Raw genomic sequence first — 115,343 nt, 5'->3', positions numbered from 1 at the left:
ATTCCGATTTTTTGCGGGAGGCCTTTTCGGCTTCTTCCTTGGCTTTGCGCAGGGAACGTTCCAGCTTTTTACGCTCTGTAACATCCCTTACCGAGGCTATGGGAAAAGTCCGGTCGCCAGATTTAATCGAGGCCAGATTGATTTCAACGGGAATCAGAGTGCCGCTGCTGTGTCTGGCCATCAGGTCGGGGCGTTCTTCATCCATTAACTTTTGTCGGGTGCCGGCCAGATATTGCTGGCGATAACTGGCGTGGTTATGGCGAATGGCCTCGGGTACTAACTGGTCGATGCTTTGTTGGATGAGCGCTTGTTTATCGTAACCGAACAGCTCGCAGGCTTTTTGGTTAACGCGGATAATCTGCCCCGATTCATCAATCTGCAGCAAGGCGTCGGGTGACAGTTCGAATAATTCTTCGCTCTGCTTGAGCGCCATTCTGATGTTTTCATTTTCCTGGCGCTGCTGTTCGTGAGCCAGTAATTCCCGGCGAGACAGAGCCTGTGCCAGTTGATCGCTGAGTTCGCCGACATAGGAAATCTCTTCCGGTTGCCACTGACGAATAAACTGGCATTGTTCGGTGCTGATGATGCCGACAATTTGTCCCGACTGTTTGATGCTGGCATCCAGCAGCGATTTGATGTGGTGCTCGGGCAAATAATCCCCGGTGCATTCATTGGTTCTGGGGTCGGAGGCAACTTTGGCTACATCCAGTGCCCGTCCGCTCATGATCGCTGTAAAGTAATTGGGTATGGTGTCGATGTCGATTGGGTCTTCAACACTGTAGGAGTCGTTGCTGCGATCGTACAGGCAAATCTGTTGCAACTGATTTTCTTCCTTATTGATCAGCCAGACGCTGGCTCGATCAACCTTGAGAACCTGAGCTGCGTTATAAGTGACTTCCCGGGCAAAAGCTTCAAATTTACCCTCGATCAGCGTTGTGCTGCTGGATAAAGAGACAATGGAATCCTGGGTTCGACGAATGTACTTGTCGCGAAGATAGGTTGGCGTCTGGTCACTGATAAAGCCTACCAACTGAAGCATTTCTCCTTTCTCGAAAATGCCTTCTCCGTGTTCCCAGACGTTCTTCACTGCGCCGGAGCGATCAATGATTCGGTATTCGAGGTCGTAGCTGCCTTTTTGTGCCAGACCTTGCTGAACTTCTTCCCAAACGCGTTTTTGGTCGTCCGGGTGTATCAGGCTGGCATAGGTCAGATCGCGGTTGTGCTCGAGGGATTCCTTGGGGTAGCCGGTCAGGCTCAGGGCGCCGGAACTGACTTCGATCATGGTCCAGTCCGGGTCGTTAAGGCAGAGGTACGCCATGCCCGGCAGGTTGTTGATGAGTGTTGAGGTGGTCATGAATGGCCGCAATTGGTGTATTGCACATAAGTATAGAAAATTATTGCGGCGCTTGGGCTAGAAATAATGTGGGATAGAAATAACCGGTTAAATCTGGCTTTTGTCGCCTACTTGTTTGCGGCTGTGTGTGTTGCGGTACTCCTTGGGGGTGCTGCCGGTCCAGCGTTTAAAGGCTTTGCAAAAGTTGGATGCGTCACTGTAGCCCAGCTTCCCGGAAATGTTGCGAATGGGTTCTGAGGTGTTGATCAGATAATCCTGAGACAGCTCCATCATGACCTCGTCTTTGATGTCGCGATATTGGCAATTCATGGTGTGCAGGCGACGTGTCAGCGTGCGCTGTGACAGGCACATTTCTTCGGCGATGGCGTCGATGGTCTGCCCCGAGCGTATGTTGTGTCGCAGGTGGGTTTTAATCGCTGATATAAAGGTGGTTCGACTGATCTGGCTGGAGCGCAACAACCTTTTCTCCTCCCGGCTGAAAATCTCCGGGGTCAGTGGCTTTTCAAAGGTGCTGCGATAAGAACTAATGGAATTTTGCATCGGATTGACCGCTTCTGATTATTGTTGGTCAACAGGCTATTAAAAAGGCGCCGGTGCTACTTGATGAATCGTGTCACAAGGTTGACTTATTGAGTCAACCTGCACTAACGCCAAATCAAGGGCGTCGAAACAAGAGTGCCGAATCAACAGCGATGGCCTGCCAAAGGCTTGTGCTGAGCGGCACCCCTGAGTGAGGGGGCCGTTGATGGAGCGCACTGGCTATGAGGTGTAAATGTCTTCACCTCTCGCCCACCAGCCGTGAAAGCCGTAGGGAATTCTGTGCGGTAATTTGACTTTGGCAATGGGCCCCTGAGTGATGTCTTTGGCATCAAAGATCAGGCAGGAAGAAGTCCAGTCATTGGTGTCAGTAATAAAAGTGGTGAGGTAGCCATCGTCTTCCTCACTGGTCCGGTCAGCGCCTTGCTTGGGCACAAAAGGCGTTTCACTGCCAAACACGCCGGGGCCGTAATCGTACTCCTGACGCTGGCCGGTATCGTTGTCGTATTTGATCAGGCCGGTAAAGCGCAGGGTGTGGCCGCCCTCGGCCAACAGGGGGATCTTCTGGTGATAGGCGTAGCGACTCTTGACGCCATGAAAAATCTGATTGGATTTGTTGAATTCGGAATTGACGTCGCAAATAGGGCCTTCTTTTACTTCCCCGGTGCGCATATTAAAACGCCAGCGATAGTTGTTTGCTTCCAGGCGCATGTAGGCCAGCATGTGGGACAAGATGCCATCGTTGGGGTCCGCATCCGGCATGGGGTTGATTGAGCGGCAACCGTCCATGACCACCCAATCCCCTTCTTCCCAGGCGTTGGAAGTGTGCAGTACATAACAGGGTTCGCATTCGAACCACATGGGCTTGGTGCCATAGCGCGGCATCAAGCCAAAGCGAGTGGGCATGTCCCGATGAAATTTGATCACCCGCATATTGTGTTTGCGCAGTACATCCACATCGTGAAACAGCGGGTGATCGTGGAAAATGGTGTAGTGCTTGGTGAAGGTAATCTCATGGGGCAGTCGGGGTGCCGGCAAATCGATTGGCGCTTCGTGTTTGAGTTTGCCGTCTGCCCCCAGAACGCCATAGGTCATGTAGGGCGGGGTGTCGCCGTAATCAAAGAACAGCAGTTCTCCGGTTTCCCAGTCGGTGCGTGAGTGCGCCGACATTTTTCGGCTCAGTGTAGCAGGGTGATCCAGTGGCCCCAGATTTTCCATGGTGATGGGGTCCAGTGCATAGGGGATGCCCGATACGTACCAAAGGCTGATCAGTTTGCCGTTGTGCCAGATGATGTCGGTGTTGGAGGTGTCCTTGATGGGAAAATCCGGCAGGGTGAAATCAAAGGGGCCCATTACGCCCGGCCAAACGGCGCCGTTCTCCTGCTGTTCTCTGAGCAAACAGGCGGTTTGGATTTGGCTGTTGCGATAGCTGACCTGACCATCCCGGAAATACAGTCCGTGCACCAGACCATCGCCATCAAATGAGTGGTACAGGTTTTTAGGCTTGAATTGGGGATTGGGGCCGTTGCGCAGGTAAGCACCATCCATGTCTTTGGGGATTTGCCCTTCCACTTCAAGCTCGGTGGCATGGGTGCCTGTGTTCAGCGTGGGAGCGTAGGCGCCGTGCAGGTAGGGGTTGTCGATTTCATAGATCCAGTCGGGAGCATCTGTCAGAAGGGGCGTGTCTCCCAGACACTTGTCTGTGATGGCAAAGTCCTGCAATGGGTTCAGCTTGGCGCTCATATGGGGTCTCCCTGCGCTTGATTTTATTTAGAGTTTTTTAGTGCAAGTTGCCTCAGGCTATATTTGAGGGTCTCTCAATGCAAGTAAATTCGTATTCTTTACATTTGCAATGTTTTTCGAGCTTGAAGAGCTTTTTAATTTTGGTGTAATGTGGGGTTTGAATTTTGTTAGTCCTTTTGTGAAAGTTAGTATTTGAGGTTGATGTGAAAGGCGTTAAAAATCTTAAGTTACCTGTGATTCAGGCCCCCATGTTTTTGCTGTCGGGCCCGGAGATGGTGATTGCCAGTTGTCGTGCGGGCGTGGTTGGCTCGTTTCCAACGCCGAATGCGCGCACGAGCGAAGATCTGGAAAATTGGTTGCAGCAGATTACCGAAGCATTGGATGGCGATGATCAAGCGGCCCCCTGGGCGGTAAATCTGGTGATGCACCGAACCAATCCTCGCTGTTATGACGATCTGGCACTGGCGGTGAAATATCGGGCGCCTATTGTGATCACAGCGCTGGGCAGTCCCAAAGATGCGGTGGAGCAGGTGCACAGTTACGGTGGCAAGATCTACGCCGATGTCATCTCGGTGGAGTTTGCGCGCAAGGCCGCCGCCTCCGGCGTCGATGGTCTGGCTCTGGTATGTGCCGGCGCAGGAGGTCACACCGGGCAGTTATCGCCCTTTGCGTTTGTTGAAGAAGTGCGCACTTTTTTTGACGGCGACATTATTTTATCCGGCGCTATCACCACCGGGCGCGCGATTCGCGCCGCTGAAGTGATGGGCGCGGACTATGTGTATATGGGCACCCGCTTTATTCCAACCACCGAAAGTCTGGCTCAGGATGAATACAAGCAGATGGTGGTGCAGGCATCGGGCTCTGACATTATTACCAGCGATGCGATTACCGGTGTAAAAGCCAACTGGCTGCGGGGCAGTCTGGAGCGGGCAGGTTACGATCCTGATTGTATGCCCGATGCGGCCGAGATTGATTTTCTCAAGGCGGCCAGTGATACCAAACGCTGGCGCGATATCTGGGCGGCAGGGCAGGGGGTTGGCGCAATCGACAAACTGCAGCCCATTGCCGAGGTGGTAGCGCAATTGCAGAGCGAATATGAGCAGGCCAGACAATTATAAAGATCGTCAGTCCCATTTGATCAACTAACCATAAAAACCAGCGGAAGATAACAATAACAATGATCACTTCACCCCAAGATACGATCGAGCAATACCAGAAAAATGGCCTGTGGGAGGGCGTGCTGTTGCATCAGTGGTTGCAACGTTGCGCTGATGCATCGCCGCAACAGCTGGCCATAGCCGATCAGCCAACACGGACCACTCTGGCAGGTGAGCCGCCCTTGCGGCTGACGTTTCTGCAGTTACAGCGGGCCAGCACCAATCTGGCCGCACAATTATTGCAACAGGGTATTGGTCGAGAGGATCGGGTGATTGTGCAATTGCCCAATATTGCCGAGCTGGTGGTTTGCTATATGGCGGTCAGTGCCATTGGTGCCATCATTTCTCCGTTGCCGGTGCAGTACGGTGGCCATGAATTAAAGCATGTGGATCAGGCCCTGAGCGCCAAGGCCTATATTGCCATCGAGACGCTCAACGGTCAGGCGTTCGCAGAGCCGCAATCGCAGCATTTGAGTGATGGCTGCCGCTTGCTGTGCTTTGGCCAGAGCCTGTCGCTGGATACCCAAGAAAATCAGGCAGCCGCCTCAGTCTTGGCAGAGCATCAACAGCAGCAGTCGCTCAGTGCCAACGATATTTTTACCGTGTGCTGGACTTCCGGCACCACGGGTATGCCCAAAGGGGTGCCGCGCTCACACAATATGTGGGGCACCGTGGGTCGCAATTGCATTGAGGCCGGCGACTATCAGCAGGGGGATCGACTGTTGAATCCCTTCCCGCTGGTGAATATGGCGTCAGTGGGGTCTTTTCTCTATCCGTTTGTGATGCTGGGTTGTTCACTGGTGTTGCATCACCCGTTTGATCCGCCAGTATTTTTGCAACAGATTCAGGCCGAAGCGATCAACTTCACCATCGTGCCGCCGGCCATGCTCAATCAGCTGGCAAAGAATGAAGCCTTGTGGAATCCGTTTGATTTTTCCCAGTTGCGATCCATTGGCTCCGGCTCGGCGCCCTTGTCGCCCTGGATGATTGATATCTTTGATAATCGCTACCAGAAAAAGATCGTTAATTACTACGGTTCCAACGAGGGCATCAATTTATTTGCCAAGCCGGAAACGGCGCCGGATGCCGAAACCCGTGCCAGTATGTTTCCACGATTCGGTGCTGCCGGTATCGATTGGCCTACTGCCGCGGCCAGAACCATTGCCACCAAAGTCATCGATCCGGAAAGCGGTGCGGAAATTACCGAGCCGGGTAAGGCCGGAGAACTGGTGGTTAAGGGGCCGACCGTATTTGCCGGCTACTGGCAAACGGACAACCGCGATGTGTTTACCGAAGACGGTTTTTTTAAAACCGGTGATCTGGTGGAAATATGTGGCGAGGGAGATCGCTTTTATCGAATTGCCGGGCGCAGCAAAGACATCATTAATCGCGGCGGCATGAAGTTGTCGCCAGCCGAAATTGATGTGCTGCTCGAAGGGTTGCCGGGTGCAGTCGAGGCAGCAGTCTGTGCCTATCCCGATGAGGATATGGGCGAAAAAATCTGTGCCTGTGTGGTGGCAGAAAATACTGAACAGCCTCTGGGTCTGGATGACATCAAGTCTTATCTGTTGGAAAAAGGCATTGCCAAAATCAAGTTGCCAGAACGCCTGGAATTGTTCGAACGTCTGCCGCGCAACCCGCTGGGTAAAGTCCAGCGTTTTATGTTGCAGGACACGGTAGCCAGTCGCTAAAACTCACAGAATCAAAACAGGGCATAAAAACATTATGACAAACGCCGTTTATATTTTGGGTGGTTACCAAACCGATTTTGCGCGTAACTGGGCAAGGGAAAATCTGGGCATCTATGACATGTTCGCACAGACACTGGATGGCGCATTCCATGCAACGGGGCTGTCGCCGGATCAGGTGGATGTTGGGCACGTCGGTAATTTTGTCGGTGATCTGTTTACCGGTCAGGGTTTGCTGGGTGGCTTTTTTGCTCAGGCTCATCCGGAGATGAATGGCATGCCCACCACCCGGCACGAAGCAGCTTGCGCCTCGGGTTCGATGGCGCTACTGGCGGCTTATAAAGACATTGTTTGCGGTGATTATGATATCGCCTGTGTGCTGGGGCTCGAATACATGCGCAACGTCGATGGTAAAACCGGCGCCGAGTATCTGGGAGCGGCAACCTGGAAAGGCAAGGAGGCTCAGGCCTGTGATTATCCCTGGCCCTATATGTTTAACCAGATTCTCGATGAGTACGACAAGCGTCATGGTATCAATACCGATCATTTGAAAATGATCTCGAAAATCAATTACGACAATGGCCGCAAAAACCCCAATGCCCAGTCACGCCGATGGGATTTTACCCCGGAGTTTTACAGCGACGATGACAGCGCCAATCCAGCCATTGAAGGTCGCATCCGCAAATCCGATTGTGGCCAGATCACCGACGGTGGTGCCTGTGTGTTTTTAGCCAGCGAAACAGCCGCCAGAGACTATGCGAATAAAAACGGACTCAAACTGCAGGATATCCCGCGCATCAAAGGCTGGGGCCACCGCTCCGCTGCCATTGAGTTGCAAACCAAATTTGCCCTGAGTGAAGGCCAGCCATTGGTCTTTCCACACGTTAACCAGTTGATCAACGACGCATTGCAACGTGCCGACATGACGCAGTTAACGGAGCTGGATGGTCTCGAGGTGCACGATTGTTTTTCTGTGACTGAGTACATGGTGATAGATCACTCCGGGTTGACCGCGCCGGGGGAAAGCTGGAAGGCCATCGAAGAGGGGCGCATTGCCCTCGATGGCGATTTTCCGATTAACGCCAGTGGCGGTCTGATCGGTCTGGGCCATCCAGTGGGTGCCACCGGTATCCGCATGGTGCTCGATTGTTACAAACAGGTCACTGGCCAGGCTGGTGATTATCAAATCCGTGGTGCTGAAAATCTGGCGACCTTTAATCTCGGTGGCAGTACCACCACCTGTGCCAGCTTTATTGTGGGCGTCAATTGAGTGTGATTTTAGGGTAATGATTTTAGGAAAGTGTATTAATGAACCAAGCGTATATTTATGAAGCCATCCGGACCCCTCGTGGGCGTGCCAAAGACAGTGGCGGTCTCTATGATCTGACACCGCTGGATTTGATGAAAGTGCTTTACGACGCCATGGCCGAGCGCACCGGTCTGGATAAAAACAACGTCGATGATGTGATTCTGGGGTGTGTCACCCAAGCGGTAGAACAGGCGGCTAATATTGCCAAGACGTCACTGATGTACGCTGGCTGGCCCCAGCATATTCCGGGTATGACCATTAACCGATTTTGCTCTTCCGGGCTGGATGCCATCAATCTCGCGGCCCTCAAAATCAACGCCGGACAGGCCGGTATGGTACTCGCCGGAGGCGTGGAAATGATGTCCCGCGTGCCCATGCTGTCGGATAAGGCCTCGGTGTTTGCCGATGTGAAGCTGGCAACACAGTGCCGCATGTTGATGATGGGCAGTGGCGCGGATCTGATAGCCTCGCAATACGATGTCACTCGCGAAGAGGCTGATCAGATTGCGTTGCAGAGTCAGCAGCGTGCGGCCAAAGCCAGGCAAGAGGGTTGGTTTAAATCCATTGTGCCGGTGGAAAACACAATCAAAGGCATCACAGTGAGCGCCGATGAATGCATTCGCGAGCAGACCACGCTGGCATCTCTGGCGGACATGCCACCGGCGTTTGCCGATCTGGGTGCCAAGGGCGTTGATCAGTTGCAGTTGCATGCCAACAAACAACTGAGTGAAATTCGTCACGTGCACACCGCGGGTAACTCGCCGGCCATGGCCGATGGTGCTGCTCTGCTGCTGGTAGGGGATCAATCCGTAGGTGAGGCCTATGGCCTGAAACCGCGTGCAAAAATTATAGCCGCTACCAGTGTCTGCGACGACGCGCTCACGGTAATTTCCGGTTGCGCCAAAGCCACACAAAAATTGATGGATCAGCAGGGGATTACTTCCGCCGATGTGGATTTGTTTGAACTGCACGAAGCCTTTGCCGCTACTGTGATCAAATGCCAGCGTGATCTGGATATCGATAACGATAAGCTCAATGTTAATGGTGGTGTGATTGCGTTGGGTCATCCCATGGGGGCTACGGGAGCCATTATGATGGGTACCTTGCTCGACGAGTTGGAACGCCGCGATCAGAAAACCGGTATCGTGGCGGCCAGTGGTGCGGTGGGTACCGGTACAGCGCTTTTGATCGAGCGCTGCTGATTCAACCTGTAGATTCAATCCTGTAGATTAGGTACCGTTGATTTGGTGCTATTGGTTAAAGACGCCGGTTAATTCGGGGGTCGCATGAAAGAGATTGAATATGGAAAGAAATGACATTACTTTTTTCTATGGCTTACGGGTTCGCTATTCGGAAGTGGACAGTCAGGGCATCGTTTTTAATGCCCATTATCTCACCTACTTTGATACGGCACTCACCGAGTATATGCGGGCTCTGGGTTACGACTATCATGCCTTGGTCAAAGACCGTGGGCTTGATTTTCATCTGGTCAAATCCACGGTGGAGTATCTTGCTCCCATCGGCTTTGACGATGAAATTGAAATAGGGGTTTGCCCCGCCCGGATTGGATCATCGAGCCTGACCTGGACCCTCGCAATCTTTAGCAAAGGCCAGAGTGAATGTCTCAGTCTGGGCGAAATTATTTGGGTTTGTTCGAAGATTGGGGAGCATAAGTCTCACCCTCTGCCGGAAGATCTGTTGGCTCATATCTCGGATTATGAAAAAAGCTGAGGTGCTTGTTCTGGGATGTCACATCTCCCTTAGAAATTATCAATAACAGCTCAAGCTGATTCTGACTGTTGTCAGGGTCAGCTATGACATCTCGTAAAGCATAAAATTTCCGATTCAAACTTTCCTTAATCCAGTCAGTACGATTCAGCGTAGTACCCGGCGCAGCTATTCCACTATAACTTGGATAATTATTTATCAATCAGGGCAGTCGGGTTAATCTGATTGTGGCAACTATTGATTGTGACCGCTATTGATTGTGATAACTGTGAAGGAGTTAACAGGCATGGGTAAGGTGAAATACGATTTGGTGCTGTTCGGTGCCACCAGTTTTGTCGGCAAAATTATGTGCCGTTACCTGCTGGATTACGCTCAGCATCAGGAAGGCTTCAGCTGGGCCATGGCGGGCCGGTCTTCCGTCAAGTTAGACAAACTGAAAGTCGAATTGGGCAAGGCCGCTGATGGCATTGATGTGCTGCTGGCCGATGCGGCCAATGAAGACAATCTGCGAGCTGTTTGCGAACAAACACAAGTTGTTATCAGCACGGTTGGCCCCTATGCGCTTTATGGTGAGCCGTTGGTAAAAGTCTGTGCCGAAACCGGGACGGACTACTGCGACCTGACCGGCGAAGTGCAGTGGATTGATTTGATGCTGCAACGCTATGAGGCAACGGCCAAGCAAAGTGGGGCCCGCATTGTCCACTGTTGTGGCTTTGATTCCATTCCTTCGGATCTGGGTGCCTTTTTTACTCAGCAGCAGGCGCAGGCTGATTTTGGTGAGCCGTGCCAGCAAATCAAAATGCGGGTCAAGGGGGCCAGCGGTGGTGTCTCTGGCGGTACGGTGGCCAGTCTGATGAACGTCACCAAAGAGGCCGCGGCAGATAAAGCGCTGCGTAAGAAGTTGATGAACCCCTACCTGATCTGTCCCGAAGGGACGCCCAAGGTGCGTCAGCAACACATTGGCAAGGCTGAATACGATCAGGATTTTGCTGCCTGGATGGCACCTTTTGTGATGGCAGCCATTAACAGTCGCGTTGTGCTTCGCAGTGGTGCCCTGATCGACGGCTACGGCGAAGGCTTTCAGTACAGTGAAGGCATGATGATGGGTGAGGGTTTAAAAGGAAGACTGCGGGCTGGCGCCATGACGGCTGGTCTGGGTGGTTTTATGGTGGCCTCGGCCATCAAGCCGAGCCGTTGGGTGTTGGAGAAATTTGTGGTGCCCAAGCCCGGCGAAGGCCCATCCCCTGAGTCACAGGAAAAAGGGTTTTACGATTTGCGTTTTTACGGTGAGACCACCTCGGGCAACAACCTGATGGTTAAAGTCACTGGCGATAAAGATCCGGGCTATGGCTCCACAGCAAAAATGCTGGTGCAGGCGGGGCTGTGTATGGCCAAAGACATGGGGGGCAAAAGCGGCGGTTTCTGGACACCGGCTTCCCTGTTTGGCGAGGCATTGATTGACCGGCTGCAGCAGCACGCAGGGCTGACTTTCGAAAGGCTATAACCACACTGGTCAGGCAATATGGCCATATGTGCCGATTGCTGGCCGCATCGGCACTTGTTCTGATTTCGGCTTTGCCAGACCATAAGCGACCGAATCAGTCCTTATTACAATAATAATTTATGAGCTATAAATACGAAGTCATCATTATTGGCAGTGGCTTTGGCGGTCAATTGGCCGCCATCAATCTGCAGCGCCGTGGTATTTCCAATTTTTTGATACTTGAACGTCGCGACTTTATGGGTGGTACCTGGGCGCAAAATACCTACCCCGGCGCGGCAGTGGATGTACAGTCGCCACTCTATTCCCTCTCGTTTGAACCCTATGACTGGTCCCAACTTTTTGCCGAACAGCAGGAGTTGAGTGAGTACACCCATCACATTATCGATAAGTATCGGTTGCGTGAGTCCACCCGTCTGAATACCAATGTGGAAAAGATTGAGTGGTGCGACGAGGCCAAGCACTGGACGGTTGAAGCAAGCGACGGTGTACATTTTTATGCCCGTTTTGTGGTTAATGCCTCCGGACCTTTAAGTACGCCGGTGATTCCGGAGTTTCCCGGCAGGGAAAGTTTTCAAGGCGAAAGTTTTCACACCAACAACTGGAATCACGACTTTGATTATCGCGGCAAAAAAGTGGCCGTGATTGGCAGTGGCGCCAGTGCCGCACAGGTGATTCCGGCCATAGCCAATGACGTGCAAGAGTTGCATGTGTTCCAGAGAACGCCCCATTGGGTAATGCCCCGACCCGATTACCAATTCAAACCCTGGCAACGCAGACTGTTAAAAAACCGATGGCTGTATGCCACGCTGCGGGTATTGATTTACTGGGCGTTGGAATTTCGGGTGTTGGGATTCAAGTATTCCAAAAAGCTGCTCGATACCATTGGCACCAAACAAGCGCTGGCTCATATCCATCGACAAATCAAAGACCCGGCGTTACGCAAAAAAGTCACTCCGGAATTTACCATAGGGTGTAAGCGCGTCATTGTTTCCAACACGCTTTACCCGGCTTATTGTCGCGATAATGTCACGCTGCATGATCGCCACGATGGTATTAAAACCATCACCCCCGAAGGACTGGTAACCGACAGCGGTAAAACCATTGCGCTGGATTTGATTGTTTACTCCACCGGATACGATGCCACAGATGGCGTCATATCCTATCCGGTGATTGGCCGACACAATAAGTCGCTGGCAGATTTTTGGAGTGATTATCCCCGGGCGTATCTGGGTACTGCCATCCCGGATTTTCCCAATCTGTTTATTGTGACCGGCCCCAATACCGGCATTGGCCACACCTCGGCTCTGTTTCTGATTGAGTCGCAAATGCGCTACATCCTCAACAGCATTGAGCGGGTTCGCCGCGATCAATGGGCGGCGGTAGAGGTCAATGCGGATGCGGAACAGCGCTATACCGATTGGATTCATGAGGAAATGCAGCAAACCGTTTGGCACCACGGTGGCTGTAACAGCTGGTACAAAAGCAAGAGCGGTAAAGTGATTGCCATGTTCCCGGGTTTCAGTTTCACCTTCCGGCGCTGGGCCAGTCAATTTAAAGAAAACGATCACAGTTTTTATGGGAAAGCCGATGAAGAATTTTAATGACAAGGTGGTTGTGATCACCGGTGCTGCCTCCGGCATGGGCCGTGCCTACGCTCTGGCGTTTGCGACGCTGGGCAGTCGCCTGGCACTGTGTGATCTGGAGCTGGACGCGCTTGAGGAAACCATGGGACTGGTTCGCGATATTTCTGAGAAGCAGCATCTTCTTGAGGCGTTTGATATTTCCGAGCGCGATGCCGTCAACCGGTTTGCCGCAACCGTCGAGGCGGAGCTTGGCCCTGCCGATATCCTCATCAATAACGCCGGCATTGAAGGCAGTGGCAAGCCGGCCTGGATGACCAGTGCAGAGTGTTATCAGCGGGTAATGGCGGTCAACTATTTTGGCGTGGTCAATGGTTGCTGTGCGTTTCTGCCCTCCATGCGGCAGCGCAATCAGGGGGTGATCGTCAATGTGTCCAGTGTGTTTGGCTTGGCGGGCATGCCCAGTAATACCGATTACTGCAGCAGCAAATTTGCGGTGCGCGGATTTACCGAGGCGCTCATGGCCGAGCTGGTGGCAACCGGAATTCAGGTGCACTCGGTTCACCCCGGTGGCATCAATACCAACATTACCCGCCAGCAGCATACCCAGAAATTCTCGCAGCAATATTTGAAAACATCCCCCGACGATTTTGCTCAGCATGTGATCCAGTGCATCAAGAAAAACAAAGCTCGGGTTATCTATGGTTACGGCGCCAGAAAAATTGTCTGGGGCAGTCGGTTGTTATCGTTGCCGGGGTTCTGCCGTGCCGCCTGGCGAGAGTTGCAGCAAATGGTTGATATGGGTGATTACCGGCGCTGAAACGTGACGGGTTGATAGTTTAAAAATGGAATAGCGGATCAATAAAATGAAAAAAACTACGCTGGTTTTCGTGGTGTTAATGGTTGCTGTTGTTGTCGGGCAGCGTTTGCTGCCGCTGCCTTATGCTCAGGCGGCTTATGCCAATACCGTCCGGTTTGAAGCGAGCCTGTACGGGTTTGAATCCGGCAGTGCTCAAATTCCAGAAATGACCATTCACTATCTGCACAATTTTTCTTCCGGTAAATCCGCTGATGAGTACCGGCAAGACAGTCGCCCCGTATTATTGATGCTGCACGGTTACAGTGCCGATAAATTTGTCTGGCCACGCTTTGCCCGATATTTTTCCGATGATTACCGCATCATAATCCCGGACATGGCTGGCCACGGTGAAACCGGTTATCAGCCAGACTGGAATTACAGTGGCCCGGCGCAGGCCGATCGCATGAAGGCCCTGCTCGATCAGTTGGGCATAGAGCAGGTGCATGTGATTGGTAATTCCATGGGTGGCTTTATCGGGGCACACATGGCCAGTCGCCATCCTCAGGTTATTGCCTCGGCGTCTTTGCTGGCCCCGGGCGGTGTTACCTCGCCGCAACCCAGTGCCATGGAAATCATGCGCCAGCAGGGGCGCAACCCTTTTGTTTTATCAACCCGGGAAGAGTTCGATGAATTCTTTGCCATGACCATGTCCAAGCAGCCGTACCTGCCGGAGTTAATGTTGCGGGCGATGCACGCCAATTATGAATCCCGTAAAAATGATCTGGCGGATATCAATGCGGGCTTTCGTAAAAAGGACCCGCTGGAGGATCTGTTGTCTGACATTCAACCGCCGGTGATGTTGTTCTGGGGGGCAGAAGACCAGCTGCTGCATGTCAGCAGTGTTGAGGTGTGGCAGCAAGCTCTTCCGGATGTGAAGGTTAAGGTGTGGGATGATATCGGGCATATGCCTATGGTCGAGATACCACAGGAAAGTGCCGAAGCTGTGCAGCGGTTTTTGTTGCAGCTATAAGACGTTTGTAACCAGACATACCTTTTGTTTTGTCATTCTGAACAAAGTGAAGAATCTCAGAGATCCTTCGCTTCGCTCAGGATGATATGAATCAAACTATGACACAAAAGACACCAAGTTAGCTTCCTGTCTTCTCGATAAAACAGGGCAATCTGCCAATCACAGATTGCCCTGTTCTTTTTCCTCTGACTTAATCAGTCGTTCCAATTGTCAATTTGGCTGGCCTTCATCCAGCAGGCGTGAAAGCCCGGCGGTACCCGACGCGGCAGTGTGATGCGCGTTACCGGTCCCTTGCTGATGTCCAGCGCATCAAATACCTGCAGTTGCTGAACCTTGGTTTTGGCGTTCCAGCAGAAGGTCACCACGTAACCGTGGTCTTCACTTTGAGGATTGTCCGCCGGGGCAAATCAGGGTTCGCTGTACCAGCAGTCATCGTGGCCGTCGCTCCATTCGCCAACGCTGGCCCCAGTGTCGGTGTTCATTTTGCGGATGCCGGTCCAGCGCAGCATTTTAGGATCGTGATCCACCAGATAGGCCCACTGGGTGTAGCGGCCGGTGTCCAGACTGTTGTATGTGGGGAACTCGACGTTGTGGTCGGCGTTCAGGCATTCCTCGATGGCTTCACCGGTTTTCATGTTCATGCGATAGCGCCATAGACGGGCGTCCATTTGCAGGCTGCCAATCATTTTTGCGGTGCGCTCTTCATCGATGCTGCCATCGGATTTTTTGGCCGGCATATAGCGACAGGCAATCATGACCACTTCATCACCGTCTTCCCAGCAGTTAACCACGTGATAGAGAAAGCAGGAGGAAAAGTCGAACCAGCGAATCGTATCCGGGGCGCCAAAGCGGGGTATGACCCCAAAGCGAATGGGCAGCGAGGCATCAAACCGGATTTTATGGCGGCCGGCTTTTAGAGCCTCTTCGTCGTGGTAGACCGGCACGTCGTGCAGGATTGAGTAGTTTTCTGTGATACCCATATCGTGCATCAGTCGGTCGCCCGGCAATTCTATGGGCACGTGGTGGGTCAGTTTGCCTTCGGCACTGACCACGCCATAACTCATGTGGGGCTTTTCGGTGAAGTAGTCAAAAAACAACAGGTCGCCGGTGTGCTCGTCCACCTTGAAGTGTGCCGACATGCCCTTGCCCGGACCGCTGACGTATTCCGGTGCGGCTTTGAGGGTGTCCAGTGTCACCGGGTCGATCAGATAGGGAATGCCCGCCAGATACCAGCTCACCACCGCTTTTCCACCGTGGCCAACCACGTCGGTATTGGCGGCATCGTTCATGGGTTTGTCTTGGCTGCCTTTAACCGAGTTCATGACGCCCCAGTAGAGTTCTTCGCCCGCGGCATCGTTATTTTTCCAACCCTCGGTGCGGGTCCAGCGGTTGCGGTAGGTGAATGTGCCATTGCGGAACAGGCCGGAGTGCAACATGCCCTCGCCGTCAAAGTAGTGATGGGTGCCCTTGGGTTCAAACTGTTGGTTTGGGCCATTGCGCAGATAGACACCATTCAGGTCTCGAGGGATTTCGCCTTCCACGGGCAGGTCTTCCAGTACCAGTTCGTCGGTGATTGGGGCGAATGGGCCGGTCAGTAGTGGGCCGTGGTCGTGGCCAAAGGGGGCGTCGTCCGGGGCAAACTTGTGTTGCATGTCAGGGCTCCTGATCCAGTTGGTTATTGCTTTATGGTTTTGAGTTTATTTTTATTGGTCTAATAGTGCAAGCTACAATAAATCGAAAGGTCTGCTTTTAACAAGCTATTTATGTTGGCAAAATTTGACCTAAGTCATACTCGTCAGTTTTATTAAGAAAGTTAATGGAGGCATTGTTGAGAAATGGCGTGAAGTCGCTGGACGGCTACGGAAAGTCAGGTTTTCAATGAAGTTGTTTTGGGGTAGGTGGGATTGGCGTAGTATGAGTTGGCAAATAACCCCGTTGGAAGCAACTCTATGGATCCTGCAACCCAGGGCGCTATCGGTGCCGCCTTTGCTCAGACTCGCGGCTCGACAAAAACCCTTGCCAAGGCGGCGGTCATTGGCGCCATGGCCGGTATGGCGCCGGACCTTGATGTACTGATTCGGTCAACCACTGATCCGCTGTTTGCCCTGGAATTTCATCGCCACTTTACCCACTCCCTGCTCTTTATTCCGTTTGGGGCGCTGTTATGTGCTCTGGTGTTTTATGGCTTGCTGGCCAAGCGCTGGCAACTGGGTTTTACCCAGATTTACGTATGGAGTCTGATTGGCTACGCCACTCACGGTTTGCTGGATGGCTGTACCACCTACGGTACCCAGTTGTTGTGGCCGTTGACGAATCATCGTTTCGCCTGGGATCTGATTTCTGTGGTGGATCTCGCCTTCACTTTGCCGATTCTTGCCATGGTGTGGCTGTGTGCCTGGCAAAAGCAGCGGGGTTATCTGCTGGCCGGTATTGCCTGGGGGGCGTGTTACCTGACTATTGGCTTTATTCAGCACGAGCGCGCCGTGCAGATGGGGGCGGACATTGCCGCAGAGCGAGGCCATCAGGTGTTGCGGATCGGAGCGAAACCAAGCTTCTCCAATCTGGTCGTCTGGAAAATTGTTTATGAAACCCCGGACTACTTTTATGTGGATGCAGTTAAACCCGGCATCACGAATAACCGGGTTTGGCAGGGCGACAGGGTAAAAAAAGTGGAACTGGAGCGCGATCTGCCCTGGTTGGATCGAGGATCACAGCAGGCTCGGGATATTCAGCGGTTTGATTGGTTTTCCTCTGGCTATATTGCTATTGATCCCAATGATCCTTACAGGATTGTCGATGTCCGCTATTCTTTATTGCCCAATGAAATCAAACCGCTGTGGGGCATTTCACTGTCTCCGCAAGCCGATGCTAAGACGCACGCCAGTTACTACACCCAGCGGGATAATCCCCGGGAAAGCCTGCAACAATTAATCAACATGATTCTTGAATAAAACCAAAGAAGGGAAGGAACAATGAGCACAATCATAAAACGTTTTGGGTTGATGCTGATGGCAGCGTTGATGCCATTGGCCCATGCGGATAATCACGGCGTCTCGGTAAAACCGGTGACCGAGAATATTTTTATGCTGGTCGGCAAGGGTGGCAATATCGGTGTGATGACCGGCCCGGATGGCACCTTTGCCATCGATGATCAGTACGCACCCTCGACACCGGAAATTCTTAAAGCGATTCGCTCGGTGGATGGTGATGCGCCGACCTTTTTGATTAATACCCACTTTCACGGTGATCACACCGGTGGCAATGAAAACCTGGGTGAGCAAGGGGCATTGATTATGGCGCACGACAAGGTGCGCGAGCGTCTGGCCGAGGGCTATCAAATTCCGACGTTTAAAATGACCGTGGCCCCGGGCAGCAAAGTGTCATTACCCGTGGTGACCTTTGATCATGAGTTGGGTCTGCACATCAACGGCGACCATGTGCGCGCTTATCACGTGCCCAATGCTCACACCGATGGTGATTCTTTTATCAAATTTATGAACGCCAATGTGATCCACACCGGGGATATTTTCTTCAACGGTTTTTATCCTTTTATCGATGTTCGTCACGGTGGCACCCTGAAAGGTGCTATTGCCGGGGTTGATGTGATTCTGTCCCACGTTGATGCCGATACCAAAATCATTCCAGGTCATGGGCCCTTGGCGAACAGAGCCGATCTGGAACGCTACCGTGCCATGCTGACAACCGCTTATGAGCGTCTGGCGGCATTAAAGCAATCCGGAAAAACCCTGACTCAGGCCTTGGCGGCCAAACCTCTGGCGGATCTCGACGATAGCTGGGGTAAAGCCATGTTCAACAGCGATGTCTGGGTTGGTCTGATTTACGAGGGGCTGGATTGATACCATGGCGTTAAAGCCCACCATTTTCAAATTCAAAATTGCGCTGTCAGATCTGGATCGTCACGTCTACGACACACTGGATCTGACCGTGGCGCAGCATCCTTCAGAGAATACCGAGCGGATGATGGCGCGCGTGCTGGCTTACTGCCTCAACTGCACGGAGGGGTTGGCTTTTACCAAGGGGTTGAGTACCCCGGACGAGCCGGATGTCTGGTGTAAAAGCCTGGATGATCAATTGCTGTTGTGGCTGGATGTGGGAGAGCCCAGTGCCGATCGCATCAAGAAGGCGACGCGCCTGTCCGATCAGGTGAAGGTCTACAGTTTTAACGCCAAGACCGATGTCTGGTGGGGGCAGGAGTCCGGGGCGTTCTCGGGTTTGGCTACCGAGGTCTGGAAGTTTCCCTGGGAGACGATTCAGCAACTGGCGGAGATGGTCGAGCGAACCATGGATTTTTCGGTGACGGTTTCCGCTAGCTCGCTCTATGTGGCCACGGCCTCCGGTGATTGCGAGATCGCCTGTTTGCCCTTGCAGTTGTTGGATTGATCCCGGTTATTTCTGGCTTTTGCTGTAGCAGGTCAGGTCTTCGCGCCCCACATCGCTGGCCCAGCGGTCAGCCCATTCAGCCAGTGGTGCAATAGCTTGCAGCAATTGTTTGCCTTCAGCCGTCAACAGATAACCCCCGCCATCGGCTTTGGCCACAATTTTGGCTTCCCGCAATTCCCTGAGTCGTGTGGTCAGGACATTGGGGGAGCTGATGTCGCAGTCTTTCTGCAATTGTCGCGAGGTCATGGTGTCGCCATGCCTCAGCTCCCACAGAATCCTCAGGGCCCAGCGTCTGCCAAGCAGGTCGAGCGCCACCATAATCGGCTGGCCTGATTGTGAGTTGCGAACGGCGTTGCCTGGCTGGATTACTTTTTTGGTGCTTTTGCTGAGCGTCATCTTGACCTGCGTTTTGGTGTTTTGCTATCTTTTTAATAGCGCTATTCATTTGATAGCAATTATAGCCGTTAAATCAAGTTGAGACGAGACAGATGATTATTGATGCCTGGGCACAGCACCCGACGTTAAAACACATTCAGGATCCCATATTTGAATCCCTGCGGCGTTGGACCAAAACGCCCGCACCGACAGAAGAGGTGCCAGTGGAGTTAACCGTGGCCCTGATGGATCAAGCCAAAGTTGATAAAAGTTTGATCTCAGCCTGGGTTGCCCCGCGCAATGTGATGATCTCCAATGACGAGGTGGCCTCGTTTGTGGCGCAGGCGCCGGATCGTCTGGTAGGGGTTGGCTCTGTGGATATTTCCAAACCGATGCAGGCGGTAAAGGAGATCCGCCGCTGCGTGAATGAGTTGGGTTTTAAAGCCATTCGTGTGCTGCCATGGTTGTGGGAATTGCCCCCGACGGACCGCCGCTTTTATCCGGTGTTTACGGCTTGTGCGGATTTGGGGGTGCCGTTCTGTACCCAGATTGGTCACACGGGCCCGCTGATGCCCAGTGAGCCCGGCCGGCCTCTTTATCTCGATCAGGTGGCGTTGGATTTTCCTGAGTTAACCATTGTCGGAGGGCACATCGGTTACCCGTGGACGGAAGAGGCCATCGCGGTGGCAACCAAACATGAGAACGTTTACATCGATACTTCGGCCTATACCGCCAATCGTTACCCTGAAGAACTGGTGAAGTTTATGAAGGGACATGGACGCCACAAAGTTTTGTTTGGTACCAACTACCCGATGATTACACCGGCACAGTGTTTAAAAGATCTGGATCAATTGGGTTTGGATGAGGACGTTTTGGGGTTGTTTTTGGCGGGCAATGCGAAGCGGGTTTTTAATTTGTAAAACGTGTTTTTTTCTTTTTGAGGGTTAGGTTCTCTGAGTGCCGGCCGGCTACAGGGCGCGGCTTTCTGAGACTCGCCGTAAATACATCCCTGTAGGCTCGATTGCAGCATCCATGCTGCAAACGGTCTCAGAAAGTCGCACCCTGCATCCGTCCTCAATTTGTGCCAACTCTAATATTGCACAGAGTAAGGATGGGTTCACGGCGTGTCTCCAGCCCCTGTCCTCGGTGACCGTCCGGAAAGGATATCCATAACTTTTGCAGGGAACAGAATCACGCTTTATTAATATGCCCGCGATTTTTCCCGGTCGGTTTGTTGCCGCGAGCATTGTTCCCCGAACGCTGGCCATCCTGATGACCGCCGCCTTGAGGTTTTCTGCGAGGGCGTCTGCGGCGTTTGGCCGGCGCATCGCCATCTTTGGCTGGTTGTGATGCCTGCTGGTTTTGGGGCTTGGGTTTTTTCGGTTTTTTGGGTTTGCGCGGTTTCAAATCTTCCGGGCGGGACTCGGGCAGATCGTGCACCGGCACAAACTCCGGCAGGATACGACGCTCGATAATCTGCTGGGTAAAGCGCTCGATACTCTTTAATTCTTTTTCTTCCAGCACGCACACCAGTGAGACCGCCTGACCGGTGGCGCCGGCGCGGCCGGTGCGACCAATGCGATGGACGTAGTCTTCGGCAACGTTGGGCAGGTCGAAGTTAACCACCTGTGGCAGTTGATCGATGTCGAGACCTCGTGCGGCAATGTCGGTTGCGACTAGAACCTGAATATCATTGCTCTTGAATTCCGCCAGAGCCCGGGTGCGTGCGCCCTGGCTTTTGTTGCCGTGAATGGCCGCAGCGCTGATGCCAACGGAATCCAGCTTTTTAGTGAGGCGATTGGCGCCATGCTTGGTGCGGGTAAATACCAAAACCTGAGACCAGTTGTTTTGCTTGATCAGGTGGATCAGGGCGTTGGCCTTTTGGTTTTTATCCACCGGGCAGAGCCACTGCTCTACCGCTTTCACGGTGGTGTTCGGTGGTGTCACGGAAATCTCGGCTGGATTGTGCACCAGCCCTTTGGCCAGATTGCGGATGTCGTCTGAGAAGGTGGCCGAGAACAACAGATTTTGACGTTTGGCAGGAAGCAGAGCCAATATCTTTTTGATGTCACGGATAAAGCCCATGTCGAGCATGCGATCGGCTTCGTCCAGCACCAGTATTTCCAGATGTTTAAAACTGACGGCGTTCTGGCTGTGCAGATCCAGCAGGCGACCGGGGGTGGCCACCAGAATGTCCGAGCCCTTGCGCAGCTTCATCATCTGCGGGTTGATCTTGACGCCGCCAAACACCACGTTGGATTTCAGGGGCAGCTTGGCGCCGTACTTTTCTACGGAGTCGCCGACCTGAGCGGCCAGTTCTCGGGTAGGGGTTAATACCAGTGCTCGCACCTGAGTGCCGTGAGCCTTTTCTCCCTTGCTGAGTAATTCCAGCAACGGCAGGGTAAAGCCTGCGGTTTTGCCGGTACCGGTCTGGGCCGCGGCCATAACGTCACGCCCTTCCAGTACGGCGGGAATGGCTTGGGCCTGAATGGGCGATGGTTCGCTGTATTCAATGGCGTCGAGAATGGCGGGGGATAGCCCCAGATCGGAAAAACTCATGGTGTTGCCTCATAGCTCTGCCGGAAACAAGGAGGGTGGCAGAGGGCGTGCAGGGTACAGTGATTTGCCGGTTCGGGCTACTTAATAATACGGGGTTGGAGCCAGCGGGAGTTCTTGTGCTTGGCGTTTACGCGTTTAATATTGAGCATGCCCAACAGGAAACCAAGAAAGGCAGAAGCCATTGCGCCCAGTTCGGATGCAAACATGCGGTCACCAATCAGTGCGCCCAGCACCAGTGCCACAATGGGAATGATGTAGCCTACCAGCACACCAAAACTGATGGCTGTGTCGTCAACTTCGAGTGTGGCGGGGCCCTCCTGAATCGGACAGCCCTCGGCAATATTCTCAAGCGGTACCTGAATTCTTGCCATGCGGCTTTCTGTGGATTTGGCCACCATACCCTGACCGCAACCGGCGCGAAGCTTGCAGCTGCTGCAGGCTGTGGTCTGCTCCATGGAGAATTCCACGGTGCCGTCACTGACTTTGGTGATATTGCCGGATGTAGTTGCCATGATAAAAAATCCCGTCATTGCGAGGAGTGAAACGACTAAGCAATCTCTGGGTTACGGCACGTAATTGAAGAGATTGCCGCGTGCCTTCGTAGGCCCTACTTTTGGCGCTAACGCTCCTCGCAATGACGATTAAGTAATCGTTCCTGTAGTCCGCACCCGCTTACTGCCCTTAATCACCGGCTCGACCCGCTTGGCCTTCTCGGCCTCTTCGATTTTTTGATCGATGATGTTCTTCAGGGCAATCAGAAAGCCCACCACAATAAAGGCGCCGGGTGGCAGGATGGCCACCAGAAAACCTTTGTAATCGGCAAACAGGGTGATTTTCCAGCTTTCTGCGGCGGGGCCAAACAGCAGCTGCATATTGTCAAACAGGGTGCCGCTGCCGAGAATTTCACGTACCGCACCCACGGCCACCAGCACCAGCGCAAAACCGGTGCCCATCATCAAACCATCGAAAGCCGAGGGCAGAATCGGGTTCTTGCTGGCAAAGGCATCGGCGCGACCAAGGATGGCGCAGTTGGTAACGATCAGTGGAATAAAGATACCCAGAATCAGGTACAACTCGAAAGTGAAAGCCTTCATCAACAGCTCGGTGCAGGTGGTGAAGGTGGCGATGATCATCACGAACACGGGCAGGCGGACAGCTTCGCTGACGTGATTGCGAATCAGGGAGACGGCGATATTGGAGCCGGTCAGTACCAGCATGGTCGCCAGACCTAGGCCCAGAGCGTTGACGACACTGCCACTTACCGCCAGCAGCGGGCAAAGGCCGAGCAGTTGAACCAGTGCGGGGTTGTTGTCCCAGAGGCCGTTTTTGGCGATTTCCGGGTAGTTGTGAGAAGTGTTCTGACTCATGATTCAGAAGCCTCTTGAGTGTCGACAGCGGCCAGTGGCAGGCTGTCCTGATAGACCTTAAGGGCGCGCTTGATCTGGTTGACCACAGCGCGGGGGGTGATGGTGGCACCGGCAAAGGCGTCGAATTCACCACCGTCTTTCTTTACGGCCCAGTTGGCCGACTGTAGGGACTTGCCATTAAAGCCGAGAATCCAGTCGCTCTTGGCCAGATCGATCTTGTCGCCCAGTCCCGGTGTCTCGGCGTGGCTCAAAATACGCACGCCGGCAATGGTGCCATCGCGGTTGATGCCCACAATCATTTTGATGTCACCGCTGTAACCATCCGGCGCGGTGGCAGGATAAATTACAGCCACAGATTCTTCGTCCTGTTGGGCAATGTGCAGATTGCCCCCTTGTTTCAGGCCCAGTGGCTGCCAGTATTTTTCATCGATGGTCTGGGTGGTTTCCAGCAGGTCGTTGTTGTGGCGATCCAATGGGATTACCTGCAACAGGGCTTTCTGGGCATTGGCGCGCTCGGCGGCGGCAATGCGCTCAGCGGTGGCGCTGTAGGTGCCAGAGAGCAGGGCGGCGGTAATCAAGGCAAATACACCCAACAATACGCTGTTTTTGGCGATGGAATTGCCCACGGTTGGCTCAGCCGTTGGCTTGACCTGATTGTCTGTCTCTTGATCGCTCATGGTGGATTCCGGAGGCTCTTATTCGGGTTTCTCGGTGACTTTGCGGGCTTTGGTGTGACCATAGCTGCGCGGCACGGTGTAGTAGTCGATAAACGGTGCAACGATATTCATCAGCAACACCGCGAAGGCGACGGCGTCGGGGTAGTTGCCCCAGACCCGGATCAGGTACACCAGTGCGCCAATGCCGGCACCGTAGATCAGCCGGCCTTTGGTGCTGACCGCCGACGACACAGGGTCGGTAGCGATAAAAAAAGCCCCCAGCATGGTGGCGCCGGAGAACAGGTGCAGCAGCGGTGAGCCACCGCTGGTAGAGCTGCCGCTGTCGTAGAACATGGCTGACAGCAGGGCGATGGTCAGCAGCATGCTGACCGGTGTGTGCCAGGTAAAAATCCGTTGTTGCAGCAGATACAGACCGCCCAGTAGAAAAGCCAGATTGACCCATTCCCAGCCAGCGCCGGCAAAACTGCCAGCGGAGAAGATGCTGTGTTCCTGATAAATCTGCTCGACCATCAGGCCATTGTTCTGCTTAAAGGCGTCCAGTGGGGTCGCTCCGGAATAACCATCGATACTGGCGCCGGCAAAAACGACTTGCAGTGCATCGCCAATCCCCATCAGGGACTGGCCATCGGCTAATAATGGCGCAGGTGCAGTCCAGCGGGTCATTTCCACCGGGAAGGAAATCAGCAGCACCACATAGCCCACCATCGCCGGGTTGAATGGGTTAAATCCCATGCCGCCATAGAGTTGTTTGGCGAGAATAATGGCGACCGCGGTGCCCACCACCACTAGCCACCAGGGGCAGTAGGGTGGCAAGGCCATGCCCAGCAGTATGCCTGTGACCAGAGCGCTATAATCCTTCAGGTAAAAGGCAGCCGGGCGGCCGCGCAATTTCAGGATGGCGGCTTCGCTCAGCACTGCGGTCAAGCAGGCTAGCAGGACATTGATGATGCTGCCCGGACCAAAGAACCAGGTCAGTGCCAGTAGGCCCGGAATGCAGGCCAGAATGACCTTGAGCATCACCGTGCTGGTCTTGTTGGCCCCGTGAGCGTGTGGGGATGTAAGCTGTTTAAACGCCATCGTCAGACCTGTTCCAGATTGGCTTGTGTTTCTTCAAGTTTGGTTTGCAGTTTCTCGGCGGCGGTGCGGAAGGCGTCCACGTTGCTGTCTCCTTCTGCTTCGGCCTTGGCCAGTCGTTGTTGGGCTTTTTCCAGCCGGCCTTGCAGGGATTCAACCTGTGCTTTGAGTTTGTCGGCCTCGCTCATATTGGCCATGGCAGCGGCCTTGGCTTTGGCTTTTTCAATGGCGGCGCCTGCGGCGGTTTGCTCGGGAGAGTGGACGGCATCCTGTGCTTTGGGCTCCGGTGCAGATTCGGCTGCTTGTTGAGCGGGCAGTTTGGCTTTTGCCTCTTCGAGCTTGGCCTGCATCTTTTCAGCGGCGGCGCGGAAGGCTTCGACATTATCGTCGCCTTCGGCCTCGGCTTTTTGCAGGCGTTGCTGGGCTTTCTCCAGGCGGCCTTGCAAAGCCTCTACCTGAGCGCGCAGTTTGTCGTCGTCGCTCATATTGGCCATGGCGGCGGCCTTGGCCTTGGCTTTTTCAATGGCGGCCGAAGCGGCATCTTGTACTTGTGGCTCAGGAGCTGTCGGCTGAGCTGGAGCCTGTGTTTGAAGTTCTGCCAGCTCTTTTTCAGCGGTGGCGATCTTTTCTTTCAGCTTGTCGGCGCCAGCTTGCAGAGCGTCAGTGGTGGCGTCACCACTGGCTTTGGCGGCCGCCAGTTTTTCTTCGGCTTTGGCCAGGCGCTTGTGCAGTGACTCGATGCTGGCTTTGATCTTTTCATCCGGGGCCATGGCCATCTTGGCTTGGGCATTGGCAATGGCGCGGGCAACGGGATCGTCGGCATCAGCCGCTGGGGCCGCAGCAGGGGTCTGATCCGGTTTAAAGTCCGCCAGTTTTTTCTCGGCGTCGGCCAGCTTCTGCTCGGCCTGCTTAACCTGTGCGGCGAGTTTGGCGGCCATGGTTTCGTCGGCTTCGCGCAGTTTCTCGCGCAGCTTTTCCACCCGGCTCTGGGCGCTGATGACACCGCGTTCCAGGCGAGCCTTCTGCTCTTCCGGCGACAATTGTTTGCTCTGGGTGCGGGCCAGTGCGGCGGCGATTAAATCATCGGCTTTGTTTGTGCTGTTCTCGCCGGCAGCCTTGGCTTCGGCCTGCTTCTTCTTGGCCGCTTCGGCGGCCTGCTTGCGGGCCAGACGCTTGGCTTCCTTCTCGGCCTCGGCCTTGGCAATTCGCTCCTGACGGAACTCAAAGCGCTGACGGGAGCGGTCGGATTTTTCTTTCTCAACCGCCATCTGCCGGATGGTACCTTTGGCGGCGCGGTAGTACTGCACCAGCGGGATGCTGCTGGGGCAGACAAAGGAGCAGGCGCCGCACTCGATGCAGTCCATCAGATTGTGGGCTTGCAATCGATCGTAGTCCTCGGCCTGTGCGTACCAGTACATCTGCTGCGGCAGCAATCCGGCGGGGCAGGCTTCGGCGCACATGCCACAGCGAATACAGGCCTGGGCGAAATCCGGATTGGGTAATTCTTTTTTGGTGGGGGCCAGCAAACAGTTGCTGGTCTTGACCACAGGCACCTGATCGTTGGCCAGGGTGTAACCCATCATCGGGCCGCCCATAATCACGCGGCTGGCTTTTTTCTCGTTAAAGCCGTGCTCGGCCAGAATGTGGCTTATGGGGGTGCCCAGCCTGACTTTGATGTTGCGCTGGGTTTGCAAAGACTCACCAACTACGGTGGTGATGCGCTCAATCAGAGGCTTGCCAAAGCGCACCGCTTCATAGGCGGCCACTGTGGTGCCGACGTTTTGCACCACAATGCCGATGCTGGCAGGGATGTCACCGCTGGGTACTTCCTGGCCGGTAATAATCTGAATCAGTTGTTTTTCACCACCGGAAGGGTACTTGGTGGGGAATACGGCCACTTCAATATTGGTGCCTTGCGCGGCTTGGCGAACGGCGCTAATGGCCTCGGGCTTGTTGTCTTCAATGCCGATCACCAGGCGTTCCGGGTTACCAACGATATGCGCCAGCAACTGAGTGCCCTTGATGACATCGTCGGCACGAGTCTGCATCAGCATGTCATCGGCGGTGATGTAGGGCTCACACTCGGTGCCGTTGATGATCAAGGTGTCGATGCGATTGACCGACTTGGGGTTGAGTTTGACGGCGGTGGGGAAGCCTGCGCCGCCCATGCCGGCAATGCCCGCGTCGCGGATTTTGGCGACCAGTTCATCATGGCTCAGCGACAGGTAATCCTCGGTACCGCTGAAGTCGATAAATTGATCCTGGCCGTCCGGGGTAATGACAATGCACTCGCCACTCATGCCCGAGGGGTGGGGCAGAGTGCGCTCGGTAATGGAGCTTACAGTACCAGAAGTGGACGCGTGAATCGGTGCGCTGAACGGGCCAACCGCTTCGGCAATCTTCTGGCCTGCCAGTACGTGATCGCCCTCGGCAACAATCGGCTCGGCCGGTGCACCAATATGCTGACTCAAGGGGTGAATCATCTCTGCCGGCAGGGAAATTTCACCCAGTGGCAACTGCATGGATTGATGCTTGTTCTCCGGCGGGTGCACGCCCCCTGGAATATCCCAGACTTTGACTTCTTTAACCGGGATCAGATTGTGTTGATGGGTGTTCATGCCGCACCCTCCATCGACGTCTGACGGTCGCTGGCGATCAGATCGGCGATCTGGATCTGGCTGGGCTGAGGGGTGTTCCACTTCCAGCTGGTCACGGTGGTCTCTACCGGGATCATATCAATACAATCCACCGGGCAGGGCTCTACACATAAATCGCAACCGGTGCATTCATCGGCGATTACGGTGTGCATTTGCTTGGCGGCGCCGAGAATGGCGTCCATGGGGCAGGCCTGAATGCACTTGGTGCAGCCAATGCACTCGTCTTCGCGAATCACCGCAACGGTTTTAACGTCGCTCTCTTCGCCGTGTTCTTCATCCAGGGTCGGCGCTTCCACGTCCAGCAGGTCGGCAATGGCGTTGATGGTGGACTGGCCGCCCGGAGGGCATTTATTGATGGCATCGCCTTCGCTGATGGCCTGTGCATAGGGGCTGCAGCCGGGGTAGCCACACTGACCGCACTGGGTCTGGGGTAGCAGGTTGTCGATCTGTTCGACAATGGGGTCGCCCTCGACCTTGAATTGAACGGCGGCAAATCCCAGCAGGGCACCGAAAGCCAGTGCCAGAACCACCAGCGCAAACAGGGCGCTGAGAATGGGGTGTTGTAACAGAAAATCGATCATGACCGCCCCTTACACCAGACCACTGAAGCCCATAAAGGCCAGCGACATCAGGCCGGCGGTGATCATGCCGATCGCCGCGCCTTTAAAGGGAACCGGTACATCAGCGACTGCGAGACGCTCGCGCATGGCGGAAAACAGCACCAGCACCAGCGAGAAACCCAGAGCCGCACCAAAACCGTAGAGGCTGGATTGCAGAAAGGTGTGGGCCTTGGCGGTGTTTTGCAGGGCCACGCCCAGTACCGCGCAATTGGTGGTGATCAGTGGCAGAAATACGCCCAGCACGCGATACAGCAGCGGGCTGGTTTTCTCGATAAACATCTTGGTGAATTGCACCACCACGGCAATTACCAGAATAAAGGCAATGGTCTTCAGGTACTCCAGACCTAATGGCGCCAGTATGTAAGTGTTTACAAGATAGCCGCTGATGGCGGCCAGAGTCAGGACAAAGGTGGTGGCGCCGCCCATGCCGATGGCGGTTTCCAGTTTGTTGGACACGCCCATAAACGGGCAGAGTCCAAGAAACTGAACCAGTACGATGTTGTTGACCAGTATGGTGCTGATCAGAATAACGAAAAATTCGGTCATGGGATGTGTCTGATAGTCTTCTGGGTGGCTGCTTATTAGTTTAACTTGTGGTTTCTGTGGGTTTTAACGGTTTTTCCGGTTAGGGTCAGGCGCTTTTCAAATAATGTCATCTCTATTTGTCATCCTGACGACTGAAAGGAGGAAGGATCTCTATGGTTTGGCTCGTAATACAAGAGATCCTCCGTCGCGGGCTCCTCAGGATGACATAAGGGCATTGCCCTTATGTCACATCACCCGCTGACCCGGCTTGGCACCTGAGTGTGGTTCCAGCAGATAAATCTCTTTTTTACCCGGGCCGGCGGCCAGCACCATGCCCTCGGAGACACCAAACTTCATCTTGCGCGGCGCCAGGTTGGCCACCATCACAGTCAGCTTGCCTTCCAGATCTTCCGGCTGGTAAGCGCTCTTGATACCGGAAAAGACGTTGCGGGTTTCGCCGCCCAGATCCAGTGTCAGGCGTAGCAGTTTATTGGCGCCTTCCACGTGCTCGGCCTTGGCGATCAGGGCGATGCGCAGATCCACCTTGGCAAAATCGTCAAACTGGATTTCATCGGCCAGTGGTTCTTTTGCTAATTCACTGTCGTCAGCAGGTTGTTGCTCAACGGTTTGTGCCGCCAGGGCTTCTTTGCTGGCTTCCACCATGGCGTCCACCTTGTCTTTTTCGATGCGCTGCAGCAGCGGCTTGAATTTGTTGATGGCCTCACCGCCGCGGAAGCTGATATTGGTTTCCCAGCTCAGGGTTTCGTTGAGAAACGCCTCGGCTTGCTCGGTGAGCGCCGGCAGCACCGGTTTCAGGTAGGTCAGCAGGGCGCGGAACATATTGATGCCCAGCGTGCAGATATCCAGCACCTGTTGCTCGGTGCCTTCCTGCTTGGCCAGTGACCAGGGAGCCTGGGCGGCGATGTATTCGTTGGCGGCATCGGCCAGCGCCATGATTTCGCGCATGGCTTTGCCGAAGTCGCGGGCTTCGTAGTGAGCGGCGATGGTTTCGCCGGCGTCCACAAACTGCTGCCACAGAGCTTCGTCGGCAATGTTCTCCGACAAGTTGCCGCCGGACTTTTGAATAAACTTGGCGGTGCGGCTGGCGATGTTCACTACCTTGCCCACCAGATCGCTGTTGACGCGCTGGATAAAGTCATCGAGGTTCAAATCCAGATCGTCCACGGAGCTGCTCAGCTTGGCGGCAAAGTAGTAGCGCAGGTATTCCGGGTTGAGGTGATCCAGATAGCTGCGGGCATTGATAAAGGTACCGCGGGACTTGGACATCTTCTGGCCATTCACCGTCAGGAAACCGTGGACGCACACTTTGGAGGGCGTGCGGAAATCGGCGGAGCTGAGCATGGCTGGCCAGAACAGGGCGTGGAAGTTGACGATGTCCTTGCCAATAAAGTGGTACAGCTCGGTGCTGGAATCGGCCTTCCAGTATTCGTCGAATACCGCTTCGGCGTCGATACCGTCCTGCTTGCTCAGGTAATTCTTGAAGCTGGCCATGTAACCGATGGGGGCGTCCAGCCAAACATAGAAGTATTTGTTTTTCTCGCCCGGGATCTCAAACCCAAAATAGGGGGCGTCGCGGGAGATGTCCCATTCCTGCAAGCCGCTGTCGAGCCACTCGGCCAGTTTGTTGGCCACTTCGTCCTGCAAGTGGCCGGCGCGAGTCCAGTCTTTGAGGAAGGCTTCGAATTCTGGCAGCTTGAAGAAGAAGTGCTCGGATTCTTTCTCAATCGGGGTGGCGCCGGAGATGGCCGACTTGGGATTGATCAGCTCGGTGGGCGAGTAGGTGGCGCCACAGACTTCGCAGTTGTCACCGTACTGGTCTTCGGCTTTACACTTGGGACAGGTGCCCTTGATGTAGCGGTCGGCCAGAAACAGTTCTTTCTCCGGATCAAACGCTTGGGTGATGTTGCGGCTGACAATGTGGCCATTGTCTTTCAAGCGGTTGTAGATCAGGCCGGACAGCTCGCGGTTTTCTTCCGAATGGGTCGAGTGAAAGTTATCAAAGGCCACATGGAAATCGGCAAAGTCCTGCTCGTGTTCGGCTTTGACGTTGGCGATCTGCTGCTCCGGGGTCAGGCCCAGTTGTTCGGCCTTGAGCATGATGGCGGTGCCATGGGCATCATCGGCGCAGACGTAGGTACAGTCGTGGCCGCGCTGTTTCTGGAAGCGTACCCAGATATCGGTTTGGATGTACTCCACCAGATGGCCCAGATGAATGGAGCCGTTGGCGTAGGGCAGGGCACTGGTAACCAGAATTTTTCGTTGCGTATTCGCTTGAGCCGTCATGCTACTATAGATCTCTTACAGAAAGGCCAGTCCTTCGGTTTTTGCAGAAGGTTTGGGTCGTTTAAAAAGCGCGCAACTATAGCATTTTTGCCTGTTGGGTGCAGTAGTGTTTGTTTCTATATGGAGTGTCTGTCGCCGTGTCTGAGAATTCTTACCCATCCGCTGAAAGCCCTTTGCAAAATATTCGTCATGTGATTGCCGTAGCCTCGGGCAAAGGCGGTGTGGGTAAATCCACCACCACCGTCAACATGGCACTGGCATTAGCGGCACAGGGGGCCCGCGTGGGTGTGCTGGATGCCGATATCTACGGCCCGAGCATCCCCATGATGCTGGGGGTAGAGTCGCTGCGCCCGGACGTGGTGGACAACAAGGCGATGAAGCCGATTGCGGCGCAGGGCATCGTGGCTCTGTCCATGGGCAATCTGGTCACGGATAAAACCCCCATGGTGTGGCGTGGCCCCATGGCCAGTGGTGCACTGATGCAATTGCTGACCCAGACCCTGTGGCCAGAGCTGGATTACCTGCTGATCGACATGCCTCCCGGCACCGGTGATATTCAGTTGACCCTGTCACAGAAGGTGCCCCTGACCGGCGCGGTAATTGTGTCGACCCCGCAGGATATTGCCTTGCTCGATGCCAAAAAAGGCATCGAAATGTTTACCAAGGTCAAGGTTCCGGTACTGGGAGTGGTGGAAAATATGGCGGTTCATGTGTGCAGCCAGTGTGGCCATGAAGAGCATATTTTTGGTGCCGAGGGTGGCAATCGGATCGCGCGTGAATATCAGACCACGTTGTTGGGCGCCTTGCCGCTGGATCTGTCGATTCGTGAGGGCGGAGACGCCGGTAAACCGGTGGTTGCTGCCAAGCCCGATTCTTCGGTGGCCAAAGCCTATCTGGCCATCGCCGCACAATTGCGTGATCAGGTAGAGAATAAAACGGAAAATAAACCACAGCCGACTATTATTATTGCAGACGACTAGCTGCTGATCCCTTTGCAGCGAGCCGGATATGGGAACGCTGTAAAGGATCTATATGAAGCAATACGTTCGACTTTTACCGTCACTGGTATTGATGGGGGCATGTGCCACGGGGTTTGCTCAAACGCAATCTGAAGCTCAAGCCGTGTGGCAACAAATCAAGGGATTGCTGGCACAGGGGCAGGTGCAGCAGGCTTATGAGCTGGGGCAGAAAAATCTGGATGTCTGGGAAGGGACGCCGGATTTTGATTACTACTACGGCATGGCCGCCATCGACGCTGGCTACGTGGCCGAGGGCAGTTTTGCTCTGGAGCGGGTGCTGTATCAGGCTCCGAACTTTCAGGCGGCGAAACTGGAGCTGGCGCGCGCGTATTACCTGATGAAGCAGTACCCGCTGGCCAAGCGACATTTTAAGGCTGTATTGGATGTCAGTCCGCCGGCCAGCGTGATCGAACGCATCAATACTTTTATGGCGTTGATTGAACAGGCGGAGAACGAGCACAAACCCAAGGTACTGGCCTATTTTGAAGTGATCGGCGGTCATGACAGTAACGCCAACTACGCCCCGGCCAGTGAAACCTTTAACAGTCCGACGCTGGGGCAGGGGGAGTTAACCGACGATGGCACTGCTCAGAGTGCCTGGTTTAACGATACTCTGGCAGGCATTGGTTACTACAAGCCCATCAACAAACAGACCACCCTGTATTCCCGTGTTGATCTGGCAGAACACAACGTCAACCAGAGTCATCCCTTCGATTCCTTTACCTACACCATTCAGGGCGGTGTGATTCATAAGCTCAGTGACGACGATAACCTGTCGGCACAGCTGATTCACCAGCAATATCACGTGGACGGCGGACGTTATCGTGAGCTCAATGGTCTGGCTGGCAGCTGGATGCATGTTCTCAATCCTGTGAGCAGTTTGCAGTTGGGAGCCAGCTATCTGAATTTTATCTACAACGACCTTAACAATAAGGACGCCGAAGAATACAACCTCAGCTTGGGTTACAACCGCCAAGTACCTTGGTTCGGTACCAGCCTGATTCAGGCTCGTTTGTCGTTCGGGCAGGACGATCCCAACGAAGATAATGAAATTACCCGATCGACCACCGAGAAGGACTTTTGGGGTATGAGTCTCACTCACAAGACCGCGCTTAACGCCAAGGTGATACTGACCTCGACGCTGGCGTTTCTGAACAGTGAATACGCCGAGGACGACTTGCTGTTTTTGACTGCCCGCGAAGATGATTCACTGAGTTTTGAAATGAAAGCCGACTGGCGCTGGGATGAGCACTGGCAGTTGAGTCTGGCTGCCGGATGGCGTGAGCAGGATTCCAATATTGAAATCTACGACTACGACAGAACCTATGGTCAGCTGGGGGTGCGCTATGAGTATTACTGATCGGTTGGTTGCGCTTCTGGTTGCGTTGCTCTTGTGTCTACCTCTCGGTGCCAGTGCCTCCGAGAGTATTGGCAAGGTCATCGTCAGTGTCGGTAAAGTCGAAGCCATTGCCGGCAGTGGCCAGGTGCGTCCGCTCAAGCGGCGTTCACAATTGTTTGCGACCGATGCAGTCGCTACCCATGAAGGAGCCAAGGCGCAGCTGCGCTTCAGCGATGGTTCGATGGTGGCGCTGTCGGCCAACAGCTTGTTCAAAATCGAGGAGTACCAGTTTGGTGGTAACAGGGAGCGAGCGGTTTACAATCTGTTAAAAGGCGGGATGCAAACCATTACCGGCGCCATCGGTCAGGTGGATAAACAGGATTACGTGTTGAAAACACCGGTGGCCACCATTGGTATTCGCGGCACGTTTTATCAGGTGTATATGACGCCTTCCGGTGGCATGGTGGGCTACGTCAAAGAGGGCGGCATCGTTATTGAAAATGCTTCGGGTGAATCCGTGTCGGTAAAACCCGGCCAGTATTTTTCGATGGACTCGGCCAATCAAGCGGCGACGGTCACCGAGACGCCGCCTCAGGCTTTCGAAGACGCTGAAAAAGCGGATCAGGAGTCCTCAACGGATAACCAGTCCTCAACGGCTGAAAACAACGACGCCGATTCAACGTCCAGTGAATCCCAGCAAGTGGCCTTGGATGATGGCTCCGTCACCATTACCACAACCGAAGATACCTCCGAATCGGCTGCGGGCGTGGATACCAATCCCGGCAGTTACGATCCCAATGCCGGGGGCAGTACTGCCGCGGCCGAAGGTCAGGATGCCGGTGGTTTGCCGGGAGGTGATGGCTCTCTGAAAATCAACTATCCAATACCGGGTTCTGCGGATAAAGCGCTGGATGGAGAGATGCTGGGACTGGCTTTTGTTGAAAAGCGCAGCAGCGGTGTCACCGAAGGCAGTTCGGATGTCTTCCGCACCGGGCCGGATCGCATTGTAATGCTCGACAATATTGGTGGCGTGGGCAATGTCCCGGTTTATGTCGAAGTGAAAGACGTTGATCCGGATGACAATTGCAATGTGTGTCAGTTTTTCTATGGCTCCGCCACCCTAATGGATACCGGCGGCGATGCCGCCATTGGCGTCAATTGGGGACGCTGGGAAGGCAATTTTAAAATTGCTGAAAACGGCGTTGAGCTGGACGTCGATAACGGCCAGAACTTCCACTATATCTACAGCGACAAACTGACCAGCTACATCGATATGAACCAGCTGGATACCACCGCAACCTTTAACTACGTCGGTGGTCCCAAGCCCACCGATCAGTTTGGTAATGTTACTGGTAGTGCCCCGACGGTGTCGGTGCAAATCGATTTTGCCGGCATGAAATTTATCGATGCCAATGTCCAGTTTGTGATTGATTCTGTGACTTACACCGGTGCTCTGGTCAATGACACGCTCATCTCAACTGATCTGACCACCGAGCTGGAGCTGGATAATGGCCGCATGAACGCGGCGGTGCTAGGACAAAATCCGGTGAGTCTGACCGATGTGGGGGTAGCCACCACTTACGAATTGAAAGATCCGGGCACCGGGCGAGTGGCTGTGGGCGCGTCGTTTTTGAAATAAGAGACAGGCCAGAAAGAAGAATTGTGCGCCACTGCACAGTTTTCTCTCACTGGCCAATGTTAATATTTGTGCCAACCTGATCCATTGCCCGGAGGTTGTCATGAATACATCGGTAAGCGCTTTACTGGCCATATTGCTGGCAGTTGTGTCTTCGAATGCTCAGGCCAGCAGTGGTGTTGGCAAGGTGATTGTTAGTGTTGGCCAGGTTGAGGCCGTCAACACTTCCGGTGAGCATCGCACCCTCAAACGCCGTTCTCCCATTTTTGTGACCGATACGGTTGCTACTCGTGAAGATTCCAAAGCCCAGCTGCGTTTTTCCGATGGCTCCATGGTATCGCTGGGTGCCACCAGCCTGTTTAAGGTCGAGCAGTACCAACTGGGCGGTGATGCCGAGAAAGCCGTTTATCATCTTTTGAAGGGTAGCCTGCAAGCCATCAGTGGTGCCATTGGCAAGGTGGATAAACAGGATTATCTGATGAAAACCCCGGTGGCAACCATTGGTATTCGCGGCACCTATTATCAGTTGGCATTGACTGATGACGGTGGTCTGGTTGGCGGCGTTAAAGAAGGTGCCATTGTGGTGACCAATAAACAGGGTACGGCCAATATCGCCGCCGGTGAATACTTTTCTATGGCCTCGGCGTCAGCACCGGTGATGTTGATGGCAGAACCGCCGCTGCAGCTGCTGGAGCGTGGTGAAGCTTCAAACGATGCATCTGACTCGGCGGATTCGGCAGCCAATACCAGTGACTCTCAAGTGCAGCAGACGGTTACTGGAGTCAACACCAGCCCCGGCAGTCTCGATGAAAACGCCGGTAGCAGTGCCTCGGCGGTTGAGGAGCTCGATAGCAGTCTGGTCAGTGGCACCTTGCCGGGTAACGCCACCTCGCAAAGAATTGATGTCACCCCAACCGGTTCTCCCGCAGCGGCCGGTGCAGCCTATGGTATCGCTTCTATTTACGAGAACGTCGGTGGCGTATTGGATTCCATACAGGGCAATTTTATCGTCGATGGCAATCACAAGGTGTATATCGGTGGCGGTAACGAAATCACCTACATCGAAGAATACGAGCCCGGCGGCAGTTGTAATGTGTGCCAGTTTGCTCCCCACCTTGCTTCTCTGACCGATCAGGGTGTGGTGGGTACCAATGCCGGTGGCAGTAACGTCAACGTCAACTGGGGCCGCTGGGTGGGTAATTATATTGTTGCCGAGAACGGCAATGAATTTAATCCGGTGGGTCAGAATTTTCATGTGATCTATTCCGATCAGCTGACCGACTACACCGATATCGCAGCACTGAATGGCGCGGGCTCGGCCACGTTTGTTTACAGCGGCGGCACCAACCCCACTGACCAGAATGGTGTTGCCGGGACCATGAATACTGCGTCGTTGACGGTGGATTTCAATGCACAGCAATTTACCGCTGCGACCATGAATATGACGGTTAACTCGACCACCTATGATTTGATGTTGTCCGGTGGACCGGTTGCAATTGATGCTGGCCCGGCTACCACCATGCAATTACAGCCTGTCAGTGTGGGCAGTTACAGCGGCACTATGGACGCCCAGTTTGTTGGTAAGAACCCGGCCGCGGTCAGCGACCTGAGCCTGATTAACAGTTACGAAGTCTATACCGGTACCGGAAAAATAGTGGGCGTCGGTTACTACGAGTAAGTTTTGTCTCTCCTCTCTTGCTTTGTCTTTTTATTTGGTTGTATGGATAAAGACCCCCTGCCAGTTGGCTGGGGGATTTTTTTTCAGTGACTCACAGCGTTCCACATAAAGCCGATACAGAATGGTGTCTGGATTGTTGTCTTTCAGTGTTTTAAATACCGGCAGCGATTTTTCAAAATCACCCTCAAGATAAAAGCCCAATGCCTTGTGGTAAACAGCCAGTTCGGCGGCATCGAATTGTTGCAGGGGTTCAAAGATATCAATGGGTTTGGCTTTGCCTTTGACTCTGACGCGGTCGAGATGGCGGAAGTTTATCTGCTGCCCGATCAACGCTTTGGTGCGGCTGGAAACAATGATGGCGGCGCCATAGAATTTTGTCAGGCCTTCCAGACGTGATCCCAAATTGACGGTGTCACCCAGCACCGTATAGGAGCGTCGGTATTGCGATCCCATGTTGCCCACATTCATATCGCCACTGCTGATGCCAATGCCGATTTCTACGGGAGGTTTGTCCGTGGCTTTAAAATGCTTGTTCAGTTCCAGGGTTTTTGCCTGCATCGCCTGGGCAGCGAGTATGGCGTGGCTGGCGTGCTCCGGATCGTCCAGCGGTGCCCCCCAGAAGGCCATCACCATATCGCCGACGTATTTATCGATGGTGCCCTGGTTCTGGAAAATGATTTCGGTGATGGGGGTAAAGTATTCGTTGAGCCATTGCTTCAGCTCGGTTGCAGACAGCCCTTCGGAGATACTGGTGAAGTTGCGGATATCCGCAAACAGCACGCTCATCTCTTTGCGTTGCCCGTCCATGGCGAACTGCGCCGGATCTTTGCTCATCTGATCCACCAGCTCGGGGGGCACATATTGGCCAAACATGGACTTCAGTTGTAATCGGTCCCGGCTGTTGATGACAAACCCGTAGGCCATGTTGAAGATACCAAGTAGCAGCAGGGTCAGGATCGGGACCACACTTTCAATCACAAACTTTTCATTGCTCCAAAGCCAGTAATCAAACGCGGCAATGCCCAGTATCAGTACCGACACCAGTGCCAGCTGACGAAAGGGCGACAGAAACGGCAGCAACAGGGACAGCAGGCCGCCGCCGACCAGAATCAATACAAAGTTGATGCCGTGGCTCCAGTCAGGCTGAGCGTAAAACTGGTTGTTGATGATCCCGGTTATGACATTGGCGTGGGCTTCGACACCGGGGTACAGGTGATTGGTGGGGGTGGCCCGAAAGTCCGACAGGGATGAAGCGGTGGAGCCCACCAAAATCACCTTGCCTTCCAACAGGCTGCTATCGGCTGTGCCTTCGAGGACATCGACAGCAGAGACATAGGTAAAGGTGTAGGCTGGACCGAGGTACGGGATCAGCACATCGCCCTTGCTGTCCACCGGGATGATCTGTTCAAACAATTGCACGGCCGACAGATACTGTTTGTTGCCAATCCGATCGCTGTGCAGGGTGGCTTCGTCGGCCAGCAGAAATGCCATGCTGCTGCTCAACGACAGTGATGGATAGATGGTATCGCCGAAGCGCTGCACCAGTCGGGCGCGCCGCATAATCCCGTCCGGGTCCGGGTGGGCATTGATAAAGCCCGTGTAATTGGCGGCGGCACTGAGTCTCGGCGTGTTGGTGATGTAGCCGCTCATGGTCGGCATGGTGTCGATAAACTGATCTGTCTCGCTGCTATAGGTTAACGGCGCGCCCAGTTGGCCTTTGGTAAAGCCGCTGTGGCTGAAGACAATGCTCAGTACCACTTCGTTGTTTGCTACGCTGTCGGCAAAACGCCCCTCACCATCCAGTGCCTCATCGATCTCATCAAAAAACGCATTGTGGCTGAGTTCCGGGTGTTGTTTTTGGTAATCCCGGATCAGAGTACTGGCGTGGTTTTGCTCCTCGGCAAACAGCACATCGTAGGCCACCAGAATGGCACCCTGATCCACCAGTGCGGCGGTCAATTGGGTCAGATGATCTTTGGGCCACGGCCAGTGGCCGAGTTTTGCCAGCGAAGCTTCGTCGATATCAACAATGGTGACAGGCAAGCTGGTGGCATCAATCTGCTGGTTTTGCAGGGTGGCGGACATGCGCAGGTCGTAAATGACCCAGCCGAGGCGGTCGCGCAGGGATTGAACAAAGGGGCCTTCGCTCAGATAAAACAGCACCATGCTGGCCATCAGCATCAGGCTGATGGCCATGGGCGCGAGTCTGTAAAACAGGGTGTTGCGATCCATGCCAGATCTTAATGGTTGTTGGCTGTGAGTGGCTGACTACAATCAGTCTAGCTCACCGGGGGGATTGCAGAGTACTTTATTGGTTGTCGTAATTTTCGATGGCGTCATCGATAACCCGCATTTCAACCCCGGCGATTTTAAACATCTCACGGGTTTCCTCTGCGGCGTGGTAGCGGGACTTGGCCACCACTTTTTTGATGCCGCAGCTGATGATCAACATGGCGCAAACGCGACAGGGCTCCATTTTGCAGTACAGGGTGCTGCCCTCCAGTGGGATGCCGTGCTTGGCCGCCTGGCAGATGGCGTTCTGCTCGGCGTGAATGGTGCGCATGCAGTGTTGGCGTACTGTGCCATCGTCGTCGATGACCTGCTTCATCAGATGGCCGACGTCATCACAGTGGGGCAGGCCTGAGGGTGAGCCCACGTAACCGGTGGCGATGATTTGTTTGTCTTTGACGATAATGCAGCCGGATTTGCCGCGATCACAGGTAGCGCGCGTTGCCACGGTGTTCATCAGCTCGATAAAATAGTCGTCCCAATCTGGTCTCATAGTGCTTGCGGCCTGCGTTTTAGATGTTTGTTTTGAGTGTGCGCTTTATGACATATTTCCCCGACCAAGTCGATGTTGTTGTGATTGGTGCCGGTGCCGCCGGCCTGATGTGTGCCATCACCGCCGGTCAACGCGGACGCAAGGTGCTGGTGCTGGATCACGCCAACAAGGTAGGCAAGAAGATCCTGATGTCCGGCGGTGGGCGCTGTAACTTCACCAATATGTACACCGAGCCGGAAAATTACCTCAGCAGCAATCCTCATTTTTGTAAATCGGCGCTGGCGCAATACAGCCAGTGGGATTTTATCGATATGGTGTGTCGCCATCAGATTCCCTATCACGAGAAAAAGCTGGGGCAACTGTTTTGTGATAACAAAGCCAGTGACATAGTTGCCATGCTGCTCGATGAATGCGATCAGGCCGGTGCTCAGGTGGTCACCAATTGTGCCATTGAGTCGGTTACTGCAACCGACGCCGGTTACCATGTCGATGCCAGCCTGGGCGAGGTAGTCTGCCGGTCGCTGGTGGTGGCCACCGGTGGTTTGTCCATACCTACCATGGGGGCCACGGGGCTGGGTTATCAGCTGGCGGAGCAATTTGGCCTGCAGTTGAAACCGCGCACCGCGGGGCTGGTGCCTTTTACCCTGTCGAAAGACCAATTGCAGCCCATGCAGTCATTGGTAGGCAGTTCGGCGGAGGTTCGCATCAGCTGTGGCGATCAATCGTTTCTGGAAAACATTCTGTTTACCCATCGTGGTCTCAGTGGACCGGCCGTACTGCAGATTTCCTCCTATTGGCAGCCGGGTCAAACGGTAGTGATTGACTGGTCACCCCATCTGGCACTGGAAGATCACTTTCTGGCGTCACAACAACAGCGGCCCAAAACCGAACTGCGCACTCTTTTGGCGGAACTGCACACCAAAAAGTGGGCGCAGGTTTTTTGTGATGAGCTGACCGCGGCACTGGGTATTGCCAGCAACCCGCTGAATCAATACTCCGCCTCTGATCTGAAACGTGCCGCAGAGTATTTTCATCAGTGGTCGATACTGCCAGCGGGAACGGAAGGCTATCGCACCGCCGAGGTCACACTGGGTGGCGTGGATACCGATGGCCTGTCATCCAAAACCATGGAAGCCAAACAGCAGCAGAATTTGTTTTTTGTTGGCGAGGTGGTGGACGTCACCGGCTGGCTTGGCGGCTTCAATTTCCAATGGGCCTGGGCGTCGGGGTATGTGGCGGGGCTGAATGCCTGACGCAGTTTCAGATGTGACGAGGCCGTTATTGTCGGTCGCTACGGTTTAAGAATTTATGAATCCCACCTTGCAACACATTAATCACACATAGTTCTAGGCGCGTTCTGTTTATCCTTATTCCGTAAGAGTGATAAACATAACAGGAGCGTGCTTATGAAACTTATCAAACAACTTGCAGCTCTGGTTTTAACTGTGCCGGCGATTGCGTTGGCCGAGCCAAAACTCAGCAAGGACTGGGCCTGGGATCTGTCCGGCAGTGACTATGCCTATGCCGCAACTCATAACGCCGAGGGTCGGGTTCTGGGGCAATATTGTTACTTTAATGAGGGAGCCTGTTTCTATCAGGTCAGTCTGGGCGTTACCTGTAACAAGGGGGCTCAGTATCCTTCGATTCTGAACTCATCATCCGGCGCTGCCGAGGTAAGGTTGGTGTGCAGTCATCGTCAAAATGGCGACAATGTCTTTGTTGTGGCGCCGTTTGAAGGCGTGGACAAATTGGTCAAGGAAGCCAGTGACCTGGGTTTTGCCGTGGCCATGGAGCAGGGTCAGTTTAAAGTGATTCGCTTCAGTTTGTCGGGATCAGAACACGCCATTACTGCCATGCGTGATGCCGCGAAGGCGCTGGACAATGCCAGCCAGAATCAAACCGGCAAAATGGTGCTGATGTCTGAAGAATACCTGTGACCTACTTGTAACAAAGTACCTGTAACAGGCTCAGCCCCGTTGCTGATTGCGGTACTGCGCCGGTGTCATGCCGGTCCACTTTTTGAAGGCCCGGGTCAGTGATGCCGACTCGGTGAACCCGGCCAGTGCCGTGATGTCGGAAATACTGTGATCGGAGTTGCTCAGCAAATCCTTGATGCGCTCCTGACGCACGGTGTCTTTAATCTTCTGAAACGATGAGCCTTCTTCCTCCAGCCGCTTGCGGGCAACTTGTGGGCTGATATTGAGTTGATGGCAGGTGTCATCAAAATTCGGGATCAGTTGATTGTGGATCAGCTGGTTTTCCAGCGCCTGCTTGATGTAGTGGGTTATGCTGTTGTCACGCCCTGGCATGTACATCAAATCCGCCGGAGAATTCTTAAGCCAGGCCTGCAGTTCCTGGCGGTTGCGGCACACGGTTTTTTGCAAATGTTTTTTGTGAAAAGAATAGCCACAGCGGGGCTGGCTGAAGCTGATGTTGCATTGAAAAATTTCTTCGTAAAAATGTGCGTGTTGCGGTTTGGTGTAGGAAAAAAATGCCTGATTCAGCGGTATATATTCGTTGATGGCCCAGCAGGCGAAGCGGTGCCAGGTAACGCACAGGAACTCCATTAAAAAATGGTTGGGGTCCTGCTCGCCAATGTAACCCTGGACTTCGATGTTGGCGTTGTGGGTGTCGGTGGTGATTGCGATGCCCAGAGTGCCGGGTTTGATAAACTGGCAGATGCGTTGTCCGCGGCGATAGAGATCGCCCAGAGTTTCGGCGGCTATCATATAATCGCAGGCCAGTGCCCAGGTGCCAGTCTGAACCGGTTCCGGAGAGATGCCCAGCAGTTCGTCGTTGCTGTTCTGCCACAACTTTTTGATCAGTGCTGCCAGCAAGTCGTTGTCGACCCAGACTTCTTTGTCGTCGATGGCATCGCTGCTGTAACCAATCTCCTGCAATAATTGGTGCTGGTCGAGCCCCATGGTTTTGGCCTGAGCCAGCAGAATCAGCAGGTAGTGGCGATTGGTCTTGAGCGTGGGTTGATTCATCTGGGTTCGGGCTGGCGAGGGGATGTCTCTACATACTAAAAAGCGGCAGGAATGGATTCAAGTCATCCCTGCCGCTTTTGTTCTGCTTTGGGATTATCCCCTAGCGGGCTTTCATACGGATGGAACCATCCAGTCGCACCACTTCACCGTTGAAATAATCGTTTTCGGCCATCTGCACCACCAGTTGTGCAAACTCGGAGGGTTTACCCAGACGCTTTGGAAACTCAACGCTGTTACCCAATGCTTCAATCACCTTGTCGTCCAGAGTCATGGCCAGTTCGGTGTGGAACAGGCCTGGCGCAATGCAGTTGATGCGGATGCCGTGGTAAGCCAGTTCACGGGCGATGGGCAGGGTCATGCCGACAATGCCGGACTTGGAACCGCCGTAGGCCGGTTGACCAATCTGACCATCAAACGCCGCCACAGAGGCAACGTTGATGATGACGCCGCGACCGCCATCGTCGTTGATGGTGTCCTGTTTTGCCATCAGTGCGGCGGCCTTACTCAAGACGTTAAAGGTGCCGTTCATGTTGACGTCGACAATCTTTTTGAACTTGGCCAGTGGCAGTGGGTTGCCCTCGCGATCCAATACCTTGCAGGGCGGACCAATGCCGGCAGAGTTGAGGACAATGTGCAACTTGCCAAACGCCGTCATGGCCTGGTCCAGACCGGCATTGACCGAGTCTTCATCGGTAACATCGGCGATGGCGTAGGCGCAGTTGTCGCTGCCCAGTTCAGCCACGGTTGCTTTGCAGGCGTCTTCGTTCAGATCGAACAGAAAAACCTTGGCACCCTTGCTGACCAGTGCCTGTGCGGTAGCGCGGCCGAGGCCGGATGCGCCACCGGTAATCAGTGCAACTTTATCTTGTAAATCCATAATCCAATTCTCTTGGTTATTGTTATCCCGATGCGTAGTAGAGGGATCTTTTGGTTGCCCGACTGAGATCCCTCACATTCGTTCGGGATGACAGGGGAGTCTGCCGGGATGACAGGTTAATGTTCGGCTATTGTCATCCCGATGCGTAGCAGAGGGATCTGTTGCTTGCGGCTCAAACTTTCAGTAACACATACTTAACGTCGGCAATGGCGACGACTTCACCGTTGCTGTCTTGCAGTTTTTCTTCAAATTCAACCGCCGCCTTGCCATTTGCCAATACGTCATTTTGCAGTTGCTCGAACTGCTCATCGCTGATGTTCATGGTCAGGGTGATATCGCTGCCGGCCGGACGCCGAAAACGGATGTTGACGCTGGCGCAGATGGGGGCGATGACATTGGCATCGTAGCGATTCATAAACAACACGCCGGCGGCACACTCGGCCAGTGCAAACAGGGAGCCGGCATACATGATGCCGGTGTGGTTGCTGTTGCCTGCCAGCGGCATGCGCGCGGTCAGGCTGTTGGCTGCGACCGAGTCAAAACTCAGACCGGTGCGGCTGATCGCGTCAATGCCATTGATGATGCTCACGCCATAGGATTCGTTGCTCATATCAGTAGCCCTTGAATTCCGGTTTGCGTTTTTCGGCAAAGGCAGTCAGGCCTTCCATGATGTCGTGGGATTTGGTCTGCACGGCCAGCATCGCCATTTCTGCGCGCAGGGCTGAAGACAGGGGCATGTCCATGCCGTCTTTGACCATTTGCTTCATGCGGCTCAGCGTCAGTGGACTCTTGCTGGCGATGGTTTTGGCGATTTGCATGGCGCGATCCAGCAGGGCGTCGTCGGCCACCACATCCAGTACCAGTCCCCATTGTTTCATTTGCTCGGCGGATGCAAATTCCCCGGTGTACAGCAGGTAATTGGCTGCATTCCAGGGGATCTTGCGCGACAGGGTGACAGCGCCACCGGCACCGGGGAATACGCCAAAGTTGGCGTGGGCGTCGGCAATCTGAGCACTCTCGGCAGCGAGTATGATGTCGCCGGCCATGGCCAATTCCAGACCGCCGGCACAGGTTACCCCGTTAAGGGCCACAATCAGTGGTTTGCTGAAGTTGGCTGGCGCGCCGAAACCTTCAGCGGCACGGCTCCAGAAGTTGGGCGCTGGTTTGGCACCGCCCTTGATGTCATCAAGCAGCATTTTTAAATCGGCGCCGGCACAGAAGGCTTTGCCTTCACCGGTCATGATGGCCGCGCGAATGTCCGGATCTTTATCCAGTTTGCCAAACAGATCGTGCAGTTCTTCGAGCATCAACTCGGAGATGGCGTTCATGGCCTTGGGGCGATTGAGTTTGATCAGCGCAACCTGATCGATTTTTTCGTAGCTCAAGTCTTGGTAAGTCATAGGGGCATCCACCTTGGTAAGTGCCGGCCATACTAGGTTGAGGTAAAAAGTTGTACATGATTTTAACGGCCAGCCCGCGTGATGATTTCGGCCAAAGCGAATATTCAAGCTATGTCGACAAGCTCGGTGGGCTCTTGGAACAAGAGGCGGGACGCAGCACGCTGCTCTGGCCGGAAAAACAGGACGGCAACATGCCGCATCAATGTTGGATCAACTCAGCCGTTTGAGGAATTTTTGCCGTAGCGATTGCGATATTGCTGAGGGGTAAAGCCGGTCCAGCGTTTGAAGGTGCGGGACAGGGTGGCCGGTTCGGTAAAGCCGACGATGGCGGCGATTTCGGCCAGCGGTTTCTGGGTTTTAATCAAATGTTCAATGCAGTGATCGCGACGCAGAATGTCTTTGATGTTCTGATAGCTGGTGCCTTCGGCCTTGAGTCGGCGTCGCAGTGTCTGGGGGCTGGTGTTGGTCTTGTCTGCCAGCTCTTCAAACGACGGGAAGGTCAGCTCCGATTGCGACATGCCCAATACCATGGCTTTGATCTGGCCTTCATAACTGAGGTCTTTGACGCTGGTTCGCAGAATGTCAGCCGGCGAGCGGCGAATAAAGTCGCGCAGTTCCGAGCGAGTGCGAATGCTGCGGTAGGTCAGGTATTTGGCATCGAACTCGATGCTGGCGTGGGCTTGTGAGTATTCAACCGGTGATTGAAAAATCAGTTCGTAGCGCAGGGCGTCACGCTCGGGAAAAGGCAGTGCCGTTTTCAATAGCGGGATCTGACAGCCAATCAGCCAACTGGGAAAGCGGTGCCAGCTCGACAGGTTAAGGTCCACCAGAAAATGGTTGGGGTCTTTGTCGCCGCTGTCGATCTCGATGGTGATGATGGCGCGGTCGTCAATGACCACCAGACGGGGGCGAATCGATTCGGTGGCGATGGTAAAGAGTTGAAAGGCATCGCGCAGTCCCTCGTTCAGACAGCTGCCATGCAGGGTCAGTTTGGCGGCCAGATAAAACAGCCCCTTTTTTACCGGGGTGCGACTCATCAGTAATTGTTCGTCGTCGGTTTCTTCCCAGAGCGTGCGGATCAGTTCCGCCGAGTAGAGGGTGTCTACGGTTTGTTCGCCGTCGAGTGTGGCCCGGTCCAGGCCGATGCGGGTCAGCAGGTCGTCCGCAGAAAAGCCGATGCTTTCGGCATGATCCAGCAGCAATTTGACGTAGTAACTGTAGATCTGGGACATGGGGTTTGGTGGGCCTGATGGGTAGTGTCATGAACTCTTGTCGCTGAGAGTATAAAGCAAATGGTGGCCGTGATTGGATTCCAGTAGCAAAAAAATGGCTAATGCATTTAACAATTTTTGATGTGTCGGCACGACCCAAGTGTCCCTAGAATCGCGGCATCCAATAACAGCATCATTAATCAGGCCTTTCTATGACTAACAACACAGTAGCCCAAACCCCTCTGGACTGTTTTTATTACTGGGAGAGTACCAAGCCTGATGCCGTCTACCTGTCCCAGCCGACAGCGGGACAGTGGTGCGATTACAGTTGGGGTGAGGTGGGACAGCAGGCGAGAAAGGCCGCCGCATGCTTGCAAGCCATGGGAATCAAACAGGGCGAGCGTGTGTGCATTCTCTCGAAGAACTGCGCCCATTGGATGATCGCGGATCTGGCCATCATGATGAGCGGCGGTGCCAGTGCGCCGGCGTTTACCTCCATGAGTGCAGACGATGTGCTTTACATTTTGGAGCACAGTGGCTCTAAGGTGTTGATCGTTGGCGAAACCGATAACTGGGATCAGATCAAAGATTGCTTGCCCGAAGGGCTGGCTGTGATCAGCCTGCCGGGGATGGATATCCCTCAGGCCGACATTGGTTGGGCGCAACTGCTGGAGAACTTTGAGCCTGTGTCGGGTAATCCGGCGCGTGCACTGGACGATGAGTTGACCACCATCTACACATCGGGCTCAACCGGCAAACCCAAAGGCGTGATGTATGACTTTGAAGGGGCTTACCATGTGGCTCTGAATCTGGGCGATACCTACCGCATGACCGAAGACGACATCATGATTTCCTATCTGCCCATGGCACACGGCTTCGAGCGGGCGGTGGTTGACTGGATGAGCCTGCTTGCCGGTTATCGGGTTGGCTTCAACGAATCCCTGACAACATTTGCCGAGGATATGAAACAGGTTCGGCCCACGGTGTTCCAGTGTGTCCCCAGATTGTGGACCAAATTCCAGGAGGGCGTGGTTGCCAAGTTCGGTGGTCAGGATATTTTGTCCGGCAAGCTGGCCGACAGCGAGCAGAGCGATGCCATTAAGCTGGCGATTAAACAGGGACTGGGGCTGGATCGCGCGCGCCTGTGTTTGACCGGCTCTGCACCCACGCCTATGCCGTTGCATCAATGGTATGAAGCGTTGGATATGCCGCAGTGTGAAATATACGGTCAGTCGGAAGTGCTTTCAGGTACCTCCAATTTGCCGTGGGACCGCAAGGCCGGGACTCTGGGTAAACCAACCTGTCACACCGACATCAAAATTTCCGATATCGGTGAAATTCTGATTCGTGCCCGCGCCATGATGACCGGTTACCTCAATGAGCCGGAGAAGACCGCAGAGACTCTGATTGATGGCTGGATTCACACCGGTGACAAAGGCGAGATTGATGCCGACGGCTTCTTGCGCATCACCGGCCGCATCAAAGAAATTTTCAAAACCGCCAAAGGCAAGTACGTTGCGCCGGTACCCATCGAGGGACACTTTGTCTCTAACCCTTACATCGAGCAAGTGTGTCTGATTGGCAACGGTTTACCACAAACGGTACTGACCTTGCAGTTATCGGAAATTGGCAAAAATGCAGCACGCGAAGTCGTTGCAGCCGAAATTGGTAAACAGGTTGTGGCGGTGAATGAGTCGCTGGGTGCCCACGAAAAAATGGCCGGGATTGTCATCAGTGCTCAGGACTGGAGTTCTGCCAATGGTCGGGTAACCCACACCATGAAAATCAAACGTCAGCCCATTGAACAATATTTTCAGCCACTGGCTGAGGGCGTGTTTGCCGAATCATCGACGGCCGCACATCCTGCCGTGATCTGGGAATAACTTTTTCAATCAGAGCGGTGACCCAGATGACGGATTTGTCCGATAGCATAACCCGCATTGCCAATGCGGATTACAGTCACAGTCACGCTTTGCCGGATCAGCCCTGGTGGGAAAACTTGGAGAGTAATTTTCATAAATTCCCCAACGGTTTTGAGCTGGATCTGAAAACCCGGTCGATGGTGAATGCGACCGTTGTGCAGGATGTGATTCTGCGCACTCTGGCTGCCACGTTAATTGCCTCCTGTTGTGCCCCCATGACACTGGGGCGTTTAAAAAAATGGGACACAAGCCGAGACGCCGAGTTCTACCGTAATCTGGCAAACCGTGGTGCTCGGGAAGCGTTTTTCAAAAAGCCCGAAGCCGTGGTCGAGGTTGAAGTAACAGATCCCCGTTGGGTCCTGTTCAAACCCGAAGACGGTGTCTGTAAAAACCTCGCCTTTGAATCGCCCTTTACACCGGTCAATCAAGATTTTACTGATCGATATCTTAAGCACAGCAATAACCGAACCGCCATCGCCCAGCACTGGCGCCACGATGGTTCACCCCGGCCAACTTTGTGTGTGATCCATGGTTTTATGGCGGATGCCTATTGGGCCAACAGCAAGTTTCTGGCGCTCGAGTGGTTTTACAAGCAGGGTTACGATGTCTTGCTGTACACGCTGCCGTTTCACGGAAAACGTCAGGGGGCCCTGTCGCCCTTCAGTGGCTATGGCTATTTCTCTGGTGGCTTTGCTCAATTTAATGAATCGGTGGCGCAATCGATTTACGATTTGCGTCTGTTTCTTGATTACCTTCAGGCCAATGGTGTCAGCCAGTTTGGGGTGACGGGGATCAGTCTGGGTGGGTATACCGCTTCGGTACTGGCCAATGTTGAAGAGCGTCTGGAGTTTTGTATCCCCAATGTGCCCGTGGTGAGCCCGCCGGATTTGTTTCTTGAATGGTCCCCCATGAACGCCGTACTGAAAGCCACCATGGCGGTTTCCGGTGTCAGTGTGCGCGAGTTACGACACCTGATGGCGGTGCACAGTCCTCTGAGTTACAAACCCAAACTGGACAGGGAGCGGCTGATGATTATTGCCGGTGCCGGAGATCGCTTGGCTCCGCCGAAATACTGTCGTCTGCTGTGGGAGCATTGGGATCGATGCCGGATTCACTGGTTTCCCGGCAATCACCTGGTTCATCTTGATCAGGGACGTTACCTGAAAGAGATGCTGGCATTTATGCGAAACTTGAATTTTTAATGACGGTTTTCCAAAGCGGTGGACAGTTCGATCAAAACACCTTGCGCCTCATCAAAATCGTAGCTGTCGATGGCTTCGCTCAGCCGCTGCAAGTAGGGTTCAAATTCATTGCCCCTTAAATAAGGTTCCAATTGATAGACCATGTCATTGGCGTCGGTATCGTAGTTGTCTACCAACTCTTTTAATTGCGAAATCAACAGCAGTGTGGAGGGCAGATCGAACGGTTTGTGTTCTTTCTGGCTCGGGGATTCTGCCAATAAGGGTTGAAGACCATCGAGGACAATGCGCAAGGTGTCTGTCACAGCGCCAAGCTCTTTAGCAACGTCCGCTTTGTTCGAGCGACAGGACTGTTCCAGTTTTAAGGCGGCTTCCTGAACTTGGTAGGCGCCAATGTTACCCGCCGTGCCTTTCAGTGTGTGGGCGCTGCGAATGGCGCTGTTCTGGTCGGTCTTGCTCTGGTTGAAGTCCGATTCAAAATTTTGGTAATGCGTGGCAAAGCGCCTGAGTAATTTACCGAACAGTGCCGGATTGTTCTGAGCCGTTTTTAAGCCGCCCTGGATGTCGATGCCAGGTAGATTGTCCGGCAGGTTAACAGGTTCAAGGTGCTCTGCTCGCGCTGTGGCGGAAATCGGAGCGGAACGGGACGGCGTAATCCATCTGGCCATGGTGTTGAACATGTCCTGAACATTGATGGGTTTGGCAATGTGATCGTTCATGCCAACGGCCAAGACTTTTTCCTTGTCGCCAGCCATGGCGTTGGCGGTCATGGCAATGATGGGGAGGGATCTGAAGCGCTCGTCTTCGCGAATCTTTTGAGTGGCGGTATAGCCATCCATGACCGGCATCTGACAGTCCATCAAAACGCCATCAAATTCATCTTGTTGCAGTTTTTCTATGGCCTGCTGACCATCCTCAGCCAGTGTGGCTAGGATGCCGTTACTGCGCAACAGTTCCAGTGCCAGATCCTGATTGATTTCGTTGTCTTCCACCAGCAGAATTCGTGCACCGCTGAGTTTGCGGATGGGCTCGGATGGATGGCCTTGTCGCTCTTCATGGTAAGCGTCATTGACGGTCTCTTTCCCCAGTGCCAGCAAAACGGTGTCAAGCACGTTGGATGCCGTAAGCGGTTTGCTCAGGAAGCCTTGTATTTTTACATCGTGACTGATCTCTATTGCTTCTTCTGAGCTGTAGAGTGGCGTCATCAAAACGATCTGCAGCTCGTCACCGTATTGATGGCGAATGTCCCTGATCAGTTCGATGCCATTGCATTGCGGCATTTTCCAGTCAATCAACAGCAGTTGGTCATCCAGATTGTGACGATTTGATAATTGTTCGAGAGCGTCTTTGGCGGAACTGCTTTGCTCGACTCGGAAGCCGAAGCGGACCAAAATCTGTTGCAGAATGTTCCGTGAAGTGTCGTTGTCATCGACGATAAGAACTTTGGGAGAACCAAGATTGCTGGTCGGTGGGATGGCCAGATGCGGTTGAGCATCCTGCAGAACAAATTGGGCGGTAAAGTAGAAGGTGCTGCCGCTTTGCTCTTCACTGTGCGCCCATATTTTGCCCCCCATCATTTCGGTCAGGCGCTGACAGATCACCAGCCCCAGACCGGTACCGCCATATTTTCTCGTGGTCGAAGAGTCGGCCTGACTGAAAGATTTGAACAGCTTGTCTGTTTGTTTCCGGTTCATGCCAATGCCGGTGTCATGCACGGAAAATTCCAGTATCGCCTTGTTGTCGAAACGGTTTTCGAGTTTGACGTTGATCAGCACTTCGTCGCCGGAATTGGAAAACTTGATGGCATTATTGCCAAGGTTCAAGAGAATTTGACCGAGACGCATCGGATCGCCTTTCAGGGCGGTGGGGACATCGGGCTCCACATTGAAATTCAGCTCGAGGTCGCTCTCTTCGGCTTTGAGGCCAATCAGGTTGGAGAGGTTGTCCATCACATCTTCGAGTCTGAAATTGGTGAACTCCATATCCAATTTTCCAGACTCAATTTTTGAAAAGTCCAGAATGTCATTGATGATTCCCAGTAGGGATTCGGCGCTGCGATGGACCTTGCTGATGTAACCGCGCTGCTTGCGATTAAGGTCGCTTTGCAGTGCCAGATGACTCATGCCGATGATGGCGTTCATCGGGGTGCGGATTTCGTGCGACATGTTGGCCAGGAAGTTGGACTTGGCGTTGTTGGCATCGTCGGCCATGCGTTTGGCTTCCAGCAAGCTTTGCTCGGCTTCACGTTCTAGGGTGACGTCATGCAAACCGACAATCAACAGATCCTCGTTATCAAAGAAGATGCTGCTTAATTTCACTTCAATGATCAGTTCGTCGCCGCGTTTGTTTTGAATCTTGAAATCCAGTCGCTGGCCGCTGTGTTTATCTTTTCCTTCAAGTAACCGCTCCAGTCGATTGCTCTGGTTGGAAGATGCTTTGGCAGACAGCAGAGCTTCAAGCGGTTTGCCGATTAATTCTGCGTGACTGTAACCCAGTGTTTGGCTGCATGCCTGATTGGCATCGAGAATGGTGCCTTGAGTTTGCACAACCAAAATGGGGTCGGGAGTGGCATTGAGAATGACGTCGACTCGTTGTTTTTCCTTGCCCAGTGCCTGTTGTAGTTGTTTGGTTTCATCAATGTCCAGATGTATGCCGAGTACCCGATTGGCGGCATTGTCGCTGTTGCGTTCGAACGCTTTACCGACGCAGAGAATCCACTTGTATTCTCCGGATTTGGTGCGCATGCGAAACTCATCATGGTAGGCGTCACTCATCCCCAGCACATGGTTTTGCAAGGCGTTGACGGCCTCTTCTCTGTCCTCAGGATGAATCAGTTTGACCCAGCGATTGTGGCTGTCGCCGTACTCATGAACCAGTTCCTGATCGGTAAAGCCGAGCATGGTGCACCAGATGTCGTTGGTGATAAATTCTCCGGTGATGGCGTTCCAGTCCCACATGCCGGCATTGGCGCCCGACATGGCCAGATTGAGTCGCTCCTGGCTCTGTTGCAGTGCGTGTTCATTGGCCTTGCGCTTGCGAATATCCCGGATCACCGCCATGATCACTTCGGCGTCTTCCCACTCCGCCGGTTGCAGTAATACTTCGCAGATAAAGTCGGTGCCGTCTTTATGGCGGTGCACCCATTCAAACAAGGCTTTCTGTTTACCCAGTGCCTGTTTTATATAATTCCGGGAAAGTTCAAGCGAGTTTTCACCGCCCGGTTGGGTTGGGGGAGAAACATCCTCAACCCCGAGCAATTTCAATTCGTCCAGATCATAACCCAGCAGTTCGGTGGCGGCCGAGTTGCAATTAAGAAATCTGTCCGCTGTCATCAGAATTACGGCATCACGGGTGGATTCGAATAATCTCAGGTATTGCTCTTCATGATCCTTGATCTCTTCGGTGCGCCGATGCAGTTGCTCTTCCAGATTGTCCTTGGCCTGCTCCAGTTCGCGCCCGGCGCGGTTGCTTGAGCGAATGCTGAAGGTCAGGCTGCCGATCGACATCAGCAGCGTCAGGGCGATCAAAATGATCAGGGCATTGCGTATAAAGTAATAGCTGTCGTATGCCTCATTGCGGTCAATTTCGGTGGCGAGCCCCAGATTGAGCTCGTCATTCCATAACCAGGTTCCAATCACTTTGACGCCGCGGTAATCCGGGTAGCCTTCGACGTTAGTGCCCGCCTCTTTGAAGGTGATGCCCTTGGTCATATTGGTCAGTTGGTTCTGAGAGGTTGGCGCGTTGATGTCGGCTTGTAATTTTAATATGGAGCTCTGATCCTGCTCTAAAATGCCCTGCTGTTTTAGCGCTCGGGTAAAACGGCTTTCTGAAATTAAAACCCCATCCTCATTAAGGGCATAGGTTTCCCCGCTGTCGCCCACGCGTCCACCGGCCATGATGGCACTGAACTCCAGAGACGGGTCAATGTGCTGAATCAGAATGGCAACGGACTGACCATTGGCGTCTTTGATCGGTGCGGCAAAAAAAGCAACAGGGGAGTCCTTGCGGCGATGGTCCGGTGCGAACTGAATGGGGGGGATAAATTGCGGTTGCCCCCAAAGTACCCTGGCAAGCAGGTGACGATACTTATCTGCAATCAGATTGATGTTGCCAAGCACGCTCTCATCGTAGCTGGCAATATTGATGTAATTGGCCGAAACCAGAGAATAGCTTGCAGCCAGCGTTGGGTTATGGATCTGCAAATAATCCCGAATCCGGGTTCGCTGGGTGCTGTGTACCAGATTTTTACCGTCTTTGTGCTCTTCCAGCAGGGCTTGGGTCAAGTCGACAATGGCCGGCCTCTCGGCAATGGTCAACAACTGCTTCAGATTGTTGTTGGCCCAGATTTGTAAACCCTGATTGGTGGTTTCGAGGACAGCGCTCAGAATCCAGCGGTAGCTGTTCTGTTCGCGTTGCTGGATTCTTTCAAGGCCAACGTAGGACAGTGACAAAATGGTGGCCACCAGCAGAGCATTGAGACTCAAGATGGCATTGCGCCGGCGTTTGGAATTGAAATGTTTGTCACGGTTCGACGCAGAGCCGTTTCGGTTGATGTTGGTGATAGCCATAATAAACAGCATCACCAGCGTCAGCAGCAGCAGGAAAGGAATGAGCGATGGTTCCAATGTGCTGTCCGTCATCGCGCTCAGTTCTCGAATTTGTCCAGATACTGTTGTTGAATCTCCCGAATCTGGGGCAGGCATTTGATGAATTTGGGCACCAGCTCAGGATCAAAATGCTTGCCACTCTGTTCTTCTATCAGAGCGATGGCCTTCTCCTCCGGCCAGGCTTGTTTGTAAGGCCGCTCACTGGTCAGGGCATCAAATACGTCGGCGATGGCAACAATCCTTGCGGAGATGGGGATGTCGGTGCCTTTCAGCCCGTTGGGATATCCGGAACCATCCCACTTTTCATGGTGGTAAATGGCGATTTCTTTGGCCAGCTGCAGGATCGGTGACTCGTGATCGCCGATGATATTGGCGCCGTATTCGGCGTGCTTTTTCATGATCTCCCATTCTTCGGCATCGAGTTTACCCGGTTTCAGCAGTACCCGGTCCGGGATGCCGATCTTGCCGATGTCGTGCATGGGGGCGGCGTTGTAGAGCAGCTCGCACCAATCGGGAGTCATCTGATGCTCTTCAGCCAGAAACTTGGCAAACCAGCTCATGCGAATGACGTGCATACCGGTTTCATTGTCTTTGTACTCAGCCGCACGACCCAAACGCCGAATAATTTCCAGGCGGGTACTCTGCAGTTCTTCGGTGCGCTCCTGTACCAACTCTTCCAGATGACGTGCCTGATTGTAGAGTGACAGCTGCGCCTGAACCCGGGCTTTGACAATGGCGGGGCTGATGGGTTTGGTAATGTAGTCGACAGCTCCCAGCGAGAAACCCGCCTGTTCATCTTCCACCTCGGTTTTTGCGGTGACAAAGATCACGGGGATACCCATGGTGCCGGGGTTGGACTTCAGCTCACGACATACTTGATAACCGTCCATGTCGGGCATCATGATATCGAGCAGTATCAGATCCGGTTTTGGGGTTTTCTCGACAATCTTCAAGGCCGCCGCACCGTTGAGGGCGGCTTTTACCTTGTACTTGTCCCTCAGCACGCCGGTCAGTACGTCGATATTTTCCGGTGTGTCATCGACTACCAAGATGGTAGCTTTGTCGTTACTCATGATTGTTACTCGTAGCCGGTTTATGGCTTTGGTTGGGTGGTTTTGGTCAGACTGCCAGGGTCACTGTGTCGGGCAGCGGGCCTGAAACCTTTGCAACTTATCTGCTGAAGTTGGAGTCATATGACCGTAAATTACGTTAATCTATCCTATTATTGTTAGGGCCAGTTAATTAAATCTAGCGCAGAATCCATGAACACGTCTAATCATCAAATTGTTAATTTTGATAAGCCTTTCCGGGGGCTGTCGGCGTTGGTTGTCGACAATTTTGAAAATATGCGATCGACCATCTCCGCCATCCTCATCGATGCCGGTTTTGACAAGGTGCACCCGGCTTCAGATGGTGAGGCGGCGCTGAATATACTGCAACACAACAAAGTGGATTTGATTATTGCCGAACGTCAGTTGCCGAAGATGGACGGTCTGGAGCTGTTGCGGCGTGTACGTGCTGATTCCAAAACTATCCAGCTGCCGTTCATTATGGTGTCTGCGACTCTGGAACAGGCTGAAGTCGTCGCTGCCATCAAAAGTGGTGTGTCGGATTTTGTGGTAAAACCCTTTTCAGCCCAGATCCTGATAGAGCGCATCAAACGCGGCATGGCCAAGCCCTCTCACGTTTATGCTTCACGTATTGAAACGGAAACCAAGAAGAAGCTGAAGATTCTGGTCGTGGACGATATTCCGGATAATATCCAGATTATCAGTGACATCCTCAGGCAGGATTATCGGGTGATGGCGGCCAACTCCGGCGAGCGGGCGTTAAAATTGTGTACCGGAGAAGCACCACCCGATCTGGTATTGCTGGACATTATGATGCCGGGCATGGATGGCCTGGAGGTATGCCGACGGCTTAAAGCCGCACCCGGGACGCAACACATAGCGGTGATCTTTTTGACCGCTCTCGATCAGGATCAGCAGATTGTCGAGGGCTTTGAAATGGGTGCCCTTGATTATATCACCAAGCCGATTGTGCCTTCGGTGGTGAAAGCCAGAGTGGCAGCCCACTGCCGGCTGATTCAGGGCAACCATCTGCTGCGATATCAAGTGAATCTGATGCTTGAAAATGCGCGCCTTAAGGAAGACTTTGATCGCGTCCTGCAGCATGATTTGAAACGGCCGGTTTCAGAAATGATGAAAGCCGTGGATCTGGTGGAAAAATATTCCAGAGACCCCGAGAAGGTGGTTGAGAATGCCGAAGTGCTGCGCTCATCCTGTCAGCAGATGGCCAGTCTGGTGGAGAATATGATGTTGGTCGGCAGGCTGGAGGGCGGTGATTATCAGCTGGAACCGGTCAGTCTCAATCTCAAAACCATCCTTGAGGATGTGGTTATGGCCAATATCGTTTCGATCCGGGAGAAGCTGCTGGAGATCAAAAACAATGTGGATGACTGCATTGTCTCCGGTGAGGAGAGCCTGTGTCGTTCCCTGTTCAACAGCCTGTTTGTCAACGCCATTGAGGCGGCCCCGAGAGGGTCTGCGGTGGTGCTGGATATGGAGCGGGCGATCAAACGCACCGGCCTGTTCAATACCATCACCATTCACAATGCCGGCGCCATTCCCGAAGAGGTGCGCGACACTTTCTTTGACAAATACTCCACCCACGGCAAAAAGAACGCTGCGGGTCTGGGCACCTACGCCGCCAAGATGTTTACCGAAGTCCAACACGGTGAAATCAGCTTTAAATCGTCCGCCCGGCAGGGCACGGATGTCTCGGTCAGTCTGCCGGTTTGACCGGGTGTTGCATCAAGACAGTCCCAGAGTCTGCATCACCCTGTCAACTTCCCTGAGCCCCTGTTGATAACCCGCCTCGGCGGCTGGCTGGCGGGTTGTGGGTTCCAGCGGATCCTTGCCCATCGCCAGTTTGCTGGTCTCGTCGGGCTTAATGACCCATGCCTGGGTTCCTTCCTGTTCCAGTACGGCCAGATCCTCTTCCAGTGTCTCTCCCGGTATCAGCGGATTGCTGCCCCCCATGGGGGAGATCACCAGCAGCCGGTCCGCACCACGGGCGTAGAGCGCGTTATCGGTCGATTGCATGCCACCATCCATATAAATGCCGTCATCCAGTTGCACCGTGGGCCATATCCCGGGCACGGCACAACTGGCTGTAACAGCGTCCACCAGATCAATCTGGCTGCTACGGTCGAGGCAGCGTGGTTCACCCGTGGCGGTGTTGACCGTGATGATGTTCAGGTCCATGTCAGGCCACTGGTGGCTGGGCAGACGCTGTTCGATAACCGCTCGGCGGTCTTCGGGCGCTACGCGATTGGTTTTTCTGGCCATTTTCCCGATCCGGCGGCGGTAACGCTGTGGGTTTTTAGCCGATAACAGCAGATGCATCATCAGAGAGAGGCCGAGCCGGGGCAGGCTGATATCGGGCTTGAGCTCCCCAACCTGATGCTGTGGGTCGGTTTGGCGCTGATAGAGCTCACTCAGGGGCGTACCGCTGCTGATTTGGGCGGCGACAGTGGCGCCGGCGGAGGTGCCAACCAGACGTTGCAATTGATTGATATGAAAGCCGTTTTCCTCCAGCGCCAGCAGCAAGCCGGTCATCCAGGCAATACCGGCAACACCGCCTCCGCCCAGAACAAGGTGGGTTTTTGGGCTCACTTGGGAGATGGACTCGGTGGCTGATTTTTTATTGTGGTTCATGAACTGGGCTCTCGTTAGCGGGCTTGCAATGTGTGCAAACGTATTGCGCTTGTGTGTTATTGGTTAAAAAGCGAGCTTTTTTTGTGATTTCAAATTGACAGCCTGAGACCTCTGAACTTGAATTCCTAGAACCGTTAAACGCGACCCCAAGGAGGACGCCATGCCACGACTCAAACTGCTCGCAGCCGCCATCATGATCTCCACTTCACCTGTTTTATCTGCGATGGAAGAGGGGAGTTGGCAGGAGGAGTTACAAAAGCTTCGTGCCGAGTTGCAACAAACCCAGAGCGCTCTCAAGGACGTTAAACAGGAGCTGAATCTTCTCAAGAAGGGCGTATCCACTCAAGCACTGGATAGCGGTGAGCCGGTCAATCCGCTGGCCAATCAGCCAGTTGCCGAACCGGGCCATGCTCTGCGCATTTCCAAGAGCGACATCGATATATCGGTGAACGGGTACGTGCGCATGGACATGATCTACGAAGGCGATCGCACCGGCAGTGAAAATACCTTTGTGCCGGCCCAGATTCCGGTGAAGTGGAAGCCGCAAAACGATGGCAACGCCAATGACGGCGACAATCAATATCACATTGGCAGTGATCCTTCGGTCTTTACCCGTGGCAAGCAGACCAATATGCACGCCAAGCAGAGCCGCCTGGGTATCAGTGCTGCCGGCATGACCGACTATGGCCGTTTTAAAACCCATCTGGAAGGCGACTTCTATGGCGGTGCCGGTGACAGTTTCCGTTTGCGCCATGCTTACGGTGAGTTGGGTAACTGGCTGCTGGGGCAGACCTGGACCAACTTTGGCAGTCTCGAATCCCTGCCCAATACCCTCGATTTTGAAGGTCCGGGTTCGCAAATGCCAGGACGTAATCAACAGATTCGCTACAAGCATAAAATTGACGATCGCTGGTCATTTGTCGCCGCGCTGGAAGACAGCAGCTATGATCCGGCCAATGTGGATGGGGCCAATTGTGGCTCGGTGGATTGCACCATCACCGACTTTGAAAATGCCTTTCCGGATGTGATTGCCAATATCAGTTATGACGATGGCCCCAATTTTTATCAGCTGGCACTGGCCTGGGCAGATCTGGAGGTGAATGCGAATATTGACACCAACAGCGATGGTAATACCGATTTTAGTGACAGCTACAACCTCAATGGCAGCGGTGTTGCTTTCAGTGGTCGCCACCGTTTTGGTGATCGCCATATGTTGCAGTACCAGTACACCTGGACCGATGGTATGGGCCATCTGATCACCGATCTTGGTAACAACGATATCGCCAGTAATGCCGTGCTAGTTAATGACGGCCAGAGCATCAAAGAGCTGGAGGCCACGGCCTGGCAAGTGGCTTATCAGTTCTGGTGGAAGCCCAATCTGAGTTCAACTTTCGTTTACTCCGAGGTGGAATTGGATAACATCATATCCGAATTGGATAACCCTCACGGCTACAACGACACTCTCTACACCTCAGCCAATCTGGTGTGGAATGTCACCGACCGGGTGACCACGGGTGTTGAATACCTCTATGGTGAGCGCACCAATAACAACGGCGAGACGGGGGACGCCTCGCGTATCCAGTTTATGTCGCAGTTTAATTTCGACTGAGCACTGTTCAGGCGGGTACTGTCATGGCCATATTGTCGGCGTAGGCGGTATCCGGATCTGCGCCAAAGCGGTGATCGCGATTGAGTTGATTGATCGCCGCAATCTCCTCTTCGGTTAATTCAAACCCGTCCAGTTCCAGATTCTTGCGCATATTGGTTTCACTCTCTGCCTTGGGCAGGACAATGCGCTGCTGCTGGATATCCCATTTTAAAATCACCTGTGCCGGGCCCACCTGATACTTGTCGGCAATGGCGGCAATGACCGGGTCGGCAATGGGCTTTTCACTGGTGGGGGTGTTACTCCAGGTCCCTGATCCCAGAGGCGACCAGCAGGCCACCACAATGCCATTGTCCTGGCAAAAGTCGCACAGGGCCGATTGCGTCAGATAGGGATGCAGCTCCAGTTGATTGTAGGTGGGTTTGATTCTGGCAAACCCCAGCAGGTCTTCGATATCCTGTTGCCTAAAGTTGGACAGACCCAGCGACCGTACCTTGCCCTGATCGTGCAGCGCCTCCATGGCTTGCCAGGTGGCCCGGGTTTGCTCGGGTACTGGCCAGTGCACCAGATACAGATCCACATACTCCATCTGCAGTCGGGCCAGACTCTGTTCAAACGCGGTCAGGGTTTGCTCATAACCCTGCTGGTTATCCCAGACCTTGGAGACAATAAAGAACTCTTCTCTGGGGATGCCAGATGCCTGGATGGCTTTGCCAAGACTGCGCTCGTTGCCATAGAGTGAGGCGGTGTCGAAGTGACGATAGCCACAGGCAATGGCTTTGAGGATGGTGTCGACCACATATTGATCGTCCTGTTGCCAGCCGCCTATGGCGCAGGTGCCGTAGGCTTGGGCAGGAATCGTGTGGCCATCGTTCAGTTGAAGGGTATGCATGATGAAAGCCTCTGGTTGATTGCCATTTTGGATTGGAAAATCAGCGTTAAGTTCAGCATCTGGTGTTACGCACAAACCCTGAAAGCCGATCTTCTGGATCATCTGATCGGGTATGGATTGCGTATCAATGATTGATGTACCCGGTTGAATTGAGGCTCCCAAGAGCTTTTCCTAAACCATCGCCGGGCGATAAATAAATTCAAGGTTTTGCATGAATATAGCCATTATCGGGGCGGGCATTGCAGGTCTGACCGCCGCACAGCAACTTCAGAAATTGGGCCATCAGGTGATCGTCTTCGAAAAGTCTCGTGGTCGTGGCGGTCGTCTCTGCAGCAAGCGTCTGCAGTGGCAGGAAACAGAAACCTCACTGGATATTGGCGCCCAATATTTTACCGCCCGCGATCCCCGGTTTGTGGCCGCCACCGAACAATGGCTCAGTGCCGGTGTAGTGCAACCCTGGCAGTTTGATCCCCACGTTTATAAAGGTGGTGTTTTGAGCCCCTCAGCGGATGATCAAATTCGTTACGTGGGTGTGCCCGGCATGAACAGTATTGCCCATCATTTATCGCAGGGCATTAGCATTCGTCGTGAAACCCGGATTACCCGTGTAGAGAAAGCCGATGATGAATGGTTGCTGTTTGATGAGAAGGGTTACTGTTACCAGCATTTCGATTGGTTGTTTGTTTCGGCTCCGGCCAGACAAACATTTGATCTGATCAATGGGGTATCCGATTTAACCGATGCCATACCCGTCAACAGCCTCAGACCCTGCTGGGCATTAGCGTTGCAGATCGAGCAACGCACCCCGGCCGATGTGCAGGGTATTTTCAGTGATGACAAGGTGCGCTGGGCCAGTAAATTATCCAGCCGCCCGCAAAGGCAATCCACGGCCGAGCAGTGGATGTTGCATTTCAATCCAGGCTGGAGTGAAAGTCAGGGTAAAGCTATCCAGGAAAAGCTGCCGGGTATTGGTCTGGCGTGGTTGCAATCGGTGTTCGACCAGTCATTGACCCTGACTCAATCGCACAGCCATTACTGGGCTTACGCCAGCATCGCAGATAACCATTCTGTTGCCGATGTGGTCTGGATGGATCGGCAACAGCACTTGTCCCTGTTAGGCGATTGGACTCAGGCGGGGCGCATCGAAGGTGCCTGGGTATCGGCGATTTCGGCGGTGGAAAATTTTGTCGCGCTAACCGGTTCTTGACTTAGGCAGGAGGTGAATCAATGGACGAGCATTTACAAGCCAGAGTCCTGATGCTGGCAGCTGAGACCATCAGGGAAAAGGGGCTTTCTCGCGATGGCCGCTACATCTTTGATCAGGTGTCCCTGCTGATCAGTCACGATGGCTACACCATCAGCCTCAGTGATTCACAGGTGACTTTGCATTTGTACTTCCACAATAAAATCGCGGTTGAGTGCAAACATCAGCGCGATGTCGAAACCTTTTACCGTAAGTTGAAACGCATTGGCGCATCAGAGGTCGGAGATTGATGTCAGTTATAGAAGGCATTGCATTCAATGATGATTGGTCGGCGCTTTTACCAGGGGATTTGTTCCCCTTGCCAATCGAGGTATTGCAAGTTGGCTGATGATTCATTGCTTTGTAAATGTGACAGCAACTGATTGGCAACAAACTCAGGTGTGAATAATTTTCCCTCGGGCACATTGTTCTGAAACGGTTTTGACAGTGGCGTATCGGTGGTGCCCGGATGAAACAGGAACAGTTTTACCTGTGGGTGGGTTCTGTTGAGTTCCGGCGAAAATGTTTTTACCAGCATGTTAAGGCAGGCTTTGGATGCACGGTAGCTGTACCAGCCTCCCAGTCGATTATCACTGATGCTGCCTACCCGGGCTGAAAATAGCACCACATTGATGGGGCGTCGGCGGGGTAGATGTTGATAGAGGCATTGCAACCACAGAAAAGGAATGGTGGCGTTGCTGTGCATCACCTCTGCAAAATTTTCATGATCAAAATCTTTGATGCGCTTTTCCGGAAACAGGTGCTGGTCGTGCAATTTGCCATTGCAGATGATCACGGTGTCTAAAACCTGTAATCGCTCGGTCTGCTGTTGGCAAATTGTTTCAATGTCATTAAGTGAATAATCGCATTGAAACCAAAGATTGCGATTGCCTTCGTCAGAAAAGTCATCCGGAATGTCACCACTTCGGCTGATGGCGGTCAGCTGTAATTCCGGATTGTGTTCTTGCTCGGTCAGAGCGTATTTCATCAATGATCGGGCAATGGTGCTTGAAGCGCCGACAATCAACAGATTGCCGGGGGAGTGGTCTGTCATCAGTTATTGATCATTTCGTGGTAGGCGTTGGATTGCTTCAGGTCGAAGGATTTTGCGCCGTGTTTTTCCAGCCACTCGCGAGCACTGAACAGGGATGGGAAATAGTTGTCGTGCTTTTCGACAACTTCGCCATATTCGTTAATCAGTTTGGCAATGTAGATGTCGCCTTCGTGTGACTCTATCTCGCCAGTCAGAGGGCCATGGAACATCATTTGGTGGCGTATGGATTCAAACATGTTTATCTCCCAGTGGTCAGTTTCAAGCTGTTACGCAACAGAGAGTTGGGTGGTTTAAGTTGATGGCTGATTTTTGATCAAGGTGATTTCAGGGTGATCCGGATTGCAGCCGTTGCGTATCAGAAATATGTTTCAAAAATAAGAGACGGAGCGACAGTCATGTCGGGAAGCTTTGCAGGGATAACCGCGTACCATTGTGCAGGCAGTAAGTTGTCATGAGCACCCCCTCCGGTTTTTTGCCGGCAGCGGAATTGCCTCAGGATATTGAGTTCTCAATGACTGAGCCCCGTCACACTCCGAGCCAGAAGCCACTGGTCATTGTGGGTTTGGCTTCTTTGGTCATTTTCGCAGCAACGGTGTTGTCACGACAAATACTGCCCGGCACGGAGTTTTCCCCATTCTGGCCCGCCACGGGTGTTATTTTTGGTTTAACTCTGTTTTATTCCTGTTGGTACGGTGTGGCCATGGTTCCCGTGCTGATTGTCTGGACCCTGTTTACGTTTGGCTCGGGTTTTTATCACTACTCCCTGTTTGCATCGATCGGCGCCATCATCCCGATTCTGAGCGGGGTAGCCATCAGAAAACTGTGGCGTGCCGGCAATTTGTTTAATCCCCGAATGAGTCCCAGTCGGGTATTGGTGTGTTACGCATTTGGCTGTTTCTTCGTGACCTTGCCCTCTGCATTGTTGTCGGGCTCCATTCTGTTTAACGCCGGTTTGCACGGTCAGGCCAGCTTTGCCGAAATTACCTCGATTTACTGGCTGTCCGAGTTTGCGGGATTTATTTTGTTCTTCCCGTTTGTGTTTATGCTGTTGCAAAACAATCAATGGTATCGTCAGGCACCAAGTCGACTGACTCTGATCATGGTTTTGTGTGTTGCTCTGGTCAGTTTTACCAGCGACTGGCTCCCCGGGTTGTACAAGCAGTTGCCGGTGTTTATCTGTTTGCCGCTGTTGGCATTCTATGCTCTGACTGAACGCAACCCATTGTATGTACATGGTGTTATTGTTTTCTGGGTGATAAATGGCTTGTTTATTGCCAGTCAAATCCCCTTGGTGGAAGGCGAAAATAACGCCTTATTGTTCGTTTCCGGATATACCCTGTTGCTGGTTGGTGGCACGCTGACCCTGCATTTGATCTGGCTGGTGACCAACAAACAAAGAGCGCTCGCGCAAACACTGAAGCTTCAGACCCTGCTGGATCTGAGGACGGACTTGTTGAATGAGCGCGGTCTGACTCAACGCCTGCAGCAAAAGCAAGGTGACGGTTATGCGGCGTTGATTGTTCGCTTGCATCAATCCAAAGATATGATCGAGAGCCTGGGTCTGGATAAATTTCCGGTTATTCTGAAAGAGATTTCTGCCCGTCTGACCCGACAAATTCCTGCCATCGAAGACGTGGGTGTTATCGGTGGTGCCTCTGTGGTGGCGGTGTTTAAACACGATCAAACAGATTTGGCACAGGTGGCCCAACACATTGATCGTGTCCTGACCGCCACCAGCTATCTCGATGACGGCAGTTTGTCGATTCAGGATCTGGACGTTGCGGTACTGTCCTTTGATCACAATCATCGCGGTGAAATTCTGGAAGATCTGACCGTTGCGGCTTACCTCGCCAGCCAGAATCCGATCAATCGCATCCTGGTTGGATCGGCGTCTGATGCGGAATTAATGGCTCCGCTGGAAAACTTCCGTCAGTTACAGCAGGTCAAGGCATTGCTCGATCAGGGCAATTTGGAAATGTGGGGGCAGGCGATTGTGCCCACATCCGATCAGAGTCTGGTCAATAAAGTGGAGCTGCTGGCGAGAATTCGTCGCAACGACGGTGAAATACTGCAACCGGGATACTTTATGCCGTTGTTTGAGCAGTTCGGGTTTCAGTCTGAATTCGACAAATACGTGGTTCGGGCCGCCTTTGCCCTGATCATTCAGGATACCGAAGGCGCTCAGCATTACACCATCAATGTCTCCGCGCAGTCGTTCGCTCAGATAGAGTTCCCGGATTTTGTGCGCCACTACATTGATGAGTATGGTGTTAATCCGGCCTCTTTCAGTTTTGAAATAACCGAGTCGGACGCCTTGCCCAGTGTTGAAACCACACGCCGTAATATCGAGATATTCAATCAGCAGGGTATTAATGTCGGCATTGACGATTTTGGAACCGGCTTTGCCACTTACTCCTACCTGATTGATCTGCCGTTCAATTTCGTCAAAATTGACGGGCGCTTTATTCACGATATAGAAACCAATGCCGCTTCCCTGCAGGCCGTCAAGGCGATCGTTTCCATCGCCGCGGAATTCAAAATGTTGACGGTGGCAGAGTATGTCGAGAGTCAGGCCATCAGGGAAATTCTTATGGCGCTGGGTGTTGATTACGTGCAAGGTTATGGTATCGACAAACCCACACCGCTAAGCTTTGCTTCGTAATCAATCTCACGTGTAGGCTGTGTCTGTTTGCAGCCTTTGCGAAATACTATAACCATAAATAAAAAGGGACTTTGGCCATGAGGAATACCTTTATCCTGCACCACTATGAAATGTCTCCGTACGCTGAAAAGATTCGTCTGATGTTCGGCCTGACCGGCAGTCACTGGTATTCATCGCTGACGTCGGTGCAGCCCCCAAGGCCTGGTGTCGATCCGCTTGCGGGAGGTTATCGCCGAGTGCCAGTGGCCCAAGTAGGTGCGGATGTTTTCTGTGACACGGCGTTGATAGCACAGGAAATTGCCGAAGCAACCGCTACCCCTGCATTGGATCCGGCTAATATGGATGACAGCAGTCGAATGCTGGTTCGCCAGGCTGAGCAAGAAGCTTTCTTCGCGGCCATTGGTGCTGTGCCACCGGTGCGTTTGTTGGGGACCATGCTCAAAGCCTTTGGCCCCTTGGGTATGTATCGGTTTGCCAAAGACCGCGCCAGCATGATGAAGGGCGGCACGGTTCGACCACCAAAAGGTGAGGAAGCCAAAGCCCGTATTCGCGCTCTGGTGGAAAACCTCGAGGCCTGTCTGGCAGAGCAGTCTTGGGTTGCGGGTGAGTCTGCATCCGTTGCCGACTTTGCCGTGTATCACCCTCTGTGGTTACACCTTTTGTGTAATCGTAAGCCTCTGGATGCCGGCCCTGAGGTGCGAGAGTGGTATCAGCGAGTGGCCGCCATCGGGCATGGCCAGCGCGAAGAAATCAGTGCCGCGGATGCCTTCGCCGCTGCCCGAGAAACACAACCCAGAGCCCTGCCAGAAGGTGACAATGCTGACACCGCCTTGCTGGGCAAGTCGGTAGAGGTGGCCCCTTGCGACTACGCCCTGATTCCCGTCACGGGAACCCTGGTGGCTTATCGGGAGGATCGCATTGTGGTGGCCCGTGATACTTCCGAGTTTGGTGTTATACACAATCACTTTCCGCGCAGTGGTTATGCGGTGACGGCAAAATAATTGTATTGAAGCCACGGAGTGTTTGTCACCGCTTCGTGGCTTTCTGCCTTGCTGGTTTTACCCTGCGTCTTTTAAATCACTTTGCGGTGCAGGCCACTGTGACAAAATCTCTCGCAGGGCTTCGCGCGCTTCAGCGCTTTCCTGTGTCGACTTCATCAGGTGCGTGGTGCGCGGTTCCCGATCGAGAAACAGTTTGCCACTGACCTTTCCGGCTTCGGTTGCCACAGCCAGCCAATTGATGGTGTCGGCTCCTTCCTCCGGTGTGCGCAGCATATAACGGGTGATCTTATGAAACTCCGGCAGCGCCGTTTCTACCCCCGGCGTGTCGGCCCAGCCCGGGTGCATGGCATTGACCACAATGCCGTCGTCGGCCCAGTCTTCAGCCCATTGTTCGGTCTTGATCATGAGTGCGCGTTTGCAGCGGGCGTAGGCAACCGAGCCCGAGTACTGCTCATCTTTTTCACTCTGTAAATCATCCACCCGCAGTTTTTGGCTGTACATGCCTCCGGATACGACGTTAATCACTCGCGCTTCTTCTCCGGCAGAGGCGGCTTGCTTCAGCAGTGGGTACAGGCCCTCGGTTAACCGGTAGGGACCGAGCAGTAACAGGGCGAAACTTTGTTCCAAACCTTCGCTGGTTTGCTGTCGGGGGTTAAACAGAGCCCCGGCATTATTGATCAGCACATCAATGGGTTGGTTGCGCTGGTTCAGATTGCTGATCACCTGTTCAACATCCTGCATCAGACTGAGATCGGCAATTTCCAGATGGATGTTGTCATTACCTGTTGTTGCAATCAGTGATTTGCGCAGGGCCAGACCTTTGGTTTGGCTGCGCACCACCAGCGTTAATTCGGCGCCCAGTCGAGCCAGAGTTTCGGCGCAGGATTTTCCCAGCCCAGACGTGGCACCAGTGAGGATCACATGCTTGTTGCCCATGTAGGCGGATACCGGGTGCCAGTGCTTGCGCCCCAGACGATATCCGCGCTTGGTGAAACGGCTCAGCGCCAGTGGTAAAAAACGATCAGCCCGCGAGTTGCTGGCGGATATTTCCGGGGGTTGAAAGTTGTCATCCAGAGCCTGTTTTAAACCAATTTGTATGGACTCATAACCCATGTGTTCCAGACGTTTTTGCATCAGTGGCGCAATCTTGTCGACCCAGGGTTGCCACTTGAAAATGGCGGTGTAGTTCAATTCACAGCCGTCTTGGTTAGGAGTGATGGTGATGGTGTCGGTGACATCAAAAAAGCGGCCGCGACCCACTAAAACCACTTTGCGATCGGTTTCCAGTTCGATGATTTCGTATTCGAGATGTATGTTGCTGACTGGCGCTGCACAAATCACATCAAAGCGGCTGCCTACAGCGACAGGACCGGGATTCAAACGGGTTGCCGCAATCGCGGTGCTGTCCCATTCCTGGCAGTTGGAAAAGTCTGCCACATAGGTAAACACCTCATGGGCAGGACGATTGATCTGGATGGTTTCACTCAAGGTGGTCATGGTGTTTTTCCGTAAATAATTGTTTCCTGTGGATACGAATTGATTCCGGCTTCTGATCACTTTATCTGCGGTTATGACTCCTGCAAGATTCTGATGTCCTTGAGATAATCCTGAATTTCACCTTCCAGACGGGCTTTCTGTTTGGCTGTTATGGTGGGCCACAATGTGGCGAGCAGACGGGCGTAGGTGTTGCGGTTGGCCTGTCCGTTTTCCACATACACCGGATTGGCAATGGTCTTTGGGTGCTGCAATAAATGAATCAGTTTGGTTTCAAAATCCGGGTCGGTTGTGCGTGAGGCAAGCAGTGCCCGGGCCTGTTTTTGCAGCTCCCGACGATGTTCCAACCACAGATTGTTGTTGGCGATAAATTGTGGGGCGAAGTCATTGATCAGGCTGCGTTGCTCGTCAGTGAGTCTGCCCAGCCATTGTCTGAGATTTTTGCTGATCTGTTTTGTGCGTTTTGTTATTGCGTCCTGTGGGTCGGTCTCACCGTATTTGTCCTGCAGGTTGAGATTGTCCCGCTCCATGGCTTCAAACAGGCTGTTGACCTGATCATCCTCCAGTGCTTTGGCCAGGCTCGCCAGTTCCGGCAAGACCTTATCGCGCAGTCTGAGCCAGTGATGCTGGCCGCGATCAAAATGATGATGCCAGCGTTCTTCGGTCATGGGCTGGCTTTTAAAATCACTGTCGAGTTCCAGCAGGTGATTGCGGTATTGATCCAGCTCCTGTTGCCGATGCCACTCTAGCCACTGCTCCATATTGAGGTTGAAAGTCTGCTTTTGCCACTGGTTCAAGGCGATGTAGTCATCGACATACCAGTGAATCAACCAGTCCAGATTGTTGTAGGCAAATCGGGTCGAGCAGGCCGTTAAACCAAAAACGACCAACACAAGCAGCAGAGGCTTTTTCATACCATTCCAGATTCAATTGTCAGATGTTTTCCATTGATCAGTATGCGCAAACGGATTTAAAGTGAATCACAAATTAAACCGTCTGGAATTTGCTTGCGTAAAAAACACAACGCAAACGACAGGGTCTGAATAAATCCTGTTGATAATTTATAAAAGGAGACATCATGAGTCACTATCGTGCGCCATTGGAAACCATCAACTTTGTTCTGTTTGATGTGTTGGGCAGTCAGTGTCTGGCAAAGACCGATCGGTTTGCCGACGCGTCTGAAGAAATTTTTAAGGCAGTTCTGGAAGAGGGCGCCAAGTTCTGTGAAAACGTGTTGCTGCCAACCAATGAGCCCGGTGATCGCATGGGCGCACACTACGATCCCGAGACCAAATCCGTCACCACCGCCGATGGTTTCAAGGAAGCCTACGAGGTCTATCGTCAGGGTGGCTGGAGTGGCCTATCCGCTTCGCCGGATTTTGGCGGTCAGGGATTGCCACATCTGTTGAAAATGGTGGTGGACGAAATGGTCTGTTCCACCAATCTGTCCTTTGGCATGTACCCGGGCTTGTCCCATGGTGCAATGGATGCCCTCACCGAACATGCATCAGCGGAATTGCAGGAGCAGTACCTTGGCAAACTGATTGAAGGCGAGTGGACCGGTACCATGTGCCTGACCGAACCCCAGTGCGGCACCGATCTGGGCTTGATCAGAACCAAGGCAGAACCCAACGCCGATGGCAGTTATGACATCACCGGTACTAAAATATGGATCACCGGCGGTGAACACGACTTAACCGATAATATTCTGCATCTGGTGTTGGCAAAATTGCCGGGCGCACCGGATACCAGTAAAGGCATTTCCCTGTTCCTGGTGCCCAAGGTGTTGCCAGATGGCACCCGTAACGATGCCTACTGTGGTGGTCTTGAACACAAGATGGGTATCAAGGGCAGTGCCACCTGCGTGATGAATTTTGAAAACGCCAAGGGTTGGTTGATCGGGCAGGAAAATCAGGGCCTGATGTGCATGTTCACCATGATGAATGCCGCCCGGATTATGGTGGGTATTCAGGGGCTGGGGCTGGCAGAAACTGCTTATCAGGTGTCTCTGGATTTTGCCAAGGAGCGTTTACAGAGCCGCGCCATCAGTGGCCCGGCGGCACCGGAGAAAGCAGCCGACCCCATTATCGTACACCCGGATGTGCGTCGCATGTTGCTGCGCCAGAAGGTTCTCAACGAAGGCGCTCGTGCGATGGCTTACTGGACCGGTTTGCATCTCGACCTGAGTCATTCTCTGGAGGATCAGGAGGCTCGCGAGAAGTCGGATGACATTCTGCAATTGATGACGCCGGTGGTGAAATCGTTCCTGACGGATGAAGGTTTCTTCAGTATCGATCAGGCGTTGCAATCCATGGGGGGCTCCGGCTTTACCCAGGACTGGCCAGTGGAGCAATTGCTGCGTGATGCGCGAATTTCAAGAATTTACGAAGGCACCAACGGCATTCAGGCGCTGGATCTGGTTGGTCGCAAGCTGACCATGAAAGGCGGCCGTCTTGCGGGCACCTACTTCAATGCCCTGAGCGAAATTTTGTCGGGAGTCCGTAATGAAGCACACAAAGCGGCGGCGCAAACATTTATCGAGACGCTGCAACAAAGTCTTGGCTGGTTGGTCAACGAATCGGTCAAGGATCCGGAACAAGCGGCGGCGGCCGCTACGCCGTTGCTGAGAATGTTTGCCCTGACTACCATTGCCGTTTTCTGGGCCAAAATGGCGGAAGCCGCAACGTCCGAGTCTGTGGCAGGAAGTTACAGTCAGGAGTTTCTGTCCGGCAAAGTGAAAGCGGCCGATCACTACTTCCGATTGTTTACTCCGGAAATACAAGCCCTGCATGCTGAAGTGTGTGCCGGCAAGTCAACTCTGATGGCATTTGCTGAAGCAGAGTTCTGATGGCGTAAGGGTAATCCGGTATGCTTCGTTTAACCCCGATTCTCACCTGGAGTGGCACCCTGCCTTTCGTGGGGTGTGTGCTCTGGTCGATACTCGGGGAGTATCTGTCTGTGCCGCAGCTGGTGCTCGAAGCTTACTGGATTTTTATTGCCTACAGCATTGTCATCCTGTCTTTTATGGCTGGCACCCTTTGGGGTAAAGCCAATCATCGCAGTTTCTCTCATCATGGCCCTTTGTTGTTGCTCAGTAATGTATGGGCTTTATTGGCGTGGCTGTTGCTGATGGCGTTAATGGCCTACGATCACATTGGGGCGGCGATTGTTCTGTTACTGGCAGTTGGCTACTGGAACCTGTATGCGGTGGAAAAACGTTGTCTCAAAGGCAGTCGGGATTATCTTGATCTGCGAAAAAAAGTCACGTTTGTGGTGATGGCATGCCATGGCCTGATGTTTGTGCTGATGCTCTAATTACCAAACCAATAGTTTTGTGCTGCAATTATTATGACTGAATCGAAAACACCTGAGCTCACGATTTTTTACGACAGTACCTGCCCGTTGTGCGTAGCGGAAATGGATAAGTTGCGCGGGCTCGATTCACATCATCGCATTGCACTGGTGAGTTTACAGGATGAGTCTGTAGCACAACGCTACCCGCAACTGGATGTGGTAAAAGCCATGTCGGTATTGCAGGGGCTGTTGGCCTCTGGCCGTTATATCGAAGGTCTGGATGTAACCCACCGGGCCTGGACACTGGTTGGCCGTGGTTATTTGACAGCGCCATTGCGCTGGCCGGGAATTCGCTGGTTGGCTGATCGTGCCTACCTCTGGTTTGCCCGAAATCGCTATCGCGTTTCAGCGCTGCTGACAGGCAAGTCCAATTGCGACAATGGGCAGTGTTCCGTTCCGCGTAAGTGATCTGCCCCATCCCTTTGTTCGTAATAAATGAAAAACAAAGGGAAATCATTATGCCAGTCGGCAAAGCCATTATTGATATCAAAAATCTGCGTTTGCGAACCTTTATCGGTTTTAATCCCGAGGAGCGTGAAAAGCAGCAGGATATTATTGTTAATGCAGTCATGCACTACGATGCCAGCGATGCCATGGCCACAGACAATGTGGATCAGGCGGTGAATTATAAAAGCATCACCAAGTCCATTATTCACCATGTTGAGAACAATCGTTTTTTACTGTTGGAAAAGTTGGTGTGTGATCTGCTTTCCATTTGCAGTGAGCCGATCGCGATTGACTATGCCTCGGTAACGGTAGATAAACCCCACGCCCTGCGTTTTGCGGACAGCGTATCGCTGACCATTGATTATCATCGCAACGATTAAGGAGTCCCGGATGATGTCTGATGCTGAAAAAGTACGATCCATGTTGGTTGAGGTGGGTTTGGAAACACCTCTTATCGAAACCGGGCTCACTCAGGAACAAAAATACGAGCGCATCAAAGGTCTTATGACCGAAGTGGTTGGTACCCTCGGTCTGGATCTGACCGATGACAGTTTGCAGGAAACACCACACCGCATTGCCAAGATGTACGTGTATGAAATCTTCTCGGGTCTCGATTACAGCAATTTCCCTAACCTGTCGGTGATTGAAAATAAAATGAAAGTGGATGAGATGGTCAAGGTTAATGACATTGCCGTTACCAGCACTTGCGAACACCACTTTATCACCATCGATGGTTTTGCCAATGTGGCTTACATACCGAAAGACAAAATCATCGGCCTGTCGAAAATCAATCGACTGGTGCGGTTCTTTGCCCAGCGACCACAGGTTCAGGAGCGGCTGACCCAGCAGGTGTTGGTGGCGCTGCAGACACTGCTCGAAACAGACGATGTGGCGATTACCATCAATGCCACCCACTATTGCGTGAAGTCGCGCGGCATTATGGATACCACATCCAATACATCGACTACGGCGCTTGGTGGTGTGTTCAAGGCCAACAGTCGTACTCGTGCCGAATTTTTGGCTTGAGTCTGATTCGATCTGGTTTGAGTTATTGTCACAGAGTGTTGCCTGCTTTTAGGTAGGGGAGTGTCAAAATGTACAGATGTTTAAAGCGTGTAAGATTTATTCTGGTTTTTTTACCGCTGTGGTTATTTTCGACCCCCTCACTGGCCACCTGCCCGCAGTGGCTGAATCACACAGTCGGCAAACTTCACTCAAATGACACGGTTAATTTGTGCGACGTTGTCGCCGATCGTCCGGTTCTAATAGCCAATACCGCCAGCCATTGCGGTTTCACCTATCAGTATGGCGAGCTGGAGACTCTGCATCAGGAGTATAAGGATCGGGGATTGGTGGTAGTGGGATTTCCATCCAACGACTTTCGACAGGAAACCGATGACGAGGCCGAATCCGCCAAAATCTGTTATGTGAATCACGGTGTCACCTTCACCATGACCGATCGCGTTCATGTGAAAGGTTCCGAGGCACATCCGATATTCCAGCACTTGGGTGATACTCAAGGGGCACCGGGCTGGAACTTCAACAAGTATCTGGTAGATGCCAATGGCAAGGTGGTTAAACGCTTTCCAAGTTCGGTCAAACCATCTTCAAAGCTGATGCGGCAATACATTGAAACTCTGTTGTGATGCTTGCCTTGCGTGATGCTGCTCTGTTGATGTGATGTCTTCCTCAATCACCCATAAACCAAAAAGCTCCGGCAGCCTTCTGTGGTTTACCCAGGATTTAAGGCTGGATGATAACCCCTCACTTCTGGCTGCGGCGAAATCAGAACAATTGTTGTGCGTGTACGTGGTGGACCCCATCTGGTTTCGTCCCGGACGCTGGCAAATCAGTTCCATGGGATACCACCGCTGGTATTTTTTACAGGAATGCCTGAGCAGTTTGAATCAGGAACTGCGGCATCTGGGGCAGCAGTTGTATGTGTGCTATGGCGACACCGTCAGTGTGCTTGGCAATTTGCTGGCAACAGGCCAGTACGACCAAATGCACCATACCGCTTTGGCAGGAAGTGTTGAAGCCAACATATTGAAACGGCTCAAACGGCCATGGCCCGATATCGAGGTTATTGCTCACAGGGGCTATACCTTGTTCGATGATGCAGATCGTCCTCTGGCCATTGCCGAATGGCCAGACACCTATTCGCGCTTTCGTCGACAGGCTGAAAAGTGCACCATGGCCTTGCCACAATCGGCGCCGAGCTCATTGCCGCCAATGCCGGCAATGACACCGACGCCAACTCTGAAGCAGCCAGACTGGTTGCCACAACCCGTATCGAGTCAGACATCGTTTCAGGGGGGGATCCGTGCCGCGCAACAGCATCTTGATGAATACTTCTCTGGTGTCTTGCCTCGTGTCTATAAAGATAATCGCAACGCGCTATCGGGTTGGGGTAACAGCAGCAAACTGTCACCCTGGTTGAATCATGGCGTTATTTCTCCCCGCAGAATTTGTCAGTACCTGCGGCGCTACAATTCTGATCACGGCGACAACCCGGGTACGCAGTGGTTGTTGGTTGAGCTGCTTTGGCGGGAGTTTTTTCACTGGCATCATCATAAGGTGGGGGACCGGTTGTTTAAGTTTCGCGGGTTGGCCAACTCATCACCCAACACCACGTTTTACCCGGAGCGATGGCGTAAATGGTGCGACGGTGAAACCCCTTACCCTCTGGTCAATGCCTGCATGAAAGAATTAAAGGCCACCGGTTATTTGAGTAATCGGGGACGCCAGATTGCCGCCAGTTGTCTGATCAATGAGCTGGGGCTGGATTGGCGCTTTGGCGCGGCCTGGTTTGAATACCAGTTAATCGATTACGACGTTTCCTGTAACTGGGGCAATTGGCAATACATTGCCGGTGTGGGTGTGGATCCCAGAGGCGGCAGGCATTTCAATCTGGAGAAACAAACCCATCAATTCGACCCCGATGGTCACTACCGGCGGCGCTGGGGGGCAACGGCCAACCCGCAACTGGACAGCACCGATATGGTGGATTGGCCCATCGAAAGCGAAGCCAACGGATGAAAGCCAAACGCTTGCGATTGATTCTGGGTGATCAATTGAATGCCGGTCACTCGTGGTTTCGCGAAAAAGATGATCACACGGTGTATCTGATTGCCGAGTTGCATCAGGAGAGCCGTTATGTGACTCATCACTGGCAAAAGCTCTGCGCATTTTTTGCTTCAATGGCGGCCTTCGCTGATGCATTGAAGCGGGCCGGGCATCGGGTGTTGCATCTTACTCTGGATGAAACCAATGACTTCAACGATCTGGATGATCTGTTGCAACACTATTGCAACGAGCTGGGGTGTGAGCAATTCGAATATCAGCGAGCCGATGAATACCGATTGGCATGTCAATTGGCCGGCGCGGCCGAGAGTTTATCCATCGAGGTTAAGCAGGTGGATAGCGAACATTTTTTGTTACCGTTTGCCGACATAGAAAAACAATTCTCGCCACAAAAACATCATCGTATGGAAAGCTTTTATCGGCGCATGCGCAAACGTCTGAATATCCTGATGGATAACGGTCAGCCGGTGGGTGGTCAGTGGAATTATGATGCGGATAATCGCAATGCCTTCAAAGCCAATGATCTGAAAGATATTCCCCAGCCCCTGTTGTTCGCCAATCCTGTGGCCGATATTGCACAGCGGATCAAACGCCATGGATTGAACTATCTGGGCGAGCCGCAAGACCAATTGTTGTGGCCAATCAATCGCGCACAGGCACGACAACTCTTGTCCTTTTTCTGCGAAGTGTGCCTACCTGACTTCGGTAAATTCCAGGATGCCATGACCGGTGAAAATCGGGATCATTGGAGTTTGTATCACTCGCGCCTCAGCTTTGCCTTGAACACCAAGATGCTCCATCCAATGGAAGTGATTGAAACAGCGCTGCGGCAATATCAGGCTCATGATCAAAGTGAGTCCCAAGAGCCGTCTGTCAGCCTGCCCCAGATTGAAGGTTTTGTGCGACAGATTATCGGTTGGCGTGAATACGTGCGTGGCGTTTATTGGTGCAATATGCCCGCTTATTCTGAGCAGAACGCATTGAATGCCCACAGGCCTTTGCCTCGTTGGTTCTGGGATGGCGACACCAATATGCGTTGCCTCAGTCACAGCATCGGCCAGTCCCTGGAGTTTGCCTATGCTCATCATATTCAGCGTCTGATGATCGTTGGTAATTTTGCTCTGCTGGCGGGGCTTGATCCTGATGCCGTGGATGCCTGGTATTTGGGTATTTATATCGACGCCATTGAATGGGTGGAGCTGCCCAATACCCGGGGCATGGCATTGTTCGCAGATGGTGGCTGGATTGCCACAAAACCCTACGCAGCCAGTGGCAACTACATCAATAAGATGAGTGATTACTGCACTCAGTGCCACTATAAGGTTAAACTCAAAACCGGTGACGGGGCCTGCCCGTTTAACAGTCTGTACTGGCATTTTATTGACCGGAACAAGCACCACTATGAACGTAACCCAAGGATGGCCTTGCCCTTGAGGCAGTGGCAGAAAAACACACCAGAGCAGCGTCAGGCGGTGTTATCCCAAGCCGATGCTGTATTGGCAAGACTTGATCGGTTGTGAACCCATTTGTATTTGATCAGTTCTGCGCAATGAACCAGAGAATCCATGCATGAATAAATCCAGAGATTTAGTTACATCCAGAATTATCAAGGTGGTCGTTATGGCCGCGTTATTGTTGGTCAGTGCGATGACGCATGCCGCGGACTACAGTTCCGGCCATGGTGCGCTGCAATTGTGGGACGATGAGGCCAAGGCCAATCTGCCCCAGTGGATCAAACTGTGGCTGATGTTTATGTTGCTGGTGTTCGCCAGCGGTTTGTTGTTTGTCTGGCGTCATATGGAAGCCCGCTGGGTGGTGGGTGGTGTGATCGCCGGATTGTTGTTTTCCCGGTTTGCGGTTCCCGCTCTGGGGTTGGTGCCCTTATCGGGTCTGGTGGCTCTGGTGCATCTGATTTTCTGGTCGCCGGCCTTATTTCTGCTGATTAAAAACCGGCCGTTTGCCAAGGGGTGGTCTGCCTATGCGGTGTGGTCCGGCCTGGCTACTTTCTGTATCGTATTTTCGTTTGTGTTTGATGTGCGCGATGCCGCTATTTATCTGTGGCATATGCTTTTGGGTTGATTGAGCCTGTGGCTGCACTATAAAAAAGCCCCGCAATGCGGGGCTTTTTTCGAGCGTGATCCACTCATCAGAGCTTTATGCACTGACCATCTGCAATTCCAGATTGTGTGGCAAAGGCTTTCTGCCTATCCGGGCAATCACAATCCAGCCGACCAGTGCTGCACCGATAACACCGGCAACTGTCGAGGTGGCAATGGGCAGACCAAAACCCAGTGCGGCGTTATTCAGGATAAAGGTGATAACCACACTGCTCATAAACAACGCAGGCACAGTACAGATCCAGTGCAGGCGATTGCCACGGGCCAGATAGGAAGCTGCAGTCCACAACATAATGACCGCGGTCATCTGATTGGCAAAACCGAAGTAGCGCCAGATTACGCCGAAGTCTACCTGAGTCAGAATGCCACCCAGAGTAAACAGTGGGATCGCAAGCATCAAACGACGAGAGACTTTATTCTGTGGCATCTTAAAGAACTCGGACATGATCAGACGCGCCGAGCGGAATGCGGTATCACCCGAGGTGATGGGCAGTACAATCACTCCCAGAATCGCCAGCATGCCTCCGAAGGCACCCAGCAAACCAGTGGACGCTTCAAACACCACATTGGCAGGACCGCCTTCGCTCAGAGCTTGTTGCAGACCGGTGATGCCATCAAAGAAAGACAGGGCAATGGCACACCACATCAGGGCAATAATGCCTTCGCCAATCATGGCGCCGTAAAAGACGAAGCGACCGTTTTTCTCGTTCTCGATACAGCGCGCCATCAGCGGTGATTGGGTGGCATGGAAACCGGAGATCGCACCACAGGCAATGGTAATAAACAGCGCAGGCCACAGCGGTTTGTCATCCGGATTGAGGTTAGTAAACAGGTCTGCGGCAGTGACGTCGGCCAACAGGCTGTGATCCGGTGACAGCATCAGCGCAACCGGCAGGCTGATGGACATAAACAGCAGCAGTAGCCCAAACACCGGGTACAGACGGCCAATGATTTTGTTGATCGGTACCAACGTGGCAATCAGGTAGTAGGCGAAAATAATGCCCACCAGCATGGCCTTGTCCCAGCCGCTGAGCTTAACCAGCAAGCCAGCCGGAGCCGTTACGAATACCACACCCACCAGCAACAACAGAATCAGGGAGAAGATATTCATAAAATGTTTGGCGTTATTACCGAGATAGCGGCCGACCAGATTGGGCACTGAGGCACCACCATTACGAACCGACAACATGCCAGAAAAATAATCGTGAACGGCACCGGCAAAGATGCAGCCAATGACGATCCAGACCATGGCAGCAGGGCCATACATGGCACCCAGGATGGGGCCGAAAATTGGGCCTACGCCTGCAATATTAAGCAGCTGAATCAAATAAACCTTGGGTGTCGACATGGGTACATAGTCGACGCCATCGGCACCTTCTTTTGCCGGTGTCTTGCGCTGGCCATTAGGCGCAAACACTTTTTCAACAAAAGCTCCGTAAATAAAATAGCCGCCTATCAGCATCGCTAATGCAATAAAAAACCAAACCATTGAACTAACCCTAGCGTTTAAACAGCACGGTGGTGTGCCATTTGTCGTTTAAAGAATGAGACGCTTGTGACCGCTCGGTATTTCAGGGGTTCATCTTCAGGTTGCGTGTTTTTTGATCTGCATCAATTGGTTGGGCCCACTGGGACCTATCGGCAAGATTTATAACGATTTTGCTCTAATGGCAGCAGGATCATCCCCGGTCATTCCGTGCCGCTTTCCGGTTATTGAACTGAACAGTCCTTCGCAGCGTAACCCCTCAATAGCTTGCACTGCCCACTCAAGGTGGTGCCCAACCAAGGTGATCATTATGCAAATTGCTGTAGAAACCCTCAGACACTGGCCAAAAATCGACAAGGTCATTATCCACTCGCTGGATCTGTGCCTGTATCAGGCCTCGGTGGCGGTTGAGGATATTGAAATGCTGGTGACCGACAGCCGTGGCAAGCCCCTGCGCAAGTTCAATATTTTGGAAATGCAGGCTGTGTTTCGCGGCTTGCCTATCGGGGAGATGGTACTGCGTCAGCAAAGCGCCTATGACGAGATGGTGGGTCAACCGGTCAGGGCAGAATCGAACACGCTTGAGGTGCCTCTGGGGGATCCCTACCCGGATTTAACCCGTTGATCGCCGAGTGTGATTATTTCAGGTGGCGGCCGCCATCAAGGTGCAGTGTTCGCCCGGTGATATAGCGGCTCTGTAACAGGAAGGCGACCGCCTCCACCGCTTCTTCGGCCCCCGGGGGCGAGCCAATCAAAGATTTTTGCATGGCCTTGAGTTTGTCCTCTTCGCTGTCGCCCTCGGTGAACATCACCAGCGCCGGAGCAATGTCGTTAACCTTGATGTCCGGTGCCAGTTGTGCCGCAAACGACAGCGTTAAATTGTGCAGCGCGGCTTTACTGGCGGCGTAGGCAATGTGTTTTTTACTGCCCTTGTCCTGAATGTAATCGGTCATGTGAATGATGTCGGCGGGGCCGCTGTGCTGTTTCAACAGGGGGGTCAGGGCCTGATTAATCAGGTAGGGTGCGGTGACGTGAATTTGCATCATGCGCGCCATCAAATCTTCACCGGGCAGCCCCGAGGATTCGGCAACCCAATCGGAGGCGTTGTGAATCACGGCGCGAACCCGGCGGTAGCGGCTGACAACGTAATCGATAAACCCCCGCACCCCATCGACCGTGGCAAAGTCAGCTTGCACCACGTCGGCCCCAAGGGCTTCCAGTTCATCAACCCCGGGGCGGCGTTTGCGATAGGTGACCAGCAGTGGAAAACCGTTTTGATGCAGCTCTTTGGCAATGGCCAGACCGAGGCGTTGGCCGCCGCCGGTGATAATGACAGGTGCGTTTGTTTGCATGGGTTATCTCCAAATATTCACTGAAGATACGAACACGGAGGGTGAGCCGATTAATCCGCTGACTGAAACAGATACTCCACCCTCGCCGCAGTCTTCAGGTGCCTGTGATACAGTAGCGCCGCTTAACCAGACCACCTTGTTGCCATGCTGCCACTGATTTATCACCCGAATTATTCCTGCCCCTTTCCCGAAGAGCATCGATTTGTGATGAGCAAATTCCGGCGCCTGTACGATTACGTGCAATCGCGCGGCTACATTGCTCCGGGGAATGCCAATTTGTTTCAGCCTGAGACCGCCAGTGTTGAAGATTTAGCGATTGCCCACGATCGCGATTATTTGCAGGGCATGTTGACCAACGATCTGACCAAACAGGTGTGGCGTCGCATCGGCTTGCCCTGGAGTCAGGGATTGATTGACCGGACCGTGACGGCTCCCAATGGCACCCTGCTGACAGCAGAAAAAGCGCTGGAGCATGGCATGGCCTGTCATCTGGCCGGTGGAACTCACCATGCGCACCGGGATTTTGGCAGCGGTTTCTGCATCCTCAATGATCTGGCGTATGCGGCTTTGCGTCTGGTCGAAACCGGTCGCGCCAGACAAATACTGATTTTTGATTGCGATGTGCATCAGGGTGACGGCACTGCGGCGATCCTGCATCACCATGACCACATTTTTACCTGCTCGATTCACTGCGAGAAAAATTTTCCGTTTCGCAAAAGCGACAGCGATCTGGATATCGGTCTGGCCAGTGACATCAGTGAAGACGAGTACCTCAATGTGGTGATGCGCACGTTTGAACAACTGATTGCGGTGTTGTCTCCCGATCTGGTTCTGTACGACGCCGGTGTCGATGTCTGGGCGGAGGATGATCTCGGCTTGCTGGATATTTCCTGGCAGGGTATCGAGCAGCGCGATTACGGGATATTAAAAACCTGCCAGGACAGAGGCATCCCGGTCGCCACCGTGATTGGTGGTGGCTATGACCGCGACCATGAGCGTCTGGCCAGACGCCATGGCATTGTGGTGGATCAGGCTTATCGGTTGGTCGGTTAGGCTTTGGCCTCATCGTTTAGGGTAACGGCTGCTTCAGGCTCTGGCGGTTTGGTGGTCAGATACAGCCAGATAAATCCGATGATGCCGGCACTGAACGACGCAAACAGGATGCCGGTCTTGGCCATCACCAGATCGTCCGGGTAATTGGCAAAGCCCAGCTCGGCAATAAAGATCGACATGGTAAAACCGATACCACCCATAAAGGCCACACCGATAATGTGGTGCATGTTCAATCCTTTGGGTAGGTCGCTCAGTCCGGCTTTTACCGCCAGCCAGGTGAAACCGGCAATACCGATCAATTTACCCAGAACCAGCCCCAAGCCAATCCCCATGGTCACAGGATGAACCAGAATGTCACCGATGTTGGCAAAGTCGATGGCGACACCGGCGTTGGCCAGGGCGAAAATAGGGATCACCAGATAGGCCGATGGCAGGTGCAGTTTACTTTCCAGTACCTGAGCGGGCGCCTGTACCAGATAGGCACCGTTACTCATGGCCCGGACCTGAGAGCGCAACGCATCATTCACCAGAATATTTTCGTTCTCCTTATAAGCCGCTTTTAAGGTGTCCACCCGGCTGGTGATCAGAGACAGGAAACGTTTCGGGTCATACTTGGGCTTCATCGGAATAATGAAGGCCAGTATCACACCCGCGAGAGTCGCATGGACGCCACTCTTTAACAGGGCCACCCACAGAAAGACCCCGATAAACAGGTAGGGCGAAAGTCTGCGAATGCCCCCGAGGTTCAGGCAGATCAGCAGAAAGGTGAATACACCGGCCAGGCCCAGTGCCACCAGGTTAATTTTTTCGGTATAGAACAGGGCGATAACGGTTACCGCACCCAGATCATCGACAATGGCCACGGCAATCAGAAACATCAACAGACTTTGCGGTACCCGCTTGCCCAACAGGGCCAGTGTGCCCAGAGCGAAGGCGATGTCCGTAGCCATGGGAATGCCCCAGCCATTGGCGGTGTGACCGGTTGGGTTGATTGAAAAGTAGATCAGGGCGGGAACCACCATGCCGCCGATGGCAGCGATAATGGGCAGCAGCGCCTGTTTCAGGTTGGCCAGCTCGCCCACTAAAAGTTCGCGTTTTAATTCCAGTCCAACCACCAGAAAAAATATGGCCATCAGGCCATCGTTAATCCAGTGGTGCACTGTTTTGGAAAGTTGGAAGTTCTCCAGCCCCACCGTAAAGTAGAGCTTAAAAAAGTGATGGTAGGGTTCGGCAAATTTACTGTTGGCAATCAGCAGTGCGATAAGGGCACACAGTATCAGCAAGACACCACTGGTCGTCTGCCGATGAATAAATTCTTCAAGAGGGGATATGACTTTGTCAAAAGCCCGCTCCCAGGGAGCTACGTATTCCTTGCCACGCTTTTTTATTCTTATGCCCTTCATGTCTTCTCCTGCGGTTATCATTTCGGTGTTACCGGCTGCCCTTGCCCTTTATGTCGGGCAATTTGAGCGGGAACCTGAGCGGCAACACGTCACCTGATAAATTATATTTGGCTAATTCAGCATAGCCAATAATCCATTTAATGGCGCTAGGGCCTGTTCATACTGACAGTATTTCTACAGTCGGAGCTTCCACTCCTCAAAACCGCCATCGACGCTGTAAGATTGATCGAAGCCCATATTGAAAAAATACTCAGCCGCATTCTTACTGCTGTTGCCGTGGTAGCAGTAGATGATCAAGGGCTTGTGCTTGTCGGTGCTTCTTATAATCTGTTCCACATTGCTGTCCGAGACATTGATGGCGTTGGCAATATTACCCAGAGCGAAGGAACGGGGATCCCGGATGTCCAGAATCGTGGCATCGCCCTGATTGATCATGTCCTCAGCCTGATCAATGGAAATGCATTTATACGTCATATAGGTTGGTCCACTTAAGGCTTAATGGGGCAGCTGTTTGGCGCTGCTCAAAGCACATCCGGAGGTGTGTCTTCCAGCTTGTCCTGAGTCTTCAGTTCAAAGTCACTGGCTTGATGACGCTCACGCAGCTGTTTGGCCGGATCGCCCCAGGCGCGGTTGACCATGGTGCCGCGTTTTACCGCTGGGCGCTGGCCGATTTGTTCGGTCCAGCGCTGCATGTGTTTATAGCTTTTGACATCGAGAAACTCGCCAGCTTCGTACAGCTTGCCCTGTACCAGAGCGCCGTACCAGGCCCAGATGGCCATATCGGCAATGGTGTATTCGCTGCCGGCCATGTATTCGTTTTCCGCCAGATGTTTATCCAGAACATCCAGTTGGCGTTTGACTTCCATGGCGTAGCGGTCGATGGGGTACTCCCATTTTTCCGGGGCATAGGCGTAGAAGTGGCCAAAGCCACCGCCGAGAAACGGCGCGCTGCCCATTTGCCAGAACAGCCAGTTCAGGGTCTCGGTGCGAGCCTGATGATCTTTGGGCAGGAACACGTCAAAGCGTTCGGCCAGATAGAGCATGATCGAACCGGATTCAAATACCCGGGTACCGGTGGTGGTATCGAGCATGGCCGGTATCTTGGAGTTGGGGTTTAATTCCACAAAGCCGCTGCCGAATTGTTCCCCTTCACCGATGTTGATCAGATAGGCGTCGTATTCCGCGTCTTCGATACCCAGTTCCAGCAATTCCTCGAGCAGGATGGTGACCTTGACGCCGTTCGGTGTCGCCAGTGAATAGAGCTGGAACGGGTGGTCGCCCTTGGGCAAATCCCTGTCGTGAGTTGCGCCGGAAATGGGGCGGTTGATGCTGGCAAATTTGCCGCCACTTTCGGTGTTCCACTTCCATACGCTGGGAGGCTGATAGCTGTTGTCAGACATGTCTGTTTCCTGGGTCATCAGAGGTGCCAATAAGACTAGCAAACCCCGGGGTTGGCTGTAAGTAAGGTTTTGCAAAATGATCCAGCAAGCAGTTTTGTCAGTAACTGTTGGGATGCATACAGCAACAACAAGGATCTGACCCATGGCTTCTGAGCAAGCAAGTAACGTCTCACCAATCAATGCATCCGCGGCTAGCAAACGGCTGCCCTGTCGCGGGTGCCAGCCCGATTGTAAAAATTACCATCGCTGTGACGGCAAGCTTTGGCGGATGCCGCTCACCTTGCCCGCGGTAAAAACGCAAAAATAGACTGCTGTCGACCATAATAATATACTGTATATTAGTACAGTATTGATGTATTTGCAGAGTGTTGTGGTGGGCTTATGAAATTGCAGAATAAATTGGCGATTTTGGCTGATGCGGCCAAATACGATGCTTCCTGTGCCAGCAGTGGCTCGGTCAAGCGCAACTCCAGCAAAGGCAAGGGGGTTGGCTCCACTTCAGGGGGAATGGGGATCTGCCACAGCTACGCGCCTGACGGCCGCTGTATTTCACTGCTGAAAATCCTGCTCACCAATTTTTGCATTTACGATTGCAGTTACTGCGTCAATCGCGCTTCCAGTCAGGTACAGCGGGCCCGGTTTACGGTAGATGAAGTGGTGAACCTGACCCTGGATTTTTACAAGCGCAACTACATCGAGGGGCTGTTTCTCAGCTCCGGTATTATCCAGTCGTCCGATTACACCATGGAGCAGTTGGTGAATGTCGCGCGCAGCTTGCGCAAGGATCATGACTTTCGCGGTTACATTCATCTGAAAACCATTCCCGATGCCAGTCCGGAGTTGCTGCGTCAGGCCGGTGTCTACGCCGATCGTCTGAGCATCAATATCGAGCTGCCCTCCAAACAGTCCCTGAAGCTCTATGCGCCTGAAAAGGACCCGGTCACCATTCACGGGTCCATGGGCAAGCTGCGTGAAAACATTGAAGAGTCAAAAGAAAGCCGCAAGCGGCGCAACAAGGTGCAGTCGGCTGCCAAGCGAGCGAACACCAAACCGGCCAAATTTCTCTACGCTCCTGCCGGGCAGAGTACCCAGATGATTGTGGGTGCCGATGCCTCGTCGGACAGCAAAATCTTAACCCTGGCCAATCATTTGTACGGCAAGTATCAGATGCGACGGGTTTACTATTCCGCCTTCAGTCCGATACCGGATGCCACCCGGACATTGCCCTTGCAGGCGCCGCCCTTGTTGCGCGAGCACAGGCTGTATCAGGCTGATTGGTTGCTGCGTTTTTATGGTTTTTCCATCGATGAAATCAGCGATCCGGCCAGTGAGCAAAAGGGCATGCTCGATTTGGACGTTGATCCCAAACTGGCCTGGGCGTTGCGCAATCGCGATCTGTTTCCGGTGGATATTAATCGCGCGCCATTGGAGATGCTGTTGCGGGTGCCGGGAATTGGCACCATCGGTGCCCGGCGCATTATCCAGTCGCGTCGCTTTGGCCAATTGCGTTTTGCGGATCTGGCCAAATGCGGCTTGTCGGTCAAGAAAATTTCAGCCTTTATAGAGACCGTGGATCACTCACCTGCAGCGCAGTTACTGGAATCAGATAGCCTTAAAAGCCGCTTCGTTAAGGCGGAGACGCCACAGCTCAGTTTGTTTTAGGTGGCCGATGATGTATGGGATTCAAGCAAACGATTTTAACCAATGGCGTCGACTGGCCAGAGGCTTGTTGCAACGTCGTATCTCGCCGCAACAGTTGCACTGGGAAAGTCCTGATCAGACTTCACTGTTGCTCACAGCTGCCTCGGACGATTATCTGGCGCAGCCAGTTATTACCGACGACATCACCATTCCCCGGGACTTTTTTACGCTGGCAAAGCAGGTGGCGTGTTTTCGCGATCCGAGTCGCTGGTCGTTGCTCTACAGTCTTGCCTGGCGTTTGGTGTTTCAGGACAGAAGTTTGCTGGGCAATAAAATTGATCCGGAGGTGGCCCGATTGCTGGCGATGAGAAAAGCCGTGGGTCGAGATAAACACAAAATGGAAGCGTTTGTGCGCTTTCAGCAGGTGCAGGAGGCGACAGCGGATCAACCTGAGGTGTTTGTGGCCTGGTTTGAACCCGAACACCTTATTCTGCCGATTACCGCGCCTTTTTTTGCCAAGCGATTCAGCAATATGGTCTGGACGATTCTGACCCCCGATGCCTGTGCACACTGGGACGGTCAGCAGTTGCAGTTCAGTCCGGGTGTTACCCGGCCTCCCGCACGAGACGATGCCGTCGAAGATTTGTGGCGCGAGTACTACGCCAATATTTTCAATCCGGCGCGGCTCAAGTTAAAAGCCATGCAAAGTGAGATGCCGAAAAAGTACTGGGTGAATTTACCCGAGGCGCCACTGATTGCCGAATTGACGCGCAACGCCGGTAAGCACACCGAGGCGATGCTGGCAAAGAGTGCAACCCCCGAGTGGAAAAAAACGGCCAAGTCTCGATTCATAAAACAGCAACAAAAGCTGCTTCGTCATCGCAGTGATGATGTCGATGGTTAATGTTCTTTGGCAAATAATTGTTTTGGTTTGATGGCATAAAAGCTTATTTGGGGCCTGTTTTTCCTTATATTTTTTAATTCATGATTTTGTCAAATACTTGGCTTAGCTTTTGCTATCTTTTGTTGAATAGTTAGGCCGGCAATCCTGGGTCGCCGGTTGATCTCAAGAAGCGTATGCAGTGGCTGTAACATGAAAGACAATTGGAAAGACTATAAAGCGGGTGAGCACTACGATGAGTTGATCACTGAAAAAGGGGGCAGCCGCATGCCTGCCAGGGCGGTGGTTTCCTATCTGAAATCACTTAGCCCGCAAGACGTAGCCGCGCGAAAGCTGGCGGCTGAATCGGCCATCAAAGACATGGGGGTGTCGTTCACCGTCTACACCGAAGAGGGCAATATTGATCGCGTCTGGCCCTTCGATATCATTCCCAGAGTCATTGCCAAAAAACAATGGGATGCCGCTTCCCGAGGTCTTGAACAGCGCCTGCAGGCGCTGAATATGTTTATTGACGATCTGTATCACGATCAGAAAATCATCAAAGACGGCATCATCCCCGAGTTTGTTTTAAAGCAATCCAAAAATTACCTGAAAGAGTGTGAAGGGGTGTCGCCCCGATTTGGGGTTTGGGCTCACATCTGTGGCACCGATTTGGTGCGCGATAAAGACGGGCAGTTCTATGTGCTCGAAGACAATTTGCGGGTGCCTTCCGGTGTTTCCTACATGCTGGAAAATCGTTCGATCATGAAGCGGGTGCTGCCGGAATTGTTTGAAAAGACCGATATTGCCTCGGTTTCCGCCTACCCATCGAAACTTTATGAAACTCTGGCCTCGCTGTCGCCGCGGCGGGTTAATAGTCCGGTGGTGGTGGTACTGACTCCCGGCATATACAACTCCGCCTACTTTGAGCACGCCTTTTTGGCGCAACAAATGGGTGCAGAGCTGGTGGAGGGCAATGACCTGCTGGTGAAAGACGATTGCGTCTTTATGAAAACCATTGACGGCCTGACTCGAGTGGATGTGATTTATCGCCGCATCGATGATGAGTTCCTCGACCCGGAAGTGTTTAACCCGAAATCGGTGCTGGGTGTGCGGGGCCTGATGCGCGCCTGGAAGGCCGGTAATGTGGCACTGGCCAATGCTCCGGGAGCCGGCGTTGCCGACGACAAGGTGGTCTACGCCTATGTGCCGGATGTGATTCGCTACTACCTGGACCAGGAGCCGTTGATTCCCAATGTTGAAACCTTTCTTTGCTATGACGACAAGCAGCGCGAGTACGTGCTGGCCAATCTCGACAAGCTGGTGGTCAAACCCGCCAACGAATCCGGAGGTTACGGCATGTTGATCGGCCCGCACTCAAGCAAAAAAGAGCGCCAACACTTTGCCGAACTGATCCAAAAAAATCCCAGAAATTACATCGCCCAGCCAACCCTGTCGCTGTCAACGGCGCCGACCCTGATTGGTCAGGACTCACTAGAACCGAGGCATCTGGATTTACGCCCCTTTATCCTGCAAGCCAAGGACACCTACGTCACCACCGGTGGCTTGACGCGGGTGGCTATGAAAAAGGGCTCGCTGGTGGTCAACTCCTCCCAAGGTGGCGGCAGTAAAGATACCTGGATCGTTGATACGGAGGCGAAATCCAAATGATGCTCTCCAAAGTTGCAGAACGCGTTTACTGGACTGCCCGCTATCTGGAGCGGGTGGAAAGCACGGCCCGGCTGGTCAGCATTTACGATCAATTGCTGTTTGATTTGCCCCGCAGTGTCCAGCTGAGCTGGTACAACCTGATTACCATCAATAGCCTGCAGACGGATTTTGATGAGCGCTACAAGGTCCGCGATGAGCGCAATGTGGTCAAGTTTCTGATCGGCGATGAAAGCAATATCAGCTCGGTAGTGTCATCGCTCAAGGCCGCCCGGGAAAATATCCGCACCACCCGCGATGTGATTCCCCAGGAGACCTGGGAGTTTATCAACGAACTCAGTCTGTTCGTGCAGGACAACCTCAAGCAGGGGATTAATCGCAGCAAACGCTATGAATTTCTGGGCGAAATCATTAAGTCCTGCCAGCAAATCTTGGGGATGCTCTACGGCAATATGCCCCACGATGAAGTTTGGAGTTTTCTGCGACTTGGCCGCAACCTCGAACGCGCCGATATGACCACCCGGATTCTCGATGCCGGTGTCTCCGTCATTGCCCAGATGCAGGAGGACGACAGCGTCTACAACAGCCGTCAGATTGCCCTGGGTAATGTGTTGCGCTCACTCAATGCCGATCAGGCCTATCGCCGGTTGATGCGGCTTTCCGTTAATGGCCCGGCGGTGGTTGAATTCCTTCTGGGGCACAAGGCCTTTCCTCGCTCGATAACCCATTGCCTCAATTCCATGATTCATGCCGCCGAGCAATTGCCAAATCCCAAGCCGGTTCGCGATCACTTGTTGGGTATTCACAAGGGGTTGGAAACCAAGCCCACGGAGGTGGATGAGACCGAGGTGTTCAGTGACTTCCTCAATAATCTGCAGATCCAGTTTGCTGAGGCCAATAACCTGATCGCGCAGCACTGGTTTTCAACCGATGTTGAGCAGATCGATTATCAAGCATCCTAATTCTGTTACCGATTAACCCGAGGCCACTATGACTATCCGCGTAGCGATAGCCCACAATACCTATTACGAATTTGATCGACCGGTAAATTTATCGCCCCACACGATTCGACTGCGGCCGGCACCCCACTCGCGCACGCCGATTCACAGCTACAGCCTCAAAGTTGAACCGGAAAATCACTTTATCAACTGGCAGCAGGACGCCTTTGGCAATTTTCTGGCGAAGCTGGTGTTTCCGGAAAAAACCGAAAAACTGTCGGTGGAAGTGGAAGTACAAGCGGATATGACGGTGATCAATCCGTTCGATTTTTTCCTCGATGACTACGCCGAAGACTTTCCCTTCAAATACCCCAAGCAACTGAAAAAAGAACTGCAGCCCTACCTGGAAAAGGCCGAGCATGGGCCGCTGTTTAACAAGTTTCGCGACGCCATTTCTCTCGAGTCACGTCGCACTATTGATTTTCTGGTGGACGTCAATCAGCAGTTGGAGCAATTGATTGAATACGCCATTCGCATGGAGCCGGGTGTGCAGAAGCCCGAGGAAACTCTAGAGCTGGCGCGTGGCTCGTGCCGCGATTCGGCCTGGTTGCTGGTGCAGGTGTTTCGCCACCTGGGATTGGCGGCGCGCTTTGCCTCCGGCTATCTGGTTCAGCTTAAACCCGACGAAAAATCCCTCGATGGTCCCAGTGGGGCGGCCGAGGACTTTACCGATTTGCACGCCTGGTGCGAGGTGTTTTTGCCGGGCGCTGGTTGGGTCGGTCTGGATCCCACCTCCGGACTGTTTGCCAGCGAGGGCCATATCCCGCTGGCCTGCACCCCCGATCCGGTGTCGGCGGCCCCCATTGAGGGCTTTACCGATAAGTGCGAAGTGGCATTCCGCCACGAGAATGACATCGCCCGGATTCTGGAAGACCCGCGCGTCACCAAACCCTACAGCGACGACGAGTGGCTGGATGTGGTTGCCCTGGGGGACAAGGTCGATGAGGATTTGCAGGCCCTGGATGTGCGCCTGACCATGGGCGGTGAGCCCACCTTTGTTTCTATTGATGATATGGAATCGGAGCAGTGGAATACCGGAGCACTGGGCGACGACAAGCTCAGCCTCTCGAAAACCCTGTTGCTGCGCTTGCGCGACCACTTTGCCCCCAATGGCCTGCTGCACTATGGTCAGGGTAAATGGTACCCGGGCGAAGAGGTGCCGCGCTGGGCGCTGGGGGTGTTTTGGCGCAAAGACAATGAGCCTTTCTGGAAGGAGCCAAAATTACTGGCGCGAGTGGACAAGGACTATGGCCACGATATTCGCACCGCCAAAAAGTTTTCCAAAAAGCTGGCTAAAGTACTCGATTTACCCAAGCAGTATGTGCAGCCCGCCTATGAAGATTCGCTCTACTATCTGTTGCAGGAGCGACGGCTGCCCACCAATATCGACAACGCCATTGCCAAGGCCAAATCGGCAACCGAGCGAGCGCGTCTGGCCAGTATTCTCGAGCGCCAGGGGCTGAAAAATCCCACCGGCTATCTGTTGCCCATTGAATGGAATCCGGTGGCCAGCACCTGGAACACCTGCCTGTGGCAAACCCGGCGCGACCGCCTGACCCTGATCCCTGGCGATTCGCCCATGGGTCTGCGGCTGCCCTTAAACGATTTGCCCTATTCGGCGGAAACCGAAATCCCCTCAATGCAGGATCCATTTGAAGACCGGGCACCGCTGCAAAAGCCCTCGGCGATTACCTTTCCGGCTTCTCCTGTTGTACCGGTAGAGATAGCACCGGTAGAGATAGTACCCGTAGAGATACTACCGGTAGAACCCGATATGCAGGGTAAGACCGCAGATAAACAAAAAGAAGCCAGCAAGGATACAGAAAAAGGTGCTGAAGCTGGTGTGCAACAATTATCGCGCCCGGTAATTCGCACCACCCTGTGTATCGAACCTCGAGAAGGTCGGCTGCATATTTTTATGCCGCCGGTCTACAGCCTGGAAAACTACGTCGAGTTGATCGCCGCCGTGGAGTCAGTGGCCAAACAACTGGATACCCCGGTGATTATTGAAGGCTATGAGCCGCCCCGCGACCCGCGCCTGCAAAAACTGCTGGTGACACCGGATCCGGGAGTGATCGAGGTGAATATTCACCCGGCCGACAGCTGGCGCGAGATGGTTCGCAATATGACGGAACTCTACACCGCGGCGCGGGAGTCGCGATTGGCCACCGAGAAATTTATGCTCGATGGTCGTCACACCGGCACCGGTGGCGGCAATCACATTACTCTCGGTGGCAAGACACCCGCCGATAGCCCCATGCTGCGGCGACCGGATTTGTTACGCAGCCTGGTGACCTTCTGGCAGCACCATCCCAGTCTGTCCTATGTGTTTTCCGGCGCCTTTGTCGGTCCCACCAGTCAGGCCCCGCGAGCTGATGAGGGGCGCGATGAAATGCTCTACGAGATGGAAACCGCGTTCCAGCAGATGCCCGAGGGCCTGGCCGACCAGCCTTGGCTGATTGACCGGCTGATGCGCAACCTGTTGATCGACATCACCGGTAACACCCATCGCTCCGAATTCTGTATCGACAAGCTCTACTCCCCCGATGGTGCCGCCGGCCGCTTGGGCATTCTTGAATTTCGCGGATTTGAAATGCCGCCACACAGTCGCATGGCGCTGGTACAGGCACTGCTGATTCGCACATTGGTCGCCCGCTTCTGGAAAGAGCCCTACAACAAGCCACTGGTTCGCTGGGGCACCCAGCTGCACGATCGCTTTATGCTGCCCCATTATCTGTGGCAGGACATGAAAGAGGTGGTTCAGGATCTCAACGATCACGGCTACCCCTTCAAGGCCGAGTGGTTGCTGCCCTTCGAAGAATTCCGTTTCCCTCACTATGGCCGCACCCGGCTGGACGATATCGAGATCGAACTGCGCTGGGCGGTTGAGCCCTGGCACGTGCTGGGCGAGGAGAGCGGCAGCTTTGGTACGGCTCGCTATGTGGATTCCTCGGTTGAGCGGTTGCAGGTGAAAGTCAGTGGCATGACCGAGGGACGCTATGTGCTGGCGTGCAATGGTCGGCGCGTGCCACTGGCCAATACCGGCCGTCAGGGCGAGAGCGTCGCTGGGGTGCGCTACAAGGCCTGGGCACCGCCCTCGGGCCTGCATCCGACCATTGATGTTCACACGCCGCTGGTGTTTGACCTTATCGATACCTGGAACGGCCGCTCTATCGGTGGCTGCAGTTACCACGTCTCTCACCCGGGTGGCCGCAGCTACGAGACCTTCCCGGTCAACGCCTTTGAGGCTGAGTCGCGCCGGGGTAACCGCTTCGATACCCTCTCGCACACAGCCGGACCATACACAGCCAAGCCAGAGGTGGATGCCTTGCGGGAGTTTTTCCCCAATTCGCAAGAGCCGCGGCCGATGGCACCGCCACCGGAGGAGTCGCCTGATGAATATCCCCACACCCTCGATCTGCGGCGCCAACCCAACTGGACCGGCTGATCAAGCGTTTTAATGCCATGGAGGGCGTGACATAATTGCCGCTTTGCGCGGTTGTTGTTCGCGCCCACGCATCCCTCATCTGAACGTTACTGCCCCATGAATGATACACAGCCTGCCAACGACCCTATTGTTCCGGGCGATTTGCACTATACCGGTCGCCCCGGCTTTATGGATGAGACCCTGACTTCGGCGGGCGAGGTCAAGCCCGAATGGGTCTATCTGATGGATGCGCTTCGGGCCATGGGGCCAGAGCTTTTTGCCCATCGCACCGACAAGGCACGGCGAATACTGCGCGACGACGGCGCCACCTACAATATCTACAACGATTTGGCCAAGCCGGCGCGCACCTGGGATCTGGATCTGGTGCCCTTCCTGATTCGCAGCGAAGACTGGGTTGAGATTGAATCCGGTTTGCTGGAGCGCTCGGAGCTGTTTAACCTGCTCTACAAAGACATCTATGGGCCGCGCAACCTGATTCGTCAGGGGGTGATCCCACCCGAAGCGCTGTTTGCCCACAGCGGTTTTTTAAGGGCGTGCCAGGGGATTGATACCGGCAGTGGCCAAAGCCTGGTCATGCATTCTGTTGATCTGGTTCGTGGGCCGGGTGGCAGACCCTGTGTGCTGACCGATCGCATCCAGTCACCCAGTGGCTCGGGTTATGCGCTGGAAAATCGTACGGTAATGTCGCGGGTATTGCCCAGTCTGTTCCGGGACAGTCACGTGCATCGGTTGGCCGGTTATTTTCAATCGCTGCGACGTACTCTGGTGTCCCTGTCGCCCCAGCAGGATAACCCGCGCATCGTGGTACTGACGCCCGGTAGCCACAACGAGACCTATTTTGAGCACGCCTACATCGCCAACTATCTGGGCTTTCATCTGGTGCAAAGCGGCGATCTGATCGTCAAGAATGGCTACGTCTGGATGAAATCACTGGATGGCCTCAGTCGCGTCGATGTGATTATGCGTCGGGTGGACGACAGCTATTGTGATCCGGTGGAGCTGCGTGGTGACTCCTATCTGGGCGTGCCCAGCCTGCTGGAAGTAATCCGTGCCGGGCGGGTGGCCATCGCCAATCCGCTGGGTGTCGGCATTCTCGAAAATCCGGTGTTTTTGAAGTATCTGCCGGCCATTTCCCAGTCGTTGCTGGGACGCGATCTGCGTATGGCCTCGGTAGATACCTATTGGTGCTTTGACTCCGAGGATATGGAATACATTCAGGACAATCTGACCAGTCTGGTGATCAAAAACATCGACAGAAACAGTCGTGAATTGAGTGTTGCCGTCAACGAACTGGAGCCCAAGGCGGTTGAGCAACTGCGCAAAAAACTGCAGCAAAATCCCGTGTCCTATGTGGCTCAACCCCTGCTTAACGCCACCCGGCAGCCCACCTTTGTGGATGGCGAGTTACAGCCCCGACCATCGATTCTACGCACCTTTGCCGTGGCCAGTGAGGGCTCCTATTCGGTGCTGCCCGGTGGCCTGACCAGAGTGGGCGCGGAAGATAACTCGTTCCTGATTGCCAGTCAGATGGGGGCCAAGAGCAAGGACACCTGGGTGATTGCCTCCGAGCCCGAGCGAGTGATCTCCAATCAGGATGGTGACGATGTGCCGGCCCGTGAGGCGGACCTGATCAGCTTGCCCAGTCGTGTGGTTGAGAACATGTTCTGGATGGGGCGCTACGCCGAGCGGGCGGAAGCGTCACTGAGAATATTGCGCACGGTGTTTATGTTGCTCAATGGCGAAGAGCCCCTGTCCGATCGGTGCAAGCGGATTCTGTTGCAGGCCGTGACCGAAATTACCGTGACCCAGCCGGGCTTTGTCGATGCCAGCGACGAGATGATCCAGTCTCCGGAAGAGGAATTGTTGCTGGTGGTCAAAGATGGCGATCGTGTCGGCAGTGTGCGCTCGACGCTCAATGCCATGCTGTTCTGCGCCGATGAATCCAAAGAGTTGTTGTCGTCCGATACCCTGCGGGTGATCAACGATATCCGCGATGCCCTCAATGAGTTGGATACTGCCCTGTCGGGTGGTCTGTCCTCGGCACCTGAGGAGGCGCTAGATCCCCTGGTGACTGCCTTGATGGCGCTGTCGGGTCTTGCCAAGGAGAGTATGGTGCGTGACTTTGGCTGGCGCTTTATGGATACCGGGCGGCGTCTCGAACGCAGTCTGCAGACCACCACCCTGGTTAAAAACCTGTTAACGCCGGAAGTGAGCGCCAGTGAACAGAGCGTCTTGATCAGCGCCATGTTGCTGTCGCTGGAGGCCTTGATCAGCTATCGCCGGCGCTACCGCGCGAAATTGGGGGTGCAGTCCAGCCTTGATCTGGTGCTGCTCGATACCAGTAACCCCCGCTCGCTGTTGTATCAGTTGGAGACACTCAAAGAACACATCGGTGCTCTGCCAAAACCCTCGGACTTGCGGCACGAGTTAACCGCCGAAGAGCGGGCCATCCTCGAGGCGGAAACCAGTCTCAAGCTGACCTTTCTGACCGACCTGAGTTCACGGGAGGAGGGCCGCCGCAAGGAGCTTGAGGAGTCGTTGGACAGGATTGCCAACTTGCTGGAGTGTCTGAGTAACTTTATCAGCGATAAATTCTTTGACCACCGGGAAGTCTCGCAGCAGTTGGTTAAGGGTGCCTGGGGGGACAGTTGATGCGCTACAAAATCCGTCATATCACCGAGTACCTCTACGCTGATCGCGTCAGTCACTGCTATAACGTCGCCCATATGATCCCCCGCAACAGCCACCGACAGACTTGTCTGCACAACCGAGTGACGGTCAATCCGGCGACGGCGGTGGCCAGCAAGCGTCAAGATTACTTCGGTAATACCGCCTACCATTTCGAGATTCAGCGCGCCCACAATAAACTGGTGATTACCGCTGAAAGTGAAGTGGAAACGGCCATGCAACAGGCCAGCGATGCTCTGGATTTTGGCGTTACCTGCCGCGAGGCCTCGCTGGAGCTGGGCCATTCCAAAGATCCGCAAATCCTGCTTTCCCGGGAATTTCTGTTTGACTCGCCCATGGTGCGGATATCGGAAGATATTCGCGCTTACGCCGAAGCTTCGTTCGATCAGGACAAATCGCTGTTGGCAGCGGTGATGGATCTTACCAGTCGCATCTACCGCGACTTTGACTATTCACCGGAAGCCACCGATGTGGCCACGCCTCTGGAAGACGCTTTTGCCGAACGTCGAGGGGTCTGTCAGGATTTTGCCCATGTTCAAATCGCCTGTTTGCGGGCCATGGGTTTTCCGGCCATCTACGTATCCGGTTATCTGGAAACTCTGCCACCGCCGGGTAAAGAAAAACTGATTGGCGCCGATGCCACCCACGCCTGGATCGCGGTATTTTCCCCTCGCGAAGGCTGGGTTGAATTCGACCCCACCAACAATTCGCTGGCCTCGGACCAGCACATTGTCACCGCCTGGGGAAGAGACTATATGGATGTGACACCGCTCAAGGGCGTGATCTATGGCGGTGGTAGCGAACCGATTCTGAATGTTTCGGTGGATGTCAGCAGACAGGAATAAATCACAAGGTGGTCTTCAGTTTTTGAATCAAAAGTACCACAAACAAACTGAGCGCTGTGATCAGCAGGGCATTACTCCAAAAGCCGTTTTTATTGCCGTTAATCCAGGCGATTTTGTTGTTCATATACAACAGCGTGGCGGCCAGAAACGGCATAAAAAAGGCGCCGGCGACCGCGTAGGTGATGGCCAGCCAGATGGGTTTTTCATAAAACAGCAGCAGGTAGGGTGGCAGTGCCATAAAGCCCAGCCAGACGTAGTAGGCTTTGGATTGGTTGAGGTCGTCCAGAGCGCCTGGTTCTGACGCTACCGGCTTGCCCTGATGCTGACGATAAAAATCCGCGAACAGATAGGGCACACCCTGCCAGACCCCCAGCATGGAGCTGAATACCGCGCCCCAGAAACCAATCAGGAACAACAGGCCGAACTCGTCGCCCAGAGTTGCTTTTAATTGTTCCGCCAACGCCAGCAATACGCCGGTGCCCTTGGCCATTTCCGGTTGGACACTGGCGGCCAGCAGAATGATCAACACCCCAAACAGTGCGGTGATGCCATAGGCGCACCACAGATCGACGCGCATGCTGCTGATGTCGTCCGGGCAGTCCCATTGTTTTTCCCGCAGCCAGTAGCCATAGCACATCAGGGTAACGCTGCCGCCGACGCCGCCAATCACCCCAAGAATCAATTTCAGCGAGTTGTCCGGGGTGTTGGGAATCAGGCCCGCGGCGATCCGTTGCCAGTCCAGCGGCAGATTGATCACCGCCAGCAGTACGGTGATAAACATCAGGCCGATAAACAGTTTCATCAGATTTTCAAACAGACTGTAGCGACCGTAGAGAATCATGAGCACCGCCAGCAGCGAATGCAAAATGGCCCATTGATTGACACTCAATTGCGGAAACAGGGCATTGGCTGCCAAGCCACAGGCTGCCATCAGCGCCGCGCCCACCAGAAAGGACCAGATGCCCAGATAGGCAACGAAATAGTATTGCACCCAGCGCGGTAAGCGCTGCATCCAGCCTTCCAGTAGCGTGGTGCCAGTCTGCAATTGCCATCGGGCCAATGCTTCGTTCAACGCGCCTTTTAACAGTGCGCCCAGTAACACCGCCCACAAGAGCGCGGTTTGAAATTCGATGCCGGCTACCGTGGCAGCAATCAAGTCTCCCGCACCCAAACCGGTGGCGGCAATCACAAAACCGGGGCCGATTTTGTCCAGAAACGTTTTCTTCATAAAGGATTTTGTGCGGATATGGCTCAATAGGAGCAGCGTTATTGTGCACCGATAGTAGCGGTTTCAGTCGCTGGATTTCAAATGGATTCCAACTGGAATGTGGCTGGCGGTTATTGGTTATTGTGCTTGGGCACCACTTTGAAAATACCGCTGCCATCGGTGCCCACGTAGAGATAGCCATCGGGGCCCAGCGTCAGACTGCGCACCCGGCCGATGCCTTCGAACAGCTTGCTGTGGCCAACCACCCGATCGCCCTCCAGCGCCAACATGATCAGGTAATTGAATTTGAGTGAGCCGGCAATAAGGTTGCCCTGCCATTCGGGGTAGCGATCACTGGTCATAAACACCATGCCCGAAGGGGCAATGGACGGGGTCCAGACCCACTCCGGTTGCTGCATCCCGGGGCGAGAGGTCTCGTCGGTAATCTTGGTGCCAATGTAGTTGATGCCGTAAGTGACCACGGGCCAGCCATAGTTGGCGCCCGGGCGAATGATGTTGATTTCATCGCCACCACGAGGGCCGTGTTCGTGTATCCAGATATCCCCTGTGACCGGGTGCGTGGCCATCCCTTGCGGGTTGCGGTGACCGTAGGAGTAGATTGAGCTGCGGGCGTTGGCCTGCTGCGCAAACGGGTTGTCTGCCGGGATGCTACCGTCAGGGTGGATGCGATGGATCTTGCCGGCATCGAAGTTCAGGTCCTGGGGGTACTTGTCTCGATCACCCCGGTCGCCAATGCTGAAAAACAGATGGCCCGCGCGATCGAAAGCCAGACGGGAGCCATAGTGTTTACTGGCGCGGGTATTGGGTGTTCCGTCGAACAGCAGCTGCTGGTTGGTCAGCGTCAGGCCATCGAGCCGGGCACGCATAATGGAGGTGTTGGCGCCGGCCCCTTTGCCTTCGCTACCGGCATAGGAAAAATAGAGCCAGCCGTTATTGCGGTAATCCGGATCTTTGATGATATCCAGCAGGCCACCCTGACCCCGACTGTGGACTTCGGGTAATCCCGAAATGGTGGTAGGCACAAGCCTGCCGTCATCGATCAGGTGAAGTTCGCCCTTGCGATTGGTTACCAGCAGTCGCTTGTCATCCAGCCAGGTCATGCCCCAGGGGATGGTGATGCCTTTGGCAAACAGCTGGTAATCATAATGCTGTTCGGATTCGGCGGTGTGTATGTCGGGGATAGAGGGGGCGCTGGCCATGGCCGGTAATGCCAACAGTGTAGAAATCATGGCCATTAGAAATAGCAGGTGGTGTTGGCCAAAGTGCCACACAGAAACCTCGTTGGGATCGGTTGCAGGGTTCTTTGGCAACATAATTTCACCTGTGTGTGATGGTATGACTGGCCTGAATTATTGCGGTTTTGCAACCGGGATCAGGACTTCATTGCGACGCAGTGCCGGCAGTGAAGAAGGTGGATCGTAACCGGCAATAATGGGGTTGCCGGCGGGCTGATAGTTTCTGTCATTGATCCATTGTGTCAGCTGGTCCATATGAGTGGCAATGTTGTCCGGTTGCAAGCGACCGTTAAAACGAATGACTGCCGCATGATAGTTTTCAATGCGTTCAACCGTCACATCCGGGTTAGTCGGTTGTGGTGTGGTTGCCAGAGTGAAGTCGGCGGGTAATACAAACGACATTTTTTCACTTCTGGCCGGGTCCATAAACACCGGTGCTGTCATGGGAATGTCGAGCTGGTCACTGTTGTTGCCTGTGATGTAAGCGAACAGCATGCGAAAAGGGGTCTCGGAATTTTTATCCTGAGAGTTCATCGGGGCGCTGACCAGCAACAGCTCCGGGTAATGCCGGAGTTCAAAATTGTCTTCGGATTCGAGCAGGGTAAAGGGGGCGTGTTCAATGGTGTATTTTGCCAAGCTGCAACCTGTCGTCAGTAGTAATGTGGATAGCAGAAAAAGTGAGGAAATTATGCGCGTGTGCATTAATCTTGATCTCAAGGTCTCGATTGATAGTGTCTGTTAGTGAATCAGTAGCAAGCCGGCAGTCATGACTTGTTAGCAATTTGTACGTAAAAAGCCACGGCGCTGGATGACAGTATTAATCTGTGAATGACATTACCGACGCGGACTGCGGATAAAAAGATTATGGATCGTAGACACTACCTGAAAACGCTGGCAACCATGGCCGCCTTGCCGTGGTTGCCCTGGGCGGCACCTGTCGGTTCAACGCCAGCCAAGTCGCCGGGTGTATATCGACAGGGTGAGCCACTGCCTCAGGTGTTGCAGGAAATTTATCCGGCCCTGTTCAAACATCATCTGGTCATTGCCGGCGGTTTTTCCGGTTTTGGCCCGCTGCCCTTTCCGGTGGCAGCCAGCCATTGGTTTGATCTGGCCGGCAACCAATGGCGAACCGGACCGGAGCTGCCGCACCGGTTACATCACCCCTACCTAGTGGCGCATCAGGACCAACTCTGGGCGCTGGGAGGCTACCGATTCAGCTATCTCAAACCATGGCAGATGCAATCGGCGAGCTATGTACTCAATGGCTTTGATGATCATTGGCAGGCCGCCGTACCACTGCCCGGGCGCCGGGCTGAATTTGCCGCCGGATCGACAAAGGCGGGCCTGATTGTCACCGCCGGGCGCAAACCCAGGGACGCCGGCAGCGATGGTGCCAACGGTCGCTACGAGGATCACACCAACGCGGCCGACACCTGGCTCTGGGATGGAGAACGCTGGCAAACGGGCGCCCCCATTCCGCTGGCCCGCAACAGTGTGGGTACGGCGGTGGTGGATGATCGCCTGCATGTGATTGGCGGACGCCGTGTCACCGCCGGGGCGACTCAACAGAATTGCACCGATCACCATGTTTACGACCCTCAAAGCGATCGCTGGGACAGCAGGGCGCCACTGCCACTGGCTCAGGCCGGATGTGCCGCAGCGGCATTGGATGGCAGCATCTATCTGTTCGGTGGTGAGGTCTTTACCGAGCCCAAGCGGGTGTTTGCCAATGCCTGGCGCTACGACACACAGCAGGATCGCTGGCAGGCGCTGGAGGATTTGCCATTGCCAGTGCACGGCCATGGCGCTGTGGCCGCTGTCGATGCCATTCATCTTCTGGGTGGCGGTGAAGAAGTCAGCGCCGGTCAGACCTCGGATCAGCACACGCTGTTTATACCCGGGGATTAATGGCGGGCCACTGGCCGTAATAATCTTTGCAGGAGTTTGCGAAAATTAAACATTCGCGGTGGCTGCTGCGTATACACTTTTATGTCAGTGTTATTGTGAAACGGAATCCGCCATGAAATTCATCACCGTCAGTGCTCTTTGTCTCTCTGTGCTGTTGATTGTCGCCTGCGCTTATCAGCCACGGGAGCAATGGGTCAGCGATCAGTATCGTGATGGCGTGTTCCACAATCTCGAACCCTATGAGCAGGACTTTGGTGTCACCAAAACCCTGACCATCATTCAGCGATTCTTTTTTACCGAACATGCAGACACCGAACCCTTTGGCCTGATCCCGGTGGACGAAATCAATGTCGATGCGTTTATGGCCGGGGATGAAGACCGTCTGGTGCGTTTGGGGCACTCTACGGTATTGATGAAACTCAATAACCAATACTGGCTGACCGATCCCATTTTCAGTCAGCGCGCCAGTCCGCTGCAATGGGTGGGCCCCGAGCGATTTCATCAACCGCCGATCCGTCTCGAAGAGTTGCCCGATCTGACCGGGGTGTTGATCAGCCACGACCACTACGATCATCTCGACGAAGGCACAATACGTCGCCTCCATCCCAAGGTGTCCCATTTTTATGTACCTTTGGGTGTCGCCAAATATTTGCGCCAGTGGGGGGTTCCCGACGACAAGATTTCAGAATTTGATTGGTGGCAACAGGCGACTGTTGGCGATACCGCGATTGTTTCAACGCCTTCCAATCATTTCTCCGGCCGCAGTCTGTTTAACCGCAATGGCACCCTGTGGACCTCCTGGGTGATCGACAGCGGCAAGCGCAAAATCTATTTCTCCGGTGACTCGGGTTACTTCGCAGGTTTTAAAGAAATTGGTGAAAAGTTTGGGCCCTTTGATGTCACCATCATGGAAAACGGCGCATACAACCCCGACTGGCGTGGTTCCCATTTGTTTCCCGATGAGACGATTGCGGCCCACCGGGATTTAAATGGTCGGGCCCTGTTGCCGGTGCACAACAGCACTTTCAAGTTGGCATTTCACCCTTGGTATGATCCGTTGCAGGCTACTTCCAAGATGGCGGATCAAACGGGCGTTGATCTGAAAACACCGAAAATTGGTGAGGTCTGGACGCTGGCCGATCAGACCAATTTCTCCCGGTGGTGGCAGGTATTGATGCCGGGTGAGAAATCCGGGACAGACAACAACTAGATTGGCAACTCTTATAGATGGGCAACCCTTAGACGGGCAGTCCCTCGACAAAGGTCGCCATTTCACCGGGGGCCAGCCGGGTCCAAGTTTCGTCCTGAGTCAGTGGCTCGGTGGCAATGACCGTCACCACATCGTTGGGGGTGGTTTCCTTGACGAAGTCCACGGTGATGTCGCAATCGGAAAGGCTGGCTTCACCAAAGGGTGCCCGGCGGGTAATCCAGGCCAACTTGGTGGAGCAATAGGCCATCAGATGTTGTGATTCACTGAGAAGCATATTGAATACACCCAGCTCGCGCAGTTCTTCGCAGCGGGCATGGATAAATTCAGAGACGGGCGTAAAGTCGTCGGGGCGTACGGGAAAGGCGGCGCGCAGTTCGCCCAGCAGCCAGCAAAACGCGTATTCGCTGTCGGTGTTGCCCACCGGTTGATAGAATCGCAGTGGCTTATCGAACAGCCGGGCATTGAGCTGGCCATTGTGGGCGTAGGTCCAGATCAGACCCCAGAGCTCGCGCTGAAACGGATGGGTGTTTTCCAGACAGACGTCACCGACATTGGCCTGGCGAATGTGACTGATGACGACATGACTTTTGATTGGATGGTCTTTGATAAGGTTGGCTATTTTGGAATCGACACTGGGATTGGGGTCGTGAAAACAGCGCGCGCCCTTGCCCTCGTAAAAGGCAATGCCCCAGCCATCGCGATGAGGGCCGGTGCCGCCCCCGCGCTGCATCAATCCGGCAAAGGAAAAACAAATGTCTGTGGGTACGTTGGCGCTCATGCCCAATAATTCACACATCTGAACCACGGCTCCCTATGACTGTATTCGCTGTAGCTGGTAATTCTGATCAAAGTCGCAAAACAGCGTCGATTGTACAGGCCTTTTCCATGGCTGTCCGATTGGCGTTGGCTTTGCGGGTGTTATTACTGGTGTTAGCGCTGGTGCTGCTGACAACGGCGTGTTCATCGCGAACGGAGCTGGAAAGCGAGCTGGATGATTATCTTACGCGACTGTCCCGAGTCCTTGATGAAGAGATTCTCACAACTCAGACCGAGCCATTAACTCGCTTGCGAACCCGCAAGATCGACGTGCCCAGAGTCAAGATCACCGTGCTGGATTTTCTGGGGCTGCTGGGCTGTGAGTTGCAGTACACCATCGGTGAGCGCAACAGTTCCATGGGGCGCATGGCAACCGACTCTCAGCGCCTGCTCAATACCCTGCGTTTATTGCAGCAGGCGCCCCCCTGTATCCAGCGGCTGCGAGACAATGAGCGTCAGGAACAGGCGGATGAGTTACAGGCGCTGATGCAATTGAAGCGCGATCAGCTGCCAGCGCTGATCTACAATGCCACTCTGGCCGGCCCTGAGTTTGATGCGTTCTGGTCCATGACAGTTGCACGAGATTATCCCGAGAATGTCAGTACCGAGGTGGTTGATGCACTGATTCATCTGAGCAACTTTATCGACAGCTGGCTGAGTGATGAGCCCACGATCGACAGCCGGCAATTGGAACTCACACTGGGTCTGATACGCAGCGGTGATGGCGGGGCGCTGCTGCGATCACTGGCCGTCTCCGCTGCCAGTTTGCGCAGCGCTTCAAGCATGATCGATGCTCGCTTGGAACGTCGGCCAGTTTGTCTGGCAGCCCAACCCAATAAAACCTCGAAAACCTTTGAGCGCGTTGTGCTCAGGTCATTCATTGGTGCTGTGCAGCCACGCCAGGCTCGACTCAATCAACGCTATTACGATTTGATTGAACCCATCCATCGGATCGAACAACAGCTGCACTCCATCCTGCCCGAAGATTATCAGCTGTGGCGCTCGCTTCGGGGAGCACGCTTTGAGTCATTTATGCAGGCGCCGCGCAATCACATAGAAGCCATCAAGCAAATACCCTTGCAGTGTGGATCCAATTTTGGCCGCTGAGCTATCGGCAATCCTCGAATTTCTGTCCTATATTGCAGGTGTCTAAATCCCAATAAAAATTGTGGAGATTCCTGTGCCCCACCCCGAAATGGATGTTATTGATGGCAATCAGGCCGCCGCGGCCATTGCCCACCTGACCAATGAAGTCGTCGCCATCTACCCCATCACCCCATCGTCGCCCATGGGCGAGTGGGCGGATGAATGGTCTTCGAAAGGACAGAAAAACCTGTGGGGAACCATCCCCGATGTGATTGAGTTGCAAAGCGAGGGTGGTGCGGCCGGTACCATTCACGGTGCTTTGCAGGCTGGGGCGCTGGCGACCACCTTTACCGCGTCACAGGGATTGCTGTTGATGATCCCCAATATGTACAAGATTGCCGGGGAGCTGACCCCAACCGTTTTCCATATCGCAGCCCGCTCTCTGGCGGCTCAGGCTTTGTCCATTTTTGGTGACCACAGTGATGTGATGGCCGCTCGCTCGACCGGTTTTGCCATGCTGGCGTCCAATAGCCCACAGGAAGTGATGGATCTGGCCTTGATCGCTCAGGTGGCCTCGCTGGAGAGCCGGGTGCCAGTGGCGCATTTCTTTGATGGTTTTCGAACCTCCCATGAAGTGGCCAAAATTGAAACGGTCCCCGTGGATGTGGTGCGCGCCATGATCGACGACTCGACCATCAGTGCCCATCGCCGGCGTTGCCTGACACCCGAGCGTCCGGTGGTGCGCGGCACCTCGCAAAATCCGGACGTCTATTTTCAGGCTCGCGAAACCGTCAATCCCTATTATCAGGCGATGCCCGGGATCGTACAAAACGCCATGGACGCCTTTGCCAAACACACCGGCCGTCAGTATCGGTTGTTTGATTATGTCGGGGCTGAAGACGCCGATCGGGTATTGATCCTGATGGGATCCGGTGCCGAGGCGGTACATGAAACCGTCGATTACCTCAATCGCCAGGGCGTTAAAGTCGGTGCCCTGAAAGTTCGCCTGTTCAGGCCGTTTGACGCCAATGCCTTACTCGATGCCTTGCCAGAAACCGCCCGGTCGATTGCGGTGCTGGATCGCTGCAAAGAACCCGGTGCCGACGGCGAGCCTCTCTATAAAGATGTGGTTACCGCCATTGCCCAACAGGCCATGGCCGGTGAATCCCGATTTAAACAACTGCCCCGGGTGATCGGCGGTCGCTATGGTTTGTCCTCCAAAGAATTTACGCCGGCCATGATCAAGGCGGTGTTTGATGAACTGGCAATGGAGGCGCCGAAGAATCATTTTACGGTGGGAATTCGCGACGATCTCAGTCACACCAGTCTGGACTGGGAAGATCGTTTTCGAACCGATGCTCATAACGATAATTTTCAGGCCATGTTCTTTGGGTTGGGCAGTGACGGCACCGTCAGCGCCAATAAAAATTCAATCAAAATAATTGGCGACAGCACCGATCTTTTTGCGCAAGGGTATTTTGTTTACGACTCGAAAAAATCCGGCGCGGTGACGGTTTCCCATCTGCGCTTTGGTACCAAACCCATTCGCTCCAGTTATCTGATTGAATCGGCTGAAGCGAATTTTGTGGCGTGCCACCAGCCGGTGTTTCTCGAACGCTACGATATGCTGGATTTTGCTGCCGATAATGCGGTGTTTTTGTTGAATACGCCCGAACCACAGGGAGCGGTGTGGGCATCCCTGCCGGCCAAAATGCAAACGCAGATTATTGAAAAAAATATCCGGGTCTATGCCATTGATGCCTATTCGGTGGCTGCGGCGGCAGGCATGGGCAAACGCATCAACACCGTGATGCAAACCTGCTTTTTTGCGATATCTGGCGTGGTGCCGCACGACGAGGCCATCGCCGAGATCAAGCAGGCGGTAGAAAAAACCTATGGCAAGAAGGGTAAGCGGATCGTTGAGCTGAATTACAAAGCCATCGATATGACCCTGGCGGCGTTGCAGGAAATTTCGACTGGCCATGCCTCAATGGCCGGCGAATATGCAACAGGGGCGTTGAAGGATCGTCTGGTAAAAGATGCCGATAGCTTTGTAGAAAATGCCAATAGCTTCATAAAAAATACCGATAGCTTTGTCAAAAAAGTCACGGCCGAAATCATTGCCGGTCGCGGCGATTTGATTCCCGTCAGCCAGTTGCCCGATGACGGCACCTACCCCACCGGCACGGCGGCCTATGAAAAACGTAATCTGGCGTTGGAGATTCCCGAGTGGGACGCCGACATCTGTACCCAGTGTGGCAAGTGCGCCATGGTGTGCCCACACACGGCCATTCGCGCCAAGGTATTTCCCAGTGAATTAATGACTGATGCGCCGCCTGCCTTTAAGGCCGTGCCTACCCTTGGTAAAACCTATCCGCCGGGCAATCACATCAGTTATCAGGTGGCCGCCGAAGACTGTACCGGTTGTACCCTGTGTGTGGATATCTGTCCGATTCGCGACAAGAGCAACGCCAGTCACAAGGCCATCAATATGACGCCACAGGCGCCGGTGGTGGAACAGGAACGGGAAAACTTCGAGTTCTTTTTGACGCTGCCGGAGTATGACCGCACCACTTTAAAGAGTGGCACCATTGCCGGTGCCCAGGTGATGCAACCGCTGTTTGAGTTTTCCGGTGCCTGTGTCGGTTGTGGCGAAACGCCCTATATCAAACTGGCCTCGCAATTGTTTGGCGACCGGATGGTTGTCGCCAATGCCACCGGCTGTTCGTCCATTTACGGTGGCAACCTGCCGACCACACCCTGGACCAAAACAGCGGAGGACCGGGGGCCGGCCTGGAGTAATTCCCTGTTTGAAGACAACGCCGAATTCGGTCTGGGCATGCGGGTGGCAATTGACAAGCACGGCGAGCAGGCTCGGGAGTTATTGCAGTCCATGGCGCCGGGACTGGATCAGGATCTGGTAGAAGGTATTCTCACCGCGGATGAATCGACCGAGGCGGGTATTCACGAGCAGCGTCAGCGGGTAGCGCAATTGCGCAAAGCGCTGGAATCCACTGCCGACGAGCGAGCCGCTTTGTTGACGGAGCTCAGTGAAAACCTCTGTCGCAAGAGCGTCTGGATTATTGGTGGCGATGGCTGGGCCTACGACATTGGCTACGGTGGTCTCGACCATGTGCTGGCTACCGGAAGGAACGTCAATATTCTGGTGCTCGATACCGAGGTCTACTCCAATACCGGTGGTCAGCGATCCAAGGCCACGCCGAAGGGGGCGGTGGCCAAGTTCGCCTCGGGCGGCAAGGAAGTGGGGAAAAAAGATCTGGCGATGCTGGCCATGGAATACGGCAACGTCTATGTCGCTCATGTGGCCTACGGCGCAAAAGACACCCAAACCCTGCGCGCCTTTCTCGAAGCCGAAGCCCACGATGGACCGTCTCTTATCATCGCTTACTCACCCTGCATCGCTCATGGTGTGGATATGTCGCACAATCATCGCCAGCAAAATCTGGCGGTAAAGAGTGGCCACTGGCCGCTGTTGCGTTTTAATCCTGCGTTGGCGGCAAAGGGCAAAAATCCGTTGAAGGTGGATTCGGCGGCGCCGTCGGTTCCCTATCGTCAATTTGTGGAATCCGAGACGCGCTTCAATATGTTATGGCACAGTCACCCGGAAGCGGCGGAACAGTTTTTGGCGCAGGCTGAGAAAGAAGTGGCGCACCGCTATCACTACTATCAGCAACTGGCGGAGCTGGATTGGGAAGATCCTGCGGTTGAGCAACAGCTGGCCAATAAAAAAGCCCAAGCCATGTCCGACAAACATCAGGGAACCAGAGGAAGGAAGAATTAATCATGGTGGATTTATCTACGACTTACCTGGGGCTGCAACTCGATAACCCTCTGGTGCCATCGTCCTCACCGCTCACTAAAGAGCTGGATACCGCTAAGCGTCTTGAGGATGCGGGTGCCTCGGCGCTGGTCACCCATTCCCTGTTCGAAGAAAAAATTCGCGAGGAAGACGAGCGCCTGATGCGTTTTATGCACAATCAGGAAATCGGCTCGCCCGAAGCCGATACCTTTCGCGCTCTGCCCGATGACTATATGACCTATCAGGAAAAGTACCTCGAGCATTTGCTGAAACTCAAAAGCAGTTTGAATATTCCGATTATTGCCAGCATGAACGGCACCACACGCGGCGGCTGGGTCGACAGTTGCAAGGAATTGGAACAAGCCGGTGCCGATGCGTTGGAACTCAATATCTATTACGTCGCCGCTGATGCTCAGGAAAATGCTGGTCAGGTAGAGCAGCGCTACGTCGACATCCTGCAGGCGATCAAGGCGCAGGTAAACTTGCCGGTGACCATGAAATTGTCATCCCAGTTTAGTGCGCCTTTGGCCTTGGTTCGCCAGCTGGAAGAGGCGGGGTGTGATGGCGTGGCGTTATTCAATCGCTTTTATCAGCCGGACATCGATTTGGAAACTCTGGAGGTGGTGCCCCGCTTGCAATTGTCTACGCCGGAAGAATCTCTGTTGCGTATCCGCTGGGCCGCTTTGCTGTCAGGCCGGGTGAGTTGTTCTCTGGCCGTTACCGGCGGTATCCATTCCCGAACGGAAGTGATCAAAGCACTGCTGGCCGGTGCCGATGTTACCCATATGTGCAGTGCTCTGCTCATGAAAGGGCCAGATTATCTGCGTCAGGTTTTACAGGAACTGCAGCAGTGGCTGGAAGAGTTTGAATACGAGTCGGTGGCGCAACTCAAAGGCAGTGTCAGCCAGAGTAAGGCCATTGATCCGGCGGCCTATGAGCGCGCCAACTACGTTAATGTGTTGGACAGTTACACGCCGCCGCCGGGGGTGCGTTGGTAATTACTGGCGGTTCTCCAGCCACTGTGTCACATCAGCCAGCGGCAGGGGTTTGCAGCACCAGAACCCCTGAAAGCAATCGCAGTGGTATTCCATCAGCTTGTTGACACTGGCTTCGTCTTCAACGCCTTCGGCCACCAGGTTGTAGCCCAGTGCGTGTATCATATCGATGGAGGTTTTGACGATCACAGCTGAGCTGTCACTGGTACAAATGTTCTCAATCAGGGAGCGATCCAGTTTGATTTCCGTGGCGGGCAAACTCTGCAGGTAGGACAGCGATGAGTAACCGGTGCCGAAATCGTCAATGGCAATTTTTAATCCCAGTTGAACCAACGCATTGAGCGAGGCGATCCCTGCTTCTTTATCTTCCATAGCGCCGGTTTCAGTAAGCTCCAGATAGATCTTGTCTGACGGTACGGTGTAGCGATCCAGTATCGCTTTGAATTGCTGGTCCAAATTGGCAACCAGTAAATCCCGGGCCGAGATATTGATGGAAATGGAGCCGTCATAACCTGTGCTATGCAACTGCTCGTAATCCTTCAGGGCTCTTTCAAAGGCCCACAGTGTCAGTCGGTTGATCAGGTCGGATTGCTCAGCCAGCGGGATAAATTCATCGGGCGGGACAAAGCCCCGCTCGGGATCTATCCAACGGGCCAGCCCCTCCATGCCGACCACCGCGCCTGTGTTGATATCCACCTTGGGTTGATAGTGCAATTGCAGTGCGTCCTTATCCAGCGCTTCTCTGAGTCGGGTTGCCAGGGTCAGTCGTTTCTCGTCATAAATATCCATGGACTTTTGGAAGATGCCCATCATGCCTTTGGAGTGGCTTGATACTTTCAGTGCAATCAATGCGTTGCGAATCAATTGGTCTGGTTTATTGCCGTGGTTGGGGTACAGGGCACAGCCAAAATGGGGTGCCAGATCAATGCTAATGCCTTCAATGGTGACTGGGTTGGTTAGCCGTTTCAGGGCGGCGTAAAATTTGTCCGGGTCTTGTTCGAAGGCATCCATATCCGTGAATACACCGAAAGAATTGCGCGACAATTGGTACAGGCACTCCTCCCGGCCTTCACCATTGGTGTGAGTTATCGCAGCACCGGTGGCCAGTTGTTCTTCGCTCAACCGTGAGGCAGCGACTCTGAGTACGTGATCGGCGGTAGACAAACCCAAAGTTCGGGTGATTTCTTCGAGGCGGGATATTCTTGCTACGGTCAGGAAATAGCGTTTGCCCGGGTTGGCCTTGAGGGTGTCGTTGACCAGCCATTCAAAGCGGTTGCGGTTTGACAGCTGCGTCACCGGGTCACGGGATACGCTCTCGGTGAGCAGGGCCTGAGTCATATTGCGTTGTTTTTCTTTCAGCAGGCTGTCTTTTTGTGCCTGGATTTTTTTCTCCCGCTCACGGTACAGGCGCTCGGCCAGTGCCAGCGACAGGATCACAGCTTCAAGCCCCGAGCCGATTTGCATGGCGTATTCGGTCCAGAAGTTGTTGGGCAGATAGCCGGATGCGCGAGCCGAAGTGGCAAACACGCCAAATGTCAGCGGTGACCAGGCGATGGTGAAAAAGATACCGGCGCGTCGGTGGTTGTACCAGGATATGGGGCCGGCGAGAAACAGTACTGAGAATAACAATATCGCCCCCACCGCTGACAGCCGGGAGGTGGCGTCATAATCGCCAAAAACAGCCATCGCCAGGTTGAACGATTCAAAGGCAATCATGGCTTTGATGGCCCAATCAAGGCGGGGGCTGTGGCTGGCGGTTCGTAAAAAGTTTCTCGCAAACAGCAGTGAAAACAACGCCAGCATCGGCATGGAAATCAGGAACAGGCGGCTGTTTAAATCCGGCGCATCGGGGATAAGCAATTGATGCAGGTAGCCCCGGTTGGTGGCAAAGAACAGCAAATAGCCGGCAATAGCCAAGGCGTAATAAAGATACAGGCGCTCGCGCAAACTGAAAAAGACCGCCAGATTCAGCAGGGTGATGGTGAAGACCAAGCCGTAATAGAAAAAGTGAATCTGCAGTTCGGTGGTGGCGTTTTCGAAAAAGGCTTTCTCTTCCCAGACCCGCAAGGGCAAGATCATCGAGCCTTCGGTTTGCACGCGGATGGTGATGGGCAGTTGCTCCCGAGGCGCCAGCTGGAAGTTGAACAGATTGCCCGGGTGATCGATGTGGCGCGGGCGGAACGGTTTGGTGTCGCCGGTTGTTAGCTCGATCACAGAACCGTCTTGTCGGGTGGCCTTGAATACCACCTCGTCGAGGTAGACGTAGTTCAGGTCGACAACAAAATTCTTAACCTCGTCGGTGTTGTTGGCGATAAGGGTTTGCAGCCAGAAATAGGAATCCTGAAAGCCAAAGTTGGCGTCACTGGAAGATCGTGTCTGCCATTGATCGCCGGGCAGATCGGCTATGGACTCAAAGGAATACTCGTTATTGATGTCCTGAAAGACTTGGAATTGTGCCTCAATGGGGTAGGTACTCTCAGGCACAACGTTGATCATTGGTGTGCTTGCCAGAGCGATACCCGGTAGAAAACTGAACAGGCAGGTAATGACCAGCAGAAGCGGGCGAAAATGAAGCAAGGTAAATTTACTCCAGAGAATACGGAATTCTCTCTGTTTTTATATGGCAGTACTTTTACCTTGTCATTGTAGTCAAAATCCCCACTCAAACCCAATTGTGATGCGATCGCGTTGATCAAACTGGCCGTAGAGCCCGTCGCTGTCACCCTGAAAAAAGTCCGCACCCAGCCACAGCTCGATATTGCTGGTGAACAGGTGGCTGAGGCGCGGTCGCCAGAGTTGATCCCGTTGATTGAGCGAGTACTGACCGCGCAGGCTCAATGTCCAGGTTTCGTTGGCAAAGCGTCGCTCTGCGAGAAGAGTCAGGGTGTGATCCTGACGATCGCGGGTCACGTGATCGTCGTAGTCCAGCAGCAGGCTCTGGAACCATTGGACACTGATGAAGGTGTCGCTCCAGCCTTGAAAGTCGAGCCCGATGACCGAGCTGAGCTCGGGGCTCTCGGCAATGCCCTGATGCTGCCCGTCTGCGGTTATGGTATCGGCCAGATGATAACTGTGGCTGTACCAGCCCACTTCGGTGCGCAGGGTCCAGTCGCCAAAGGCATTGCTGGCGGTGGCGCCTAACAGGTGGCTGCGCTCGTACTGCGGGGCAACGGTTAACTGGCCGTTGTTGAGGGTCTGGTAGTTCACCGCAAAGTCGCGATAGTGATAGAGGTAATTGAGGGTGATATCCCAGCCGTTGGCAAACACGCTGTAGCGCACCCCAAAGTCGCTGTCTGTCAGCCAGTGATCGGGCTTGTCGGCTTCCAGTTGATCGACCCCGGTGATGAATGCCGTGGTGGATGTGGGCGGCTGGGGTACGCGCAGGGGCGTGGTAATGGCGAAGTCCGTGCCGGGGGCGGCCAGCTCGTGATAGGTGGTGTCGGGAATCCACAACAGTTGCAAAATGCCTTCCTCGCCCACGGGGACTTCGGCGTTAATCATCCACAGGGGGATGCGGGAATCGTCGAAGTCATCGAGGATAAATTCCCGATAGCTCTGGGGAGTGACCACGTCCAGTACTTTCAGGCCGTCGGCCTGCCCCCACACCACCTGCTGCTTGCCAATGCGCCAGTAGCTGTTGAACCACTCGGCATCGGCATAGAGTTCCCTCAAGCTCAGTTCGCCGTGTTCACCACGAGCCAGCGGGGCGCTGAGATTACTGAAGTTTTCCGGGCGCTGCTGGTCGTCGTTGAGCTGGTCGGCGGTATCCAGCCGCAACCGCACAATGGCGGTGATGGCCAGTTGCCCGGTCGGGTTGCCGTTCCATTCCACATCCAGCAGGCTCTCCATTTTCTGGCTGCGGTGATCCTGAGTGCCGGCCCACTCCTGTTGCCAGCGGCTGTTCCAATCGGCGGCCTGACTGTGTCCGCCCGCGAGCAAGCCCAGAGTGGCAATAACCGATGGTTTCAGTGCACGTGATGGCATGGTTGATTCTCCTTCAATGGTGCTGGGTGTTTGGGTATGAGGGGTGAGGGTTTACAAACCCCGGGCCAGAGCGCGTTGGCTGAACAGGCTGTCTTTAACCGGGGTCTGGTAATCCACATCACTGAATACAAATTCACTGGTGTGGCCGGTTTTGTGGTTGTTCATGGTGAGCTGGTGGCGGGTCCAGATACCGTCTATCTCGCGGATGTCGGTGGCGGTCATGGTTTTCAGCAGGTTGCCACGGATGTCCCAATAGTTGGCCTTGATCACCAGCCAGCTCTGGGTATCAACCCAGAATTCGGTGCGGCTGTAACCCAGCTCTTTGGCGATGGCCTCCGTGCGGGGCTGACCTGCCAGTTTGAAGGTGTCGCGCTGATCGATGCGCTCGGCCTCGACGGTGGTGTAGTGGTAGTCCTGAGGTTCCAGCTTGCCTTCCTTTTTGATGTCTTCGTAGGTGAAGTCGGTACCGAGAAAATAGTCACCGCGATCCGATGCGGAGATGCGTCGCACCTTGCGCAGCGCCGGCAAATACAGCCACTGATCGTCGTCCACCTCGCTGTGGTAGGGGTAGTCGTAGGTCAGAAAACCGGTGTCTTTGACGTTGGTGGGGCTCAGGTAGAACAGCACCGTGCGTTTATCGTCACCAAAGTACTTGCGAAAACTGCGGGTCTCGCGGACCCGCTGTTTGCCGCGGCGGTCGGTGAGGTGCATGGTCAGGGTGCGGCTGACCTGCAGACCATCGTCCATGCTGTTGACCTTATCCACTACCCAGTCGCCACTGGGCAGGGTTTTGATGGCGTCGGTGTCGATCAAATCGCGGGCCTCTGCTGCGGCGCTGTGAAGCAGTGACAAGGTAGCCATACCACTCAGCAACACTGGAATGACCAGACTGCGCAGTGTGCTGCTCAGGGTTTGTGGGTTTTCACTGACGTCGTTCAGGCTGTCCACCGTCAGCCCCTGAAAAATAAAATCGGGGCGCAGCAGTTTGATCAGGGCCGGCAGCAAGGTCATGCTGGCGACAAAACTGGTGGTGACGGCCAGCGCGACAATGGTGCCGAAGTTGGTCAGGGGAACCACCTGACTGGAAATCAACACGCCAAAGCCACAGGCAATGGTCAGAAAATTAAACAGCAGGGCGCGACCGGTGGTGGGGAAAATGGCCTCTATCTGCCGATCGATTTCGGCCGCATCAATACGCTGGTGCTGATCGCGGTATTGGCCAAACTGGTGGCGAATACGATCCAGTGTGTGGATGGCGAAGTCGACACCCAGACCAATGGCGACACTGGCAAACATCGAGGTGCCAATACCCAGCGTGATGCCCAGTAAGCCCATCACCGAGTAGATCAGCAGGATGGCGCTCACCACCGGAATCAGAGCCAGCACGCCGGCGAAAGGCGAGCGAAACAGCAGCGCAGAAACCACCCACACCAGTAGCAGGGCAATGCCCAGACTGTAGAAGTGGCTGGCGCCAATGTCCTTAATCCAGTGGTAGTTGACGGTTACCCGGCCGCTCAGCGTGGCCTTGATGCTGTCATCCTGAAATTCGCGGTCAATGTAGGCTTGCAGCGCTTCGACCACCGGTTGGGTGTGACTGAACGCGGCGCTGTCGAGCAGCAAACGGACATTGGCCATGCGGTAGTCGTAATCCACTTCTTCTTCAAAATCGGTGGGGTCACTGGAAGCCGAGTAGAGCAGGAAGTACTGGGCCACCGATTGCTTGCTGTCGGGCAGGGTGTAGGCGCTGCTGTGGCCTTCATTCAAAACCCGGTTCATCTGCTTCAGGTAATCGACAATGGAGGTGGCGTTATTGACGTGGGGCAGGGTCAGGGCGTATTGCTGCAGTGCCTCGATCTTGCGCAGATTATGGGGTTCAAACAGATCCTCGGGGTTGGGGGTTTCAATCACGATATCGAGATTGTTGGTGCCATCGAGGTGACGATTGATGGCGCGGTCGGCCTGATAGATGGGCTCGCTGGGGTGAAAGGTTTTGATGCGATCCTCATCCACCGGCAACTGACTGGCCGAGTAGGCACCCAGAACCCCCAGCACGGCACCGATGCTCACCAGAGCGCCGGCATGGCGCAGGCTCAGACTGCCCAGCAGGCTCATCATCCGGGCAAACAGATCGGCGTTACCGGCCTGCTGCAGTTGCACAAAACGGGGGCTGACTTTGGGCTGAATCCAGGCCAGCGCGGCGGGCAGAAACACCATCGAGTAGAGCCAGGCCACCGCCACGCCCAGCGCGGTAAAGACACCCATCATTTTGAACGGCGGCATATAGGAGGCGAAGTAGAGCCCGAGAAAACCCGCCATGGTGGTCAGGGTGGTGAGGGTAATGGGGCGCCACATCTCGACCATGGCTTCAATCACCAGCTGTTTGCGCGATTGCTCGGGATGGCGGGTTTGCAGCTCGTAGTACTGGCTGAAAATATGGATGGCGTCGGCCACCGATATGCCGATCAGAATCACTGGCAGGGCGTTGGTGATCACATAAAAAGGCGTGCCGCTGCCGGCCATAATGCCCAGAGTCATCAGCACCGAGGCGGCGATAATGACATTGGCCAGCAGCGCCGGTGCCAATCGGCGAAAGGCAAAGGCAATGATCAGGGTAATGATCAGGCCGGCCATGGGATTGAGACGACTGGCGTCGGCATCGACGTAACTGCCGAGAAAACCGGCCACGGCGCCTTCGCCGGCCAGATGCAGTTTGACACCCTCAAGAGTTGGTTCGGCATCGATTACCGCCTGCAGATCCCAGTAGGTTTGTTCGGCCAGGGTGTCGTCCAGCATTTCAATCACGATCAGAGTGGCCTGACCGTCGCGGGAGACCAGCTTGCCCTGATACAGCGGGAAGTCGGCAATGGCCTGCTGTAATCGTTCGGCATCAGTCGGTGTTTGCGGCAGCGGATCGAAAAAACCGGTGACGGCCATGCCATCGACACTGCCCTCAATATTGTTTTCCGTGGCCAGACTCATGATCCGCTCGGGGTCGATGTTATCGACCAGACTGACAGCCTGGGTAAGGCGATCCACCAGCTGCAGTACCTGTGGCTGGTAGATGCCATTGGCTTGCTGGTGTACCACGGCAATCACAAACGGATCGGCCAGACCAAATTGCTGTTTGACCTTGTCGCGGTAGAGTAACGCCGGGTTGTCGGGTGCCATAAAGGCATCACCGCGGGTGTCTTTGGTCAGCTGGGGCAGGAACTGCAGCATCGCCGCCATCAGGATTACGCTGAGCAGAACCAGGGTTTTGGGGTGGTTAGCAACAAAGCTGAAATAGCGCCTTGCCCTGATGTTGTTGGGCGAAGTGTTGGGCCTAGTGTTGGCCGTAGTGTGGGTTGTCATGATGCACTCTCCGTCATGTTTATGTATATGCATGTAATGCCGGTGTAACCCGTCTCACGGGTTTCTAAATTGCTGCAGTGACTGTTGGGTTTGCTGCCACCAGCGGGTTTCACTCAGTGCTGCAAACCAGCGTTGCAGGGCGGGAAAATCCGACAGGGTGATGGCCAGATCGTCCACAAACAGCAGCGGCGCGGCCACGCTCAAATCGGCAATGGTCAGTGCCTGACCGCACAAAAAAGGCGTCTGTTGTAACTGCTGATCGAGCAGATTCAGGGCCTTGCCCAGTGGTGGCAGATTTTTCTCAATGGCAGCGGGATCACCGGGGTAACCCCAAAAGGGAAAGTACACCTGATGACGCAGCAGCTCACCGATGCGCGGGTTCCAGCGACCGGTTTCCCATTGCAGCCAGCGCAAAATATCGGCCTGGGTGCGGTGGTCTTCGGGCCACAACGGGAGCCGATCGTTGGGGTCAGCGTCGGCCTGCAGCTCCGCCGCCAGATACTGCAAAATGGCGTTGGATTCCCACA

At 53.9% G+C, this 115,343-nt stretch carries 93 protein-coding genes and 1 pseudogene (1 of these 94 running past the window's edge); 52 read left to right on the top strand and 42 right to left on the bottom strand.

Annotated elements, in window-relative coordinates; all coding sequences use genetic code 11:
* From ACPXV9_RS11920 to ACPXV9_RS11910, 3 genes are all read right to left on the bottom strand, one after another.
* On the bottom strand, positions 1-1,354 hold the 5' portion of the coding sequence (locus tag ACPXV9_RS11920) for a PAS domain S-box protein (protein ID WP_423897328.1). 1,124 nt of this gene lie to the left of the window's left edge; 1,354 of the gene's 2,478 nt are visible here — the first part of the coding sequence; its start codon is at positions 1,352-1,354; the stop codon falls past the left edge of the window.
* An 87-nt stretch (positions 1,355-1,441) separates the two neighbouring features.
* Positions 1,442-1,894: a helix-turn-helix domain-containing protein gene (locus ACPXV9_RS11915; RefSeq protein WP_423897326.1), complete on the bottom strand. Its 453-nt coding sequence runs from the start codon at positions 1,892-1,894 to the stop codon at positions 1,442-1,444.
* Between the two features lie 219 nt (positions 1,895-2,113).
* Positions 2,114-3,634 carry a carotenoid oxygenase family protein gene (locus tag ACPXV9_RS11910; protein WP_423897324.1) on the bottom strand — a complete coding sequence of 507 codons (1,521 nt, stop codon included), beginning with the start codon at positions 3,632-3,634 and terminating at the stop codon, positions 2,114-2,116.
* A gap of 203 nt (positions 3,635-3,837) precedes the next feature.
* Between ACPXV9_RS11910 and ACPXV9_RS11905 the strand changes: the two genes are divergently transcribed.
* From ACPXV9_RS11905 to ACPXV9_RS11865, 9 genes are all read left to right on the top strand, one after another.
* Entirely contained in the window at positions 3,838-4,752 is a 915-nt protein-coding gene (locus tag ACPXV9_RS11905) for an NAD(P)H-dependent flavin oxidoreductase (RefSeq protein WP_423897323.1), read from the top strand.
* A 59-nt stretch (positions 4,753-4,811) separates the two neighbouring features.
* Positions 4,812-6,482, top strand: a complete 1,671-nt coding sequence (locus tag ACPXV9_RS11900; protein WP_423897321.1) for a class I adenylate-forming enzyme family protein — start codon at positions 4,812-4,814, stop codon at positions 6,480-6,482.
* Between the two features lie 34 nt (positions 6,483-6,516).
* Entirely contained in the window at positions 6,517-7,749 is a 1,233-nt protein-coding gene (locus ACPXV9_RS11895; protein WP_423897318.1) for an acetyl-CoA acetyltransferase, read from the top strand.
* Positions 7,750-7,787: 38 nt separating this feature from the next.
* A complete protein-coding gene (locus ACPXV9_RS11890) occupies positions 7,788-8,990 on the top strand; it encodes an acetyl-CoA C-acyltransferase (RefSeq protein ID WP_423897316.1) in 1,203 nt (400 codons plus the stop codon).
* A 100-nt stretch (positions 8,991-9,090) separates the two neighbouring features.
* On the top strand, positions 9,091-9,519 hold the full coding sequence (locus ACPXV9_RS11885) for an acyl-CoA thioesterase (RefSeq protein WP_423897314.1): 429 nt from the start codon (positions 9,091-9,093) through the stop codon (positions 9,517-9,519).
* 283 nt (positions 9,520-9,802) lie between these two features.
* The gene (locus ACPXV9_RS11880) at positions 9,803-11,020 is read left to right on the top strand and encodes a saccharopine dehydrogenase family protein (RefSeq protein WP_423897312.1); all 1,218 of its coding nucleotides are present in this window, start codon (positions 9,803-9,805) and stop codon (positions 11,018-11,020) included.
* A gap of 119 nt (positions 11,021-11,139) precedes the next feature.
* Complete coding sequence (locus ACPXV9_RS11875; RefSeq protein ID WP_423897310.1) at positions 11,140-12,621, top strand: flavin-containing monooxygenase; 1,482 nt, start codon at positions 11,140-11,142, stop codon at positions 12,619-12,621.
* Positions 12,608-13,420 carry an SDR family NAD(P)-dependent oxidoreductase gene (locus ACPXV9_RS11870; protein WP_423897308.1) on the top strand — a complete coding sequence of 271 codons (813 nt, stop codon included), beginning with the start codon at positions 12,608-12,610 and terminating at the stop codon, positions 13,418-13,420. Before ACPXV9_RS11875 ends, ACPXV9_RS11870 begins: the two co-directional genes overlap by 14 nt.
* A 46-nt stretch (positions 13,421-13,466) precedes the next feature.
* Positions 13,467-14,429 (top strand): alpha/beta fold hydrolase, encoded by a 963-nt coding sequence (locus tag ACPXV9_RS11865; RefSeq protein WP_423897305.1) that lies wholly within the window; start codon positions 13,467-13,469, stop codon positions 14,427-14,429.
* A 194-nt stretch (positions 14,430-14,623) separates the two neighbouring features.
* On the opposite strand, the pseudogene ACPXV9_RS11860 reads toward ACPXV9_RS11865, so the two are convergent.
* Positions 14,624-16,081, bottom strand: a pseudogene (locus tag ACPXV9_RS11860) (carotenoid oxygenase family protein).
* Positions 16,082-16,378: 297 nt separating this feature from the next.
* Between ACPXV9_RS11860 and ACPXV9_RS11855 the strand changes: the two are divergent.
* From ACPXV9_RS11855 to ACPXV9_RS11845, 3 genes are read left to right on the top strand one after another with little or no spacing between them, the layout of a single operon-like run.
* Positions 16,379-17,380: a metal-dependent hydrolase gene (locus tag ACPXV9_RS11855; RefSeq protein ID WP_423897302.1), complete on the top strand. Its 1,002-nt coding sequence runs from the start codon at positions 16,379-16,381 to the stop codon at positions 17,378-17,380.
* A 21-nt stretch (positions 17,381-17,401) separates the two neighbouring features.
* Complete coding sequence (locus ACPXV9_RS11850) at positions 17,402-18,286, top strand: MBL fold metallo-hydrolase (RefSeq protein WP_423897301.1); 885 nt, start codon at positions 17,402-17,404, stop codon at positions 18,284-18,286.
* A gap of 4 nt (positions 18,287-18,290) precedes the next feature.
* Positions 18,291-18,830 carry a YaeQ family protein gene (locus ACPXV9_RS11845; RefSeq protein ID WP_423897299.1) on the top strand — a complete coding sequence of 180 codons (540 nt, stop codon included), beginning with the start codon at positions 18,291-18,293 and terminating at the stop codon, positions 18,828-18,830.
* Positions 18,831-18,836: 6 nt separating this feature from the next.
* Here the strand turns inward: ACPXV9_RS11845 and ACPXV9_RS11840 are convergent, their stop codons facing one another.
* On the bottom strand, positions 18,837-19,226 hold the full coding sequence (locus ACPXV9_RS11840) for a winged helix-turn-helix transcriptional regulator (RefSeq protein WP_423897298.1): 390 nt from the start codon (positions 19,224-19,226) through the stop codon (positions 18,837-18,839).
* A 92-nt stretch (positions 19,227-19,318) separates the two neighbouring features.
* On the opposite strand from ACPXV9_RS11840, the gene ACPXV9_RS11835 reads away from it, so the two are divergent.
* Complete coding sequence (locus tag ACPXV9_RS11835) at positions 19,319-20,125, top strand: amidohydrolase family protein (RefSeq protein ID WP_423897296.1); 807 nt, start codon at positions 19,319-19,321, stop codon at positions 20,123-20,125.
* Positions 20,126-20,396: 271 nt separating this feature from the next.
* On the opposite strand, the gene ACPXV9_RS11830 is transcribed toward ACPXV9_RS11835, so the two are convergent.
* The 9 genes from ACPXV9_RS11830 to metG form a co-directional block, all read right to left on the bottom strand.
* On the bottom strand, positions 20,397-21,764 hold the full coding sequence (locus ACPXV9_RS11830) for a DEAD/DEAH box helicase (protein ID WP_423897294.1): 1,368 nt from the start codon (positions 21,762-21,764) through the stop codon (positions 20,397-20,399).
* A gap of 77 nt (positions 21,765-21,841) precedes the next feature.
* Entirely contained in the window at positions 21,842-22,276 is a 435-nt protein-coding gene (locus ACPXV9_RS11825; protein WP_423897292.1) for a SoxR reducing system RseC family protein, read from the bottom strand.
* A 129-nt stretch (positions 22,277-22,405) separates the two neighbouring features.
* The gene (locus ACPXV9_RS11820) at positions 22,406-23,131 is read right to left on the bottom strand and encodes an electron transport complex subunit E (protein ID WP_423897289.1); all 726 of its coding nucleotides are present in this window, start codon (positions 23,129-23,131) and stop codon (positions 22,406-22,408) included.
* Complete coding sequence (gene rsxG / locus ACPXV9_RS11815; RefSeq protein WP_423897286.1) at positions 23,128-23,808, bottom strand: electron transport complex subunit RsxG; 681 nt, start codon at positions 23,806-23,808, stop codon at positions 23,128-23,130. Before rsxG ends, ACPXV9_RS11820 begins: the two co-directional genes overlap by 4 nt.
* Before the next feature lie 18 nt (positions 23,809-23,826).
* Positions 23,827-24,885: an electron transport complex subunit RsxD gene (rsxD, locus tag ACPXV9_RS11810; RefSeq protein WP_423897283.1), complete on the bottom strand. Its 1,059-nt coding sequence runs from the start codon at positions 24,883-24,885 to the stop codon at positions 23,827-23,829.
* A 2-nt stretch (positions 24,886-24,887) separates the two neighbouring features.
* Positions 24,888-27,500: an electron transport complex subunit RsxC gene (rsxC, locus tag ACPXV9_RS11805; protein WP_423897280.1), complete on the bottom strand. Its 2,613-nt coding sequence runs from the start codon at positions 27,498-27,500 to the stop codon at positions 24,888-24,890.
* Positions 27,497-28,120 carry an electron transport complex subunit RsxB gene (rsxB, locus tag ACPXV9_RS11800; RefSeq protein ID WP_423897278.1) on the bottom strand — a complete coding sequence of 208 codons (624 nt, stop codon included), beginning with the start codon at positions 28,118-28,120 and terminating at the stop codon, positions 27,497-27,499. Before rsxB ends, rsxC begins: the two co-directional genes overlap by 4 nt.
* Before the next feature lie 9 nt (positions 28,121-28,129).
* Complete coding sequence (rsxA, locus tag ACPXV9_RS11795) at positions 28,130-28,705, bottom strand: electron transport complex subunit RsxA (protein WP_423897275.1); 576 nt, start codon at positions 28,703-28,705, stop codon at positions 28,130-28,132.
* A 225-nt stretch (positions 28,706-28,930) separates the two neighbouring features.
* A complete protein-coding gene (gene metG / locus ACPXV9_RS11790) occupies positions 28,931-30,988 on the bottom strand; it encodes a methionine--tRNA ligase (RefSeq protein WP_423897274.1) in 2,058 nt (685 codons plus the stop codon).
* Between the two features lie 137 nt (positions 30,989-31,125).
* Here metG and apbC point away from each other — a divergent pair, with 137 nt between their 5' ends.
* The 4 genes from apbC (at position 31,126) to ACPXV9_RS11770 (ending at position 36,660) form a co-directional block, all read left to right on the top strand.
* Positions 31,126-31,968, top strand: coding sequence for an iron-sulfur cluster carrier protein ApbC (apbC, locus tag ACPXV9_RS11785; RefSeq protein ID WP_423897271.1), 843 nt, complete (start codon positions 31,126-31,128; stop codon positions 31,966-31,968).
* 52 nt (positions 31,969-32,020) lie between these two features.
* Positions 32,021-33,367, top strand: coding sequence for a hypothetical protein (locus ACPXV9_RS11780; RefSeq protein ID WP_423897268.1), 1,347 nt, complete (start codon positions 32,021-32,023; stop codon positions 33,365-33,367).
* Entirely contained in the window at positions 33,354-34,985 is a 1,632-nt protein-coding gene (locus tag ACPXV9_RS11775) for a FecR family protein (protein ID WP_423897266.1), read from the top strand. Before ACPXV9_RS11780 ends, ACPXV9_RS11775 begins: the two co-directional genes overlap by 14 nt.
* 100 nt (positions 34,986-35,085) lie before the next feature.
* The gene (locus ACPXV9_RS11770; protein ID WP_423897263.1) at positions 35,086-36,660 is read left to right on the top strand and encodes a FecR family protein; all 1,575 of its coding nucleotides are present in this window, start codon (positions 35,086-35,088) and stop codon (positions 36,658-36,660) included.
* A gap of 30 nt (positions 36,661-36,690) precedes the next feature.
* Here the strand turns inward: ACPXV9_RS11770 and ACPXV9_RS11765 are convergent, their stop codons facing one another.
* Positions 36,691-38,892, bottom strand: coding sequence for a CHASE2 domain-containing protein (locus ACPXV9_RS11765; RefSeq protein ID WP_423897260.1), 2,202 nt, complete (start codon positions 38,890-38,892; stop codon positions 36,691-36,693).
* A gap of 76 nt (positions 38,893-38,968) precedes the next feature.
* Complete coding sequence (locus ACPXV9_RS11760) at positions 38,969-39,442, bottom strand: deoxycytidylate deaminase (protein ID WP_423897258.1); 474 nt, start codon at positions 39,440-39,442, stop codon at positions 38,969-38,971.
* A 47-nt stretch (positions 39,443-39,489) separates the two neighbouring features.
* Here ACPXV9_RS11760 and ACPXV9_RS11755 point away from each other — a divergent pair, with 47 nt between their 5' ends.
* The gene (locus ACPXV9_RS11755) at positions 39,490-40,695 is read left to right on the top strand and encodes an NAD(P)/FAD-dependent oxidoreductase (protein WP_423897255.1); all 1,206 of its coding nucleotides are present in this window, start codon (positions 39,490-39,492) and stop codon (positions 40,693-40,695) included.
* A 153-nt stretch (positions 40,696-40,848) separates the two neighbouring features.
* On the top strand, positions 40,849-41,379 hold the full coding sequence (locus ACPXV9_RS11750; RefSeq protein ID WP_423897253.1) for a hypothetical protein: 531 nt from the start codon (positions 40,849-40,851) through the stop codon (positions 41,377-41,379).
* Positions 41,380-41,409: 30 nt separating this feature from the next.
* Here ACPXV9_RS11750 and ACPXV9_RS11745 read toward each other — a convergent pair whose 3' ends face one another.
* The 4 genes from ACPXV9_RS11745 to ACPXV9_RS11730 form a co-directional block, all read right to left on the bottom strand.
* Complete coding sequence (locus ACPXV9_RS11745) at positions 41,410-42,432, bottom strand: AraC family transcriptional regulator ligand-binding domain-containing protein (RefSeq protein ID WP_423897250.1); 1,023 nt, start codon at positions 42,430-42,432, stop codon at positions 41,410-41,412.
* Positions 42,433-42,532: 100 nt separating this feature from the next.
* Complete coding sequence (locus tag ACPXV9_RS11740; RefSeq protein WP_423897247.1) at positions 42,533-43,309, bottom strand: SDR family NAD(P)-dependent oxidoreductase; 777 nt, start codon at positions 43,307-43,309, stop codon at positions 42,533-42,535.
* 172 nt (positions 43,310-43,481) lie between these two features.
* Positions 43,482-43,919 (bottom strand): PaaI family thioesterase, encoded by a 438-nt coding sequence (locus tag ACPXV9_RS11735; RefSeq protein WP_423897246.1) that lies wholly within the window; start codon positions 43,917-43,919, stop codon positions 43,482-43,484.
* A gap of 1 nt (position 43,920) precedes the next feature.
* The gene (locus ACPXV9_RS11730; RefSeq protein ID WP_423897243.1) at positions 43,921-44,709 is read right to left on the bottom strand and encodes an enoyl-CoA hydratase/isomerase family protein; all 789 of its coding nucleotides are present in this window, start codon (positions 44,707-44,709) and stop codon (positions 43,921-43,923) included.
* 56 nt (positions 44,710-44,765) lie between these two features.
* Here ACPXV9_RS11730 and ACPXV9_RS11725 point away from each other — a divergent pair, with 56 nt between their 5' ends.
* Positions 44,766-44,936: a hypothetical protein gene (locus tag ACPXV9_RS11725; protein ID WP_423897241.1), complete on the top strand. Its 171-nt coding sequence runs from the start codon at positions 44,766-44,768 to the stop codon at positions 44,934-44,936.
* On the opposite strand, the gene ACPXV9_RS11720 is transcribed toward ACPXV9_RS11725, so the two are convergent.
* A complete protein-coding gene (locus ACPXV9_RS11720) occupies positions 44,925-45,941 on the bottom strand; it encodes an AraC family transcriptional regulator ligand-binding domain-containing protein (RefSeq protein WP_423897238.1) in 1,017 nt (338 codons plus the stop codon). The genes ACPXV9_RS11725 and ACPXV9_RS11720 overlap by 12 nt on opposite strands.
* Positions 45,942-46,132: 191 nt before the next feature.
* Between ACPXV9_RS11720 and ACPXV9_RS11715 the strand changes: the two genes are divergently transcribed.
* Both ACPXV9_RS11715 and ACPXV9_RS11710 read left to right on the top strand, forming a co-directional pair.
* Positions 46,133-47,803: an AMP-binding protein gene (locus ACPXV9_RS11715; RefSeq protein WP_423897237.1), complete on the top strand. Its 1,671-nt coding sequence runs from the start codon at positions 46,133-46,135 to the stop codon at positions 47,801-47,803.
* Positions 47,804-47,829: 26 nt separating this feature from the next.
* Positions 47,830-49,044 carry an alpha/beta hydrolase gene (locus ACPXV9_RS11710; RefSeq protein ID WP_423897235.1) on the top strand — a complete coding sequence of 405 codons (1,215 nt, stop codon included), beginning with the start codon at positions 47,830-47,832 and terminating at the stop codon, positions 49,042-49,044.
* Here the strand turns inward: ACPXV9_RS11710 and ACPXV9_RS11705 are convergent.
* Together ACPXV9_RS11705 and ACPXV9_RS11700 are read right to left on the bottom strand one after the other, a co-directional pair.
* A complete protein-coding gene (locus ACPXV9_RS11705; RefSeq protein ID WP_423897232.1) occupies positions 49,041-53,666 on the bottom strand; it encodes a response regulator in 4,626 nt (1,541 codons plus the stop codon). The two genes, ACPXV9_RS11710 and ACPXV9_RS11705, sit on opposite strands and share 4 nt — an antisense overlap.
* A 20-nt stretch (positions 53,667-53,686) precedes the next feature.
* Positions 53,687-54,721 (bottom strand): HD-GYP domain-containing protein, encoded by a 1,035-nt coding sequence (locus ACPXV9_RS11700; RefSeq protein ID WP_423897230.1) that lies wholly within the window; start codon positions 54,719-54,721, stop codon positions 53,687-53,689.
* A gap of 189 nt (positions 54,722-54,910) precedes the next feature.
* Here ACPXV9_RS11700 and ACPXV9_RS11695 point away from each other — a divergent pair, with 189 nt between their 5' ends.
* Positions 54,911-56,449 (top strand): response regulator, encoded by a 1,539-nt coding sequence (locus tag ACPXV9_RS11695; protein WP_423897227.1) that lies wholly within the window; start codon positions 54,911-54,913, stop codon positions 56,447-56,449.
* A gap of 12 nt (positions 56,450-56,461) precedes the next feature.
* On the opposite strand, the gene ACPXV9_RS11690 is transcribed toward ACPXV9_RS11695, so the two are convergent.
* Positions 56,462-57,367 (bottom strand): patatin-like phospholipase family protein, encoded by a 906-nt coding sequence (locus tag ACPXV9_RS11690; RefSeq protein WP_423897225.1) that lies wholly within the window; start codon positions 57,365-57,367, stop codon positions 56,462-56,464.
* Positions 57,368-57,527: 160 nt separating this feature from the next.
* Between ACPXV9_RS11690 and ACPXV9_RS11685 the strand changes: the two genes are divergently transcribed.
* Positions 57,528-58,976 carry a DcaP family trimeric outer membrane transporter gene (locus tag ACPXV9_RS11685; RefSeq protein ID WP_423897223.1) on the top strand — a complete coding sequence of 483 codons (1,449 nt, stop codon included), beginning with the start codon at positions 57,528-57,530 and terminating at the stop codon, positions 58,974-58,976.
* Between the two features lie 7 nt (positions 58,977-58,983).
* Here the strand turns inward: ACPXV9_RS11685 and ACPXV9_RS11680 are convergent, their stop codons facing one another.
* A complete protein-coding gene (locus ACPXV9_RS11680) occupies positions 58,984-59,865 on the bottom strand; it encodes an aldo/keto reductase (RefSeq protein WP_423897221.1) in 882 nt (293 codons plus the stop codon).
* Between ACPXV9_RS11680 and ACPXV9_RS11675 the strand changes: the two genes are divergently transcribed.
* From ACPXV9_RS11675 to ACPXV9_RS11665, 3 genes are all read left to right on the top strand, one after another.
* Complete coding sequence (locus ACPXV9_RS11675; RefSeq protein ID WP_423897218.1) at positions 59,860-60,000, top strand: hypothetical protein; 141 nt, start codon at positions 59,860-59,862, stop codon at positions 59,998-60,000. The genes ACPXV9_RS11680 and ACPXV9_RS11675 overlap by 6 nt on opposite strands.
* A gap of 76 nt (positions 60,001-60,076) precedes the next feature.
* A complete protein-coding gene (locus ACPXV9_RS11670) occupies positions 60,077-61,072 on the top strand; it encodes an NAD(P)/FAD-dependent oxidoreductase (protein ID WP_423897217.1) in 996 nt (331 codons plus the stop codon).
* A 20-nt stretch (positions 61,073-61,092) separates the two neighbouring features.
* A complete protein-coding gene (locus tag ACPXV9_RS11665; RefSeq protein ID WP_423897215.1) occupies positions 61,093-61,359 on the top strand; it encodes a DUF3081 family protein in 267 nt (88 codons plus the stop codon).
* A gap of 47 nt (positions 61,360-61,406) precedes the next feature.
* On the opposite strand, the gene ACPXV9_RS11660 is transcribed toward ACPXV9_RS11665, so the two are convergent.
* On the bottom strand, positions 61,407-62,162 hold the full coding sequence (locus ACPXV9_RS11660; RefSeq protein WP_423897213.1) for an SDR family NAD(P)-dependent oxidoreductase: 756 nt from the start codon (positions 62,160-62,162) through the stop codon (positions 61,407-61,409).
* Positions 62,162-62,398, bottom strand: a complete 237-nt coding sequence (locus ACPXV9_RS11655) for a DUF6482 family protein (RefSeq protein WP_423897211.1) — start codon at positions 62,396-62,398, stop codon at positions 62,162-62,164. Before ACPXV9_RS11655 ends, ACPXV9_RS11660 begins: the two co-directional genes overlap by 1 nt.
* A gap of 215 nt (positions 62,399-62,613) precedes the next feature.
* Between ACPXV9_RS11655 and ACPXV9_RS11650 the strand changes: the two genes are divergently transcribed.
* Both ACPXV9_RS11650 and ACPXV9_RS11645 read left to right on the top strand, forming a co-directional pair.
* A complete protein-coding gene (locus tag ACPXV9_RS11650) occupies positions 62,614-64,824 on the top strand; it encodes an EAL domain-containing protein (protein WP_423897209.1) in 2,211 nt (736 codons plus the stop codon).
* A gap of 77 nt (positions 64,825-64,901) precedes the next feature.
* On the top strand, positions 64,902-65,825 hold the full coding sequence (locus ACPXV9_RS11645; RefSeq protein ID WP_423897206.1) for a glutathione S-transferase family protein: 924 nt from the start codon (positions 64,902-64,904) through the stop codon (positions 65,823-65,825).
* A 57-nt stretch (positions 65,826-65,882) separates the two neighbouring features.
* Here the strand turns inward: ACPXV9_RS11645 and ACPXV9_RS11640 are convergent, their stop codons facing one another.
* Together ACPXV9_RS11640 and ACPXV9_RS11635 are read right to left on the bottom strand one after the other, a co-directional pair.
* Positions 65,883-67,322, bottom strand: coding sequence for an SDR family NAD(P)-dependent oxidoreductase (locus tag ACPXV9_RS11640; protein ID WP_423897203.1), 1,440 nt, complete (start codon positions 67,320-67,322; stop codon positions 65,883-65,885).
* A 71-nt stretch (positions 67,323-67,393) separates the two neighbouring features.
* Positions 67,394-68,233 (bottom strand): DUF6279 family lipoprotein, encoded by an 840-nt coding sequence (locus tag ACPXV9_RS11635; protein WP_423897200.1) that lies wholly within the window; start codon positions 68,231-68,233, stop codon positions 67,394-67,396.
* 164 nt (positions 68,234-68,397) lie between these two features.
* Between ACPXV9_RS11635 and ACPXV9_RS11630 the strand changes: the two genes are divergently transcribed.
* The 9 genes from ACPXV9_RS11630 (at position 68,398) to ACPXV9_RS11590 (ending at position 76,283) form a co-directional block, all read left to right on the top strand.
* The gene (locus ACPXV9_RS11630; RefSeq protein ID WP_423897198.1) at positions 68,398-70,167 is read left to right on the top strand and encodes an acyl-CoA dehydrogenase family protein; all 1,770 of its coding nucleotides are present in this window, start codon (positions 68,398-68,400) and stop codon (positions 70,165-70,167) included.
* Positions 70,168-70,187: 20 nt separating this feature from the next.
* Positions 70,188-70,634 carry a DUF3429 domain-containing protein gene (locus tag ACPXV9_RS11625; RefSeq protein WP_423897196.1) on the top strand — a complete coding sequence of 149 codons (447 nt, stop codon included), beginning with the start codon at positions 70,188-70,190 and terminating at the stop codon, positions 70,632-70,634.
* A 33-nt stretch (positions 70,635-70,667) separates the two neighbouring features.
* Positions 70,668-71,081: a thiol-disulfide oxidoreductase DCC family protein gene (locus ACPXV9_RS11620; protein ID WP_423897193.1), complete on the top strand. Its 414-nt coding sequence runs from the start codon at positions 70,668-70,670 to the stop codon at positions 71,079-71,081.
* Between the two features lie 50 nt (positions 71,082-71,131).
* Positions 71,132-71,500 carry a dihydroneopterin triphosphate 2'-epimerase gene (gene folX / locus ACPXV9_RS11615; RefSeq protein WP_423897192.1) on the top strand — a complete coding sequence of 123 codons (369 nt, stop codon included), beginning with the start codon at positions 71,132-71,134 and terminating at the stop codon, positions 71,498-71,500.
* 10 nt (positions 71,501-71,510) lie between these two features.
* Positions 71,511-72,146: a GTP cyclohydrolase I FolE gene (folE, locus tag ACPXV9_RS11610; RefSeq protein ID WP_423897189.1), complete on the top strand. Its 636-nt coding sequence runs from the start codon at positions 71,511-71,513 to the stop codon at positions 72,144-72,146.
* A gap of 68 nt (positions 72,147-72,214) precedes the next feature.
* Complete coding sequence (locus tag ACPXV9_RS11605) at positions 72,215-72,766, top strand: glutathione peroxidase (RefSeq protein ID WP_423897186.1); 552 nt, start codon at positions 72,215-72,217, stop codon at positions 72,764-72,766.
* 34 nt (positions 72,767-72,800) lie between these two features.
* Complete coding sequence (locus tag ACPXV9_RS11600; RefSeq protein WP_423897183.1) at positions 72,801-74,159, top strand: DASH family cryptochrome; 1,359 nt, start codon at positions 72,801-72,803, stop codon at positions 74,157-74,159.
* Positions 74,156-75,724, top strand: coding sequence for a cryptochrome/photolyase family protein (locus tag ACPXV9_RS11595; RefSeq protein WP_423897181.1), 1,569 nt, complete (start codon positions 74,156-74,158; stop codon positions 75,722-75,724). The genes ACPXV9_RS11600 and ACPXV9_RS11595 overlap by 4 nt, the downstream gene beginning before the upstream one ends.
* 49 nt (positions 75,725-75,773) lie before the next feature.
* Positions 75,774-76,283 (top strand): hypothetical protein, encoded by a 510-nt coding sequence (locus ACPXV9_RS11590; protein ID WP_423897180.1) that lies wholly within the window; start codon positions 75,774-75,776, stop codon positions 76,281-76,283.
* Between the two features lie 75 nt (positions 76,284-76,358).
* Here the strand turns inward: ACPXV9_RS11590 and ACPXV9_RS11585 are convergent, their stop codons facing one another.
* Complete coding sequence (locus ACPXV9_RS11585; RefSeq protein WP_423897178.1) at positions 76,359-77,810, bottom strand: carbon starvation CstA family protein; 1,452 nt, start codon at positions 77,808-77,810, stop codon at positions 76,359-76,361.
* Between the two features lie 307 nt (positions 77,811-78,117).
* On the opposite strand from ACPXV9_RS11585, the gene ACPXV9_RS11580 reads away from it, so the two are divergent.
* Positions 78,118-78,432: a DUF6482 family protein gene (locus ACPXV9_RS11580; RefSeq protein WP_423897175.1), complete on the top strand. Its 315-nt coding sequence runs from the start codon at positions 78,118-78,120 to the stop codon at positions 78,430-78,432.
* A gap of 13 nt (positions 78,433-78,445) precedes the next feature.
* Here ACPXV9_RS11580 and folM read toward each other — a convergent pair whose 3' ends face one another.
* Entirely contained in the window at positions 78,446-79,159 is a 714-nt protein-coding gene (gene folM / locus ACPXV9_RS11575; RefSeq protein ID WP_423897173.1) for a dihydromonapterin reductase, read from the bottom strand.
* Positions 79,160-79,303: 144 nt separating this feature from the next.
* Between folM and ACPXV9_RS11570 the strand changes: the two genes are divergently transcribed.
* Complete coding sequence (locus ACPXV9_RS11570) at positions 79,304-80,212, top strand: histone deacetylase family protein (protein WP_423897170.1); 909 nt, start codon at positions 79,304-79,306, stop codon at positions 80,210-80,212.
* Here ACPXV9_RS11570 and nhaA read toward each other — a convergent pair.
* From nhaA to yghU, 3 genes are all read right to left on the bottom strand, one after another.
* Complete coding sequence (gene nhaA / locus ACPXV9_RS11565) at positions 80,209-81,615, bottom strand: Na+/H+ antiporter NhaA (RefSeq protein ID WP_423897168.1); 1,407 nt, start codon at positions 81,613-81,615, stop codon at positions 80,209-80,211. The two genes, ACPXV9_RS11570 and nhaA, sit on opposite strands and share 4 nt — an antisense overlap.
* Positions 81,616-81,789: 174 nt before the next feature.
* Positions 81,790-82,089: a thiosulfate sulfurtransferase GlpE gene (gene glpE, locus ACPXV9_RS11560; protein ID WP_423897167.1), complete on the bottom strand. Its 300-nt coding sequence runs from the start codon at positions 82,087-82,089 to the stop codon at positions 81,790-81,792.
* A 47-nt stretch (positions 82,090-82,136) separates the two neighbouring features.
* Positions 82,137-83,015 carry a glutathione-dependent disulfide-bond oxidoreductase gene (gene yghU / locus ACPXV9_RS11555; RefSeq protein ID WP_423897166.1) on the bottom strand — a complete coding sequence of 293 codons (879 nt, stop codon included), beginning with the start codon at positions 83,013-83,015 and terminating at the stop codon, positions 82,137-82,139.
* A gap of 381 nt (positions 83,016-83,396) precedes the next feature.
* Here yghU and ACPXV9_RS11550 point away from each other — a divergent pair, with 381 nt between their 5' ends.
* From ACPXV9_RS11550 to ACPXV9_RS11520, 7 genes are all read left to right on the top strand, one after another.
* Positions 83,397-84,677: a putative DNA modification/repair radical SAM protein gene (locus ACPXV9_RS11550; RefSeq protein WP_423897163.1), complete on the top strand. Its 1,281-nt coding sequence runs from the start codon at positions 83,397-83,399 to the stop codon at positions 84,675-84,677.
* Between the two features lie 7 nt (positions 84,678-84,684).
* Positions 84,685-85,560: a TIGR03915 family putative DNA repair protein gene (locus ACPXV9_RS11545; protein WP_423897161.1), complete on the top strand. Its 876-nt coding sequence runs from the start codon at positions 84,685-84,687 to the stop codon at positions 85,558-85,560.
* 189 nt (positions 85,561-85,749) lie between these two features.
* Complete coding sequence (locus ACPXV9_RS11540) at positions 85,750-87,207, top strand: circularly permuted type 2 ATP-grasp protein (protein ID WP_423897159.1); 1,458 nt, start codon at positions 85,750-85,752, stop codon at positions 87,205-87,207.
* Positions 87,204-88,166, top strand: coding sequence for an alpha-E domain-containing protein (locus ACPXV9_RS11535; RefSeq protein WP_423897158.1), 963 nt, complete (start codon positions 87,204-87,206; stop codon positions 88,164-88,166). Before ACPXV9_RS11540 ends, ACPXV9_RS11535 begins: the two co-directional genes overlap by 4 nt.
* Before the next feature lie 28 nt (positions 88,167-88,194).
* Positions 88,195-91,650 carry a DUF2126 domain-containing protein gene (locus ACPXV9_RS11530; protein ID WP_423897157.1) on the top strand — a complete coding sequence of 1,152 codons (3,456 nt, stop codon included), beginning with the start codon at positions 88,195-88,197 and terminating at the stop codon, positions 91,648-91,650.
* 96 nt (positions 91,651-91,746) lie between these two features.
* Complete coding sequence (locus ACPXV9_RS11525; RefSeq protein WP_423897155.1) at positions 91,747-94,302, top strand: circularly permuted type 2 ATP-grasp protein; 2,556 nt, start codon at positions 91,747-91,749, stop codon at positions 94,300-94,302.
* Positions 94,302-95,183: a transglutaminase family protein gene (locus ACPXV9_RS11520; RefSeq protein ID WP_423897152.1), complete on the top strand. Its 882-nt coding sequence runs from the start codon at positions 94,302-94,304 to the stop codon at positions 95,181-95,183. The genes ACPXV9_RS11525 and ACPXV9_RS11520 overlap by 1 nt, the downstream gene beginning before the upstream one ends.
* A 1-nt stretch (position 95,184) precedes the next feature.
* Here the strand turns inward: ACPXV9_RS11520 and ACPXV9_RS11515 are convergent, their stop codons facing one another.
* The 3 genes from ACPXV9_RS11515 to ACPXV9_RS11505 form a co-directional block, all read right to left on the bottom strand.
* A complete protein-coding gene (locus ACPXV9_RS11515; protein WP_423897149.1) occupies positions 95,185-96,411 on the bottom strand; it encodes an Nramp family divalent metal transporter in 1,227 nt (408 codons plus the stop codon).
* 110 nt (positions 96,412-96,521) lie between these two features.
* On the bottom strand, positions 96,522-97,724 hold the full coding sequence (locus ACPXV9_RS11510) for a PQQ-dependent sugar dehydrogenase (RefSeq protein ID WP_423897147.1): 1,203 nt from the start codon (positions 97,722-97,724) through the stop codon (positions 96,522-96,524).
* Between the two features lie 36 nt (positions 97,725-97,760).
* A complete protein-coding gene (locus ACPXV9_RS11505) occupies positions 97,761-98,282 on the bottom strand; it encodes an SOUL family heme-binding protein (RefSeq protein WP_423897145.1) in 522 nt (173 codons plus the stop codon).
* A 228-nt stretch (positions 98,283-98,510) separates the two neighbouring features.
* Between ACPXV9_RS11505 and ACPXV9_RS11500 the strand changes: the two genes are divergently transcribed.
* Positions 98,511-99,554 carry a Kelch repeat-containing protein gene (locus tag ACPXV9_RS11500; protein ID WP_423897143.1) on the top strand — a complete coding sequence of 348 codons (1,044 nt, stop codon included), beginning with the start codon at positions 98,511-98,513 and terminating at the stop codon, positions 99,552-99,554.
* A gap of 112 nt (positions 99,555-99,666) precedes the next feature.
* A complete protein-coding gene (locus ACPXV9_RS11495) occupies positions 99,667-100,764 on the top strand; it encodes an MBL fold metallo-hydrolase (RefSeq protein WP_423897141.1) in 1,098 nt (365 codons plus the stop codon).
* A gap of 28 nt (positions 100,765-100,792) precedes the next feature.
* On the opposite strand, the gene ACPXV9_RS11490 is transcribed toward ACPXV9_RS11495, so the two are convergent.
* Entirely contained in the window at positions 100,793-101,560 is a 768-nt protein-coding gene (locus ACPXV9_RS11490; protein WP_423897138.1) for a class II glutamine amidotransferase, read from the bottom strand.
* Positions 101,561-101,649: 89 nt separating this feature from the next.
* Here ACPXV9_RS11490 and ACPXV9_RS11485 point away from each other — a divergent pair, with 89 nt between their 5' ends.
* From ACPXV9_RS11485 to ACPXV9_RS11475, 3 genes are all read left to right on the top strand, one after another.
* Positions 101,650-102,687 carry a DUF3080 family protein gene (locus tag ACPXV9_RS11485; protein ID WP_423897135.1) on the top strand — a complete coding sequence of 346 codons (1,038 nt, stop codon included), beginning with the start codon at positions 101,650-101,652 and terminating at the stop codon, positions 102,685-102,687.
* Positions 102,688-102,760: 73 nt separating this feature from the next.
* Positions 102,761-106,468, top strand: a complete 3,708-nt coding sequence (nifJ, locus tag ACPXV9_RS11480) for a pyruvate:ferredoxin (flavodoxin) oxidoreductase (protein ID WP_423897132.1) — start codon at positions 102,761-102,763, stop codon at positions 106,466-106,468.
* A 2-nt stretch (positions 106,469-106,470) separates the two neighbouring features.
* Positions 106,471-107,484 (top strand): dihydroorotate dehydrogenase-like protein, encoded by a 1,014-nt coding sequence (locus ACPXV9_RS11475; RefSeq protein WP_423897129.1) that lies wholly within the window; start codon positions 106,471-106,473, stop codon positions 107,482-107,484.
* Here the strand turns inward: ACPXV9_RS11475 and ACPXV9_RS11470 are convergent, their stop codons facing one another.
* The 4 genes from ACPXV9_RS11470 to ACPXV9_RS11455 all read right to left on the bottom strand — a co-directional run.
* On the bottom strand, positions 107,485-110,058 hold the full coding sequence (locus ACPXV9_RS11470; protein WP_423897127.1) for an EAL domain-containing protein: 2,574 nt from the start codon (positions 110,056-110,058) through the stop codon (positions 107,485-107,487). It abuts the gene before it with no gap.
* A gap of 72 nt (positions 110,059-110,130) precedes the next feature.
* Positions 110,131-111,465, bottom strand: coding sequence for a DUF1302 family protein (locus ACPXV9_RS11465; RefSeq protein ID WP_423897124.1), 1,335 nt, complete (start codon positions 111,463-111,465; stop codon positions 110,131-110,133).
* 51 nt (positions 111,466-111,516) lie between these two features.
* Positions 111,517-114,816 (bottom strand): outer membrane lipoprotein-sorting protein, encoded by a 3,300-nt coding sequence (locus ACPXV9_RS11460; RefSeq protein ID WP_423897122.1) that lies wholly within the window; start codon positions 114,814-114,816, stop codon positions 111,517-111,519.
* A gap of 54 nt (positions 114,817-114,870) precedes the next feature.
* A partial coding sequence (locus ACPXV9_RS11455; RefSeq protein WP_423897120.1) for a glutathione S-transferase family protein occupies positions 114,871-115,343 on the bottom strand: 473 nt, incomplete at its 5' end.

It is taken from the genome of Candidatus Pelagadaptatus aseana, from assembly GCF_040362265.1.
Taxonomy (GTDB): domain Bacteria; phylum Pseudomonadota; class Gammaproteobacteria; order Pseudomonadales; family Cellvibrionaceae; genus Pelagadaptatus; species Pelagadaptatus aseana.
Note: the sequence above shows the minus strand (reverse complement) of the source record. Positions and strands in the feature narration are given on the sequence as shown.

Excerpts from the sequence above, each read along its gene's own strand:
- ACPXV9_RS11915 (WP_423897326.1), bottom strand. The coding sequence starts at position 1,894 with ATGCAAAATTCCATTAGTTCTTATCGCAGCACCTTTGAAAAGCCACTG.
- ACPXV9_RS11910 (WP_423897324.1), bottom strand. The coding sequence starts at position 3,634 with ATGAGCGCCAAGCTGAACCCATTGCAGGACTTTGCCATCACAGACAAG.
- ACPXV9_RS11900 (WP_423897321.1), top strand. The coding sequence starts at position 4,812 with ATGATCACTTCACCCCAAGATACGATCGAGCAATACCAGAAAAATGGC.
- ACPXV9_RS11895 (WP_423897318.1), top strand. The coding sequence starts at position 6,517 with ATGACAAACGCCGTTTATATTTTGGGTGGTTACCAAACCGATTTTGCG.
- ACPXV9_RS11890 (WP_423897316.1), top strand. The coding sequence starts at position 7,788 with ATGAACCAAGCGTATATTTATGAAGCCATCCGGACCCCTCGTGGGCGT.
- ACPXV9_RS11885 (WP_423897314.1), top strand. The coding sequence starts at position 9,091 with ATGGAAAGAAATGACATTACTTTTTTCTATGGCTTACGGGTTCGCTAT.
- ACPXV9_RS11880 (WP_423897312.1), top strand. The coding sequence starts at position 9,803 with ATGGGTAAGGTGAAATACGATTTGGTGCTGTTCGGTGCCACCAGTTTT.
- ACPXV9_RS11875 (WP_423897310.1), top strand. The coding sequence starts at position 11,140 with ATGAGCTATAAATACGAAGTCATCATTATTGGCAGTGGCTTTGGCGGT.
- ACPXV9_RS11870 (WP_423897308.1), top strand. The coding sequence starts at position 12,608 with ATGAAGAATTTTAATGACAAGGTGGTTGTGATCACCGGTGCTGCCTCC.
- ACPXV9_RS11865 (WP_423897305.1), top strand. The coding sequence starts at position 13,467 with ATGAAAAAAACTACGCTGGTTTTCGTGGTGTTAATGGTTGCTGTTGTT.
- ACPXV9_RS11855 (WP_423897302.1), top strand. The coding sequence starts at position 16,379 with ATGGATCCTGCAACCCAGGGCGCTATCGGTGCCGCCTTTGCTCAGACT.
- ACPXV9_RS11850 (WP_423897301.1), top strand. The coding sequence starts at position 17,402 with ATGAGCACAATCATAAAACGTTTTGGGTTGATGCTGATGGCAGCGTTG.
- ACPXV9_RS11845 (WP_423897299.1), top strand. The coding sequence starts at position 18,291 with ATGGCGTTAAAGCCCACCATTTTCAAATTCAAAATTGCGCTGTCAGAT.
- ACPXV9_RS11840 (WP_423897298.1), bottom strand. The coding sequence starts at position 19,226 with ATGACGCTCAGCAAAAGCACCAAAAAAGTAATCCAGCCAGGCAACGCC.
- ACPXV9_RS11835 (WP_423897296.1), top strand. The coding sequence starts at position 19,319 with ATGATTATTGATGCCTGGGCACAGCACCCGACGTTAAAACACATTCAG.
- ACPXV9_RS11830 (WP_423897294.1), bottom strand. The coding sequence starts at position 21,764 with ATGAGTTTTTCCGATCTGGGGCTATCCCCCGCCATTCTCGACGCCATT.
- ACPXV9_RS11825 (WP_423897292.1), bottom strand. The coding sequence starts at position 22,276 with ATGGCAACTACATCCGGCAATATCACCAAAGTCAGTGACGGCACCGTG.
- ACPXV9_RS11820 (WP_423897289.1), bottom strand. The coding sequence starts at position 23,131 with ATGAGTCAGAACACTTCTCACAACTACCCGGAAATCGCCAAAAACGGC.
- rsxG (WP_423897286.1), bottom strand. The coding sequence starts at position 23,808 with ATGAGCGATCAAGAGACAGACAATCAGGTCAAGCCAACGGCTGAGCCA.
- rsxD (WP_423897283.1), bottom strand. The coding sequence starts at position 24,885 with ATGGCGTTTAAACAGCTTACATCCCCACACGCTCACGGGGCCAACAAG.
- rsxC (WP_423897280.1), bottom strand. The coding sequence starts at position 27,500 with ATGAACACCCATCAACACAATCTGATCCCGGTTAAAGAAGTCAAAGTC.
- rsxB (WP_423897278.1), bottom strand. The coding sequence starts at position 28,120 with ATGATCGATTTTCTGTTACAACACCCCATTCTCAGCGCCCTGTTTGCG.
- rsxA (WP_423897275.1), bottom strand. The coding sequence starts at position 28,705 with ATGACCGAATTTTTCGTTATTCTGATCAGCACCATACTGGTCAACAAC.
- metG (WP_423897274.1), bottom strand. The coding sequence starts at position 30,988 with ATGACGGCTCAAGCGAATACGCAACGAAAAATTCTGGTTACCAGTGCC.
- ACPXV9_RS11780 (WP_423897268.1), top strand. The coding sequence starts at position 32,021 with ATGAAGCAATACGTTCGACTTTTACCGTCACTGGTATTGATGGGGGCA.
- ACPXV9_RS11775 (WP_423897266.1), top strand. The coding sequence starts at position 33,354 with ATGAGTATTACTGATCGGTTGGTTGCGCTTCTGGTTGCGTTGCTCTTG.
- ACPXV9_RS11770 (WP_423897263.1), top strand. The coding sequence starts at position 35,086 with ATGAATACATCGGTAAGCGCTTTACTGGCCATATTGCTGGCAGTTGTG.
- ACPXV9_RS11765 (WP_423897260.1), bottom strand. The coding sequence starts at position 38,892 with ATGGATCGCAACACCCTGTTTTACAGACTCGCGCCCATGGCCATCAGC.
- ACPXV9_RS11760 (WP_423897258.1), bottom strand. The coding sequence starts at position 39,442 with ATGAGACCAGATTGGGACGACTATTTTATCGAGCTGATGAACACCGTG.
- ACPXV9_RS11755 (WP_423897255.1), top strand. The coding sequence starts at position 39,490 with ATGACATATTTCCCCGACCAAGTCGATGTTGTTGTGATTGGTGCCGGT.
- ACPXV9_RS11750 (WP_423897253.1), top strand. The coding sequence starts at position 40,849 with ATGAAACTTATCAAACAACTTGCAGCTCTGGTTTTAACTGTGCCGGCG.
- ACPXV9_RS11745 (WP_423897250.1), bottom strand. The coding sequence starts at position 42,432 with ATGAATCAACCCACGCTCAAGACCAATCGCCACTACCTGCTGATTCTG.
- ACPXV9_RS11740 (WP_423897247.1), bottom strand. The coding sequence starts at position 43,309 with ATGGATTTACAAGATAAAGTTGCACTGATTACCGGTGGCGCATCCGGC.
- ACPXV9_RS11735 (WP_423897246.1), bottom strand. The coding sequence starts at position 43,919 with ATGAGCAACGAATCCTATGGCGTGAGCATCATCAATGGCATTGACGCG.
- ACPXV9_RS11730 (WP_423897243.1), bottom strand. The coding sequence starts at position 44,709 with ATGACTTACCAAGACTTGAGCTACGAAAAAATCGATCAGGTTGCGCTG.
- ACPXV9_RS11725 (WP_423897241.1), top strand. The coding sequence starts at position 44,766 with ATGATTTTAACGGCCAGCCCGCGTGATGATTTCGGCCAAAGCGAATAT.
- ACPXV9_RS11720 (WP_423897238.1), bottom strand. The coding sequence starts at position 45,941 with ATGTCCCAGATCTACAGTTACTACGTCAAATTGCTGCTGGATCATGCC.
- ACPXV9_RS11715 (WP_423897237.1), top strand. The coding sequence starts at position 46,133 with ATGACTAACAACACAGTAGCCCAAACCCCTCTGGACTGTTTTTATTAC.
- ACPXV9_RS11710 (WP_423897235.1), top strand. The coding sequence starts at position 47,830 with ATGACGGATTTGTCCGATAGCATAACCCGCATTGCCAATGCGGATTAC.
- ACPXV9_RS11700 (WP_423897230.1), bottom strand. The coding sequence starts at position 54,721 with ATGAGTAACGACAAAGCTACCATCTTGGTAGTCGATGACACACCGGAA.
- ACPXV9_RS11695 (WP_423897227.1), top strand. The coding sequence starts at position 54,911 with ATGAACACGTCTAATCATCAAATTGTTAATTTTGATAAGCCTTTCCGG.
- ACPXV9_RS11690 (WP_423897225.1), bottom strand. The coding sequence starts at position 57,367 with ATGAACCACAATAAAAAATCAGCCACCGAGTCCATCTCCCAAGTGAGC.
- ACPXV9_RS11685 (WP_423897223.1), top strand. The coding sequence starts at position 57,528 with ATGCCACGACTCAAACTGCTCGCAGCCGCCATCATGATCTCCACTTCA.
- ACPXV9_RS11675 (WP_423897218.1), top strand. The coding sequence starts at position 59,860 with ATGCATGATGAAAGCCTCTGGTTGATTGCCATTTTGGATTGGAAAATC.
- ACPXV9_RS11680 (WP_423897221.1), bottom strand. The coding sequence starts at position 59,865 with ATGCATACCCTTCAACTGAACGATGGCCACACGATTCCTGCCCAAGCC.
- ACPXV9_RS11670 (WP_423897217.1), top strand. The coding sequence starts at position 60,077 with ATGAATATAGCCATTATCGGGGCGGGCATTGCAGGTCTGACCGCCGCA.
- ACPXV9_RS11665 (WP_423897215.1), top strand. The coding sequence starts at position 61,093 with ATGGACGAGCATTTACAAGCCAGAGTCCTGATGCTGGCAGCTGAGACC.
- ACPXV9_RS11660 (WP_423897213.1), bottom strand. The coding sequence starts at position 62,162 with ATGACAGACCACTCCCCCGGCAATCTGTTGATTGTCGGCGCTTCAAGC.
- ACPXV9_RS11655 (WP_423897211.1), bottom strand. The coding sequence starts at position 62,398 with ATGTTTGAATCCATACGCCACCAAATGATGTTCCATGGCCCTCTGACT.
- ACPXV9_RS11650 (WP_423897209.1), top strand. The coding sequence starts at position 62,614 with ATGAGCACCCCCTCCGGTTTTTTGCCGGCAGCGGAATTGCCTCAGGAT.
- ACPXV9_RS11645 (WP_423897206.1), top strand. The coding sequence starts at position 64,902 with ATGAGGAATACCTTTATCCTGCACCACTATGAAATGTCTCCGTACGCT.
- ACPXV9_RS11640 (WP_423897203.1), bottom strand. The coding sequence starts at position 67,322 with ATGACCACCTTGAGTGAAACCATCCAGATCAATCGTCCTGCCCATGAG.
- ACPXV9_RS11635 (WP_423897200.1), bottom strand. The coding sequence starts at position 68,233 with ATGAAAAAGCCTCTGCTGCTTGTGTTGGTCGTTTTTGGTTTAACGGCC.
- ACPXV9_RS11630 (WP_423897198.1), top strand. The coding sequence starts at position 68,398 with ATGAGTCACTATCGTGCGCCATTGGAAACCATCAACTTTGTTCTGTTT.
- ACPXV9_RS11625 (WP_423897196.1), top strand. The coding sequence starts at position 70,188 with ATGCTTCGTTTAACCCCGATTCTCACCTGGAGTGGCACCCTGCCTTTC.
- ACPXV9_RS11620 (WP_423897193.1), top strand. The coding sequence starts at position 70,668 with ATGACTGAATCGAAAACACCTGAGCTCACGATTTTTTACGACAGTACC.
- folX (WP_423897192.1), top strand. The coding sequence starts at position 71,132 with ATGCCAGTCGGCAAAGCCATTATTGATATCAAAAATCTGCGTTTGCGA.
- folE (WP_423897189.1), top strand. The coding sequence starts at position 71,511 with ATGATGTCTGATGCTGAAAAAGTACGATCCATGTTGGTTGAGGTGGGT.
- ACPXV9_RS11605 (WP_423897186.1), top strand. The coding sequence starts at position 72,215 with ATGTACAGATGTTTAAAGCGTGTAAGATTTATTCTGGTTTTTTTACCG.
- ACPXV9_RS11600 (WP_423897183.1), top strand. The coding sequence starts at position 72,801 with ATGTCTTCCTCAATCACCCATAAACCAAAAAGCTCCGGCAGCCTTCTG.
- ACPXV9_RS11595 (WP_423897181.1), top strand. The coding sequence starts at position 74,156 with ATGAAAGCCAAACGCTTGCGATTGATTCTGGGTGATCAATTGAATGCC.
- ACPXV9_RS11590 (WP_423897180.1), top strand. The coding sequence starts at position 75,774 with ATGAATAAATCCAGAGATTTAGTTACATCCAGAATTATCAAGGTGGTC.
- ACPXV9_RS11585 (WP_423897178.1), bottom strand. The coding sequence starts at position 77,810 with ATGGTTTGGTTTTTTATTGCATTAGCGATGCTGATAGGCGGCTATTTT.
- ACPXV9_RS11580 (WP_423897175.1), top strand. The coding sequence starts at position 78,118 with ATGCAAATTGCTGTAGAAACCCTCAGACACTGGCCAAAAATCGACAAG.
- folM (WP_423897173.1), bottom strand. The coding sequence starts at position 79,159 with ATGCAAACAAACGCACCTGTCATTATCACCGGCGGCGGCCAACGCCTC.
- ACPXV9_RS11570 (WP_423897170.1), top strand. The coding sequence starts at position 79,304 with ATGCTGCCACTGATTTATCACCCGAATTATTCCTGCCCCTTTCCCGAA.
- nhaA (WP_423897168.1), bottom strand. The coding sequence starts at position 81,615 with ATGAAGGGCATAAGAATAAAAAAGCGTGGCAAGGAATACGTAGCTCCC.
- glpE (WP_423897167.1), bottom strand. The coding sequence starts at position 82,089 with ATGACGTATAAATGCATTTCCATTGATCAGGCTGAGGACATGATCAAT.
- yghU (WP_423897166.1), bottom strand. The coding sequence starts at position 83,015 with ATGTCTGACAACAGCTATCAGCCTCCCAGCGTATGGAAGTGGAACACC.
- ACPXV9_RS11550 (WP_423897163.1), top strand. The coding sequence starts at position 83,397 with ATGAAATTGCAGAATAAATTGGCGATTTTGGCTGATGCGGCCAAATAC.
- ACPXV9_RS11545 (WP_423897161.1), top strand. The coding sequence starts at position 84,685 with ATGATGTATGGGATTCAAGCAAACGATTTTAACCAATGGCGTCGACTG.
- ACPXV9_RS11540 (WP_423897159.1), top strand. The coding sequence starts at position 85,750 with ATGAAAGACAATTGGAAAGACTATAAAGCGGGTGAGCACTACGATGAG.
- ACPXV9_RS11535 (WP_423897158.1), top strand. The coding sequence starts at position 87,204 with ATGATGCTCTCCAAAGTTGCAGAACGCGTTTACTGGACTGCCCGCTAT.
- ACPXV9_RS11530 (WP_423897157.1), top strand. The coding sequence starts at position 88,195 with ATGACTATCCGCGTAGCGATAGCCCACAATACCTATTACGAATTTGAT.
- ACPXV9_RS11525 (WP_423897155.1), top strand. The coding sequence starts at position 91,747 with ATGAATGATACACAGCCTGCCAACGACCCTATTGTTCCGGGCGATTTG.
- ACPXV9_RS11520 (WP_423897152.1), top strand. The coding sequence starts at position 94,302 with ATGCGCTACAAAATCCGTCATATCACCGAGTACCTCTACGCTGATCGC.
- ACPXV9_RS11515 (WP_423897149.1), bottom strand. The coding sequence starts at position 96,411 with ATGAAGAAAACGTTTCTGGACAAAATCGGCCCCGGTTTTGTGATTGCC.
- ACPXV9_RS11510 (WP_423897147.1), bottom strand. The coding sequence starts at position 97,724 with ATGTTGCCAAAGAACCCTGCAACCGATCCCAACGAGGTTTCTGTGTGG.
- ACPXV9_RS11500 (WP_423897143.1), top strand. The coding sequence starts at position 98,511 with ATGGATCGTAGACACTACCTGAAAACGCTGGCAACCATGGCCGCCTTG.
- ACPXV9_RS11495 (WP_423897141.1), top strand. The coding sequence starts at position 99,667 with ATGAAATTCATCACCGTCAGTGCTCTTTGTCTCTCTGTGCTGTTGATT.
- ACPXV9_RS11490 (WP_423897138.1), bottom strand. The coding sequence starts at position 101,560 with ATGTGTGAATTATTGGGCATGAGCGCCAACGTACCCACAGACATTTGT.
- ACPXV9_RS11485 (WP_423897135.1), top strand. The coding sequence starts at position 101,650 with ATGGCTGTCCGATTGGCGTTGGCTTTGCGGGTGTTATTACTGGTGTTA.
- ACPXV9_RS11475 (WP_423897129.1), top strand. The coding sequence starts at position 106,471 with ATGGTGGATTTATCTACGACTTACCTGGGGCTGCAACTCGATAACCCT.
- ACPXV9_RS11465 (WP_423897124.1), bottom strand. The coding sequence starts at position 111,465 with ATGCCATCACGTGCACTGAAACCATCGGTTATTGCCACTCTGGGCTTG.
- ACPXV9_RS11460 (WP_423897122.1), bottom strand. The coding sequence starts at position 114,816 with ATGACAACCCACACTACGGCCAACACTAGGCCCAACACTTCGCCCAAC.